General features: G+C 65.4%; 87 protein-coding genes and 1 CRISPR repeat array (1 of these 88 cut by a window edge). Of the genes, 43 read left to right on the forward strand and 44 right to left on the reverse strand.

Annotation, left to right across the window (positions count from 1 at the left end; genetic code table 11):
• From BMX43_RS09525 to BMX43_RS09540, 4 genes are all read left to right on the forward strand, one after another.
• Positions 1 to 496: the 3' portion of a GcvT family protein gene (locus tag BMX43_RS09525; protein WP_091300712.1), read on the forward strand. Its footprint begins 1,961 nt before the window's first position; 496 of the gene's 2,457 nt are visible here — the last part of the coding sequence; the start codon falls outside the window, past its left edge; the stop codon is at positions 494 to 496.
• A 175-nt stretch (positions 497 to 671) separates the two neighbouring features.
• The gene (locus tag BMX43_RS09530) at positions 672 to 2,210 is read left to right on the forward strand and encodes a trimethylamine methyltransferase family protein (protein WP_091300714.1); all 1,539 of its coding nucleotides are present in this window, start codon (positions 672 to 674) and stop codon (positions 2,208 to 2,210) included.
• 4 nt (positions 2,211 to 2,214) lie between these two features.
• Entirely contained in the window at positions 2,215 to 3,648 is a 1,434-nt protein-coding gene (locus BMX43_RS09535) for an aldehyde dehydrogenase family protein (protein WP_091300715.1), read from the forward strand.
• Positions 3,648 to 4,547: an NAD(P)-dependent oxidoreductase gene (locus BMX43_RS09540; RefSeq protein ID WP_091300888.1), complete on the forward strand. Its 900-nt coding sequence runs from the start codon at positions 3,648 to 3,650 to the stop codon at positions 4,545 to 4,547. The genes BMX43_RS09535 and BMX43_RS09540 overlap by 1 nt, the downstream gene beginning before the upstream one ends.
• Positions 4,548 to 4,620: 73 nt before the next feature.
• Here BMX43_RS09540 and BMX43_RS09545 read toward each other — a convergent pair whose 3' ends face one another.
• The 21 genes from BMX43_RS09545 to pyrC form a co-directional block, all read right to left on the reverse strand.
• Positions 4,621 to 5,280, reverse strand: coding sequence for an SDR family oxidoreductase (locus tag BMX43_RS09545; RefSeq protein WP_091300718.1), 660 nt, complete (start codon positions 5,278 to 5,280; stop codon positions 4,621 to 4,623).
• 179 nt (positions 5,281 to 5,459) lie between these two features.
• The gene (purF, locus tag BMX43_RS09550) at positions 5,460 to 6,935 is read right to left on the reverse strand and encodes an amidophosphoribosyltransferase (protein ID WP_091300720.1); all 1,476 of its coding nucleotides are present in this window, start codon (positions 6,933 to 6,935) and stop codon (positions 5,460 to 5,462) included.
• 87 nt (positions 6,936 to 7,022) lie between these two features.
• Positions 7,023 to 7,610, reverse strand: a complete 588-nt coding sequence (locus BMX43_RS09555; protein WP_091300722.1) for a CvpA family protein — start codon at positions 7,608 to 7,610, stop codon at positions 7,023 to 7,025.
• Positions 7,611 to 7,629: 19 nt separating this feature from the next.
• Positions 7,630 to 8,988, reverse strand: coding sequence for a DNA repair protein RadA (gene radA / locus BMX43_RS09560; RefSeq protein WP_091300890.1), 1,359 nt, complete (start codon positions 8,986 to 8,988; stop codon positions 7,630 to 7,632).
• The gene (locus tag BMX43_RS09565) at positions 8,988 to 9,974 is read right to left on the reverse strand and encodes an LLM class flavin-dependent oxidoreductase (protein WP_091300725.1); all 987 of its coding nucleotides are present in this window, start codon (positions 9,972 to 9,974) and stop codon (positions 8,988 to 8,990) included. The genes radA and BMX43_RS09565 overlap by 1 nt, the downstream gene beginning before the upstream one ends.
• Positions 9,971 to 10,387 (reverse strand): paraquat-inducible protein A, encoded by a 417-nt coding sequence (locus tag BMX43_RS09570; RefSeq protein ID WP_091300726.1) that lies wholly within the window; start codon positions 10,385 to 10,387, stop codon positions 9,971 to 9,973. Before BMX43_RS09570 ends, BMX43_RS09565 begins: the two co-directional genes overlap by 4 nt.
• A gap of 50 nt (positions 10,388 to 10,437) precedes the next feature.
• Positions 10,438 to 11,217 (reverse strand): hypothetical protein, encoded by a 780-nt coding sequence (locus tag BMX43_RS09575; protein WP_091300728.1) that lies wholly within the window; start codon positions 11,215 to 11,217, stop codon positions 10,438 to 10,440.
• 150 nt (positions 11,218 to 11,367) lie between these two features.
• Positions 11,368 to 12,114: an ABC transporter ATP-binding protein gene (locus tag BMX43_RS09580; protein WP_091300730.1), complete on the reverse strand. Its 747-nt coding sequence runs from the start codon at positions 12,112 to 12,114 to the stop codon at positions 11,368 to 11,370.
• A complete protein-coding gene (locus BMX43_RS09585) occupies positions 12,111 to 12,854 on the reverse strand; it encodes an MlaE family ABC transporter permease (RefSeq protein WP_425431799.1) in 744 nt (247 codons plus the stop codon). The genes BMX43_RS09580 and BMX43_RS09585 overlap by 4 nt, the downstream gene beginning before the upstream one ends.
• A gap of 32 nt (positions 12,855 to 12,886) precedes the next feature.
• Positions 12,887 to 13,948 carry an alanine racemase gene (alr, locus tag BMX43_RS09590; RefSeq protein ID WP_091300735.1) on the reverse strand — a complete coding sequence of 354 codons (1,062 nt, stop codon included), beginning with the start codon at positions 13,946 to 13,948 and terminating at the stop codon, positions 12,887 to 12,889.
• 144 nt (positions 13,949 to 14,092) lie between these two features.
• Complete coding sequence (locus BMX43_RS09595) at positions 14,093 to 15,541, reverse strand: mannitol dehydrogenase family protein (protein ID WP_091300737.1); 1,449 nt, start codon at positions 15,539 to 15,541, stop codon at positions 14,093 to 14,095.
• Between the two features lie 2 nt (positions 15,542 to 15,543).
• Positions 15,544 to 16,314, reverse strand: a complete 771-nt coding sequence (locus BMX43_RS09600; protein ID WP_091300739.1) for an L-iditol 2-dehydrogenase — start codon at positions 16,312 to 16,314, stop codon at positions 15,544 to 15,546.
• Positions 16,311 to 17,309, reverse strand: a complete 999-nt coding sequence (locus tag BMX43_RS09605) for an ABC transporter ATP-binding protein (protein ID WP_091300741.1) — start codon at positions 17,307 to 17,309, stop codon at positions 16,311 to 16,313. The genes BMX43_RS09600 and BMX43_RS09605 overlap by 4 nt, the downstream gene beginning before the upstream one ends.
• Positions 17,310 to 17,316: 7 nt before the next feature.
• Positions 17,317 to 18,147, reverse strand: coding sequence for a carbohydrate ABC transporter permease (locus BMX43_RS09610; protein ID WP_091300743.1), 831 nt, complete (start codon positions 18,145 to 18,147; stop codon positions 17,317 to 17,319).
• Between the two features lie 3 nt (positions 18,148 to 18,150).
• A complete protein-coding gene (locus BMX43_RS09615; RefSeq protein WP_091300744.1) occupies positions 18,151 to 19,023 on the reverse strand; it encodes a carbohydrate ABC transporter permease in 873 nt (290 codons plus the stop codon).
• Between the two features lie 75 nt (positions 19,024 to 19,098).
• On the reverse strand, positions 19,099 to 20,412 hold the full coding sequence (locus BMX43_RS09620; RefSeq protein ID WP_091300746.1) for an ABC transporter substrate-binding protein: 1,314 nt from the start codon (positions 20,410 to 20,412) through the stop codon (positions 19,099 to 19,101).
• Between the two features lie 104 nt (positions 20,413 to 20,516).
• Positions 20,517 to 21,473 carry a sugar-binding transcriptional regulator gene (locus BMX43_RS09625; protein ID WP_091300748.1) on the reverse strand — a complete coding sequence of 319 codons (957 nt, stop codon included), beginning with the start codon at positions 21,471 to 21,473 and terminating at the stop codon, positions 20,517 to 20,519.
• Positions 21,460 to 22,176, reverse strand: coding sequence for an HAD family hydrolase (locus tag BMX43_RS09630; RefSeq protein ID WP_091300750.1), 717 nt, complete (start codon positions 22,174 to 22,176; stop codon positions 21,460 to 21,462). Before BMX43_RS09630 ends, BMX43_RS09625 begins: the two co-directional genes overlap by 14 nt.
• 42 nt (positions 22,177 to 22,218) lie before the next feature.
• Complete coding sequence (locus BMX43_RS09635; protein ID WP_091300752.1) at positions 22,219 to 23,718, reverse strand: replicative DNA helicase; 1,500 nt, start codon at positions 23,716 to 23,718, stop codon at positions 22,219 to 22,221.
• Between the two features lie 329 nt (positions 23,719 to 24,047).
• Positions 24,048 to 24,725, reverse strand: coding sequence for an orotate phosphoribosyltransferase (locus BMX43_RS09640; protein ID WP_091300754.1), 678 nt, complete (start codon positions 24,723 to 24,725; stop codon positions 24,048 to 24,050).
• Positions 24,726 to 24,823: 98 nt separating this feature from the next.
• Complete coding sequence (gene pyrC, locus BMX43_RS09645) at positions 24,824 to 25,867, reverse strand: dihydroorotase (RefSeq protein WP_091300756.1); 1,044 nt, start codon at positions 25,865 to 25,867, stop codon at positions 24,824 to 24,826.
• Positions 25,868 to 26,000: 133 nt separating this feature from the next.
• Here pyrC and BMX43_RS09650 point away from each other — a divergent pair, with 133 nt between their 5' ends.
• Complete coding sequence (locus BMX43_RS09650; protein WP_245749431.1) at positions 26,001 to 26,396, forward strand: lysozyme inhibitor LprI family protein; 396 nt, start codon at positions 26,001 to 26,003, stop codon at positions 26,394 to 26,396.
• 2 nt (positions 26,397 to 26,398) lie between these two features.
• On the opposite strand, the gene BMX43_RS09655 is transcribed toward BMX43_RS09650, so the two are convergent.
• The 4 genes from BMX43_RS09655 to BMX43_RS09670 all read right to left on the reverse strand — a co-directional run bounded on the left by BMX43_RS09655 (position 26,399) and on the right by BMX43_RS09670 (position 32,004).
• Positions 26,399 to 27,358 carry a hypothetical protein gene (locus tag BMX43_RS09655; protein WP_091300758.1) on the reverse strand — a complete coding sequence of 320 codons (960 nt, stop codon included), beginning with the start codon at positions 27,356 to 27,358 and terminating at the stop codon, positions 26,399 to 26,401.
• A 148-nt stretch (positions 27,359 to 27,506) separates the two neighbouring features.
• Complete coding sequence (locus BMX43_RS09660; RefSeq protein WP_091300760.1) at positions 27,507 to 28,544, reverse strand: glycosyltransferase family 2 protein; 1,038 nt, start codon at positions 28,542 to 28,544, stop codon at positions 27,507 to 27,509.
• Positions 28,545 to 28,553: 9 nt separating this feature from the next.
• Positions 28,554 to 29,642, reverse strand: a complete 1,089-nt coding sequence (locus BMX43_RS09665) for a glycosyltransferase family 2 protein (RefSeq protein ID WP_091300762.1) — start codon at positions 29,640 to 29,642, stop codon at positions 28,554 to 28,556.
• Positions 29,643 to 29,670: 28 nt separating this feature from the next.
• Positions 29,671 to 32,004, reverse strand: a complete 2,334-nt coding sequence (locus BMX43_RS09670; RefSeq protein ID WP_091300764.1) for a glycosyltransferase family 2 protein — start codon at positions 32,002 to 32,004, stop codon at positions 29,671 to 29,673.
• 356 nt (positions 32,005 to 32,360) lie between these two features.
• Between BMX43_RS09670 and BMX43_RS09675 the strand changes: the two genes are divergently transcribed.
• Both BMX43_RS09675 and BMX43_RS09680 read left to right on the forward strand, forming a co-directional pair.
• Positions 32,361 to 34,625, forward strand: a complete 2,265-nt coding sequence (locus BMX43_RS09675) for a glycosyltransferase family 32 protein (RefSeq protein ID WP_091300766.1) — start codon at positions 32,361 to 32,363, stop codon at positions 34,623 to 34,625.
• A 118-nt stretch (positions 34,626 to 34,743) separates the two neighbouring features.
• On the forward strand, positions 34,744 to 35,619 hold the full coding sequence (locus BMX43_RS09680; RefSeq protein WP_245749440.1) for an AAA family ATPase: 876 nt from the start codon (positions 34,744 to 34,746) through the stop codon (positions 35,617 to 35,619).
• Between the two features lie 92 nt (positions 35,620 to 35,711).
• Here the strand turns inward: BMX43_RS09680 and BMX43_RS09685 are convergent, their stop codons facing one another.
• From BMX43_RS09685 to BMX43_RS09700, 4 genes are all read right to left on the reverse strand, one after another.
• Positions 35,712 to 37,214 (reverse strand): NCS1 family transporter, encoded by a 1,503-nt coding sequence (locus tag BMX43_RS09685; protein ID WP_091300770.1) that lies wholly within the window; start codon positions 37,212 to 37,214, stop codon positions 35,712 to 35,714.
• 107 nt (positions 37,215 to 37,321) lie between these two features.
• Positions 37,322 to 39,130 carry a hydantoinase B/oxoprolinase family protein gene (locus BMX43_RS09690; RefSeq protein WP_245749432.1) on the reverse strand — a complete coding sequence of 603 codons (1,809 nt, stop codon included), beginning with the start codon at positions 39,128 to 39,130 and terminating at the stop codon, positions 37,322 to 37,324.
• Positions 39,127 to 41,205 (reverse strand): hydantoinase/oxoprolinase family protein, encoded by a 2,079-nt coding sequence (locus BMX43_RS09695; protein WP_091300772.1) that lies wholly within the window; start codon positions 41,203 to 41,205, stop codon positions 39,127 to 39,129. The genes BMX43_RS09690 and BMX43_RS09695 overlap by 4 nt, the downstream gene beginning before the upstream one ends.
• 84 nt (positions 41,206 to 41,289) lie before the next feature.
• Entirely contained in the window at positions 41,290 to 42,012 is a 723-nt protein-coding gene (locus BMX43_RS09700) for an isochorismatase family protein (protein ID WP_091300773.1), read from the reverse strand.
• 182 nt (positions 42,013 to 42,194) lie between these two features.
• Between BMX43_RS09700 and BMX43_RS09705 the strand changes: the two genes are divergently transcribed.
• From BMX43_RS09705 to BMX43_RS09715, 3 genes are all read left to right on the forward strand, one after another.
• Positions 42,195 to 43,091: a LysR family transcriptional regulator gene (locus tag BMX43_RS09705; protein ID WP_091300775.1), complete on the forward strand. Its 897-nt coding sequence runs from the start codon at positions 42,195 to 42,197 to the stop codon at positions 43,089 to 43,091.
• 253 nt (positions 43,092 to 43,344) lie between these two features.
• Positions 43,345 to 44,607 (forward strand): vWA domain-containing protein, encoded by a 1,263-nt coding sequence (locus BMX43_RS09710; protein ID WP_091300777.1) that lies wholly within the window; start codon positions 43,345 to 43,347, stop codon positions 44,605 to 44,607.
• 158 nt (positions 44,608 to 44,765) lie between these two features.
• A complete protein-coding gene (locus BMX43_RS09715) occupies positions 44,766 to 45,338 on the forward strand; it encodes a YceI family protein (RefSeq protein WP_091300897.1) in 573 nt (190 codons plus the stop codon).
• A 137-nt stretch (positions 45,339 to 45,475) separates the two neighbouring features.
• Here BMX43_RS09715 and BMX43_RS09720 read toward each other — a convergent pair whose 3' ends face one another.
• Positions 45,476 to 46,687, reverse strand: a complete 1,212-nt coding sequence (locus tag BMX43_RS09720) for a cytochrome b/b6 domain-containing protein (protein WP_091300779.1) — start codon at positions 46,685 to 46,687, stop codon at positions 45,476 to 45,478.
• A gap of 164 nt (positions 46,688 to 46,851) precedes the next feature.
• On the opposite strand from BMX43_RS09720, the gene fabD reads away from it, so the two are divergent.
• From fabD to mltG, 5 genes are all read left to right on the forward strand, one after another.
• Positions 46,852 to 47,781, forward strand: coding sequence for an ACP S-malonyltransferase (fabD, locus tag BMX43_RS09725; protein ID WP_091300781.1), 930 nt, complete (start codon positions 46,852 to 46,854; stop codon positions 47,779 to 47,781).
• Positions 47,782 to 47,943: 162 nt separating this feature from the next.
• Entirely contained in the window at positions 47,944 to 48,681 is a 738-nt protein-coding gene (fabG, locus tag BMX43_RS09730; protein ID WP_091300783.1) for a 3-oxoacyl-ACP reductase FabG, read from the forward strand.
• Between the two features lie 206 nt (positions 48,682 to 48,887).
• A complete protein-coding gene (locus tag BMX43_RS09735; RefSeq protein ID WP_091300786.1) occupies positions 48,888 to 49,121 on the forward strand; it encodes an acyl carrier protein in 234 nt (77 codons plus the stop codon).
• A 356-nt stretch (positions 49,122 to 49,477) separates the two neighbouring features.
• On the forward strand, positions 49,478 to 50,740 hold the full coding sequence (gene fabF / locus BMX43_RS09740) for a beta-ketoacyl-ACP synthase II (RefSeq protein ID WP_091300899.1): 1,263 nt from the start codon (positions 49,478 to 49,480) through the stop codon (positions 50,738 to 50,740).
• Positions 50,740 to 51,918: an endolytic transglycosylase MltG gene (gene mltG / locus BMX43_RS09745; RefSeq protein ID WP_091300788.1), complete on the forward strand. Its 1,179-nt coding sequence runs from the start codon at positions 50,740 to 50,742 to the stop codon at positions 51,916 to 51,918. Before fabF ends, mltG begins: the two co-directional genes overlap by 1 nt.
• Positions 51,919 to 52,045: 127 nt before the next feature.
• Here mltG and BMX43_RS09750 read toward each other — a convergent pair whose 3' ends face one another.
• Positions 52,046 to 52,741 carry a hypothetical protein gene (locus tag BMX43_RS09750; RefSeq protein WP_091300790.1) on the reverse strand — a complete coding sequence of 232 codons (696 nt, stop codon included), beginning with the start codon at positions 52,739 to 52,741 and terminating at the stop codon, positions 52,046 to 52,048.
• Positions 52,742 to 53,148: 407 nt separating this feature from the next.
• On the opposite strand from BMX43_RS09750, the gene BMX43_RS20190 reads away from it, so the two are divergent.
• The 19 genes from BMX43_RS20190 to cysE all read left to right on the forward strand — a co-directional run bounded on the left by BMX43_RS20190 (position 53,149) and on the right by cysE (position 68,374).
• On the forward strand, positions 53,149 to 53,475 hold the full coding sequence (locus BMX43_RS20190; RefSeq protein WP_091300903.1) for a hypothetical protein: 327 nt from the start codon (positions 53,149 to 53,151) through the stop codon (positions 53,473 to 53,475).
• On the forward strand, positions 53,468 to 54,766 hold the full coding sequence (locus BMX43_RS09760) for a DNA-packaging protein (RefSeq protein ID WP_091300901.1): 1,299 nt from the start codon (positions 53,468 to 53,470) through the stop codon (positions 54,764 to 54,766). The genes BMX43_RS20190 and BMX43_RS09760 overlap by 8 nt, the downstream gene beginning before the upstream one ends.
• A gap of 246 nt (positions 54,767 to 55,012) precedes the next feature.
• Positions 55,013 to 56,185 carry a phage portal protein gene (locus BMX43_RS09765; protein ID WP_091300791.1) on the forward strand — a complete coding sequence of 391 codons (1,173 nt, stop codon included), beginning with the start codon at positions 55,013 to 55,015 and terminating at the stop codon, positions 56,183 to 56,185.
• A complete protein-coding gene (locus BMX43_RS09770; RefSeq protein ID WP_245749433.1) occupies positions 56,182 to 56,436 on the forward strand; it encodes a GTA head formation protein, RCAP_rcc01685 family in 255 nt (84 codons plus the stop codon). The genes BMX43_RS09765 and BMX43_RS09770 overlap by 4 nt, the downstream gene beginning before the upstream one ends.
• Positions 56,437 to 56,439: 3 nt before the next feature.
• Positions 56,440 to 57,012 (forward strand): HK97 family phage prohead protease, encoded by a 573-nt coding sequence (locus BMX43_RS09775; RefSeq protein ID WP_425431798.1) that lies wholly within the window; start codon positions 56,440 to 56,442, stop codon positions 57,010 to 57,012.
• Between the two features lie 39 nt (positions 57,013 to 57,051).
• Positions 57,052 to 58,248 (forward strand): phage major capsid protein, encoded by a 1,197-nt coding sequence (locus tag BMX43_RS09780; protein WP_091300793.1) that lies wholly within the window; start codon positions 57,052 to 57,054, stop codon positions 58,246 to 58,248.
• Positions 58,249 to 58,386: 138 nt separating this feature from the next.
• Entirely contained in the window at positions 58,387 to 58,983 is a 597-nt protein-coding gene (locus BMX43_RS09785) for a head-tail connector protein (RefSeq protein WP_091300795.1), read from the forward strand.
• The gene (locus BMX43_RS09790) at positions 58,980 to 59,318 is read left to right on the forward strand and encodes a head-tail adaptor protein (protein WP_091300797.1); all 339 of its coding nucleotides are present in this window, start codon (positions 58,980 to 58,982) and stop codon (positions 59,316 to 59,318) included. Before BMX43_RS09785 ends, BMX43_RS09790 begins: the two co-directional genes overlap by 4 nt.
• Positions 59,315 to 59,707, forward strand: a complete 393-nt coding sequence (locus tag BMX43_RS09795; RefSeq protein ID WP_091300799.1) for a DUF3168 domain-containing protein — start codon at positions 59,315 to 59,317, stop codon at positions 59,705 to 59,707. The genes BMX43_RS09790 and BMX43_RS09795 overlap by 4 nt, the downstream gene beginning before the upstream one ends.
• Before the next feature lie 66 nt (positions 59,708 to 59,773).
• A complete protein-coding gene (locus BMX43_RS09800) occupies positions 59,774 to 60,187 on the forward strand; it encodes a phage major tail protein, TP901-1 family (RefSeq protein ID WP_091300801.1) in 414 nt (137 codons plus the stop codon).
• Positions 60,187 to 60,507, forward strand: a complete 321-nt coding sequence (locus BMX43_RS09805; RefSeq protein WP_091300802.1) for a gene transfer agent family protein — start codon at positions 60,187 to 60,189, stop codon at positions 60,505 to 60,507. The genes BMX43_RS09800 and BMX43_RS09805 overlap by 1 nt, the downstream gene beginning before the upstream one ends.
• Positions 60,504 to 60,743 carry a rcc01693 family protein gene (locus BMX43_RS09810; RefSeq protein ID WP_091300909.1) on the forward strand — a complete coding sequence of 80 codons (240 nt, stop codon included), beginning with the start codon at positions 60,504 to 60,506 and terminating at the stop codon, positions 60,741 to 60,743. Before BMX43_RS09805 ends, BMX43_RS09810 begins: the two co-directional genes overlap by 4 nt.
• The gene (locus tag BMX43_RS09815) at positions 60,700 to 61,350 is read left to right on the forward strand and encodes a phage tail tape measure protein (protein WP_091300804.1); all 651 of its coding nucleotides are present in this window, start codon (positions 60,700 to 60,702) and stop codon (positions 61,348 to 61,350) included. The genes BMX43_RS09810 and BMX43_RS09815 overlap by 44 nt, the downstream gene beginning before the upstream one ends.
• A gap of 9 nt (positions 61,351 to 61,359) precedes the next feature.
• Positions 61,360 to 61,992: a DUF2460 domain-containing protein gene (locus BMX43_RS09820; RefSeq protein ID WP_091300806.1), complete on the forward strand. Its 633-nt coding sequence runs from the start codon at positions 61,360 to 61,362 to the stop codon at positions 61,990 to 61,992.
• The gene (locus tag BMX43_RS09825; protein ID WP_091300808.1) at positions 61,992 to 62,879 is read left to right on the forward strand and encodes a DUF2163 domain-containing protein; all 888 of its coding nucleotides are present in this window, start codon (positions 61,992 to 61,994) and stop codon (positions 62,877 to 62,879) included. Before BMX43_RS09820 ends, BMX43_RS09825 begins: the two co-directional genes overlap by 1 nt.
• Entirely contained in the window at positions 62,876 to 63,316 is a 441-nt protein-coding gene (locus tag BMX43_RS09830; RefSeq protein ID WP_091300810.1) for a C40 family peptidase, read from the forward strand. Before BMX43_RS09825 ends, BMX43_RS09830 begins: the two co-directional genes overlap by 4 nt.
• Positions 63,317 to 67,204, forward strand: a complete 3,888-nt coding sequence (locus BMX43_RS09835; RefSeq protein ID WP_091300811.1) for a baseplate multidomain protein megatron — start codon at positions 63,317 to 63,319, stop codon at positions 67,202 to 67,204.
• Between the two features lie 6 nt (positions 67,205 to 67,210).
• A complete protein-coding gene (locus tag BMX43_RS09840) occupies positions 67,211 to 67,501 on the forward strand; it encodes a DUF7742 family protein (RefSeq protein WP_139201558.1) in 291 nt (96 codons plus the stop codon).
• Positions 67,502 to 67,564: 63 nt separating this feature from the next.
• The gene (gene cysE / locus BMX43_RS09845) at positions 67,565 to 68,374 is read left to right on the forward strand and encodes a serine O-acetyltransferase (protein ID WP_091300815.1); all 810 of its coding nucleotides are present in this window, start codon (positions 67,565 to 67,567) and stop codon (positions 68,372 to 68,374) included.
• A 62-nt stretch (positions 68,375 to 68,436) separates the two neighbouring features.
• Here the strand turns inward: cysE and BMX43_RS09850 are convergent, their stop codons facing one another.
• The 5 genes from BMX43_RS09850 to BMX43_RS09870 form a co-directional block, all read right to left on the reverse strand.
• Positions 68,437 to 69,756, reverse strand: coding sequence for a pyruvate dehydrogenase complex dihydrolipoamide acetyltransferase (locus BMX43_RS09850; protein ID WP_091300817.1), 1,320 nt, complete (start codon positions 69,754 to 69,756; stop codon positions 68,437 to 68,439).
• An 8-nt stretch (positions 69,757 to 69,764) separates the two neighbouring features.
• Positions 69,765 to 71,135 carry a pyruvate dehydrogenase complex E1 component subunit beta gene (locus tag BMX43_RS09855; RefSeq protein WP_091300819.1) on the reverse strand — a complete coding sequence of 457 codons (1,371 nt, stop codon included), beginning with the start codon at positions 71,133 to 71,135 and terminating at the stop codon, positions 69,765 to 69,767.
• Between the two features lie 14 nt (positions 71,136 to 71,149).
• On the reverse strand, positions 71,150 to 72,139 hold the full coding sequence (gene pdhA / locus BMX43_RS09860) for a pyruvate dehydrogenase (acetyl-transferring) E1 component subunit alpha (protein ID WP_091300821.1): 990 nt from the start codon (positions 72,137 to 72,139) through the stop codon (positions 71,150 to 71,152).
• A 213-nt stretch (positions 72,140 to 72,352) separates the two neighbouring features.
• Positions 72,353 to 72,649 (reverse strand): FtsB family cell division protein, encoded by a 297-nt coding sequence (locus BMX43_RS09865; protein WP_091300822.1) that lies wholly within the window; start codon positions 72,647 to 72,649, stop codon positions 72,353 to 72,355.
• Positions 72,650 to 72,797: 148 nt separating this feature from the next.
• On the reverse strand, positions 72,798 to 73,727 hold the full coding sequence (locus BMX43_RS09870; protein WP_091300824.1) for a class I fructose-bisphosphate aldolase: 930 nt from the start codon (positions 73,725 to 73,727) through the stop codon (positions 72,798 to 72,800).
• 272 nt (positions 73,728 to 73,999) lie between these two features.
• Here BMX43_RS09870 and BMX43_RS09875 point away from each other — a divergent pair, with 272 nt between their 5' ends.
• Positions 74,000 to 74,866: a calcium-binding protein gene (locus BMX43_RS09875; RefSeq protein ID WP_091300826.1), complete on the forward strand. Its 867-nt coding sequence runs from the start codon at positions 74,000 to 74,002 to the stop codon at positions 74,864 to 74,866.
• 51 nt (positions 74,867 to 74,917) lie between these two features.
• Here the strand turns inward: BMX43_RS09875 and BMX43_RS20395 are convergent, their stop codons facing one another.
• Both BMX43_RS20395 and BMX43_RS09885 read right to left on the reverse strand, forming a co-directional pair.
• Positions 74,918 to 75,967 carry a calcium-binding protein gene (locus BMX43_RS20395; protein ID WP_139201559.1) on the reverse strand — a complete coding sequence of 350 codons (1,050 nt, stop codon included), beginning with the start codon at positions 75,965 to 75,967 and terminating at the stop codon, positions 74,918 to 74,920.
• A gap of 99 nt (positions 75,968 to 76,066) precedes the next feature.
• Positions 76,067 to 77,260, reverse strand: a complete 1,194-nt coding sequence (locus BMX43_RS09885) for a phosphoglycerate kinase (protein ID WP_091300828.1) — start codon at positions 77,258 to 77,260, stop codon at positions 76,067 to 76,069.
• Positions 77,261 to 77,393: 133 nt separating this feature from the next.
• Here BMX43_RS09885 and BMX43_RS09890 point away from each other — a divergent pair, with 133 nt between their 5' ends.
• The 3 genes from BMX43_RS09890 (at position 77,394) to BMX43_RS09900 (ending at position 79,701) form a co-directional block, all read left to right on the forward strand.
• Complete coding sequence (locus BMX43_RS09890) at positions 77,394 to 77,903, forward strand: peptidylprolyl isomerase (protein WP_091300911.1); 510 nt, start codon at positions 77,394 to 77,396, stop codon at positions 77,901 to 77,903.
• Positions 77,893 to 78,495: a peptidylprolyl isomerase gene (locus BMX43_RS09895; protein ID WP_091300830.1), complete on the forward strand. Its 603-nt coding sequence runs from the start codon at positions 77,893 to 77,895 to the stop codon at positions 78,493 to 78,495. Before BMX43_RS09890 ends, BMX43_RS09895 begins: the two co-directional genes overlap by 11 nt.
• A gap of 126 nt (positions 78,496 to 78,621) precedes the next feature.
• A complete protein-coding gene (locus BMX43_RS09900) occupies positions 78,622 to 79,701 on the forward strand; it encodes a calcium-binding protein (RefSeq protein ID WP_091300833.1) in 1,080 nt (359 codons plus the stop codon).
• Positions 79,702 to 79,771: 70 nt separating this feature from the next.
• Here BMX43_RS09900 and tyrS read toward each other — a convergent pair whose 3' ends face one another.
• Positions 79,772 to 81,022 carry a tyrosine--tRNA ligase gene (gene tyrS, locus BMX43_RS09905; protein WP_091300835.1) on the reverse strand — a complete coding sequence of 417 codons (1,251 nt, stop codon included), beginning with the start codon at positions 81,020 to 81,022 and terminating at the stop codon, positions 79,772 to 79,774.
• A 62-nt stretch (positions 81,023 to 81,084) separates the two neighbouring features.
• Here tyrS and BMX43_RS09910 point away from each other — a divergent pair, with 62 nt between their 5' ends.
• Entirely contained in the window at positions 81,085 to 82,185 is a 1,101-nt protein-coding gene (locus tag BMX43_RS09910) for an anhydro-N-acetylmuramic acid kinase (protein WP_091300837.1), read from the forward strand.
• Here the strand turns inward: BMX43_RS09910 and rarD are convergent.
• The 4 genes from rarD to BMX43_RS09930 all read right to left on the reverse strand — a co-directional run bounded on the left by rarD (position 82,166) and on the right by BMX43_RS09930 (position 86,038).
• On the reverse strand, positions 82,166 to 83,062 hold the full coding sequence (rarD, locus tag BMX43_RS09915) for an EamA family transporter RarD (RefSeq protein ID WP_091300838.1): 897 nt from the start codon (positions 83,060 to 83,062) through the stop codon (positions 82,166 to 82,168). The genes BMX43_RS09910 and rarD overlap by 20 nt on opposite strands.
• 99 nt (positions 83,063 to 83,161) lie before the next feature.
• Complete coding sequence (locus BMX43_RS09920; protein ID WP_091300840.1) at positions 83,162 to 83,656, reverse strand: DUF1097 domain-containing protein; 495 nt, start codon at positions 83,654 to 83,656, stop codon at positions 83,162 to 83,164.
• Positions 83,657 to 83,818: 162 nt separating this feature from the next.
• Positions 83,819 to 85,096 carry a phosphopyruvate hydratase gene (eno, locus tag BMX43_RS09925; RefSeq protein WP_091300842.1) on the reverse strand — a complete coding sequence of 426 codons (1,278 nt, stop codon included), beginning with the start codon at positions 85,094 to 85,096 and terminating at the stop codon, positions 83,819 to 83,821.
• Positions 85,097 to 85,138: 42 nt separating this feature from the next.
• Positions 85,139 to 86,038 (reverse strand): DMT family transporter, encoded by a 900-nt coding sequence (locus tag BMX43_RS09930; RefSeq protein ID WP_091300844.1) that lies wholly within the window; start codon positions 86,036 to 86,038, stop codon positions 85,139 to 85,141.
• Between the two features lie 144 nt (positions 86,039 to 86,182).
• Between BMX43_RS09930 and BMX43_RS09935 the strand changes: the two genes are divergently transcribed.
• The 3 genes from BMX43_RS09935 (at position 86,183) to BMX43_RS09945 (ending at position 91,656) form a co-directional block, all read left to right on the forward strand.
• Positions 86,183 to 87,064: a DMT family transporter gene (locus tag BMX43_RS09935; protein ID WP_342711396.1), complete on the forward strand. Its 882-nt coding sequence runs from the start codon at positions 86,183 to 86,185 to the stop codon at positions 87,062 to 87,064.
• Between the two features lie 515 nt (positions 87,065 to 87,579).
• Positions 87,580 to 91,239 carry a vitamin B12-dependent ribonucleotide reductase gene (locus BMX43_RS09940; protein ID WP_091300913.1) on the forward strand — a complete coding sequence of 1,220 codons (3,660 nt, stop codon included), beginning with the start codon at positions 87,580 to 87,582 and terminating at the stop codon, positions 91,237 to 91,239.
• A 165-nt stretch (positions 91,240 to 91,404) separates the two neighbouring features.
• The gene (locus BMX43_RS09945) at positions 91,405 to 91,656 is read left to right on the forward strand and encodes a hypothetical protein (RefSeq protein ID WP_091300848.1); all 252 of its coding nucleotides are present in this window, start codon (positions 91,405 to 91,407) and stop codon (positions 91,654 to 91,656) included.
• Between the two features lie 36 nt (positions 91,657 to 91,692).
• Here BMX43_RS09945 and BMX43_RS19800 read toward each other — a convergent pair whose 3' ends face one another.
• The gene (locus BMX43_RS19800) at positions 91,693 to 91,866 is read right to left on the reverse strand and encodes a hypothetical protein (RefSeq protein ID WP_175482071.1); all 174 of its coding nucleotides are present in this window, start codon (positions 91,864 to 91,866) and stop codon (positions 91,693 to 91,695) included.
• A gap of 315 nt (positions 91,867 to 92,181) precedes the next feature.
• On the opposite strand from BMX43_RS19800, the gene BMX43_RS09950 reads away from it, so the two are divergent.
• Positions 92,182 to 93,390, forward strand: coding sequence for a tyrosine-type recombinase/integrase (locus tag BMX43_RS09950; RefSeq protein ID WP_091300850.1), 1,209 nt, complete (start codon positions 92,182 to 92,184; stop codon positions 93,388 to 93,390).
• Positions 93,391 to 93,574: 184 nt separating this feature from the next.
• Positions 93,575 to 94,702: direct repeats of the CRISPR family, unit length 29 nt; unit sequence GGGTCTATCCCCGCGTGTGCGGGGGAGCC.
• Positions 94,703 to 94,705 lie beyond the last annotated feature (3 nt).

The raw sequence follows: 94,705 nt of genomic DNA on the forward strand, positions 1-94,705 counted from the left end.
GGCGCTGGAGGAGGCGGGCGCCGATCTGGGGTTGAAGCTGTGCGGCTTGCACGCGCTGGATTCCTGCCGGATCGAGAAGGGCTATCGCCATTGGGGCCATGACATCACCGACGAGGATCATGTGCTGGAGGCCGGGCTGGGCTTTGCGGTGAAGCTGGGCAAGGGCGATTTCATCGGGCGCAAGGCGGTGCTGCGCAAGCAGGCGGCCGGGCTGGCGCGGCGGATGGTGCAGTTCCGGCTGGAGGACCCGGTACCGCTGCTGTTCCACAACGAGGCGGTGGTGCGCGATGGCCGGATCGTCGGGCCGGTGACCAGCGGGAATTACGGGCATTTCCTCGGCGGGGCGGTGGGCATGGGTTATGTGCCCTGCGCCGGGGAGACGGCGGAGGAGGTGCTGGGGTCGCGCTACGAGATCGAGGTGGCGGGGGTGCGACATCGGGCGGTGGCGTCGCTGGTGCCGATGTATGACCCGACGGCGGCGCGGGTGCGGGGGTGACGCTGACGGCGGGGCGCCCCCTCACCCCGGCCCTCTCCCCCGCGGGGAGAGGGGGCGCGAAACGGCGAGGGCGGTGCGGGATGGGGCGGTGGACGGGGGGGCTGTCTGCCCCCCGCCGGGCCTGCGGCCCGCCCCCCGAGGATATTTGGAAACAGAAAATGAACAGGAGGGCGGGATGGGTGAGGGTGGTGAGCGCGGGCGGCGCAGTGGCGGGCGGGCGGCGCGGGTGGCGGAGCGGGCGGCGCCTTTGGCCGAAGGATTGCGCCCGGTGCGGGCGGGCTTGCCGGGGGGGCAATACCGGCCTTTGACCGAAGCCGGGATGGCCACGATCCATGCCAGCGCGCTGGAGGCGCTGGAGGTGATCGGGCTGGCCAATGCGCCGCCGTCAGGGGTGGAGATCCTGACCGGGGCGGGAGCGGTGCTGGGGGCGGATGGGCGCATCCGGTTTCCGCGTGCGCTGGTGGAGGACATGCTGGCCAAGGCGGCGCGCGATCTGACGCTGTTTGCGCGGGACGAGAAGTTCGATCTGCATCTGACGGGCAGCCATGTGCATTTCGGCACGGCGGGGGCGGCGGTGCATATCGTCGATCCGGTGACGCTGGACTACCGCGACAGCACGGCGCAGGATCTGTATGATGCGGCGCGGCTGGTGCAGCATCTGGACAATGTGCATTTCTATCAGCGCACCATGGTCTGCCGCGATGTGCTGGACAATTTCGACATGGATGTGAACACGCTTTATGCCTGCCTGTCCGGCACGGCGAAGCATGTGGGCACATCCTTCAGCGACCCGTCGCATGTGGCGGGGTGTTTCGATCTGCTGCATGTGGTGGCGGGGGGCGAGGCGGCCTGGCGGGCGCGGCCCTTTGTAAGCAACTCCAATTGTTTCGTCGTGCCGCCGATGAAGTTTGCCGAGGAATCCTGCCGGGTGATGGAGGATTGCGTGCGGCGCGGCATGCCGGTGCTGTTGCTGAGCGCCGGGCAGGCGGGGGCCACGGCGCCCGCGCCGATTGCGCTGGCCATCGTGCAGGCGGTGGCGGAATGTCTGGCGGGGGTGGTCTATGTCAACGCCATCCAGCCGGGGGCGCCCGCGATCTTTGGCACCTGGCCTTTCGTTTCCGATCTGCGCACTGGTGCCATGTCGGGGGGCAGTGCCGAGCAGGCTTTGCTGACGGCGGGCTGTGCACAGATGCACCGCTTCTACGGCCTGCCCGGCGGGGCGGCGAGCGGCATCAGCGACAGCAAGCTGCCCGACATGCAGGCGGGGTGGGAGCAGGGGATCACCAATGTTCTGGCCGGGCTTTCCGGGTTGAACATGTGTTACGAGGCGGTGGGGATGCATGCCTCTCTGCTGGGCTTCTGCATGGAAAGCCTTGTGCTGGGCGACGACATTCTGGGGCAGGTGTTGCGCTGTGTGCGCGGCATCGACGTGACGCCGGATTCGACCAGCATCGAGGCGATGAAGGAGGTCTGTCTGGGCGGGCCGGGGCATTATCTGGGGTCGGGCCAGACGCTGGGCCTGATGCAGACGGAGTATATCTATCCGGCGGTGGGCAACCGGATGAGCCCGAAAGAGTGGAACGAGGCGGGCAAGCCGCAGTTGCTCGACCGGGCGATTGCGCGCAAGAATGAGATTCTGTCCAAAGCCCGTTCGGTGATTGACCCCGAGATCGACCGCGCGATCCGTGCGCGGTTCAACATCCAGTTCCGGTGAGGCGATGATCCCTGCAAACATGCTGAAATTCTACATCAATGGCGCCTGGGTGGACCCGATCGGTTCGGATCGTCTGGGGGTGGAAAACCCGGCGACCGAGGAGATCGTGGCCGAGGTGGCGCTGGGATCGGCGGCGGATGCCGACCGGGCGGTTGCGGCGGCGCGGGCCGCGTTCGACGGCTATACCGCCTGGCCAGTGGCGGAGCGGATCGCTTTGGTGAAGCGCCTCCTTGAGGTCTATAACGACCGCTATGAGGATTTCGCGCAGGCGATGCGGCTGGAGATGGGCGCGCCGATCGAATGGGCGCGGGGGGCGCAGGCCTGGGCGGGGCAGGTGCATATTGAAAGCACGATCCAATCCGCCGAGGAAATGGTGTGGGAGTATGCGCGCGGCACGACCCGGATCCTTTATGAGGGGATCGGGGTCTGTGCGCTGATCACGCCGTGGAACTGGCCGATGAACCAGATCGCCTGCAAGGTGGCGCCAGCGCTGATCGCCGGTTGCACCATGGTGTTGAAGCCGTCGGAAATCGCGCCGCTGTCGGGCCTGCTGTTCGCCGAGGTCTGCCATGCGGCGGGGGTGCCTGCGGGCGTGTTCAATCTGGTGAACGGCACCGGGCCGGTGGTGGGGGCCCGCCTGTCGGCGCATCCGCAGGTGGATATGGTCAGCTTTACCGGATCGACCCGCGCGGGCACGGCGGTGGCGGCGGCAGCGGCGCCGACGGTGAAACGGGTGGCGCAGGAACTGGGCGGGAAATCCGCGAATATCATTCTGCCGGGGGCCGATCTGGCGGCTGCGGTGACCGGCGGGGTGGAAGGGTGTTTTGGCAATACCGGGCAAAGCTGCGACGCGCCGACGCGGATGTTCGTGCCGCGTGCCCGCCATGCCGAGGCGCTGGAGATTGCCCGCGCGGCCGCCGGGGCGGTGGTGGTGGGCGATCCCTGCGATCCCGCCACGACCATGGGGCCGCTGGTCAGCAAGCTGCAATTCGACAAGGTGCAGGGGATGATTCAGAAGGGGATCGACGAGGGGGCCACGCTGGTTTGCGGCGGCCTGGGGCGGCCTGCCGGGCTGAACCGGGGCTGGTTCGTGCAGCCGACGGTGTTTGGCGATGTGACCCCGCAGATGACCATCGCGCGCGAGGAAATCTTTGGCCCGGTGCTGGCGATTCTGCCTTATGATACGGTGGATGCGGCGGTGGCGATGGCGAATGATACCGTCTATGGGCTTGCCGCCTATGTGCAGGGCCCGCTGGACGCGGCGCGGGCAGTGGGGCGGCGGCTGCGGGCCGGGCAGGTGAACCTGAACTACCCGGATTGGGATACCTGCGCGCCGTTCGGCGGTTACAAGCAATCGGGCAACGGGCGTGAATATGCCGATTGGGGCATCCATGACTTCTGCGAAGTCAAGGCGTTGATCGGATACGGAGAGGCATGATGCGCTACGGCTATATCGGGCTGGGCAATCTGGGCGGGCATCTGGCGGCAAGCCTGATCCGGGCCGGGTTCGACGTGACGGTGCATGACCGCAACCCTGCGCTGGCCGAACGGCACCGGGCGCTTGGGGCGAAGGTTGCGGCCTCTGCCTCGGATCTGGCAGAGCAGGTGGATCATGTGTTCACCTGCCTGCCCTCGCCGCAGATCAGCGAGGTGGTGCTGGCGCAGATCCTGCCGGTGATGGGGCCGGGGGCGCATTGGATCGAGAACTCCACCCTGGGGCGCGACGATGTGCTGCGGCTGGCGCAATTGGCCGCCGAACAGGGGGTGCAGATGCTGGAGGCGCCGGTGACCGGCGGGGTACATCTGGCGGCGCGGGGCGAGATCACCGTGCTGGTGGGCGGCGAGGCGGCGCTGTATGAGGCGCATCTGCCTGCGTTGCAGGCGATCGGGGCGCGGCATTTCCACATGGGGCCGCTGGGATCGGCGGCGGTGATCAAGGTGATCACCAATATGCTGGCCTTCATCCATCTGCTGGCCGATGGCGAGGCGATGATGCTGGCCAAGCGCGGCGGGCTGGACATGGCGACGGCGTGGCAGGCGATCCGCGCGTCCTCCGGCAACAGTTTCGTGCATGAGACGGAGGGGCAGCTGATCCTGAACGGCAGCTATGACATCGGTTTCACCATGGATCTGGCGCTGAAGGATCTGGGCTTTGCCATGGGGTTCGGAAAGGAATTCGGCGTGCCGCTGGATCTGGCGTCGCTGGCGGCGCAGAGCTTTCTGAAGGGCAAGGCGGCCTATGGCGGGGGGGCGCAATCGACGCAGATCGTGAAGCTGCTGGAAGATCTGCTGAACACCGATCTGCGGGCCGAGGGGTTTCCGGCGCGGCTGGAATAGCGCGGGGCGCAAGGCCCCCTCACCCCGACCCTCTCCCCCGGGGGGAGAGGGAGGTGCGCCGGGCGGGCTGGCGTCAGATCAGGTTGACCAGCCGGGCTGCTTCGGCGCGGATGTCGGCCAGCAGGGTGCGATCCTCGCCCGGATAGAAGCGGGCGCGGGTGGCGGTCGGCATCGGCGCCGGGTTTTCGATCAGGACGCGTGGGCCGACCTTGCCGGTTTCGGCCTGCCAGCTGCGCGCCAGCGCGATCTGCGCGGCCTTGCTGGCGCCATAAGCGCTGAAATACATCTCGCCGCCGCGCGGATCGTCCAGAAACAGCGCGGTGGCCTGGTCTGCGGCCTGCAACAGCGGCTCGACCATCGGGATCAGGATGCCGGTGGCGCGGGCGTTGATCGACAGCGACTTGTCCCAGTCCTTCTTGTCGAGGAAGGGCGCGGGGGTCAGCGGGGCGGCGTGGATCGCGGCGTGGACCCAGAGATCCAGCTTGCCCCAGCGGTCATGAATCGAGCGGCACAGATGCGCCATCGCGTCGTCATTGGTGATGTCCATCGGGGCCAGCGTCAGCTCGCCCGCGCCGGGCTGGCGCTTGGCTTTCACCCGGTCGTCCAGCTCTTCCAGCCCGCCCACGGTGCGGGCCAGCGCCACGACATGCCAGCCACGGCTGGCAAGCTCTTCGGCCATGGCGGAACCGAGGCCGCGCGAGGCGCCGGTGACAAGGGCGATGCGGTGGGACATGGATTTTCCTCTGGCCGGGGGCAGGCGGTGAAGCCGGGGGTTTCACACCCCCGGACCCCCGTGGGATATTTGAGCCAAGCTGAAAGGGCAAGGGAGGCGATGCGTCGCACCCTTTGCCCTTCATCCTGGCCGAAATACTCCGGGGGTGAGCGCCGCAGGCGCGAGGGGGCGGCGCCCCCTTATTCGGCGGCTTTCATCTCGAAACCCTCGGCGATCTTGTCCGAAGGGGTGATCGGGTATTCGCCCGAGAAGCAGGCATCGCAGAATTTCGGCGCCTTGGGGTCGCGGCCCGCCTCGACGCCCGCAGCGCGGTAGAGCCCGTCGAGCGAGATGAATTTCAGGCTGTCCACCCCGATCCAGTCGCGCATCTCGTCCTCGGTCATCGTCGCGGCGAGGAGTTTCGACCGTTCTGGCGTGTCCACCCCGTAGAAGCAGGGCCAGGCGGTGGGGGGCGAGGCGATGCGGAAGTGGACCTCGGCGGCGCCGGCTTCGAGGATCATGTCCTTGATCTTGCGCGAGGTGGTGCCGCGCACGACCGAATCGTCCACCAGGATCACCCGCTTGCCCTTGATCAGCGCGCGGTTGACGTTCAGCTTCAGCCGCACGCCCATGTTGCGGATGCTTTCGGTCGGCTCGATGAAGGTGCGGCCCATATACTGGTTGCGGATGATGCCCATCGCATAGGGGATGCCGGATTCCTGGCTGAAGCCGATGGCGGCGGGGGTGCCGCTGTCGGGCACCGGGCAGACCAGATCGGCATCGACCGGGCTTTCCTTGGCCAGTTCCACCCCGATCTGGCGGCGGGTTTCATAGACCGAGCGCCCGCCAAGGATGCTGTCGGGGCGCGAGAAATAGACCTGTTCGAAGATGCAGAAGCGCGAGGGTGCCGGGGTGAAGGGGCGGGTGCTGAGCACCTTGTTGCCTTCGATCACCACCATTTCGCCCGGCTCGATCTCGCGCACGAATTCGGCGCCGATGATGTCGAGCCCGCAGGTTTCGGAGCTGAGCGCCCAGCCGCTGTCGCCGACGCGGCCCAGCACCAGCGGGCGCACGCCATGGGCATCGCGCACGCCGATCAGCTTGGTGCGCGTCATCGCAACCACCGAGAAGGCGCCTTCGACGCGGCGCAGCGCGTCCTTGATGCGTTCGGAGATATTGGTCTGGATCGAGCGCGCCATCAGGTGGATGATGCATTCGCTGTCCGACGAGGACTGGAAGATCGAGCCGCGCTCGATCAGTTCCTTGCGCAGGGCGGCGGCATTGGTGAGGTTGCCGTTATGGGCGATGGCGGCGCCACCCATGGAAAACTCGCCAAAGAACGGCTGCACGTCGCGGATGGCGGTGGCGCCTTTCGACCCGGCGGTGGAATAGCGCACATGGCCGATCGCCAGTTCACCCGGCAGGGTGGACATCACGTCGGCCTTGGTGAAGTTGTCGCGCACATAGCCGAAGCGACGGGCCGAGTTGAACCCTTGCACCGGGTCATAGCTGACGATGCCGCCAGCCTCTTGGCCGCGATGCTGCAGGGCGTGCAGGCCGAGGGCGACGAAATTGGCGGCATCGGCGACGCCGATCACGCCGAAGACGCCGCATTCCTCCTTCAGCTTGTCGCCATCGTCGAAGGCGTCAAAGGGGGTGCCGAGTTGGGCGCGCATAGGCTCACTCCGAATCCGAAGGGGGGCTTTCGCCCCCCATGTAATGGCTTGATGACGGAGTGTCACGCCCCGAAGGGCACCTCGCGCTTAGTTGTTTGCTGCGGGTGCAGCATTTTCGGCCGGGGCGGCGCAGACGGCGACGAGGCCTTCGTATTTTGCCACGATCCAGCCCGGCGCGTCAGACGGGAGTTGTTCGTCCAGATTGCCCTGAAAGGTTGCAAACACCTTGGCCGAGCGCGAATTGTCCACCATGGGGATGGTATCGGCCGCGACGGCGCGGTCGTAGACGATGAAGGCCACCGCCACCAGCACCACGCCGCGCACCACGCCGAACAGGAAGCCGAGCGCCTGATCGAGGCCGCCGAGGATCGACTGGTTGACCCAGGTGGAGAGCAGCGGGGTGAACAGGGCGGCAATCACCAGACAGATGGCGAACACGGCGGCGAAGGCGGCAATCAGCGACAATTCGCAGCTGGTGCCGATGAAATCGCCCACGACCGGCAATTCGCGGATCAGCGGCTGCGCCTGTGCGGCAAAGGCATAGGCGGCGACTGCGGCGAGAATCCAGCCAAGGATCGCCATGCTTTCGCGCACCAGTCCGCGCGAATAGGCGAGGATCGCCGACAGCACGATGACACCGGCCACCACGCCGTCAATGATGGTGAAACCTTCCATACCCAATCCCTCCCGGGGCTTATCCTGCCCCGAACATTTCCCCGACAAAGGCCGTCAGATCGGCCATCTGGCGCAGGCGCATCCCTTCTGCCTGCCCGGTTTTCGACCGCGCAGGCAATGTTGCCTGTGAAAAACCAAGTTTCGCCGCCTCTTTCAACCTGTTTTCGGTCTGACCGACGGGCCGCAGTGCGCCAGAGAGGGAGATTTCACCGAAAAGCACCATGTCGGGCGGAATTGCCACATCTTCGCGCGCGCTGAGCAGGGCTGCGGCGACGGCAAGATCGGCGGCGGGCTCGGACACCCGCATCCCACCTGCGACATTGAGGAACACATCCAGCCCGGTGAACGGGATGCCGCAACGCGCCTCCAGCACCGCGAGGATGGTGGAGAGGCGACCGGAATCCAGCCCGACCACCGTGCGGCGCGGCGTGCCAAGATTGGAGGGGGCGACCAGCGCCTGAATCTCGGTCAGCACCGGGCGGGTGCCTTCGATCCCGGCAAAGACGGCAGAGCCGGGGGTGGCGGCCTCGCGGTCCGACAGGAACAGGGCAGAGGGGTTGAGCACCTCGGCCAGCCCGTCGCCGGTCATCTCGAACACGCCGATCTCGTCTGCCGGGCCGAAGCGGTTTTTCACCGCGCGCAGGATGCGGAACTGGTGGCCGCGTTCGCCTTCGAAATAGAGCACGGTATCGACCATGTGTTCCAGCACGCGGGGGCCGGCAATGGCGCCCTCTTTCGTCACATGGCCGACGATCACCACCGCCACGCCCTTGCGCTTGGCGAAGGTCACCAGCTCATGCGCGGCGGCGCGCACCTGACTGACCGAGCCGGGGGCGGCCTCGACCGTATCCAGCCACATGGTTTGAATCGAGTCGATCACCACCAGATCGGGGCGTTCGGCGTCCAGCGTGGTGAGGATGTCGCGCAGCGAGGTTTCGGCGCCCAGCGCCACCGGCGCCTGCGACAGGCCAAGGCGTTGGGCGCGCATCCGCACCTGCGCCGGGGCCTCTTCGCCCGAGATATACATACATTTCAGCCCCTTCGCGGCGAAACTTGCCGTGGCTTGCAGCAAAAGTGTCGATTTGCCGATGCCGGGATCGCCGCCCACCAGAATGGCCGAGGCGGCGACCAGACCGCCGCCCAGCACCCGGTCCAGCTCGCCGATGCCCGAGGAGGCGCGGGGCGGCGGCGCCTCTTCGGTGGCCAGATCGCTGAGCGGGATGGTGCGGCCCTTGGATTTCAGCGCCTTGGGCCCGGCAGACAGCGGCGCCTCTTCGATGATCGAATTCCACGCACCGCAAGCCTCGCATTTGCCCGCCCATTTCGGATAGGCCGCGCCGCAGGCGGAACAGGTGAAGGTGTTGGGGGCCTTTGCCATCAGCGCCACGCTTCCATCGTCAGGGCCAGCGAGCGGGCGCGGGCGTCGAAATCATAGATGTCGGTGACCAGCATCACCTCGTCGGCCTGCGTGCGGGTAACGATGGCTTGCAGCGCCGCGCGCACCTGCGCCGGGTCGCCGACCGCATGGCAGCCCAGCATGTGCATGACATGGTTGCGTTCGCGTGGGGTCCACAGCGCCTCGATGTCGGGGACGGGGGGCAGGCTGTAGCCCCGCGCGTTGCGGATCAGGCCGAGGAAGCTTTGCTGGGCGGTGGTGAACAGGTGGCGGGCCTCAGCCTCGGTTTCGGCGCAGACGGTGTTGACGCAGACCAGAGCATGGGGTTCGCGCAGCGCCGCCGAGGGGCGGAAGTTGGCGCGGTAAAGGTGCAGCGCCTCGTCCAGATAATCGGGGGCGAAATGCGCGGCAAAGCCATAGGGCAGGCCCAGTTGCGCCGCCAGCAGCGCACCGAATTGCGACGAGCCGAGAATCCAGAAGGCCACATCGGTGCCCGGCGCGGGCACGGCGCGGATGCGCGGGGTGCCGTCTTCGGCGGCGAAATAGCCCATCAGTTCCACCACATCCTGTGGAAAGCGGTCGGATGCGGCGGGGTGTTGGCGCAGGGCGCGCAGGGTGGCCTGATCGGTGCCGGGGGCGCGGCCAAGGCCAAGGTCGATGCGGCCCGGATGCAGTTGCGCCAGCGTGCCGAACTGTTCGGCAACGATCAGCGGCGCGTGGTTGGGCAGCATCACCCCGCCCGCGCCGACGCGGATGGTGGTGGTGCCCGCCGCCACATGCGCCAGCACCACCGGCGTGGCTGCCGAGCCGATGCCCACCATGTTGTGATGTTCGGCCACCCAGTAGCGGGTGAAGCCAAGCCCTTCGGCATGGGCGGCAATGGCGCGGGCGTTCAGCAACGCCTGACGCGGCCCGCCTGCCTCGGTGACGCGGACGAGATCGAGCAGGGACAGCGGAGGGAATTTCATGCGTTACGGCCCAGATAGAGGGAAGCGAGGATGCAGGCGGTGAAAAGGTACATCCCCCATGCCACCTCGACATGGGCAAGGCCCACGCCTTTCACAACCACGATATAGAGCGCGATCAGGAAAACATCGGCCATCGCCAGCTTGCCGATCCAGCGCAGCGCCGGTTCCGCCTCGGGCGCCAGCAGGCCGAAATCGCGCAGCGCCCGGCCCAGCACCTTCAGCAGCGGCGCGAAGATCGCGCAGAAGGTGACGACCAGCGCCAGCACCGCATCGGTGCCCCACAACGCTTGCAGGCCGGAGATGACCGAGATTTCCGACAGGCCGAACAGCGGCAGCAGCCCGGCGCGCAGCAGCGGCGCGAACCAGGCGATGGGGAACAGGATCAGCAGGGCAAGATTGGCGGCGCGCGACATTGGCCCTTGGTGCCGTGCGCCTGCAGCAAGGTCAATGCGGGAAAAGCGGCTTAATGCAGCCCGTCGGCCTTGGTTGCGGGCTTGGGCAGGGAAACCACATTCGGTTCGCGCGGTTCGTCGAAATCATAGCCGAGGCCGGGCAGGATTTCGCGCAGATCGGCCTCCAGCCGGCGGATCTGGTCGTGGTTGCGGCGCTCTTCGGCCTCCACATCCTGCAGCCAGCGGCGCAGTTCGTCGCAGGTCATCCGGGCCAGCTTGATCCGTTCGGCCAGCAGATCGGCATCGGCCTGCCGCGCGGTCAGGAAGGCGCGGGCGCGGCCCACCTTTTCGTCAGAATAGGCGCGGGCCAGATCGCGTGACTGAAAGCTCATCTGCGCGGCGAGCTCCAGCAGTTCCGGCTCCATCTGGCTGAGATCGGGGTGTTTGCGCAGCAGTTCCATCCGCTGGCGCATCGCCTCGAACTCGCCCGACAGGCTGAACACCCCGGTCCGGTCGGCGGCATGGGCCAGCGAGTAGGCGCGCTTCACATCCTCCATATTGATCTGGAAGGCGCGGTGGGTGCGTTCCAGCCGGGCCATACGGGCATTGGCGGGCAGGAAGACGCAGATGCACAGCATCAGCGCCGTCAGCGCCAGTTGCACCCACATTCCGGCATCGGCGACCGGCATATCGCCCCAGCGCAGCGTCAGATCGGGCCAAGGCGTCTGCCCGAGGGCGGCCAGAAGCGAGGTCAGACACAGAAAGCCGGTCAGCCCGATGACCATGACAAAGGCCACGGATTGCGCGACAGATTGCAATTGTCGGATAAGAAAATGCTGCCGTTCAAACATGATAACCCCCGCACCGCCCCTCCATTGTCCTACGGCATCGTTAAAAGGCAACATAATTTTGCCGCAATTGCCGGAACGGCGCAGACTGGTGGTCTGCGCTGCAGGGTTGTTGCGAGGCGGGAAACAATGCGCGGCGCGGTGCCGAAAAGTTCAGCGCAGCGATTCGATGGGGCCTTCGGCGCGGCCATGGATGAATTGCTGCACATAGGGGTCGGGCGTCGCGTCCATCTCGCTCACTGGCCCGGTCCAGCGCACCTTGCCGCCGTGGATCATCGCCACATTGTCGGCAATCGCCCGCACGGAAGACATGTCATGGGTGATGGTCATGGCGGTGGCGCCCATTTCCACCACGATTTCGCGGATCAGGTCGTTGATGACGCCCGACATGATCGGGTCGAGCCCGGTGGTCGGCTCGTCGAAGAAGATGATTTCCGGCCCGGCGGCGATGGCGCGGGCGAGGCTGACGCGCTTTTGCATGCCGCCCGACAGTTCGGCGGGATAGAGATCGGCCACCTGCGGGCCAAGGCCGACGCGGCGCAGCTTTTCCAGCGCGATTTCGCGCGCTTCGGCCTTGGGGCGCTTTTGCGCGCCGCGTTGCAGGCGGAAGGCGACGTTTTCCCACACGCGCATCGAATCGAACAATGCGCCGCCCTGAAACAGCATCCCGAAGCGGGCGAGAAAGGCATCGCGGTCGGCTTTGGTCACATCGGCACCCTCCAGCGTGATCGTGCCGCTGTCTGGCGTCACAAGGCCAAGGATACATTTCAGCAACACCGATTTGCCGGTGCCCGAGCCGCCGATGATCACCATCGAGCTGCCTTTGGGGATCGTCAGATCCACCCCGCGCAGCACATGGTTCGGACCGAAGGATTTGGTGACGCCGCGCAGCTCGATCATGAGAAGAACAGCTCCGTCAGCAGGTAGTTCGCGGCGAAGATCAGGACAGAGGCAGACACCACTGCCGATTTGGTGGCCTTGCCCACGCCCTGCGCGCCACGGCCCGAATTCATGCCGTGATAGCAGCCCATCAGCGCCACGAGGAAACCGAAGGCAGCCCCTTTCAGCAGGCCCGAGGTGATATCCCAGCTTTCCAGAAAATCGACGGTGTTCTTGATATAGGCGGCAGAGTTGAAGCCCAGCCGGTGCACGCCCACCGCCCAGCCGCCCATGATGCCGATGCTGTCGCCCACCGCCACCAGCACGGGCACGGCCAGCGTGGCGGCGACGACGCGGGGAACGGCAAGGTATTTCAGCGGGTGGGTGGACAGGGTGACCAACGCGTCGATCTGTTCCGTCACCTTCATTGTGCCGATTTCGGCGGCGATGGAGGAGGCCACGCGCGCGGCCACCATCAGCCCGCCCAGCACCGGCCCAAGCTCGCGCGCCATGCCGATGGCGACGATGGCGGGCACCACCGCCTCGGCGCTGAAACGCGCGCCGCCGGCATAGATCTGCAGCGCCAGCGCGCCGCCGGTGAACAGCGCGGTCAAGCCGACGACGGGCAGCGAGAACCAGCCGATCTGCATCAGCGCGTGCAGAAACTCGCGCGGGTAGAACGGCGGGCGGAAGACATGGCTGATCACCTGCCCGGCGAAGATCGCAATCTCGCCCAGCATCGCCAGAAAGCCCAGCGTCATGCGACCGATGGCCGCGACGGGGGAAAGCAGGATCACATCTGCCCTCGTGTCGTGGCGGAAACGTAGCGGCGGGCGTAGCGATGGCCCAGCGAGGTCAGCACCTCGTAGCCGATGGTGCCCGCGACATCCGCCAGATCATCCACCCCCTGCATCATGCCCAGCAGATCGAGGCTGCGCGGCACGTCGCGCAGGTGGCTGACATCGACGGTGATCAGATCCATCGACACGCGGCCGACGATGGGGCAGGGCGTCTCGCCATCCCACAACAGAGCGGCGTTGGAATAGCGCCGGGTCAGCCCGTCGGCATAGCCCGCCGCGACCGTGGCGATCAGCGAGGGCTGTTCGGCCACCCAGCCGCAGGAATAGCCGACGATCTCGCCGGGGGCGACCTCGCGGATCTGGATCACCGGCAGCGACAGGCCCACCACAGGGCGCGCATCGACGAAGGGGCGCCCGCCATACAGGCCGACGCCGGGGCGGGTCAGTTCAAAATGATATTCCGGGCCCAGCAGGATGCCGCCGGTGGCGGCAAAGCTGCGCGGCACGCCGATGCCGTCGGTCATCGCATGGAACTCGGCCAGTTGCGCCTCGTTCATCGGGTGGCCGGGCTCGTCAGAGCAGGCAAGGTGGCTCATCACCAGTTCGGGATTGGCGTCCAGCATCAGAGAGGCCAGCGCCTCCCATTCTTCGGCTTCCAGCCCCAGCCGGTTCATGCCGGTGTCCAACTGGATGCCGAACGGGTGGCCGGGCAGCGATTCCAGATGGCGGGTGATCTGATCGACCGAATTGAGCATCGGCGTCAGATCCAGATCGTGGATCATCTCGGTGTCGCCCGCCATGTGGCCGGACAGCACGTTGATCTGCGGCCCCGGGCCAAGCGCCTGCCGCACGGCGGCGCCTTCCTCGGCCACCGCCACGAAGAACCGCCGCGCCCCGGCCTCGGCCAGCGCGCGCACGACACGTTTCGCGCCGAGCCCATAGGCGTCAGCCTTGACCACGGCAGCGGTTTGCGTGGTCGGATCGCTCATCCTGTCCAGCGCGCGCCAGTTGGCGGCGATGGCGTCGAGATCAATGGTAAGGGTCGATGTTGCCATGCAGCGGTTTTGACAGGGCGGGCGGCAAGGTCAAGGGGAAATGCGGCGCTGCGGCGCCCGCTCGCACAGATGTGGCCGGGGCGTGGCGCCTTGCGGCAGCCGGACCAGAGAGAAACCGCCTGTGTTTCACCCTGGCCCAAATACTCAAACTTTCGCGCTCTCCGCCAGATAGCTGCGCAGGGTGGTCTCGGTCCCCTGTGCCCAGAGGCTGAACAGCCAATGGGCGAAATCGGCGGCGAAGCCCGGATGATCGGCCAGTTCGCCATAGATCTGGCGCTGGCCCAGCCAGACCTGCGGGTCTGACCGCGCGGCGCGGGCCAGCGCCTGCAACGCATCCCAGTTCGGGTCGTTGGGGGCGATCAAGGTGCCGCTGTCGCTGGTCCCTGCGCAATAGCGGCACCAAATGGCCGAGACCAATGCCAAGCCGCGCGCACCACGCCCTGCCGCCAGCGCATCGCGCACCGAGGGCACGATGAATTTCGGCTGGCGGTTCGAGCCGTCAAGGCACAGCCGCCGCTCGGTATCCGCCACTTCGGGGTTGGAAAAGCGGCTGCGGATCAGGTCGTAATAGGCGGCGATGTCGGTCTCGGGCACCGGGGGGACATAGGGGATGATCTCTTCCCGCTCTACCTTGTCGAGCAGGGCCGAGATCAGCGGATGGGCCATCGCCTCGTGCACATATTCGATATCCATCAGCCCGCCGGGATAGGCGATGATCGCATGGCCGCCGTTCAGGATGCGCAGCTTCATCAGTTCATAGGCATGGACATGCGGGGTGAAGGTGACGCCGACTTGTTCCAGCGGGGGGCGGCCTGCGGGGAAGTAGTCTTCCAGAACCCATTGGCGGAACGGTTCGCAGGTGACGGGCACCGGATCATCCAACCCGAACTCCGCCGCCATGGCGCGTTCGCGCGGGCCGGTGGCGGGGGTGATGCGGTCCACCATGCCATTGGGGAAGGCGACATGGGTTTCGACCCAATCGGCCAGCGCGGGGTCGATCAGCCGGGCGAGGCCTGCCACGGCGGCGCGGGTCACATGGCCGTTGCCGGGCAGGTTGTCGCAGCTCATCACGGTGAAGGGGGCGATGCCTGCAGCACGGCGGGCGCGCAGGGCGGCGAGGATCGCGCCGAAGGCGGTGCCGGGCTGATCAGGCGCCGCCGCATCGGCGCGGATCTCCGGCGCGTCGGGGTCGAAGGCGCCGGTGGCGGCGTTGATGAAATAGCCGCCCTCGGTCACTGTCAGCGAGACGATGCGGATGCCCGGGTCGGCCATCGCGGCGATCAGGCTGGCATTGCCGGGTTCCACGGGAAGGAAATCCAGCATGGCGCCGATGCGGCGGCAGGTGATCCCTGCCGGGTCCAGTTCGATCACGGTGGACAGGCAATCCTGCGCCTTCAGCGCGTCGCGCATCCGCGCATCGCCCTCGCGCACCCCGGCGCCGAGGATCGCCCAATCCTGCGCCACACCCAGCGCGAACAGGTCATCAAGGTAAACCGCCATATGCGCGCGGTGGAAATTGCCCAGGCCGATATGCACGATGCCGGGGCGCAGCGCGCTGCGGTCATAGGCGGGAAGGTGAACGCTGGCTGTCATGGTCAGGCCATCCAATTGCCGCCATCGACCCCGAAGGTCTGGGCGCAGATGTAATTCGCCTCGTCGGTGGCCAGAAAGATCGCCATGCCGACAAGATCTTGCGCGGTGCCCATGCGGCCATAGGGCACGCTGTCACCGACGATGCGCTTCTTTTCGCCCGGCGCGCGGCCCTCATACTTAGCGAACAGGCTGTCCACATGATCCCAGTGTTCGCCATCCACCACGCCGGGGGCGATGGCGTTGACGTTGATGCGATGGGGGATGAGGTTGAGCCCGGCGCTTTGGGTGAGCGAGATCACGGCGGCTTTCGAGGCGCAGTAGACCGCGACAAGGCTTTCACCGCGCCGCCCGGCCTGAGAGGCCATGTTGATGATCCGCCCGCCTTCGCCGCGCGCGATCATGTGCTTCGCCGCCGCCTGCATGCAGAACAGCGTGCCCGCCACATTCACCGCAAAGATGCGGTCGTAATCGGCGCGGGTGATCTCGGTCAGCGGGCCAGCGGTGAACAGCGCGGCATTGTTGATGAGGATGTCGAGCTTGCCCATCTGTGCGATGGCCTGCGCGAAACCCGCCTCGATGCTGGCCTGATCGCCGATGTCCATCTGCACGGCCAGCGCCTGCGGGCCAAGGTCGGCGGCGGCCTGCGCCACCGCATCGGCGTTGATGTCGGCCAAGGCCACGGTGGCACCCTCGGCGATATAGGCGCGGGCGAATTCCAGCCCGATGCCGCGTGCGGCGCCGGTGATCAGCGCCGTCTTGCCCCGAAGTCTCATGCCAGTGCCTTTCCGTCAGCGCCGAAGCGGTAAAGTTTGCCGGGTTGCGGTGCGAGGCTGACCGGATCGCCATGGCGCAGCATCCGTTCGCCCGAGACGCGCACCGTCAGATCGCCCACCCCGGCCACGTTCACCTTCAGGAAGGTGTCCGATCCCAGATGTTCGGCCAGACCGACGGTGCCCTGCCATGGCCCGCCTTCGACCACGTCGATATGTTCGGGGCGCACGCCCAGCGTGGTGCAGCCCTGTTGCGCGGCCTCGGCCCCGGTGATGAAATTCATCTTCGGGCTGCCGATGAAGCCTGCGACGAACAGGTTGGCAGGATGGCGATACAGCTCCATCGGGCTGCCGACCTGCTCGATCCGGCCTGCCTGAAGGACGACGATCTTGTCGGCCATGGTCATGGCCTCTACCTGATCATGGGTGACATAGATCATCGTGGTCTTCAGCGTCTGGTGCAGTTCGCTGATTTCCTGCCGCATCGACACGCGCAACGAGGCGTCGAGGTTCGAGAGCGGTTCATCGAACAGGAAGGCTGCCGGTTCGCGCACAATGGCGCGGCCAATGGCGACGCGCTGGCGCTGGCCGCCGGACAACTGGCCGGGGCGGCGATCCAGATAGCTGGTCAGGTTCAGCACCTTTGCCGCCGCTTCGACCTTCTGCGCCTGAATTTCGGGCGAGAGGCCGGCCATTTTCAGCGGAAAGGCGATGTTCTTGCGCACCGACATATGGGGGTAGAGCGCGTAGCTTTGGAACACCATTGCCAGGCCGCGTTTCGCGGGCGGCAGGTCGGTCGCCTCGGTGCCGTCGATGGCGATCTTGCCCGACGAGGTATCTTCCAGCCCGGCGATCAGCCGCAGCAGGGTGGATTTGCCGCAGCCGGAAGGGCCGACGAAGACCACGAACTCGCCGTCTTCGATGCGCAGGTCCAGTGGCGGGATGACGGTTACATCACCGAAGGATTTCGTGACGGAGGAAAGGGTTATCTGTCCCATGGGGTCCTCATTTCACCGCGCCGAAGGTCAGGCCGCGGACAAGTTGCTTCTGGCTGAACCAGCCAAGGATCAGGATCGGGGCAATCGCCATGGTGCTGGCCGCCGAGAGTTTGGCGTAGAACAGGCCCTCGGGGCTGGAATAGCTGGCGATGAACTGCGTGAGCGGGGCCGCGCTGGAGGTGGTGAGCTGCAGCGTCCAGAACGCCTCGTTCCACGCAAGGATGACGTTGAGCAGCACGGTGGAGGCGATGCCGGGCACGGCCATCGGCGTCAGCACATGCAGGATTTCAGCCCGCAGGTTGGCGCCATCCATCCGCGCCGCCTCGAGGATCTCGCCGGGGATTTCCTTGAAGTAGGTATACAGCATCCAGATGACGATCGGCAGATTGATCAGTGTCAGCACCACGACCAGACCGATGCGGGTATCGAGCAGGCCGAAATCGCGGAACATCAGATACATCGGCACCAGCACGCCCACCGCGGGCATCATCTTGGTGGACAGCATCCACATCAGCAGGTCTTTCGTGCGCTTGCCCGGCACGAAGGCCATCGACCAGGCGGCGGGAATGGCGATCACCAGCGCCAGCAGGGTGGAGCCCAGCGACAGGATGACCGAATTCATGAAGTGCAGGAAGTAGTTGGAGCGTTCCTGCACCTCGTGATAGCTGGCCAGCGTCCAGTCGGAGGTCAGCACGGCCAGCGGCGTCTTGATCGCATCGCCTTCGGATTTGAAGCCGAGGATGATGATCCACAGGATCGGGAAGAAGATCAGCAGGCCGATGGTCCATGCGGCGACGGTGACGACGGCGGTGCGGGTTTGGGTGGTCTTGCGCGCCATGGCTCAGGTCTCCAGGTTCTTGCCGATCATCCGCATCAGGAAGACCGCAACGATATTGGCGAGGATGACCGCGATGATCCCCCCGGCGGAGCCGCCGCCCACGTCGTAGTTCAGCAGCGACTGGGCATAGACGAGGTAGGGGATATTGGTCGAAGCCGTGCCGGGGCCGCCATTGGTGGTGACAAGGATTTCGGCGAAGACCGACAGCAGGAAGATCGTCTGGATCAGGATCACCACGGTGATCGAGCGCGTCAGATGCGGCACGGTGAGGTAGATGAAGCGGTTCATCCAGCTTGCGCCATCCATTTCCGCCGCCTCCATCTGTTCCTGATCCAGCGATTGCAGCGCGGTCAGCAGGATCAGGGTGGAGAAGGGCAGCCAGCTCCACGCGACGATCAGGATGATCGAGGCGAGCGGGGCATGGGCCAGAAAATCGAAGGGCTGAAAGCCGAAGGTCTTGGCGATATGGGCGAACATGCCGTTGACCGGGTTCATGAACATGTTCTTCCAGACCAGCGCCGAAACGGTGGGCATCACGAAGAACGGCGCGATCACCATGATCCGCACGATGCCCTGGCCCTTGAACGGCTGATCCAGCAGCAGGGCCAGTGCGACGCCGCCGAAGATGGTGATGACCAGCACCCCGCCCACCAGCAGCAGCGTGTTCACCAGCGCATCCATGAAGGCGGAATTGCTGAGGAAGTAGTAGTAGTTGTCGAAGCCCGTGAAACTTTCCATGCCGGGCATCAGCAGGTTGTAGCGCAGGAAGCTGAAATAGACGGTCATCGCCAGCGGCACGATCATCCACAGGAAAAGGAGGATGACGGCGGGAGAGACCATGAGGCGCGCAGCCGTCCGCGAATGTTCGGTTGCCATGGCGTTTCCTGAATTCTGGAGGGGGGGAAAGGGTGCGGGGCCGGAGAGAGGCCGGCCCCGCCTTGGGAGGACCGATTACTTGATGTAACCGCTCCGGGTCATTTCGGTGGTGGTGATTTCCTGCGCCTTGGCAAGCGCCTCTTCCGCCGAGATGCTGCCTGCGAGGGCGGCCGAGAACTGCTGGCCGACGGCGGTGCCGATGCCCTGGAATTCCGGGATCGCCACGAATTGCACGCCGACATAGGGCACTTCATCCACGGTGGGTTTGGTCGGGTCTGCCGCGTTGATGCTGTCCAGCGTCATCTTGGCGAAGGGGACTTTCTGGTATTCCGGGTTCGCATACAGCGAGGTGCGGGTGCCCGGCGGCACGTTGGCCCAGCCTTCTTTCGAGGCGACCAGTTCCAGATACTCTTTCGAGGTTGCCCAGGCGACGAAGGTTTTCGCGGCGTCGATCTTCTGGCTGCCGGCCGGGATGCCGAGGTTCCACGCCCAGAGCCAGTTGCCGCGCTTGCCCTTGCCGGTATCGGGGGCCAGCGCGAAGCCGACCTTGTCGGCCACGGTCGATTCCTTCGGGTTGGTCACGAAAGAGGCGGCCACGGTCGCGTCGATCCACATGCCGCATTTGCCCTGCTGGAACAGCGCGAGGTTTTCGTTGAAGCCGTTGTTCGAGGCGCCGGGCGGGCCGTAGTCGTTCATCAGCGCCAGATAATCGGTGAGGGTGGCTTTCCACGCTTCGCCATCGAACTGGGGTTTCCAGTCCATGTCGAACCATTTGGCGCCATAGCTGTTGGACATGGCGGTCAGGAAGGCCATGTTCTCGCCCCAGCCGGCCTTGCCGCGCAGGCAGATGCCGTAGACTTCGGCACCCTTGTCGGTCATCGCAGCGGCGGCTTTCTTGATGTCGTCCCAGGTGGGGGCTTCGGGCATGGTGAGGCCCGCTTTCTCCATCAGGTCGGTGCGATACATCACCATCGAGCTTTCGCCGTAGAAGGGGGCGGCCACCAGATTGCCGTCCACCGTCAGGCCGCCACGGATCGCGGGCAGCAGGTCGTCCACGTCATATTCGGCGGGCAGGTCGTTCAGCGATACCAGCCAGCCTTGCTTTCCCCAGATCGGCGCCTCGTAGGTGCCGATGGTCATCACGTCGAATTGGCCGCCCTTGGTGGCGATATCGGTGGTCACCTTCTGGCGCAGGACGTTTTCTTCCAGCGCCACCCAATCGACCTTGATGTCGGGATGCTTGGCATAGAAGTCGTCCATCAGGCTTTGCATGCGGATCATGTCGCCGTTGTTCACGGTGGCCACGGTGATGGTGGTTTCGGCCTGCGCAGCCCCCGCAAGGGCAAGCGCAACCGACGCGCCAAGAAGCGCGCGAATGGTCAGTTTCATCAGTATCCTCCCTGAATGCAGATGAGCAAATCATCGCATGTTGGGTAAATGCTCACATCAGGCCCCCAGTCGTCAAGCCCCCTCTTCCGCCGCAGATGCGAAGGTCAGGTGCGGGCCAGAAGTGCCGTTGCCGTGGCGTCGTCGGTGATCAAGCCATTGAGGATACGGGATTTCAGCGCGCCAAAGATCGCGGAAACCTTGGATGCGCCTGCGGCAATGCCGATGGCGGGCCGGTCCAGCCCCGGTTCCACGCGCACGCCGCCGGTACGGTCATTGGTGCCCAGATCGAGATAACGGCCCTGCGAATCGAAGACCCAGCCGGCGATTTCGCCCGCCGCACCGGCGGCCTGCATCTGTGCCAGCTCTGCCGCGCTGACGAAACCATCGGCCAGCAGCGGGGCATCCGCCCCCATCTGGCCCACCCCGACAAACAGCACATCCACCGCCCGTGCCAGTTCCAGCACGCGCTGTACGGGGGCAAGGGCATGGAAGGCCGCGCGTTCCTGCGGGGTGGGCGAGATCACAGGAACCAGCATCGGGTAATGCGGGGCGCGTACCTTGTCGGCGATGCGCATCACAACGTCAAAGAAGCTGGCCGAACCATCGGGGGCGATATTGCCGATCAGCGAGACCAGCCGGTGCTGCGGCGCCTCGGCCGGGCCCATCGCATCCACCAGCCCGCGCAGCGCCCGTCCGGTGCCCAGCCCGATGACCATGGGGTCGGGCATCCGCAGGAACCGCTCCAGCTCGGCGGCGGCGGCGGGGGCGATGGCGCGCACCGGATCGGAGCCAGCGCCAAGGCCGGGCACCACGCGGCAGCGGGTCAGCCCGAACCGGTCGCGCAGCGCCGCCTCCAGATCCATGCAGGCGCCGATTCGGTGGTTGAGCCGCACCTGAATCAGCCCTTCGGCCATGGCCCGGCTGACCAGCCGCTGCGCCCGCTGCCGACTGACGCCCAGTTCCGCCGCGATCTGATCCTGCGTCATGCCGCCGACATAATAGAGCCAGCCCGCGCGCGCGGCCTCGTCCTGCAGGGTGGGTTCAGGGTCAACTCGGCTCATGGTGGCCTCGGAAATCGGGATGAAGGGAGAGGAAGGATGAAAATGCGTCGAAATGGCGGGCGGGGCGGGCGTCCTCTGGCTCGGGTGGCTGCGGGCCTTGCATGTGGCTGCCGCCGGTGAAGCGCCAGACGGTCATGCCTGCGGCCAGCCCGGCGCGGATGCCGGTCAGGCTGTCTTCGATCACCAGACAGCGCGCCGGATCGGCGCCGCATCGGGCGGCGGCATGCAGGAACAGATCGGGCGCCGGTTTGCCCTGCGCCACCATCGAGGCGGTGAACAGCCGCGGCCCCACCAGATCGCCCAGGCCCGCCAGTGCCAGCGACTTCGCCGCCCGCGCCGGGCTGGAGGAGGTGGCGACGCAATGGGGCAGCGCCAGCCCGTCAATCGCGGCGCGCACCCCCGGCATGACCTGCAACTCGCGCTCGAACGCGGCGAACAGGCGGGCGCGGTAGCGGTCTTCGAAATCGGCGGGCAGATCCAGCGCGAATTCGCGCCGGATCGTCGCCATCACCGTGGGATAGCTGCGCCCAAGGAAGTGGCGCGCGACATAGGCCAGATCAATCGAGACCCCCAACTGCGCCAGTTCGGCGATCAGCATCCGGGCCGAAATGATCTCGCTGTCCAGCAACACGCCGTCACAGTCGAAGATCACCAGATCGAAGCTGGTCGGGGCAGCAGGCGGGGGCAGGGGCGCATGGGTCATGCTTTCCCTTTAGCGGCAGAGGCCGCCAGAAAACAACGGGGATCAGAAGCCCGGATCGTTGCTGCCGTCCTGCCAGGGCCGCACGAGGTTGCCAAAGCGGGTGAAGCGGCCCTCGAAGCTCAGTTCCACATGGCCGATCGGGCCGTGGCGCTGCTTGCCGATGATGACCTCGGCCTTGCCATGCACCTGTTCCATGACCGCCTGCCACTGCGCCATCTTTTCCAGCTCGTGATCGCCGGGCTTTTCGCGTTCCTTGTAGTATTCGTCGCGGTAGACGAACATCACCACGTCGGCGTCCTGTTCGATCGAGCCGGATTCGCGCAGGTCGGACAGTTGCGGGCGCTTGTCCTCGCGGCTTTCCACCGTCCGGCTGAGCTGTGACAGCGCAATGACCGGGATGTTGAGTTCCTTGGCAATGGCCTTCAGGCCCTGCGTGATCTCTGACACCTCTTGCACGCGGTTCATTTCGCCCCGCCCGGTGCCTTTGAGAAGCTGAAGATAGTCCACCATCAGCACATCCAGCCCGTGCGTGCGTTTCAGGCGGCGGGCGCGGGCGGCGACCTGGCTGATCGGCAGGGCGGGCGTGTCGTCGATATAGAGCGGGCAGGCCTCCAGCGATTTGGCGGCCTCGACGAAGCGGCGGAATTCGACCTCGGTCATGTCGCCGCGGCGGATCTGTTCCGACGGCACTTCGGAGGCTTCCGACAGGATCCGCGCCGCCAGTTGTTCGGCGCTCATCTCCAGGCTGAAGAAGCCGACCACGCCGCCTTCCACCGCCCCTTCATGCCCGTCATGGGTGCGGCCCCGGCGGTAGGCCTTGGCGACGTTGAAGGCGATGTTGGTCGCCAGCGAGGTTTTCCCCATCGACGGGCGCCCGGCGAGGATGATGAGGTCGGACGGGTGCAAGCCGCCCAGCTTCTTGTCGAGGTCGATCAGCCCGGTGGAAATGCCCGCAAGGCCACCGCCCCGCTGATAGGCGGCATTGGCGCTGTTCACCGCCTCGGTCACGGCTTTCAGGAAGGACTGGAAGCCGCGTTCGGCCACACCCTGTTCGCCCAGTTTGTAAAGCCGTTGTTCCGCCTCGGTGATCTGTTCGCGCGGTTCCGACGACACTTCGACCTTCGCGGCCTTGGCGGAAATGTCGCGCCCCAGCCCGATCAGCTCGCGCCGCACAGCGAGGTCATAGAGCATCTGCGCATAGTCGCGCGCCGCAAAGGCGGAAATTGCCGCCCCGGCCAGACGCACCAGATAGGCCGGGCCGCCCAATTCGCGCAGGCCGGGGTCGTCATCCAGAAAGGCCTTGAGCGTGACGGGCGAAGCGAGGGCGTTCTTCTGGATGCGGGCGGCGGCAATCTCGAAGATGCGCTGGTGGACGGGATCGAAGAAATGCTCGGCCTTCACCAGGGCGGCGATGCGGTCATAGACATCGTTATTGGTCAGGATCGCGCCCAGCAATTGCTGCTCGGCCTCGATGTTGTGGGGCAGTGCATCGGTTTCGCCGGTGGCGGGAAGATCGGTGCGGATTTTTGCGACTTCGTTCATGGCCTGCCTCGCCCCCATATTGTTGTTCTTAAGCCCGCGCGTGCCGCAATCGCAGCCGCGAAGCCCCGGGCTTTAGCCTGTCACACCGACCGGGGGCAACCGGGGTGCAAACCTGTGTGCCACCCTGTGGATAAGCTGGAGGCCCTAGCCGGGTTTGCGTAGCGCCGGGCCAAGCCTACCGCATGTTGTGGCGTCTGGCCGTAATCCTAGCATGATCCGCGATTCGGTGCAGGGATCATCCACAGGTTTCCCACAGGCTGATCCCCGGCAATGTCATGCTGCGTTGCGGCAACGGCGGCTTTCCGCCGTCGCCTGCCCGGATATCGGGATCAGCCCTTGCGGGCTGCCTGCCAGGCGCGGGGATCGTTCAGGAATTCTTCCACCCCTGCCAGCGTTTCCTCGTCAAACGCGCCCTGCGCGCGGGCCTCGGCCAGCACATCCCACCATGTGCACAGGTGGTGCAGCTTCACCCCATGCGCGGCCAGCCGGTCTTCGGTTTCGGGGAAGATGCCGTAGTAGAAGATCACCGCCGTATGGGCGCAGGTCGCGCCGGTTTCGCGGATCGCATCGACGAAGGACAGTTTCGATCCGCCATCGGTGGTCAGATCTTCGACCAGCAGCACGCGCTGGCCTTCGGACATCGCGCCTTCGATCCGGGCGTTGCGGCCATAGCCTTTCGGCTTCTTGCGCACATAGGTCATCGGCAGGGCCAGCCGTTCGGCGACCAGCGCGGCAAAGGGGATGCCTGCGGTTTCGCCCCCGGCGATATTGTCGAACGCCTCGAACCCGGCCTCGCGCATCACCGTCACCGACAGGAAATCCATCAGCGCCGAGCGGATGCGCGGATAGGAGATCAGCTTGCGGCAGTCGATATAGGTGGGCGAGGGCAGGCCAGAGGCCAGCGTGAAAGGCTCGCGCGCATTGAAATGCACGGCCTTGATTTCGAGCAGCGCCCGGGCGGTCAGCCGGGCGATTTCCTCTTTCGGGGGGAAGGCGGTCGGGATCATGGGCGCTCCATCATGTTCTGTCAGGCCGGGCACGAATTTTCTGCGAAAATTCGCAGGCAGGACATCTTCGCCGAAGATGCCCTGCCCGGGCGCCGGAGTCAGGCTTCGACGTGCCAGTGCAGCGGGAAGCCGGGGTTGAAAACGGTGACCGGGCCAGCCTCGGTCAGGATCTTGTCGGGATAGGCGTGGGGCGCCTCGTGTTTCACCAGCCGGAGGGTGGCCGCATTGGCGGGCAGGCGGTAGAAGGCCGGGCCGTTCAGCGATGTGAAAGCCTCCAGCCGGTCCAGCGCGGCCTCATCCTCGAACACCTGGGCCAGGATCGACATGGTGTTGGTGGCGGTGAAGCAACCGGCGCAACCGCAGGCATGCTCTTTCAGCGCATCGACATGCGGTGCGGAATCGGTGCCAAGGAAGAAGCAGGTTTCGCCCGAGGTGGCAGCGGCGCGCAGGGCCAGCCGGTGCTTTTCGCGCTTGGCCACCGGCAGGCAATAGTAATGCGGCTTGATCCCGCCCACGAGGATGTGGTTGCGGTTGATGACAAGGTGATGGGTGGTGATCGTGGCGCCCAGATCGGGGCCACCGGCGCGGGCATAGGCCACGCCTTCCTCGGTGGTGATATGTTCCATCACCACGCGCAGGCCGGGGGTGGCGCGGCGCAGCGGGTCCAGCACGGTGTCGATGAACACCGCCTCGCGGTCGAAGATGTCCACTTCCGCCGTCGTCACCTCGCCATGCACACACAGCGGCAGGCCGATTTCGGCCATCGTTTCCAGCACGGCGCGGACGTTTTCGAAGTTCCGCACGCCGCCATGGCTGTTGGTGGTGGCCCCGGCGGGGTAGAGCTTCACGGCCTTCACCAGCCCGCTGGCATGGGCGGCGCGCACATCCGCCGGGTCGGTTGCCTCGGTCAGATAGAGCGTCATCAGCGGCTCGAACGTGGCACCTTCGGGCAGGGCCGCAAGGATGCGGTCGCGGTAGGCGGCGGCCTGCGCGGCGGTGACCACCGGCGGCACGAGGTTCGGCATGATGATCGCCCGGGCGAAATGGCGGGCGGTTTCCGGCAGGACACCCTTGAGCATCGCGCCATCGCGCAGGTGCAGGTGCCAGTCGTCGGGGCGGCGGAGAGTGAGGCTCTGGGTCATGGTTTGCCCCTAGCGCAAGGGAGGCGCGGATTCCAGACGATTCCTTTGCGCGGGGCCGTGCGGGCCGTTGCCACCTTGACGCAAGCGCAAAGCGCGGGCTTTCTGGGCGAGCCCTTTGCAATGGAAGATACCGGTGAGATCAATCGTTTTCTGCGCTGTCGCGCTGCTTGTTCCTGCTGCTGTTCACGCGCAGGAGGTGGATTGCACCGCCCCGCAGGTGCAGATGGAAATGACCTATTGTGCGGAACAGGACTGGATCGCGGCGGATGCCGATCTGAACGATGCCTACAAGGCGGCGCGGCAGGCGATGCTGGATATTGATGCCAACCTGCCGCAGGATCAGCGGGGGGCTGCGGAGTACCTCAAACAGGCGCAGCGGGCCTGGATCGACTTTCGCGATGCGGCCTGCGCGGCAGAGGGCTATCAGATGCATGGCGGATCGGCCGAGCCGATGGTGATCTATGGCTGCCGCGCCCGGTTGACCGGGCAGCGGGCGCAGGATCTGTGGGTATTGGCCGCGTCGGAGTGAGCTTACTCCGCCGGGGGCGGGCTTTCGTCCGACCCTGCCTGGCCTTCCAGCTCTGCCAGCCTGCGGCGGAACCGCGGCGCGCTCAGACGGCGGTTGACCGAACGGCAGATCAGCAATTCGCGCGCCGTGTGGCCAGCTTGGCCGGCATGGGCCAGAATGGTTTTCAGATAAGGCCCGAAATTCCGCCGCCTGCGCCATAGCTGATTGAAGCGCGGTTTGGTCAACTGCCCCTCGCCCGCCAGATGGATGATCTCGGTCAGCACCCCCATGTTCGACAGCGCCTGTTCCACGCGATCGCCCAGAAAGCGGGTGCGCAGCTTGGTGACGAAGGGGCGGGTGAACAGGGACGCGTGCATCGCATCTTCGGTGGCCAGCGGATCATAGATCACGAACACCTCGCCCGTGCCCTCGATCATGTCGGGGGCATAGCCGAAGCGCGAGGTGAAATCGCGCCAGCGCTGCGCCAGATGCCGCTTGTCCCAGACGGCAATCGTGGGGTCGAGCGTGGCGCGCGGCTGCAGGGCGACCACGCTGGCACCGGGGGCGCATACGGAAAAGGCGGTGGCGGCATAGCCGCCCATCCCGGCGCCATAGAACACCACGCGGTCGAAATCCTCAAAAAACGCATCATCCACCAGCCGGTCGAAATAGCGGTAGACCAGCGGGTCACGATACCAGGTCTCGCCCTCGGCGATCAGGCACAGATGCGACCAGCCTTTCGCGGCGGCCAGGGTGGTGCCCATGGGCATCTGCGTGGGCGTGGCGCGGATGCTGTCCAACTGTTCGAAGGTCACCAGCAGCGTCGTGCCTTCATCGGCGAAGAAGGCCCAGTGCTGCGCGCCGAGCGGATCGAAATAGCCGCTGTCCTCGCAGATCTCCTCCATGCGTGCCAGCCAGGACGCACGATCCGTCGCCGTCGAGGCGTCGTAGCGAGAGGGGCTGTGGATGGCTTCGGCACTCATGGGATCAACCTATGGCTTGGCGACCTGGGGTCGGGATCAACATCATCGTTCTGACAAGACTAGGTGGCCAAAGCGCGGGCAGAAAGGGGCAGGGCTGGGGCAAGGCGGATGGGCAGGCGAAACAACGCCGACCGATTGTTTCGCGCGCTCAGGGCCGAAGGCGCAGCACCTTGCCGGCCTGCGCATGGATCAGATGCACCTCGGCCTGCGACAGGGCACGGCTGGGTTGTGCCATCATCAGCCGCCCGAACAGGGCGCGCCAAGGTTCCTGCGCCATCAACTGGCGAAAGCGGGCGCGGCGCCAGGCAACGGCGGCCTTGTGCAGCGCGGCCAGCGAGGCATCGGCGTGCAATGCGGCGCGCAGCCCCGTGCTGTCCAGTGCGAGGATCGAGCGATCCTCGACATCGCAGAAGTTGCGGTCCAGCCAATAGCCCATGTCGAAAGCCGGGGACTCGCGGTTGGCGCGGCCGCGGTCGCATTTGACCACATAGCTTTCCATCGCCCCCAGCGCGTAATGGTTCAACTGGGCCAGCGCGTAATTGTCCTGCCCGAAATCGGAAAACAGCCGCGTGGTCAGGAAATCGGCCCCGAGCGCCCGGCCAGACCCGTCGAACCAGCGCGCCTGCACCAGACGGTCGCGATCCGGCGTGCGGGGGCGGTGGACGCCGAGTTTGGCATAGCTGCCATCGTTGCGGAACAGCGTCTTGACCATGGCCGCGCGCCAGGGCCAGTGCAGCACGGTGGGGGCCGCCCGGGTGAAGGTTTCGGTCACCGGGCGATCCGCATAGGCCACCTGACCGGCATTGCCGAACATCCGCCAGGTCAGCGGGATCGCCGTCGCCTCGGGCAGGGCGGCCAGCAGGGCGGCAAGGCTGCGGTCGCCGACATGGATGTTCACGAATTCATCCACGTCAAACACCATGATCCAGTCCGCCGCGCGGCGCAGCGGGTGCCGGTCGGCCTGACGCAGCGCCTCCCATTGCGGGCCCTTGTCATGGGGGCCGGGGTTGCGCACATGCGTGAGCCAGCCCAGTTCGGCCAGCCGGTCCAGCATCAGGTCGGTGCCGTCCTCGCAATCGTTGGAAAACACGAGGAAATCGGTAAAGCCGCAGGCACGGTGATGCGCCAGCCATTCCAGCAGGAAGGCCGCCTCGTTCTTGACCGAGGTGATGGCAAGCGCGCGCATCGGCGCGGGTCAGGCGGCGCGGGTCGCGGCCAGATCCAGCGCGCGGGTCTCCTCGTCGTCGTCCTCCACCTCCAGATCGGCGGTGCTATCATCCTCGTCTTCCGGCGGGCGTTCGCCTGCGGCGATGCGGCTGCGCAGCGCCTCGATCGCGTCGATCATCTGCTGGAATTCCGGCTGGGCCTGCAATTCCTTGATCTTGTCCTGATGCCAGCGCACGGCGCGCTGATGCAGGGTGTTCAGGCGGCGATCCTCCATCAGTTCGGCCATCCAGCGCTCCACCTCGGGGTCATAGCGGCGGATCAGATCGCAGCTTTCCTCGGCCACATCATTGCGCGCCCAGTATTTGAACTCGATCTTGCTGTTGGTGTGGTTCACCTTGCCGCGCGCCGCCTTCACCAGAAAGCTGTCGCGCGAGCGCAGTTGGTAGTGGTTGACCTGCGCCACCGAATAATCCGACTGCACATGCAGGATGCTGCGCCCCGCGATGGGGGCCACCCCGCCCGGCAATTCGCGGCGCAACTCGCGGTCCAGCGTCTTGGCGGCCACTGGCGCGTGAACCCCCAGCCGCGACAGCAGCGGGATGGTGTCGGCGCGGAACAGCGATTTCGGGAAGGCGAAGGGCACATGGGTCGGGCCAGAAGTCGCATTGGCGCGGGTGCGCTGGGTGGTGATGCGGCCTTCCTCGTAAGCGTTCACGCCATCGGTGCCGAAACAGCGCCACGGCACCAGCACCGCTTCCACGTCCGGGCTGCAACTGGCGACCAGCGCGCGCGCCGAACCATCGCCGACACGCGAGGCCAGAAATTCGTCGGCATCGCAGACATAGACCCATTCGGCCTTGGATACCTCGTCATAGGCCATGACCTGCCGCAAGGCCCGCCGCTGGATCGACTGGCCGGGTTTGTAGCGCGTCTCGTGATGCCGCACGAGGCCGAGCTTGGCCAGACGCACCGCCATTTGCGCCGTGGTATCCTCGCAGTCATTGGTGCAGAGAACGATGTCGTCGAACCCCAGCGCCTTGTGATGCGCCACCCATTCCAGCAGGAAGGCGCCTTCGTTTTTCATCGTGGTGACAACGGTATATCCGCCCTGGGTCATGCGGGGGTCCTTTCGCGGGGGCAGGGGGTCAATGTTCGGCCTCCCCGCTATGTTCGACGGTAAAGAAGTAATCGGGGGCAAGGGTCTGTTCGTGCAGATCGGCGGGGATGACCCCCGGCCCGGCACTGAACACCGCCGAGCCGAAATGGTGCTGCAGGCGGCACAGCCGCTCCATCCGCGGGCCGGTCAGTTCGGCATAGAAGTTGCGGTAGTTTTCCGTTTGCAGCAGCTCTGCGATCTTGTCGCGGTGGCAGCGCACCGAATGGTCGTGGGCGGCGCGGATTTCCGGGTCGGCCAGCAGCCGGTCGAACTCCGCCTGTGTGGCGGGGATCATCCGCTGGATCGAGCGGTCCTCGTCGATATTGTGGTTCATGCGGAACCAGTAGTTCAGCCCCTGATCCCGATCCACATGGTTCACCCGGCCCCGGTCGCGCTTTACCAGAAAGCTGGCGGCAGAGCGCACGGCGTAATGGTTCAGTTGCACCCAGTCATAGCCATAGGTTTCGGTGGTGGACCGCCAGGCGTTGCGGAACATCTCTTTCGGCATCGTCTGGCCCGAGCCGTTCAGCCAGCGCACCTCGTTCCACAGATCGGGGCGCAGGCCCTTGGGGCGGTGGACGCCGAACTTCTTGTACAGGTCGATATTGCGGAACAGCGTCTTGAAGCCCCAGGCCTGATGCGGCTTGCGGATCACCTCGGGGGCGCAGCGGGTGAACTGTTCGATCAGGAAGCGGTCCTCATAGCCCTGCACCTCGGAATTGCCGAACAGCCGCCAGGTCAGCGAGATCATGTTGGCCTCGCCCATCGCGGTATACAGCGCGCGCAAGGTGCCGTCGCCGATCTTGATGTCGATGAATTCATCGACATCCATGCAGATGCCCCAGCCGCAGTTCTGCATGATCGGCTCATGCTCGGCGGCCTGAAGGGCGGCGTGCTGCGGTTTCAGATCCATTTCGCGGAACGGGTTGTTGCGGTGCTGCACCAGCCCCTTGGCCTGTAGCAGATCCAGCATCGTGTCGGTGCCGTCGGTGCAATCATTGGTGTAGATCAGGAAATCATCCACGCCGATGGCCCGGTGATAGGCCAGCCATTCCAGAATGAACGGGCCTTCGTTCTTCATCGTGGTGACAATCGCGGTGCGACCGCCATCAATCGCCAGCGTCGGCGCCGCACGGGGGGTAGAGACCGGCGCGCGCACCGGGTTATGCGCCAGTGGCCCGGTGGACAGGGCCAGCAGGTCGTCCTCTTCTACCAGCGAGGATTTCGGTGCCAGCTCGCCCGAGCTGCGGCCCGGCACGCGCAGCGCCATGGCGCGGTAGAAATGCGCGATGCCGGTCGCGTCTGGTTTGACAAAGCTGACGCGAATGGTGCGCCAGGTGTTTTCCAGCCCGGCCTTGCGCGGCGCCACACCCCAGCGCGCGATGCCGCGCCGCCCGTCGAACTGGCGGCAGATATGGTCGCCAAAACGCGCCTCGCGCCCGCTGCGCACCCGCCACGGATAGATGCGGTGGCCGACCAGCAGGATCACCCCCGATGGCGCCGCCTCGCACAGCTCGAAAGCCGAGGGCGTGCCGGGTGCGCGCGGCACCAGCAGGTCGGTCACATCCAGCGTCAGGACCGAGCGCGCCTCGGCCAGAAAACGCCATTTCACCAGTTCGTAGACCATCCCCTCGCCCAGCGGGCTGCGCCACGGATCGGGGGCCGGGCGGTCCATCCGGTCTTTGCCGGGGGCATCGGGGGCAAGGAAAACGTGGTTTTCCGGCCCGAGATCGGGTTTGCCCAGCGGCACCCCGCATTCAAGGATCACCACCTTGATCGGGCAATTGCCAAGCGCGGCCAGCAGATCGACGGCGAAGCCTTCGGGATGGTCACCCGGCAGGCGGTTGAGGATCAGCGCCGCTTCCAGCCCGTGATGCGCCACATGATGGCGCAAGCCTTCCGCCACTTGCGCGGCAGTTTCCTCCAGCCGGAAGCCGATGCTGCAGCGTCGCCCGGCGAACAGGGCGCAATCGTCAGGCACCGGCGCCAGGGGCAGGCTGCCACCCGTGGCCAGCGCCAGGGCGGGCGCATCGCCATCCCGCAGTTCCGCCACGGCCAGAACGGAGCCGGAGATCGTCCGCAGTTCCAGCGGCAGGGCACAGCCGGGGGCGCCATCGGGTGCAAAGACCGTGCTGGCGCTGCCATTACCAAAGAATGCGCGGATTTTGTTGCCAGTCTGAACACAATCCAACAGCAAAGGCAGGCCCGGCAAATCCAGCCGCCTTGCGTTCAGCATCCGGCGCAGCACCACCGGCCCGGGCGTCTTGCGCTTGGACCGTGCTGCCGCAGCCTTTCCGTGCTGCGCTGTCTGCCCTTTCGGCATCTGCCGCCTGTCCTTATGCCATGTTCACCGTCTGTTGCGGTTTAGATAGACGTAGCATAATGGCCTCAGTGGGGCAAAGTCGTGAAAGTTGAATGGATCATTCTATTGGCAAATCAGTGAAATTTGGTCACACTGTCGCCTAATTACAGATAATCCCGACGTTCGCCCCAAGGGTGAAGGATCGGGGTCAGAGGCGGGCAGGACAGATCGAAAGCAGGGTGCCGCGCTGCGGGCCGGGTAAGGCCGGGCGGCATTGTTGCGGTCTCTTGCGCAATCGGCGGGTGTCGCCCATCCTCGTCATCCGGTCCGCAAGGGCGGCGGGGCAGGGCGACAAGGAACAGGACGGAAGGACGGGCATGACACGGCAGCGCGAAGTGGGAACGCTCTGGATCGGTGGGGCGCTGAGCTGGATGGAGCGGCTGTGCCTGAAGTCCTTCGTGGATCAGGGCCAGAAGATCACCCTGTTTTCCTATGAAGACATTCCCAATGTCCCCGAAGGCGTGATCCGCCGCAGCGGACGCGAGATCCTCGATACTGACAATTTCCTGAAATACGAGGGCAAGGACAGCTATGCGCTGTTTGCCGATCTGTTCCGCCTGCACATGCTGCAGAAATGCCCCGGCATGATCTGGGTCGATACCGATGTCTATTGCTGGCGCCCGCTGGATTATGACAGCGACTATGTGTTCGGGATCGAAAAGCACGAGGTGAGCCAGGGCTCGCCGCGCATCAACAATGCCGTGCTGGGCCTGCCCGCCGACAGCCAGATTCTGGCCGAAATGATCGCATTCACCTCCGACCCCCATGCGATCCCGGAGTTTCTCAAGCCCCAGATCAAGGCGGAATACCGCGCCCTTGCCGCCGCAGGCACGCCGCTGCATGTCAGCAAGCAGAAATGGGGGGTCTGGGGGCCGACCATGCTTTCTTATTATGCGCGCAAGCTGGATCTGCAGGGGCTGGCGCAGCCGGTTGATGCTTTCTATCCGGTCACCTTCCCGGAACGGCTGGACATCATCCGCCGCGCCAGCCGCGTTCATGCCAAGATCACCGAAAATACCACCGGGATGCATCTCTGGGCATCCAACAAGCGTGAACTGAACCAGCGGCACAATGGCGTACCCTCGGCGGGCAGTTTCATTGCGGAACTGATGGAAAAGCACGGGTTGCAGGCCGAAGACGCCCCGTTGCAGGCGCGTGGTCGGCGGGTGGTGGATGGCGTGTTGGTCGATGCCGTCGATCTGGAGGCGCCGGTCAGCTTTGCCGATATCGGCGGGCGATCCCGCCCGCTGGCCTTCGAGATGTGGCGGCGCTGGGGCTGCAGCATCCACCTGATTGACATTGACGGCCATGGCGACTTTCCGCGCAAGCCGTCGGCATGGGTGCAGGGCTATCGCGATTACCTGATCAAAAAGGGCGTGAAACCCGAACAGGTGGTCACGGTGTCCTCGTTGTCAGATTTGGTGCCCTGCGACGTGATCTCGCTGCTGGCCGGGTTTGAAAACGACGGCAAGCTGAAAGACATGGTGCCGCTGTTTCGCCGCCTGATCAAACCCGAAAGCCGGATGTTCGTCGATATCCGCAAGGGTTCGGGCGGGTTCGGGGTGCTGCGTCCGCTGGGCACATGCGAGGTGCTGTCGCAGCGCGAAACCAACGGGGTAGAGGTCGCCCGCGTGCTGTTCCGCGCCACGACCAGCCCCGAGGCCGAAGCGGACGCCGAGGTGACGGCAGGTGCCACCAGCGGCGAATCCGCTGCCGACTGGTCTGCCATTGCCCGCGAACTGGCCGGGCCGGACGGGTTCGTGCGCGAGAGCGACACCCACTCTTTCCTGTATGTGCCGCGCTCTTCCGACACGCTGGTCGTGACCTTCGACAATCTCGACATCGCGATGACCAAGCGCGAGGATCGCCGTCCCTGGGGCTACAGCTTTATCGAGAAACAGGGCTGGTCGATGCTGGGTGTGATGGCCAATGGCTGGACCTGGTATCGTGACCCTTGGGTCTGGGATCAGTTCGACGATCTGGCCACTTCGGATTTCTTCGACCGTTACAAGCGGGTCGTGTTCTATGGCGCGTCGATGGGCGGCTATGCCGCCTGTGCCTTCGCCCCGGCCTGTCCGGGGGCGAATGTGGTGGCGATCAGTCCGCAATCCACGCTCGACAAGACCATCGTGCCTTGGGAAACCCGCTATAAAACCGCCTGGGACCGCGATTTCACCGGCCATTATGGTGATGCCGCCGAGGTGTCGAAGGCGGCGGGCAAGGTGACGATCCTGTATGATCCCTACGAACCGCTGGATGCCGGGCATGTCGCGCGCTTCACCCATCCCAATGTGCTGAAACTGCGCACGCCGCTGCTGGGCCACCGGCTCGGTTCCAGCCTGCAACAGATGGGCATCCTGTCGCCCATCACGCTGGGGGCGCTGAACGGCACCCTGACCGAGGCGGAATTCTACAGTATCATCCGCGCGCGCCGCAGTTCTTCACGCTATCAGAAAGAGCTGTTCAAGAAGGTGATGGACCGTGGGCGCCCGGAACTGGCGCGCAAGCTGGGGCGCTGGGTGCTGACGCGCGGCGACAACCGGTATATCCGCAAGGAAATGGCCGCGCTCGAAAAAGCCTAGTGCTAAGGTCGCAGGGGGCGCCATGTCGCTTGACCGCAGGGGCTCCCCCCGGCCAGCATGGCCAAAAAGGGGGGAGCCTTTGACCGCATTGCCAGACTCCATCGACGCCGTGGAGCGGATGCTTGCCGCCCAAGGCTATGTCGCGGCCCGTTCGCTGGCCACGGTGCTGTTCCTGTCGCTGCGCCTTGGGCGCCCGTTGTTTCTGGAAGGCGAGGCAGGTGTCGGCAAGACCGAGATCGCCAAGGTGCTGGCCGCCGCCTTGGGCCGCCGCCTGATCCGCCTGCAATGCTATGAAGGGCTGGATGCGTCTTCGGCGGTTTATGAGTGGAACTTCGCCGCGCAGATGATCGCCATCCGCACCGCCGAGGCCGCCGGGGGGGCGGATCGTGGTGTGCTGCAATCGGAACTGTTCACCGAGGATTTTCTGATCGAACGCCCGTTGCTGGCCGCGATGCGCCCGCAGGTCGGTGGCCCGCCGATCCTGCTGATCGACGAGCTGGACCGCACCGATGAACCGTTCGAGGCCTATCTGCTGGAGGCGCTGTCGGAGTTTCAGGTGACGATCCCGGAACTGGGCACCGTCAAGGCCCCGGCGCCGCCCATTGTCATCCTGACCTCCAACCGCACGCGCGAGGTGCATGACGCGCTGAAGCGGCGCTGCCTCTATCACTGGGTCGATTACCCCGATCCCGCGCGCGAGTTGCAGATCCTGTCCGCCCGCTGCCCCGAGGCGCAGGAAACCCTGTCGCGCGAGATCGTGGCCTTTGTGCAGCGTCTGCGCACCGAGGATCTGTTCAAGAAGCCGGGGGTGGCCGAAACCATCGACTGGGCGAAATGCCTGCTGGCGCTGGATGTGATCGCCCTGACCCCCGAGGTGATCGCCGACACGCTGGGCGCCATTCTGAAATATCAGGACGACATCCAGAAAATCCAGGGCTCCGAAGCCAAGCGCCTGCTGGACGAGGTGCGCAAGGATCTGGCACCAGCCGGGTGAGGCACGCCGTTGCGTCCTTGGGGTGAAAAAGCCGACCCGCGTTTCCACGGGCCGGCAAGTGGCGGCAGCTCTTGGGGAGCGTCCTGCCGCGTTCAGATATCCTCGCGCCCGGTGGCGGCACCGGGTTCGGTACAGGCGCCGCGGGTAAAGCGCCCGTGGCCGGTATAGACCCAATCCTGACCGACCGAGGCGGCAAGGTATTCGTCTCCGGCCCGCGGTGCACATTCCGCTTGCGGGTGGAAGGGCAGGACAAGCGTCTTCATGAGCATGACATACAGGACGAAGCCTGCCGGAAAGCCGATGATGAAGGCATAGTCGGAAAACCAGGCCGCAGCCGCGCCGGCGATGGCCCAGGACAAGAGGCCCGCCATGTTGAAGCCGCCGGAATAGACATATTGGCCGGTCGGGTTGAACAGCTCTGGCACGTTCAGGCGACGGCGGCGGATGACATAGTAATCTGCCACCATGATCCCGCCGATTGCCGACAGGAAGGCGCCGTAATAGCCGAGGAACACGAACAGGTTGCTCAGGATCTCCCACGGGAAGCACAGGGTGCCGACGATCCCGGCCAGCGCGACGGCAGTGCGGTAGGAAATGGCGCGCGGGGCGAGGTTGATGAAGGTCAGCGCCGCAGGAATCAGGTTGGCCGAGTTGTTGGTGGACCATTGCGCCAGCACCACCAGCGCGAGCAGCGCCACCAGCGCCAGCCCCTGCGCGTCGGCCTGAATCACCTCGATCGGGTTCCAGTTGCCGGTGGCGATGAAGGACACCGCACCGATCCCGGCAATCATCGCCTGGGTAACCGGCAGCGCGATCAGTTGCGCCACAAAGATGTTGCGGTTGCGGCCAAAGAAACTGCGGGTGCCGGTCGGCGTTTTCACGAAACGGGTCAGGTTCGGGATGTCGATGGCCAGCGTGGACCAGAAGCCCATATTGGCGATGAACAGCACCAGCAGCGACATCTGCCCCTCGGCGCGGAAGGTCCAGATGTTCAGGCCCTTGGTCTGGGCGATGCCGTCCAGCGCGTAATACATCCAGACCGAGATGGCGATGATCGCCGGGGCGGCCAGTGCGGCCAGCTTTTCGACCGACTTGATGCCCAGCATGGTATTGGCCACCTGCAACACGGCAAAAACCGCATACCAGACGACCCAGTTCGAGAAGCCGAAGAAGTATTCGCCGATCCCGTTCAGGGCGATGGCCCCCAGATAGGTCTGGACGCCGAACCACATGGCCGCGACCAGGCCGCGCGACAGCGAGGGCAGATGCGTGCCGCGTGTCCCGAAGGGCGCGCGCAGATAGACGGCGAAGGACAGGCCATGTTCGGTGCCGATATCGGCGGTCAGCACCATGAAGGCGCCGATGGCAAGATTGGCAGCCATGATGGTCAGGATGACGGCCAGCAGCCCCACACCGCCGCCGATGCCGGTGGCCCCCAGCGAATAGGTGGCGATGATGACGGCGATGCCGACCCAGATCCACGCATAGCCCAGCAGGCCGATCGGCCTCTGGGCGGCGCGGGTGGGCAGGATGCTTTCCTCGATCAGCGCGGTATTGGCGATGCCCCGCGCGTCTGTCTGATCAATGACGCTCATGTTGGTTCCCTGTTGTTGGATATGAATGACCGTCACGCGGAACGGCTGTTCCTGCGCGGCCCTTTTGTTGGTGAAAAAGGGGCCGCATCTGCGGCCCCTTTTCAGGTTCAGCTGATCTGGCGCATGGCGTGGCGGCGCTTTTCGGTCGCGGCCATGTCTACCGTTTCGGCTTCGAGATCGACGACGACCCCGTAAGCCTCTTTCGCGTGCTGGGCGCTGTAATAGCCGTCCAGCACATCTTCCAGCACCTTCAGGGCGGGGCGGTTCAGCGGGTCGCCGTAACCGCCGCCATTCGGGCTGTAATAGGTCATCACGTCATCCGCATCGACGGCGAGGCCCGAGAATTTGGAATACATCTCCTTCTCCTCGCCCGGGTGGCCGGGGTTGGTGAGGGTGCATTTGCCCACCGCCCCGTCGCTGCCGCCAAAGATGCCCCAAGGCGCTTCGGTATGGCGTTCGGATTCGTGGGTAATGAAGGCCGGGGTCAGCACCCGCTGCGCCTTGACCACGCCGATGCCTCCGCGAAACTCGCCCGCGCCCGGCGGCACGTCATCGCGCAGCTCGTAGCGGTCGCAGATCATCGGGATGTGCATCGCCAGATCTTCCAGCGGGTTGTTGCGGGTATTGGCCATCAGGTTGTCGATGCTGTCCGGCCCGTCCGACCGGGGGCGCCCGCCATAGGCGCCCTCGTTCACCTCCAGAAATACCCAGTAATCGCCCGAAGGCCGCACACCCGAATAGGCCGCGAAGCTGATCGAGGCGGAGGAGCCGGCGATCACCTGTTCCGGCATCACCGGGGCCAGCGCGCGGATGATCAGGTCGATCATCCGGTTGCACTGGGTGAACCGCGCCTCGGCCGAGGCCGGGGCCTTGGGGTTGAAGATCGACCCCAGCGGCGCCGTGACCTTGATCGGGCGGAACGAACCTTCGTTCGACGGCACGCGGATATCCGACACGGCGGAATCCAGCAGCAGCTTGCGGAACCCGGCATAGGCGGCGACCTTTGTCGAGCCTTCGAAGGGCACGTTATAGGCGGTGGGGGTCTGGTCGGCGGAGCCGGTCAGATCGACCTCCACCTCGTCGCCGCGCACCCGCACGGTGACCTTGACCTTCAGCCGTTTGTCGCGGTTGCGGCCATCATCGTCCAGCCAGCCTTCGGCGGTGTAATCGCCATCCGGGATTTCGCTGATCCGCTGGCGGGTCATCCGTTCGGAATAGTCCATCAGCTGATTGGCGGCGGCGAACACGATGTCTTCGCCGTATTTCTCCAGCAGTTCGACAAAGCGCTTGGCGCCCAGCCGGGCCGAGGCGACCTGTGCCTCGATATCCGCGACCAGTTGCTGTGCTGCGCGGCTGTTGCGGCGGATGTAGTTCCACATCGCATTGTTGGGCTGGCCCTTGCGATAGAGCTTGGTGCCCGCGAACAGCATGCCTTCGGCGAACACATCCGGCACGTCGATGATCAGCCCCGGCGTGGCGGCGCCGATATCGACATGGTGGGCGGTGTTGCCGGCAAAGCCGACAAGGCGGCCCTGAAAGAACACCGGCACGACAATGGCAAGATCCGGCGTATGCGAGGCGCCGTGATAGGGGTGGTTGTGCACCACCACGTCATCCTCATACCACTCGTCATCTTCCAGCGTTTCGGCGATGCCACGCAGATAGCCGGGGATCGAGCCGATATGCATCGGCGTGGATTCGGATTCGCACAGCGTGTTGAAATGCGCGTCAAACAGCCCGGCGCCAAGATCCTGGCTTTCGCGGATGATCGACGAAAAGGACATGCGATAGAGCACATGGCCCATCTCTTCGGCGATGGTCTCGAAACTGCCGCGGATCACTTGCAGCGTGATCGGATCGACGGTTGTGGCGGGGGCAGGTCTGGTCATCTGGTTCATCGGTTCGACCTTTCTCATGCGCCAATGCGGTGGATGCGGGTATTGCCATAGTCCAGCGTCTCGGCGACCCAGCCGGGGGGAACGAGCGTGGTGGCATTGTGCTGGTGCAGGATCGCGGGGCCGGGCACGCGGTCGCCAGCCAGCAGTTTCGTGCGGTCATAGCGCGGGGTTTCCAGCGTGCGGCCATCGTCGAAGGTGGTGGTGCGCACGAACATCAGCGCCCGGTCGATGCTCGATCCATCCGTTGCCGCGATGGTCGGGATCTCGATCCGCCGGACCGAGGCCGAACCGATGGCGCGGATGGTGATCAGTTCCACCTCGGCGGTGCGATAGCTGTAGCCGTAATCGAGCTGGTGCTGATCGTGGAAACTGTCGGTGATGACGTGGCGGTTGGCATCCGTCACCGGCCCGTCGGGCATGGCGGCGCGCAGCTCGAACCCCTGACCGTGATAGCGACATTCGGCCACGACCGTGATCCTCTGCTGATCGCGCGGGATGTCGTCATTGTCCAGCTCGGCCTGAACCCGGCCCTGCAGGGTGGCGACAGCGGCGTTGATGCGGGCGAATTCGGCGGGCCCGGCCTTCATCAGCTCCACGATCACCGCTTCGGTGTATTCATATTGCAGATCGGTTTTCAGCAGGCCCACGGCGGCGGTGATGCCCGGCGCCACTGGCACGATCACATCGCGGCAGGCCATCGCCTCGGCCAGCGCCACGCCATGCAGCGGGCCAGCGCCGCCAAAGGGCATGATGGAAAACTCGCGCGGGTCGATGCCGCGGGCGACCGAGTTCGACCGGATCGCCAGCGCCATGTTGCTGTTGATGATCTTCAGCACGCCAAGGGCGGCTTCCTTCACCGTCATGCCCAGCGGTTTGGCAATCTTTTCCTCGATCGCCTTGTGCGACAGCGCCGCGTCCAGCTTCAGATCGCCGCCCAGGGCCATGTCGGGGTCCAGCCGCCCCAGCACGATCTGCGCATCGGTGACGGTGGGTTCTGTGCCACCCCTGCCATAGCAGGCGGGTCCGGGTTCCGACCCGGCAGAACGCGGTCCGACATGGAAGGCCCCGGCTTCGTCCAGATAGGCGACCGAGCCGCCGCCCGCGCCGATGGTCACCAGATCAATCATCGGCGTCAGCACCGGATGGCCCGACACATAGGTATCGCGCGGGTTCATGATCTTCACCACGCCACCGGGGATGGTGGAAATATCTGCCGAGGTGCCGCCGATATCCACGGTGATGATATTGGGCACGCCCGCCATTTCGCCTTCCGACGCGCCGCCGATCACCCCGCCCGCAGGGCCAGACATCAGGATGCGCACCGGACGTTTGGCGCAGGCATCGACCGTGGACACGCCGCCATTCGATTGCATGATGCGCAGTTTCGAGGTGACGCCCGCCTCGCGCAGCCGGGAGTCCAGATCGCGCAGATAGAAGGCGGTTTTCGGCCCGACATAAGAGTTCATCGCGGCGGTCGAAAACCGCTCGTATTCCCGCATCACATTCGCCACTTCGGACGACAGCGTGACATAGGCGCCGGGCAGTTCCTCCAGCACGATCTCTTTCGCGCGGCGTTCATGGGCGTCGTTCAGGAAGGCGAACATGAAGCCGATGACGATGGAGTTGATGCCGCGCTTGCGGAACAGGGCGCAGGCCTCGCGCACCGCCTGTTCATCCAGCGGTTCGACGATCTCGCCGGTCGGCGGCAGGATGCGTTCACGCACGGCGATGCGGTTGCGGCGCTTGACCAGCGGCTGGCTTTGCCACGGCACGTCGAAATGCAGCGAGAAATTGTAAGGGCGCTTGTGCCGCCCGATATGCAGGATGTCGCGGAACCCGTGGGTGGTGATCATCCCGCATTCCGAGCCGTTATGCTCGATGGTGATATTGGTCGCGGTGGTCGTGCCGTGCACGATCATCTCCACGTCGGTCGTGTCGATGCCCGCCTTGCGGCAGATGCCCTGCACCCCTTCCACCACCCCGATGGACTGGTTTTTCAGCGTGGTGGGCACCTTGTGGTAAAAGACGCCCTTGGTGCATTCCAGCACGAGGTCGGTATTCGTTCCGCCAACGTCGACGCCGATTCTGGCCATGTCTGAACTCCTGTTGGTTGGCCCCCCGCCTGTCCTGCGGCAGGGTGGCAGCCGCCGGAGCCTGCGCCCCGGCGGCCCGATCCCTTACTCGGCGGCGATCTTCTGGGCGGCCAGCCCGTCGATATAGGCCACGCATTCATCAACCGTATGCACGTCGCCGAACTTGGCGTCGATGTCGAACAGGTTCCAGGCCACGGCGCCCGGCACCCGGTCGCCAATCGCCTCTTTCACCGCGATGGTGCGGAAGCCGTCGGCGATGCCGTCGCAGATCGTCTGGCGCACGCAGGCACAGGCGGTCACGCCGGTCACCAGGATCGTGTCCACGCCATTGGCCCGCAGGATACCGGCCAGTTCGGTGCCGTGGAAGGACGAGGCGCGCTTTTTCAGCAGGGTATATTCGCCCTTCACCGGCGCGATGCGGCTGTCGATCGCCCAGAGATCCTTGTTCGCCAGATCGACCACATCCACCGGGATCTTGTTGTGCCACAGGCCCATGTCGGTGAAATCGGCGTTGCGGTCGGTGATTTCATAGGCGGTGGTCACATGCACCACCGGCAGATCGGCGGCGCGGAAGGCTTTCAGCAGCTTCTGCATGCCGGGGATGATCTCGTTGTCCATCTTCTCCTGATCGCAGGTGAAGGGATTGCCGGGGCGGGTCCAGGCATTGGCGAGATCCACGCTCACCAGAGCCGGGCGCTTGCCGAAGCCGACACGGCGCTGAAAGCCGCGCTGCTGGTACAGCTTGCTGGCCGTGTCGAAGGCCTGCTGCAGCAGCCGGTCCAGTTCCTTGGCATCAACTTCGCTCATGGTCGTTCTCCTGTTTTTCAGTGGCGGCCCTGTCGCGGGCGGCCTTGGGGCTGGAGCAGGCGGCCTGCTGTCGGGCGCCGCTCTGTCCTCACTATCCCGCGTGGATTGACGCGGGGGAAATGGCGTGTCAGCAATTATTATTGTCCGCCACGCATCAATCCGGCGGCAGGAGGGCGGCGTGCATGAACGGACCTGCCGGGCTGGACAATATCCAGTCGTTTCTGATCCTCGCGGAGGAGCTGAACTTCCGCCGCGCGGCGGAGCGGCTCAATCTCGACCAATCCGCCTTGACCCGGCGCATCCAGAAGCTGGAACATGCGGTTGCCTTCAAGCTGCTGGAACGCACCACGCGCGAGGTGTCGCTGACGCAGGCGGGGCAGCAATTCTATGCCGACAACGCCCATCTGTTGCGCCGCTACGAAGAAACGATCACCGCCGCCCGGCGTATTGCCGAAGGAAAATCGGGCCTTCTGCGCATCGGTTACATGGCCTTCGCCGCGACCGAGGTGATGCCCTCTGCCGTGGCCCGGTTCCGCGCGGCGCATCCGCATATCGACGTGGACCTGCGCTATATCCGCACGCAGGGGCAGAAGCTGGCCCTGGCCAAGGACGAGATTGATGTGGGGTATCTGATCGGGCCGTTCGACCATTCCGAATATCACAGCGTCCAACTGACCGCCGAGCCGCTGTATGTGGTGACGCCGCGCAATCACCCTTTGCTGCACCGCACCAGAATCACCCCTGCCGATCTGGCGGATCAGGACATCATTCTGGGTGACATGCGGGAATGGGACGAATATCGCTGGCGGCTGAACGACCTGTTCAACAGCGAGGGCGTGTCGCTGCGGGTGACGCTGGAGGCTTCGAATACGCTGGCCTTGCTGGGGCTCGTCGCGGCGGGGCTGGGGGTGACGATCTACCCCGAAAGCCTGATCGGCTTTCTGGGCCGCAATGTCGAGGTGCGCCAGATCATGCATCCGGGGTTCCGCAGCCGGACCGCGCTGGTGTGGAAACGCACCAACCGCAGCCAGCAGGTGCGCACCTTTGTTGAACTGGCACGCCACCTTGCTGCGCGCTGACCCGCGCGTACCGACCCCAGGGCGCCGGAAATCCCGTGTGGCCCCGTGGGTACTTGCGGACGCTGCAGCCCGAAGCCGTCGCGCCGCTATTGGGCTACCAGGACCAAATGCCACTCCCTGCAGTGGCGATTTGCTCTTATCCTTGTGGCCATGACCCGCGCGGGGTCCGGCTGCAGACCTTCGGGCGCCCAGCCAAACCGAGGGACGAGACAAAGATCTGGGGGGCGGGGTGTGAAAGCCCCCGGTAGGACCGATGGCGACTTATGCCGAGCTTGATCTGCCGGAAGACGGCCAGTTGTCGCGCAACATCCTGTGGTTCGCCCGGGCGCTGCGCAAGGCGGGGTTGCCGATCGGCACGGGCCGGGTGATCGACGCGATCCGCGCGGTCGAGGCGGTGGGGTTCACCGAGCGGCGCGATTTCTACTGGACGCTGCACGCCTGTTTCGTCAGCCGCCCGGAACATCGCGCGGTGTTCAATCAGGTCTTCCGGCTCTACTGGCGCGACCCGCGCTATATGGAACATATGATGAGCCTGATGCTGCCCGCCATTCGCGGCGTGCAGGAAGAACGTGCCGCCGAGGCCGCCGAGAAACGCGCGGCCGAGGCGCTGCTGGATGGCGCCAACCGCGACCTGCCCGACCAGAAGGAAGAACCGGGCGCCGAGGAGCAGGTGGAGATTGACGCCTCGGCCACCATGGCACGGGAAGAACGGCTGAAAACGCTGGATTTCGAACAGATGTCGGTGGCCGAAATCGCCGAGGCGAAGCGGATGCTGGCCAAACTGGCGCTGCCGGTGAAGCCCTTGCCCTCGCGCCGGTTGATCGCCGATGCGCTGGGGCGGCGGGTGGACGGGCGGCGCACGCTGCGCGACAGCCTGCGCAAGGGCGGCGAGATCACCGCGCTGGCGCATCGCGCACCCGCCACGCGCTGGCCCAACCTTGTGGTGATCTGCGACATTTCGGGGTCGATGTCGCAATATTCCCGGATGGTGCTGCATTTCCTGCACGCGGTGGCCAATCGCAAGGGGCAGGGCTGGGCACGGGTGCATGGCTTCACCTTTGGCACGCGGCTGACCAATATCACCCGGCATCTGCGGCAAAAGGATGTGGATGCGGCGCTGAAGGCGGCGGGGGCCGAGGCGCAGGATTGGTCGGGCGGCACGCGGATCGGCGCCTGTCTGCACGCCTTCAACCGCGACTGGTCGCGCCGGGTGCTGGGGCAGGGGGCGGTGGTGCTGCTGATCACCGACGGGCTGGACCGCGACGATACCGGGCAACTGGGGCGCGAGATGGAGCGGTTGCACCTGTCGGCCCGCCGCCTGATCTGGCTGAACCCGCTGCTGCGCTGGGAGGGGTTTGCGCCCAAGGCCACCGGCATCCGCGCGATGATGCCGCATGTCGATGCCTTCCGCGCAGGCCATTCCATCGCCTCGCTGGAGGCTTTGGCGCGGGCGATTTCCGATCCCGGCGACGGGGGCGAACGGGCGCGGATGCTGCGGCTGATGGCCGGGGACTGATCGGCCCTTCCGATCAGCAAGCCCCGCTGACGCCATGGTGATGTTCATCCACGAACAGACCCTGTTCATAGGCGCTGAATTGTGCGCTTTGGCCCGGATTGGCTACACTTCGCGGGTGCAGCATTGCCTGCGATCCCTTCAGACGGAGTGTCCCCGTGATCCGCCTTTCCGCCCTTTCCCTGCTTGGCGCGCTTGTCGCCGCCCCGGTCCTTGCCGCCCCGGAAGCCTATGTGCTTGACCCGAGCCACAGCCAGATCGTGTTCAGCTACAACCACCTCGGCTATTCCACCGGCTATGGCATGTTTTCGGGCTTCGAGGGCAAGATCGCCTTCGATCAGGCCGAACCGGCCGCGTCGAGCGTCGAAGTGTCCTTCCCGGTCAAGACCATGCTGACCGGCTGGCAGGCGCGGTTCGATCACTTCATGTCGCCCGATTTCTTCGGCGCCACCGATGACGAGATGGTGAGCTTCAAATCCACCGCCATCGAAGTGACCGGCGAGAAGACCGCCAAGATCACCGGCGACCTGACGCTGAACGGCGTGACCAAGTCCATCGTGCTGGACGCCGCGCTGACCCAGGTGATGGAACACCCGATGGAGAAGAAGCCCTGGGCTGGCTTCACCGGCACCACGACCCTGCTGCGCAGCGACTACAATCTGGGCATGTTCGCCCCCTATGTCAGCGACGAAGTTCAGGTGCAGATCTCGATCGAGGCGAAGAAGGCCGACTGAGCCTTTCGTCTTCAGGTGCGATGAAACGAAGGCCGGGGGGAAACCCCCGGCCTTTTCCTTTGCTGATCCTGCGTGGCGGGGCCATGAAAAAGGCGGCGCCCTTTATCGGGGCGCCGCCTGTGTGCGGGGGATGGGGATCAGCGGCGGGTGGCGGTCAGGTTCACCGCGACCTCGGCGTTGAAGCCGATGGTCGCCTCGTCGCCATAGCTGGCGCCCATGCCGAAGGCGCGGCGGTCCAGCGTCACCTTGCCCGCCATCTCTGCCGTGTCGCCGGTGAGGGTGAGCGTGAAGGGCAGCGCCAGCGGCAGGGTGACCCCGCGCAGCGTCAGCGTGCCTTGCGCGATATAGCCGTTGGCGGCGGGCAGGATGTCGGCCTCGAACACGGCCGTCGGGTGCTGCGCCACGTCAAAGAATTCGGCCCCCTTGGCCTGATCGGTGACAGAGCCGAGCGTCAGGGTGCGGGTGTCGATGCTGACCCGCACATGGCCATTCTTGCCCTCCACCGGGGTTTCGTCAAAGCGGATCTCGGCGGCCCAGTCCGGCAGGCTGCCGGAAACCGCGGCCCCCATCTGCTGGATGGTGAAGCCCAGCGTCCCGGTGGTGACCTGCCAGTTGCCTGCCGTCTGCACCGGCGCTGTGGCCTGCGGCGCCGGAGCTGTGGCCTGTGCTGCGGGGGCTGCGGGCGGCGGTGCGGTCATCGACACGGCGGCGAAGGCGCCTGCCGCATAGAGCCCCAGCGCCACGAGGATCGGCGCGCGCGGATGGCGGGCACTGGTCTTTCCGGCCTCGGCCCCGCGCGTCATGCGGGCCAGCGTGCCGTCCCGGTCAATTAGCGCATGTTTCAGCGCGCCAAGGATGTGCAGCGCGACGCTGGCGATCAGCAGTTTGGAAAACAGCCAGTGCAGCGTGGTGGCAATGGTCGCCACGGTTTCGGATTTCGCCACGAAGGGCAGGTTTTGCCCGAAGGGCCACAGGATCGGCGCGAAGCCCTCGACGGCGGCGTGATGCACCCAGCCCGACAGCGGCACTGCCAGCATCGAGATATACAGCGCCCAATGCACGGTTTCGGCGGCCAGCGTCTCCAGCCGCCGTTCCGGGTGCAGCGGCGCGGGGCGCGGCTGGCTGAGCGCCCAGAGGATGCGGGCCAGCGCCACAAAAAAGGCCGCGACGCCGATGGTCTTGTGGATCGAGAAGATCTGCGCCTTGGCGGCCAGCGTTTCCGCCGTGTCATAGGGCAGATCTTCGGCGTAAAGGCCAAGGCCGATGGCCGACAGGATCAGCAAGGCGGTCAGCCAGTGCAGGCTGCGGGCAACGCTGCCATAGCGGGTGGGGGCGTTCTGGGCGGGCATGGGTGGCTCCTCTGTGCTGCGGCGCAGCATAGCAGGGCGGGGCAGGCGGCGGAACCGGGGCGGGCCGCACAGCGCCTGTGCGGGCCTGCAGGGCAGGCTCACGAAAGATTGCGCAACCGGGCGGGGCGGGGTAAGCCTGCGGTGAAATTCAGGTTGGAGGGCATATGAGCCGCGCATTCGTTTTCCCCGGTCAGGGGGCGCAGACCATCGGCATGGGCAAGGCACTGGCCGAGGCCTATCCCGCCGCGAAAGCGGTGTTCGACGAGGTGGATGAGGCGCTGGGCGAAAAGCTCTCCACCCTGATCTGGGAGGGGGATATTGCCGCGCTGACGCTGACGCAGAACGCCCAGCCCGCGCTGATGGCGACCTCGATCGCAGCGCTGCGGGCGCTGGAGACCGAAGGGATCGGCATCGCGACGGCCTCTTTCGTGGCGGGGCATTCGCTGGGCGAATATTCGGCGCTCTGTGCCGTGGGTTCGCTGGGGCTGAGCGATACGGCGCGGTTGCTGCGCATCCGCGGTCAGGCCATGCAAGAGGCGGTGCCGGTAGGTGTGGGCGCCATGGCGGCGCTGCTGGGGCTGGATTTCGAGACCGCGATGGCGGTGGCCGCCGAGGCGGCGCAGGGCGAGGTCTGTCAGGCGGCCAATGACAACGATCCGGCGCAGGTGGTGGTGTCCGGCCACAAGGCGGCGGTGGAACGCGCGGTCGAGATCGCCAAGGCGCGCGGCGCCAAGCGGGCGCTGATGCTGCCGGTCAGCGCGCCGTTCCATTGCGCGCTGATGCAGCCCGCCGCCCATGTGATGGCCGAGGCGCTGGCGGCGGTGACCATTGAAAACCCGGCGGTGCCGGTGGTGGTGAACGTGCGCGCCGAAGCGGTGACAGAGGCCAGCCGCATCCGCGACCTGCTGGTCGCGCAGGTGACCGGATCGGTGCGCTGGCGCGAAAGTGTGGAATGGATGGTCGGCGCCGGAGTGACCGAGTTCTGGGAAATCGGCGCGGGCAAGGCGCTGTCGGGCATGATCAAGCGGATTGCCAAGGAAACCACGCAGCGCGCGGTCGGCACGCCCGAGGATGTGGCGGCAGCAAAGGGCTGAGGCCGATTTTTCTGCGAAAAATCGCGGCGCGGTATCGGGGCAAAGCCGCGGGACGGGGCCGTCGCGGGGGGCTGTCTGCCCCCCACGGCCTGCGGCCTCCCCCCGAGGGGATTTGGGCAAAGAAGAAGCCAGCGGGGCTGGGTTTCTGGGAAAGGCGGAACGATGTTTGACTTGAGCGGAAAGAATGCGCTGGTCACCGGCGCGTCGGGCGGGATCGGCGGCGATATCGCGCGGGCACTGCACAAGGCGGGGGCCACGGTCACGCTGTCGGGCACGCGGCTGGCGCCGCTGGAGGCGCTGGCGGCAGAACTGGGCGACCGGGTGCATGTGGCGACCTGCGATCTGTCCGATGCGGCCAGTGTCGAGGCGCTGCCCAAGGCAGCGGTTGCGGCGATGGGATCGGTCGATGTGCTGGTGAACAATGCCGGGATCACCCGCGACAACCTGTTCATGCGCATGTCGGATGATGAATGGCAGTCGGTGATCGACGTGAACCTGACCTCCACCTTCCGGCTGTGCCGGGGTGTGCTGCGCGGCATGATGAAGGCGCGCTGGGGGCGGATCGTGAACATCTCCTCGGTGGTGGGGGCCACGGGCAACCCGGGTCAGGGCAATTATGCCGCTTCCAAGGCGGGCATGGTCGGCATGTCGAAATCGCTGGCGGCCGAGGTGGCCAGCCGTGGCATCACCGTGAACTGTGTGGCGCCGGGCTTCATCACCACCGCGATGACCGACAAGCTGAATGATGAGCAGAAGGCGCGAATCCTGACGCAGGTCCCGGTCGGGCGCATGGGCGATCCGGGGGAAATCGCGGCGGCGGTGCTGTATCTGGCCAGCCCCGAGGCGGGATATGTCACCGGCACGACGCTGCATGTCAATGGCGGCATGGCGATGATCTGACGCTGCGATGCGACTGCGGCAATCCGGCTGGCGGAGCCTGTGGAAAGGGTTTGCCAAGCTCTTGCCCGCTTGCTATAGCCCCGAACGCAACCACCATTGACCGCAAGGCTTTGGTGCCCTGCCGAACGCGGGGGAACGAGCTTCGGGGCAACCCGTGGCAGGGACACCAGACCGGGGGCCACCCCGTAACGATATGAGGAAGTGACATGAGCGACATCGCGGATCGCGTGAAGAAGATCGTCGTCGAGCATCTCGGCGTCGAAGAAGACAAGGTGACCGAGAACGCCTCGTTCATCGACGATCTGGGCGCGGACAGCCTCGACACCGTCGAGCTGGTGATGGCCTTCGAAGAAGAGTTCGGGATCGAGATTCCGGATGACGCTGCCGAAACAATCCAGACCTTCGGCGATGCCGTGAAGTTCATCTCGGGCGCTGTCTGAGGCGACCGCTTTGCCGCCAGGAACAGGGCGCCCCTGCGGGCGCCCTTTTTCTTTGGCCCGGCTGCGGCTTCTTCTTTGCCCAAATACCCATCTGACCGCGCCGCTACGCGGTCGCCCGGCGGGGTGAGCTGCGGGCGATGCTTTCCATGGCAATCGTCAGGCGGGGGCTCGATGCCCCCGACGGACGGGCTCTCGTCGGAAAACGTCGCGGCTGCCGATATCTGCCTTGTCGTCTGCGGTTCCCTGCCGTCCAGGGCCGGTGTTGGCTAAGGCCTAATGTTGCCTAAGGAAACTCGGGCGTGTATCACCTCGGGGCAGAACGCGCCCCGCCGGGGCTTCGAAAGAGGGAAATGCCGATGCGTCGTGTTGTTGTCACGGGTCTTGGAATGGTGACACCGCTGGCTTGCGGGGTTGAGGAAACCTGGAGCAGGCTTCTGGCTGGCCAGTCCGGCGCCGGGCCGATCACGCGGTTCGATGCGTCCAATGTCGTGACCCAATATGCCTGCGAAATACCGCTGGGCGATGGCAGCAACGGCACCTTCAACCCCGATGACTGGATGGAGCCGAAGGACCGCCGCAAGGTGGATGATTTCATCCTTTACGGCATGGCCGCCGCCGTGCAGGCCGTCCGCGATGCGGGATGGGAGCCGCAGGACGAGGAAAGCCGTCAGCGCACTGGCGTCATGCTGGGCTCTGGTATCGGCGGGCTTTCGACGATTGCCGACACGGCGGTTCTGATCAAGGAAAAGGGGCCGAAGCGGGTGTCGCCCTTCTTCATCCCCGGCGCGCTGATCAACCTGATTTCGGGGCAGGTGTCGATCCGCTTCGGCTTCAAGGGGCCAAACCATGCGGTGGTGACGGCCTGTTCCACCGGCGCCCATGCGATTGGAGATGCGGCGCGGCTGATCCAGTGGGGCGATGCCGATGTGATGGTCGCGGGCGGCGCCGAAAGCCCGATTTCCGAAATCGGCATCGCGGGGTTCAACGCCTGCAAGGCGCTTTCGACCAAGCGCGCCGATGATCCGACCAAGGCCAGCCGGCCCTATGATGCCGACCGTGACGGGTTTGTCATGGGCGAAGGCGCGGGCGTCGTCGTGCTGGAGGAATATGAGCACGCCAAGGCGCGCGGTGCGAAGATCTATGCCGAGGTGCTGGGCTATGGTCTGTCGGGCGATGCCTATCACATCACCGCACCGGCCGAGGATGGGGACGGCGGCTATCGTTCCATGGCGGCGGCGTTGAAGCGAGCCGGGATCACGCCGGACCAGGTGGATTACATCAACGCGCACGGCACCTCGACCATGGCCGACACGATCGAGCTGGGCGCGGTGGAGCGGTTGATGGGGGATGCGGCGGCCAAGGCCACGATGTCCTCCACCAAGTCGAGCATCGGGCATCTGCTGGGGGCGGCTGGTGCGGTGGAGGCGATCTTCTGCGTGCTGGCAATCCGCGATCAGGTGGCGCCGCCGACGATCAATCTGGATAACCCGGCGGTGACGCCGAAACTGGATCTTGCGGCCAACAAGGCAGTGCACCGCAAGATCGACATCGCGCTGTCCAATTCCTTTGGCTTTGGTGGCACCAATGCCTCGCTGGTGCTGGGGCGGGTGCAGGATTGATGTGGCGCTCCATCGCCTCGAACGCGCTGACGCTGTTCATCGTGCTGCTGATCGCGGCGGCGGGGCTGCTGGCCTGGGGGCGCAACCAGTATAGCGGGCCGGGGCCGCTGGCGCAGGCGATCTGCGTCAAAGTGGACAAGGGCGCCTCGCTGAGCGAGGTGAGCCGCAATCTGGAAGCGCAGGGCGCGGTGTCGGATGCGCGGATCTTCCGCATCGGGGCGGATTACTCGGGCAAGGCCAAGGGCTTGAAATTCGGGTCTTATCTGGTGCCGGAGGGCGCCTCGATGGCACAGGTGCTGGACATCCTGACCCAAGGCGGGGCTTCGACCTGCGGGCGTGAGGTGAATTACCGGATCGGCGTGGCCAAGGCCGAGATCATCCTGCGCGAGTTGGATGCGGCTTCGGGCAGCTATGTCGAGGTGGCGAAGTTCGATCCGGCGGTGGAACCGGCGCCGCAGGCCTATGCCGCGGCGGTGCAGGAGGGGGATCTGCGCTGGCAGGTCACGCTGGCCGAAGGGGTGACGAGCTGGATGGTGACCGAGAGCCTGAAACACGCAGATTTCCTTGACGGATCAATTGCTTCCGTGCCGCCCGAGGGCAGCCTTGCCCCGGATGGTTATGAGGTGGAACAGGGCGGCGCGCGCGAGGAGGTTCTGGCGCGGATGCAGGCGGCGCAGACGCAGATCATCGCCGATCTGTGGGCCGCGCGGGCCGAGGGGCTGCCCTATGACACGCCGGAAGAAGCGATGGTCATGGCATCCATCGTGGAGAAGGAGACGGGGATCGCCGAAGAGCGCAAGCTTGTGGCAAGTGTCTTCGTCAACCGATTGAAACAAGGGATGAAATTGCAGACCGACCCCACGGTGATCTATGGCATCACCAAGGGCGAGGGCGTGCTGGGCCGCGGGCTGCGCGCAAGCGAGCTTCGCCGGGCAACCCCTTACAATACCTATGTAATCGACGGTTTGCCGCCGACCCCCATCGCCAATCCGGGCCGGTTGTCGATCGAGGCGGCGCTGAACCCCGAAAGCAGCGATTTCCTGTTCTTCGTGGCCGATGGCACGGGCGGGCATGTCTTCGCCAAAACGCTGGCCGAGCATAACGAGAACGTCGCCAAATGGCGCGCCATCGAGGCGCAACAGGGAACCCCCGACGCGGGCGGCGTGCAGGGGAACTGAGCGCCGAAAAGGGGGGGTGACATCGGTACACCCCCTGTTCACCCCTGGTGCGCCTGCTGTCGGGCGGATTTTGGGGGATGCGTGAAGGCCTGAAATGGGGGGCGGAGCGCGTGAGTCGCGCTGCGCCTTACGCCCCCGGTCCGCTTTGACAGTCTTGCAGTTTCGGCAGGCCGTCGGGTGCGCGGTCCAGCGGTTGCACCGTCACATCCAGACAAGAGGCGATCTCGCGCATCCGGGCCGCAATGGCATGGAGGGGCGCGCTACGGATTGTTTGGGGTGCAGGGTGATAAAGTCGGGCTTTCAGGAAGATCAGCGGATCGGGTGGGTAGGCGGCGTAGAGGACGCAGAAAAGCAGCGCGTCCGTCCTCGGGTTGAGGTCGCACGATACCGAAAAATTTGCCGACGGATCTGTCGGGATCATCACGACGGAACCTTGCCCGTTCTCGTGATACGAGCGGGTCTCGAATCCGGGAAGCTGGAAGCGTTCCGGGATGTGGCTTGTGTATCTGAAGCGGGAAGCTAGAGTTCCCGCCTTGCCTGCCTCGCCCCATTCCCACAGTCTGGCGGCGGTCTTGATGCTGGGATGGGCCATCTCGATATGGAAGACGGTTGGGCCGAGAGCGGGATCGGCGTCGAGGATGGGCTTCAGCCAGTCGATTTCGTTCATCGGTACGAAATCGGGATCGCGGCGCATCTTTGCGACCTCGATGCCAAGATCGAAGGTCCGCGTGTTCAGAGTGACGAGATGGCCGGGGTCTGGGTCTGCATGAAGGGCCTTTGCGAGGCCGATGGCCATCAGGGCTGCAATCAATACGCGCAACATGGGTGCCTCGTTCCCTTCAAGGGCGTTCTGTTTTGGGTGTAAGACCCTGGGTCGTTTCGCGCAAGCGCAAGCCTGTATGGAAGCCATGGCATGGACGTGACCCGGCCTGTTGCTGTGTCAGGCCGGTGCGCGGCACTGTCTGCCCGGCGGGGAAGATCGGGCTTTGCAAAAATGTCCAAGATATCAAGGCAGGCCCCGGATGGGGCATTTTTCTTGGGTGTTGCGCGTCGTCCCTTGTGGCGTGCTATGCGTTAACATATTGAAAATACAATAATATTTGACATCCCGCTCAACCTGGGCTAATGATTGTCCCATGCTAGAAGACAGGGTGAGCTTTGGGGCCGGGGAACCGGGGCCTTGGTTTTCCCGATCACTCGTGCGGAGGCATGAGAGGCGGGCACAGCAGTATGACGATGAAATTCTCCGCAGGGGAACACGAGCCTGAAGCTTTGCTGCGGGCAACGGAAGAACTGTATCTGGACGTGGCGCAGGAGCTGGCCGCGGCAACCGAAAGGCTGCGGCAGGGCGATCTGGAGGTCAGGGGGGCCATGCAGGCCGTCAAGGATCTGCGCGCCGCGTTCCAGCTGGTCATGGATGAGAGGACACGCGTTGACAAACTCCGCAAGCAGGTTGCCGGGGTCGCAGGAGGCCCCGGAGAGCTGGATTTCGCCGCGGCGCGGGACGAGATCGGGCGCAGGCTGGCTCGCCTCCGTGACGCCGGATGTGGTGGATGAGTTTCTGGCGGGCCTGAGCGGCGGGGCGCTGCTGGCGCTGCCCTGGATGTTCGAATTCTGGGCGCTGCCGCATCAACTGCCGCCTGAGGGGGCCTGGAAGACCTGGGTCATCATGGGCGGGCGCGGCGCGGGCAAGACGCGGGCCGGGGCGGAATGGGTGCGCGCGCAGGTGGAAGGCGCGCGCCCCGCCGACCCCGGCCGGGCGCGGCGGGTGGCGCTGGTGGGCGAGACGGTGGATCAGGTGCGCGAGGTGATGGTGTTCGGCGAAAGCGGGATATTGGCCTGTTCCCCCCCGGATCGGCGGCCGGTGTGGGAGGCCACGCGCAAGCGGCTGGTCTGGCCGAATGGCGCGGTGGCGCAGGTGTTTTCGGCGCATGAGCCGGAGGCGCTGCGCGGGCCGCAGTTCGATGCGGCCTGGGTGGACGAGCTGGCGAAGTGGAAGAAGGCCGAGGAGACCTGGGATCAGTTGCAATTCGCGCTGCGTCTGGGGGCGCATCCGCAGCAGGTGGTGACGACGACGCCGCGCAATGTGGCGGTGCTGAAGGCGATCCTGAACAACCCGTCCTCGGTGCTGACACATGCGCCGACCGATGCGAACCGCGCCCATCTGGCGGCGAGCTTTCTGGAGGAGGTGCAGGCGCGCTATGGCGGCACGCGGGCCGGTCGGCAGGAATTGGGCGGCGAGCTGGTGGAGGATGCCGAGGGCGCGCTGTGGACGGCGGCGATGCTGGAGCGGGGCCGGGTGGAGCAGTTGCCGGTGTTCAGCCGGGTGGTGGTGGCGGTGGACCCGCCGGTCAGCGGGCACAGCGGTTCCGACGCATGCGGGATCGTGGTGGTGGGCGCGGTGACCGAGGGGCCGGTGCAGGACTGGCGCGCGGTGGTGCTGGAGGATGCGTCTGTGCAGGGCGCCTCGCCCGATGCCTGGGCGCGGGCGGCGCTGGCGGCGATGGCGCGGCATGGCGCGTCGCGGCTGGTGGCGGAGGTTAATCAGGGCGGCGATCTGGTGCAATCGGTGATCCGGCAGGTGGACCCGCTGGTGCCCTATCGCGCGGTGCGGGCCAGCAAGGGCAAGGTGGCGCGGGCGGAGCCGGTGGCGGCGCTGTACGAGCAAGGGCGGGTGAGCCATGTGCGGGGGCTGGCGCGGCTGGAGGACCAGATGTGCCGGATGACCACGCGGGGGTTTGAGGGCAAGGGCTCGCCCGACCGGGTGGATGCGCTGGTCTGGGCGCTGACGGCGCTGATGATCGAGCCGGGGCAGGCGGCGCAGCGCCCGCAGGTGCGGGTGTTGTAGGGGTGAAGTGGCTGACCCCCTCCCTGGCCCTCCCCCTGCAGGGGGAGGGGAGTGCGGGGTGGTGGGGTTGGCGCTGTTGTCGGGCCTCCCCCTCACCCTGCCCTCTCCCCCGGGGGGAGAGGGTGTGTGGCGCGGGGCGGCCTGCGGGGCGCCGGGAGTATTTGGACCAGGGTGAAGCTGGATCGTGGGGCTGTGCTTGCGGGCATGGCGAGGCGGGCGCTTGCCCGGATGAAGGAGTGAGGCGGGATGGTGTTCGATTTCCTGCGGCGGGCCGAAAAGGCGGTGCCGGAGACGAAAGCCTCGGCGGCGGGGCGGCTGGTGGCCTATGGCGGGTCGGGGCGGGTGGCGTGGAGCCCGCGCGATGCCGGGTCGCTGGTGAAGAACGGCTTTCAGGGCAATCCGATCGGCTATCGGGCAGTGCGGCTGATTGCCGAGGCGGCGGCGGCGGTGCCTTTGGTGTTGCAGGACGAGATGCGGCGCTTTGACGGGCATCCGGTGCTGGATCTGCTGCGGCGGCCCAATGCGGTGCAGGGGCGGGCCGATCTGTTCGAGGCGCTGTATACGCAGCTTTTGCTGAGCGGGAACGCCTATCTGGAGGCGGTGCCGGGTGCCGGCAAGCTGCCGGGCGAGCTGCATGTGCTGCGATCCGACCGGATGGCGCTGGTGCCGGGGGCGGATGGCTGGCCGGTGGCCTATGACTACCGCGTTGGTGGCAAGGTGCATCGGTTTGACATGATGGGCGGGGCGGCACCGATCTGCCATATCCGCAGCTATCATCCGCTGGACGATCACTATGGGCTGTCGCCGTTGCAGGCGGCGGCGGTGGCGGTGGATGTTCATGCCGCGGCCAGTGCCTGGTCGAAGGCGCTTCTGGACAATGCGGCGCGCCCTTCGGGGGCGATTGTCTACAAGGGGGTGGAAGGCGGCGGCCTGTCGACCGAGCAATATGACCGGCTGGTGTTCGAGCTGGAAGCCAATCATCAGGGCGCGCGCAATGCCGGGCGGCCGATGCTGCTGGAAGGCGGTCTGGACTGGAAGCCGATGGGGTTCAGCCCCTCGGACATGGAGTTTCACGAGACCAAGCTGGCGGCGGCGCGCGAGATCGCCATCGCCTTTGGCGTGCCGCCGATGCTGGTCGGCATCACCGGCGACGCGACCTATGCCAATTATCAGGAGGCCAACCGCGCCTTTTACCGGCTGACGGTGTTGCCGCTGGTCGGCAAGGTGGCGGCGGCGGTGTCGCATTGGCTGGAAGGGTTCAGCGGTGCGGCGGTGGAGCTGAAGCCCGATCCGGACCAGATCTCGGCGCTGGCGGGGGAGCGGGATCAGCTTTGGGCGCGGGTCGGGGCGGCGGATTTCCTGACCGAAGGCGAGCGGCGCGCGCTGCTGGGGCTGCCGCGGATTTCGGAGCCGGAATGAGCGCGCGGGAGCGGCCGGTGCCCGCCAGCGGCTCGCGCTTTCTGTATGACAGTTTCGATGCGGCCCATGCGCGGATCGAGGCCAACGAGCGGGTGGCGGAGGCGCGCTGGAACGGGCTGGAATACCGGCTGGGCCAGATCGAAGGCACGCTGGAGCGGCTGGAAAAGCGGATCTGGCTGGGGGTTTACGGCGTTGCGGCCTTTCTGCTGGCGCAGGGGGCCGAGGCTTTGCTGAGGGCGGCAATGAGGTAGGCGATGGGATATATGCAGCAATATGGCGCGCCGGAGCGCAAGTTCGTGGCGCTGGGCGGGGCGGCGCCGGCGATCCGGGTTTCGGAGGGCGCGGTGGTGGAGGGCTATGCCAGCCTGTTCGGCGCCCGCGATCAGGGCGGCGATGTGGTGCAGGCGGGGGCTTATGCGGCATCGCTTGCGGCACTGGCCGGGGCGGGGCGGCGGGTGAAGATGCTGTGGCAGCATGACCCGGCGCAGCCGATCGGCGTCTGGGACGAGGTGCGCGAGGATGCGCGGGGCCTGTGGGTCAAGGGGCGTATCCTGATGGATGTGGAGAAGGGGCGCGAGGCGGCGGCCCTTCTGGCGGCGGGGGCGATGGACGGGCTGTCGATCGGCTATCGCACCGTCAAGGCGGAGCGCGACGGCAAGAACCGCCGCGTTCTGAGCGAGCTGGAGCTGTGGGAAGTGTCGCTTGTCACCTTTCCCATGCTGGCGGAGGCGCGGGTTTCGGCCAAGGGCGAGAGCCTGGAGGCGGAGAGCTGGCGCAGTCTGGCGCAGATCCTTGAGGATGCGCGCCAAAGCCTGGCCGACCGTTAGGCGGCCACAGGACGGGATCAACCTTTGAGGGAAGAGACGATGACCGAGAGAGAGGCTCGGGCCGGTGGCGCTTTGCCTGCGGCCCTGCATCCGGGGGCAGAAGTGGCCGCCGCGATGAGCGGGTTCCTGAAAGAGTTCAAAGGCTTTCAGACCGAGATGAAATCTGCATTGCAACAACAGGAAGAGCGACTGACCATGCTGGATCGGAAAACCATGACCTACGGCCGCCCCGCGCTTTCGGCCCATGCCGAGGTGGAAGCCCCGCATGTGAAGGCGTTCGACGCCTATCTGCGGTCGGGCGATGATGACGGGCTGCGCGGGCTGGTGCTGGAGGGCAAGGCCATGTCTACCGCCGTGGCGGCGGATGGCGGCTATCTGGTGGACCCGCGCACCTCGGAGACCATCCGGTCGATGCTGGTGGCCACATCGTCGTTGCGGGCGATTGCAAATGTGGTGCAGGTGGACGGGCCGTCGTTCGATGTGCTGATCGACCGGAGCGAGGTCGGTTCGGGCTGGCAGACGGAAACCGGATCGGTGAGCGAGAGTGCGACCCCGGCGGTGGAGCGCATCTCGATCAAGCTGCACGAGCTGTCGGCGATGTCGAAGGCCAGCCAGCGCCTGCTGGATGACAGCGCCTTTGACGTGGAAAGCTGGCTGGCGGGCCGGATCGCCACGCGGTTCATCCGGGCGGAATCGGCGGCCTTCATCAATGGTGACGGGGTGGACAAGCCGAAGGGCATTCTGCTGCCCGCCAAGGTGGCCAATGCTAGCTGGACCTGGGGGTCTTTGGGCTATGTGCCCACCGGGGCGGCGGCGGATTTTGCCACGACCAATGCGGCGGATTGCATCATCTCGCTGGTCTATGCGCTGGGGGCGGATTACCGCGCCAATGCGGCCTTCGTGATGAATTCCAAGACGGCGGGGGCAGTGCGCAAGATGAAGGATGCGGATGGCCGCTTCATGTGGTCGGACGGGCTGGCGGCGGCGGAACCGGCGCGGCTGATGGGGTATCCGGTGCTGGTCTGCGAGGATATGCCGGATATTGCGGCCAATACCTATCCGATTGCCTTCGGCGACTTCCAGTCGGGCTATACCGTGGCCGAACGCCCGGATCTGCGGGTGCTGCGCGACCCGTTCTCGGCCAAGCCGCATGTGCTGTTCTATGCGTCCAAGCGCGTGGGGGGCGACATTACCGATTACGCCGCGATCAAGCTGCTGAAGATCGCCACGGCCTGATCGGGTGACGGATGGCCCGGCGGGTTGCGCCGGGCCAGCGGACGCGCGCCGGTGACGCGCCTTCTAGCAGCCTCCCCCTCCGTCCGAGTGGTGCGGGGCGCGCGTCCGACCCCCTGGAGGGGATGAGGGAGCAGAAACATGATGTTGATCGAACAGACGACGGTGCCGGGGGCGGCGCTGCCGGTTCAGGCGCTGAAGGATCATCTGCGGCTGGGCAGCGGTTTCGCCGATGGCGCGATGCAGGACGGGCTGGTGGAAAGCTATCTGCGCGCGGCCATGGCGGCGGTGGAGGGGCGGATCGGCAAGGCGCTGATCGCGCGGGTGTTCAAGCTGGTGCTGCCCGACTGGCGCGACCCGGCGGGGCAGGCGCTGCCGGTGGCGCCGGTGAGTGCGGTGGAGAGTGTGACGCTGGTGGACAGCGCGGGGGCGGGCACGGTGGTGGCAGCGTCGCGCTATCGGGTGATGCCGGACCGGCACCGCCCGCGTCTGGTGGCGCTGGGCACGCTGCTGCCAAGCGTGCCGGTGGATGGGCAGGTGGAGGTGGTGTTCACCGCCGGGTTCGGGGCGAGCTGGGCAGCGGTGCCCGCCGATCTGCAACAGGCGGTGCTGCTGCTGGCGGCGGAATATTACGAACACCGGCTAGAAGCGGCGCAGGCGGGCGCTGTGCCGCGCGCGGTGCAAGCGCTGATCGAGCGCTGGCGCAATGTGCGGGTGCTGGGCGGGGGGGCGGCATGAGCGGGCCGGTGCTGGCGCGGCCCTTGGTGCTGGAGGCGCGGCAGGCCGTGGCGGATGGCGCGGGCGGCTATGTGGAAAGCTGGGTGGGGCTTGGCACGCTGTGGGCCGAGGTGCTGCCGGGGGCGGGGCGCGATGTTGCCGGGCCGGAGGCGGTTCTGACCTCGGTGCCCTATCGCATCACGGTGCGGGGCGCGCCGCAGGGCGCGCCGTCGCGCCCGGTGGCGGGGCAGCGGTTCCGCGATGGCGGGCGGATCTTCGCCATTCTGGCGGTGACGGAACGCGATGGCGGCGGGTTCTACCTGACCTGTTTCGCCCGAGAGGAGGGTGGGGCATGAGCTATGGCGGGGCGGCGGCATTGCAGGCGGCGGTCTATGCGCGGCTGGTGGCGGACCTGCCGGATGTGGCGGTGCATGACGCGCTGCCGCCGGGCGGCGCGGGGGAAACCTTTGTCATCCTTGGGCCGGAAGAGGCGGTCGATGCCTCGGACGCCAGCGGCGCGGGGGCAGAGCATCGCTTTGTCATCAGCGTGATTTCGGATGCGGCGGGCTTTCTGGCGGCGAAGGAGATCGCGGTGCGCATTTCCGACGCGCTGCTGGGGGCGGGGCTGGTGCTGGCGCGCGGGCGGGTGGTCTGGCTGGGCTTCGTGAAAGCGCAGGCGCGGCGGCTGGAGGCGGGGGCTGCGCGGCGGATCGACCTGCGTTTCGTGGCGCGGATCGAGGACTGATCGAACAATTGCTGCGGTCTTTCTGCGGATAAGTCGCAGCATTCAGCATGAAATCGGAGAATTGGCATGGCAGTGCAAAGCGGCAAGGATTTGCTGATCAAGATCGACCTGAATGGCAGTCTTCAGTTCGAGACCATCGCGGGGCTGCGCGCCTCGCGCATCAGTTTCAACGCGGAAACGGTGGATGTGACCAGCCTGGAAAGCCAGGGCGGCTGGCGCGAATTGCTGGCGGGGGCGGGGGTGCGGTCGGCCTCGATCTCCGGCTCGGGGGTGTTCCGCGATGCGAATACCGATGAACGCGCGCGGCAGATCTTCTTTGACGGGGAAGTGCCGAATTTTCAGGTGATCATCCCGGATTTCGGCGTGGTGGAGGGGCCGTTCCAGATCACCGCGATCGAATATGCGGGCAGCCATAATGGCGAGGCGACCTATGAGCTGACGCTGGCCTCGGCCGGGGCGCTGACCTTTACGGCGCTGTGATGGCGAACCCTTGGGCGGGGGAGGTGGCGCTGGTGCTGAACGGCCAGCGCCATGTGGCGAAGCTGACGTTGGGCGCGCTGGCGGAACTGGAGGCGGCGCTGGAGGCGGGCACGCTGATCGAATTGGTCGAGCGGTTCGAGGGCGGGCGGTTTTCCAGCCGCGATGTGCTGGCGCTGGTGGTGGCGGGGCTGCGCGGCGGTGGCTGGCAGGGCACGGCGGCGGATCTGCGGACGGTGGAGATTGCCGGCGGGCCGGTGGCGGCGGCACGGGCGGCGGCGGAACTGCTGGCGCGGGCCTTCGCGCTGCCGGGCGAGACATGAGCGGGATCGACTGGCCGGGCCTGCTGCGGGTGGGGCTGCACGGGCTGCGGCTGAGCCCGGAGGCGTTCTGGCGGCTGAGCCCGGTGGAACTGCGGATCATGCTGGGGGCGGAACGCGCCGCCCCGGCCCTGACGCGGGCGCGGCTGGACGAGCTGGCGGCGGCGTTTCCCGATGTGAGACAGGAGAGGGGCGATGGCGGATATCGAGACCCTGCAAGAGCAGGTGACAGCGCTTGAGGCGACGCTGGGCAGTGCCAGCGGCATGGTGGGCGCGTTCGAGGGCGAGTTGAGCCGGATGCGCGACAGCCTGGCCTATACCGGGCGTGAGGTGAACCAGTTGAGCACGGGCATCGGCGGCGGTTTGCGGCGCGCCTTTGACGGGCTGGTGTTCGACGGGGCGCGGCTGTCGGATGTGCTGAAGAGCGTGGCGCAGAGCATGGTCAGCACGCTGTATGGTGTGGCGATGAAGCCGGTGCAGAATGCGCTGGGCGGGCTGGTGGCGGAAGGCATCAACGGGCTGTTGGGCGGCATGGCCTTTGCCAAGGGCGGCGCGTTTTCGCAAGGCCGGGTGATGCCCTTTGCCAAGGGGGGCGTGGTGTCGCAGCCGGTGCGCTTTCCGATGCGCGGCGCGACCGGGCTGATGGGCGAGGCGGGGCCGGAGGCGATCATGCCGCTGACCCGCGGCGCCGACGGGCGGCTGGGCGTGCAGGCGGCGGGGGGCGGGCGCCCGGTCAACATCGTGATGAACATCCAGACGCCCGATGTGGCGGGGTTTCAGCGCAGCCAGAGCCAGATCGCGGCGCAGGCGGCGCGGGCCATGGCGCGTGGTCAGCGCAACAGGTGAGGTAAGGTTATGGGATTTCACGAAATTCGCTTTCCCGCCAATCTGAGCTTTGGCTCGGTCGGCGGGCCGGAGCGGCGCACGGAAATCGTGACGCTGGCCAACGGGTTCGAGGAGCGCAACACGCCCTGGGACCATTCGCGCCGCCGCTATGACGCGGGCGTGGGGCTGCGGTCGCTGGATGATGTGGAGCGGTTGATCGCGTTTTTCGAGGCGCGGCGCGGGCAGGTTTACGGGTTCCGCTGGAAGGACTGGTCGGATTTCAAATCCTGCCCGGCGTCGAAAACCGTGACGGCGGTGGATCAGATCATCGGCACGGGGGATGGAAAGACCGTCAGTTTCGGGCTGGTGAAAACCTATCGTTCAGGCGGGGCGGAGTATGTGCGGCCCATCGTCAAGCCGGTGGCGGGCAGCGTGAAAGTGGCCATCGCGCGGGATGACAAGGTGGAGGGGCTGGAGTTCACCGTCGATCCGGCGACGGGGGTGGTGACGTTTTCCACGCCGCCCGACACCGGCACGGTGGTTTCGGCGGGTTTCGAATTCGATGTGCCGGTGCGGTTTGACACGGATCGCATCCAGACCTCGGTCGCGTCGTTTCAGGCGGGCGATGTGCCGACGGTGCCGGTGGTGGAGGTGCGGGTCTGATGGGCAGTGCCGAGCTTTACGCGCATCTGGCGACGGGGACGACAACGGTGTGCCGCGCCTGGGCGGTGCGGCGCAGCGATGGGGTGGTGCTGGGGTTCACCGACCATGACCGGGGGTTCAGTTTCGACGGGATCACCTTCAAGGCGGACACCGGGATGACGGCGCGGGCCTTGCAGCAATCGACCGGGCTTTCGGTGGACAACAGTCAGGCGATGGGCGCGCTGTCTGATGCCGCGATCCGCGAGGCGGATATTCTGGCGGGCCGCTATGACGGGGCCGAGGTGACGGCCTGGCTGGTCAATTGGGCCGATGTGGGCCAGCGGGTGATGCAGTTCCGGGGATCTCTGGGCGAGATCACCTGGGCGGGCGGCGCGTTCGAGGCGGAATTGCGCGGGCTGGCCGAGGTGCTCAATCAGGTGCAGGGGCGGGTGTATCATCGCAATTGTGGCGCGCTTCTGGGCGATGCGGGCTGCGGTTTCGATCTGGAGACGCCGGGCTATGTGATGGAGCGCGCGGCCGAGGATGTGGCGGGGCGGCAGGTGTTCCGCTTTGCGGCGGCGGGCGGGTTCGAGGATCGCTGGTTCGAGCGCGGGCGGTTGTTGGTGCAAAGCGGGGCGGCGGCGGGGTTGCTGGGGCTGGTGAAGCGCGACCGGCGGCTGGCGAACGGCGGGCGCGAGGTGGAGTTGTGGGAGCGGTTGGGCGCGGATGTCGCCCCCGGCGATCTGTTGCGGCTGGAGGCGGGCTGCGACAAGCGGGCGGTGACCTGTCGCGCGAAGTTCAACAATTTCCTGAATTTCCGGGGCTTTCCGCATATTCCGGGCGAGGATTGGCTGGCGTCTTTCCCGTCTTCGGGCACGGTCAATGATGGCGGGAGCCTGAAGGGATGAGCGGCGCGCGGATCGTGGCAGAGGCGCGGGGCTGGATCGGCACGCCCTATCTGCATCAATGTTCGGTCAAGGGGGCGGGCAGCGATTGTCTGGGCCTGTTGCGCGGCATCTGGCGGGTGGTGATCGGGCCGGAGCCGGAAGCCGTGCCTGCCTATACGCAGGACTGGGACGAACCCGCCCGGCAGGAGGTACTGCTGGCCGCCGCGCTGCGCTGGCTGGTGGCCAAGCCGCTGGAGGCAGCGGCGCCGGGCGATGTGCTGCTGTTCCGCATGCGGGATGGCGCGGTGGCCAAGCATCTGGGTATCGCGGGGCGGACCGGCGCGCAGGCGTCTTTCATCCATGCCTATACCGGGCATGGGGTGATCGAAAGCCCGCTGTCCGCCCCTTGGGCGCGCCGCATCGTGGCGCGATTTGCATTTCCTGAAGGAGCGCTGTGAATGGCGACGCTACTGCTTTCTGCCGCCGGGGCGGCGCTTGGGTCGGGGTTTGGCGGCACGGTGCTGGGGCTTTCGGGCGCGGTGCTGGGGCGGGCCGCGGGGGCCACGCTGGGCCGGGTGATCGACCAGCGGCTGCTGGGCGCCGGGTCGGAGGCGGTGGAGATGGGCCGGGTGGAGCGGTTCCGGCTGATGGGCGCCTCGGAAGGGGCGGCGGTGGCGCAGGTGTTTGGCCGCGCGCGGGTGGCGGGGCAGGTGATCTGGGCCACGCGGTTTCAGGAAACCGCCAGCAAGACCGGCGGCGGCAAGGGGGCCTCGCGCCCGAAAACCACCAGCTATACCTATTCGGTCAGCCTTGCTTTGGCGCTGTGTGCCGGGGTCATCAACGGCATCGGGCGGATCTGGGCGGATGGGGTGGAGATTCGCCCCGCCGATCTGAACCTGCGCATCTATAGCGGGGCCGAGGATCAACTGCCCGACCCGAAGATCGAGGCGGTGGAGGGGGCGGGGCTGGCGCCCGCCTATCGTGGCATCGCCTATGTGGTGATCGAGGATCTGGATCTGGGGGCTTTCGGCAACCGGGTGCCGCAGCTTTCGTTCGAGGTGGTGCGCCCGGCGCAGGGGGGGCACGGGCTGACCAGCCTGTCGGAGGCGGTGCGCGCGGTGGCGTTGATTCCGGGGACGGGGGAATATGCGCTGGCGACGACCAAGGTGCATTATGCCGATGGCGATGCGGCGGTGCTGTCGGCCAATGCCAATTCATCCTCTGGCAGAAGCGATTTCGACACGTCGATGGACCAGTTGGAGGTCGAACTGCCGCAGGTGGGGGCGGTGTCGCTGGTGGTTTCGTGGTTCGGCAGCGATCTGCGCTGCGGCACTTGTCTGGTGCAGCCGAAGGTGGAACAGGCGCAGCTTGAGGCCAAGGGGATGGATTGGCGCGCAGGCGGCATCGCGCGCGAGGCTGCGGCAGAGGTGGCGCGGGTGGACGGGCGGCAGGTTTACGGCGGCACCCCGGCGGATGGCGCGGTGATCGAGGCGATCCGCGCGCTGAAGCAGCGCGGCAAGGAGGTGATGTTCTATCCCTTCCTTCTGATGGAGCAGTTGGCGGACAACGGATTGGCGGACCCCTGGACGGGGGCGGCGGATCAGCCGGTTCTGCCCTGGCGCGGGCGGATCACGCTGGATCAGGCGCCGGGCCGGTCGGGCAGCAGCGACCGCACGGCGGCGGCAGAGGCCGAGGTTGCGGCGTTTTTTGGCACGGCGGCACCGGGGGATTTTGCGCTGGATGGCGAGCAGGTGACCTATTCCGGCCCGGCGGAGTGGCGCTATCGCCGCTTCATCCTGCATTACGCGCATCTGTGTGCGGCGGCGGGCGGGGTGGAGGCTTTCTGCATCGGGTCGGAAATGCGCGGGCTGACCCAGATCCGGGGGGCGGGCGACAGCTTTCCGACGGTGGCGGCGCTGCGGCAGTTGGCGGGCGAGGTGCGGGCCATTCTGGGGGCGGGCACCCAGATCAGCTATGCCGCCGACTGGTCGGAATATTTCGGCTATCATGTGGATGGGAATGTGTATTTCCACCTCGACCCGCTTTGGGCCGACCCCGATGTCGATTTCGTGGGGATCGACAATTACATGCCGCTGGCCGATTGGCGCGAGGGCGAGGATCATGCGGATGCGGGCTGGGGCAGCATTTATGACCTTGGCTATCTGCAGTCCAACATCGAGGGCGGCGAGGGGTTTGCCTGGTATTACGACAGTGCCGACGCGGTTGCGGCGCAGCGGCGCGTGCCGATCACCGACGGGGCGCATGGTGAGCCTTGGGTGTTTCGCTACAAGGACATCCGAAGCTGGTGGGGCGCGGCGCATCACGAGCGGATTGATGGGGTGCGCAGCGCGGTGCCGACGGATTGGGTGCCGGGGTCGAAACCGATCCGCTTCACCGAATATGGTTGTGCGGCGATCGACAAGGGGGCGAACGAGCCCAACAAGTTTCTCGACCCGAAATCCTCGGAATCCGTGCTGCCGCGCTTTTCCAGCGGGCGGCGCGATGATCTGATGCAGATGCAATACCTGCGGGCGATGCGCGACTATTGGGGCGACCCGGCGAGGAATCCGCAGGCCGCGCTGTATGACGGGCGTATGATCGACATGGCCCGCGCCCATGTCTGGGCCTGGGATGCGCGGCCCTTCCCCACCTTTCCCAACCGCACGGGGTTGTGGAGCGATGGTGACAATTACGCGCGGGGCCATTGGCTGAACGGGCGGGTGAGCGGGCAGGTTCTGGCGGCGGTGGTGGCCGAGATCTGCGCGCGGGCCGGGCTTTCGGCGTTTTCGGTGGCGGATCTGCGTGGCGTGGTGCGCGGCTATGACCTGGCCGATCTGGGCACGGCGCGGGCGGCCTTGCAGCCGCTGATGCTGGCCTATGGGTTCGACGCGGTGGAGCGTGAGGGGGTCTTGCAGTTCCGCATGCGCGACGGGCGGGTGACGCAGCAGATCAACGATGACGATCTGGCGCTGTCTGCCGATCTGGAAGGGCGGATCGAGACGCGCCGCGCCCCCGAGGCGGAAACCGTGGGCCGGGTGCTGGTGGGCCATATCGAGGCGGAGGGTGATTTCGCGCTGCGTCAGGCCGAGGCGCAGTTTCCCGGTGATGCCGAGCCGGGCGTGTCGCAATCCGATCTGGCGCTGGTGCTGACCGGGGCCGAGGGCGTGGCGGTGGCCGAACGCTGGCTGGCCGAAGCACGGGTCGGGCGCGATACGGCGCGGTTGGCGCTGCCGCAATCGCTGGCGCATCTGGGGGCGGGGGATGTGCTGGGCTATGCCGGGAACCGCTATCGGATCGACCGGGTGGAGCAGGGCGATCTGCGCCTGATCGACGCGGTGCGCACCGAAGCCGGGGTATTCCAGCCGTCGGATTACGCGGAAGACCGGGTGGGCATGCCCGAGGTGGCGGCGGAACTGCCGGTCTATCCGGTGTTTCTGGACCTGCCGCTGATCACGGGCGACGAGGTGCCCCATGCGCCGCATGTCGCGGTGGCGGCGCGGCCTTGGCCGGGGCCGGTGGCGGTCTGGTCGGCGCCGGAGGATGCGGGCTATACGCTGAACCGGACGGTGCAGGCGCCTGCCACGCTGGGGCGCACGCAGACGGTGCTGGCGGCGGCGCCGATGGGGCGCTGGGATCGCGGCCCGGCGCTGCGGGTGAAGCTGGGCAGCGGGCAACTCGCCTCGGCCAGCGAAGTGGCGGTGCTGAACGGCGCCAATGCCATGGCGATCGGCAATCCCGCCGCAGGCGATTGGGAGGTCTTCCAGTTCTGCGAGGCGGTGCTGGTCGGCCCCGCGACCTATGAGCTGTCGTTGCGGTTGCGCGGCCAGCTTGGCACCGATGGGGTGATGCCTGCCGAATGGCCCATCGGATCACAGGTCGTGTTGCTGGATGGGGCGCCCCAGCAACTGACGCTGCCCTTGTCGGCGCGCGGGTTGGCGCGGCATTTCCGGGTGGGGCGGGCCAGCCGCAGCTATGATGACCAGTTGGTCAGCCATGCGGTGAAGACCTTTTCAGGCGTTGGCTTGCGGCCCTATGCCCCGGTGCATCTGCGGCTGCTGATGCAGGGGGGCGCGGTGCAGGCCAGTTGGCTGCGGCGCACGCGGATTGATGGCGACAGTTGGGAATCGGTCGATGTGCCGCTGGGCGAGGAGCGCGAGCGCTATGTGCTGCGCGTGCTGTCTGGGGTGATGCTGCTGCGCGAGGCTGTGGTTGAGACCCCCGGCTGGACCTATACCGCCGCGATGCAGGGTGCAGATGGGGCGGGGGGCGAAATCACCGTCACGGTGGCGCAGATCTCGGCCAGTTTCGGGCCGGGGCCTGCGGCTGCGGCAAGCATTGCGCTGTGATCCGCCATGCGGCGAGTGTTGATCGGCGATCTGATGGCGGCGGCGCGGCTGATCGCGCCGCTGCCCGCCTGCGACCGCCGCCCGGTTCTGCGGCGACTGCTGGCCGAGACCCATGCCGCGCATCTTTACGCCAAGCGGTTTGGCAGGCCGCATCGGCTCTGGGGCAATGGCAGTTTGATGGCGCGGGCCATGGCGATCCAGACTGATCCCGTTCCGCCTTGGGGCGGGCCGTTGCGGGCGGCCCTGGCCGAGGTGATCGCCGCCTTGCAGGAGCGGGATCACTTCAACCATTCTTGAACTGGCGCAGTTCGGGCCAATCTGCGATAATGTTCTCCAAGACCCTGCGAACGGAGTGCGGATATGCCCGAAATCAAGCACAAGCTGAGCCAGTTTGACCCTGTATGGTCGCGGGTCTGCGAAGAGGCCGTGGCGGCGATTGCGGTGGAGCCGCTGCTGGGCGGGCTCGTCCATTCCAGCCTGCTGCACCATCCGACGATGGAACGTGCGCTGGCCTATCGGTTTTCGCTGAAACTCGCCTCGGGCGAGATGAGTGAACAGATCCTGCGCGAAATCGCCGATGAGGCCTATGCCAGCGACCCCGAACTGGGGCAGGCGGCGCGGGCCGATCTGATGGCGGTGTTTGACCGTGATCCGGCCTGCCACCGCTATCTGCAGCCGATTCTGTTCTTCAAGGGCTATCAGGCGGTGCAGGCCTACCGCGTGGGGCATTGGCTCTGGACGCAGGGGCGCATTGATCTGGCCTATTTCGTGCAGATGCGCGTGTCCGAGGTGTTCGGGGTGGATATTCACCCGGCGGCGAAGATCGGCAAGGGGCTGATGATCGACCATGCCCATTCCATCGTGATCGGCGAAACTGCCGTGGTGGGTGACAATGTGTCGATGCTGCATTCGGTGACGCTGGGCGGCACCGGCAAGGAAGATGGCGACCGGCATCCGAAGATCGGCAATGGCGTGCTGATCGGGGCGGGGGCCAAGGTGCTGGGCAATATCCATATCGGCAACTGCTCGCGCATCGCGGCGGGATCGGTGGTGTTGCAGGACGTGCCGCCTTGCACCACCGTGGCCGGGGTTCCGGCGAAGGTGGTCGGGGAAGCGGGCTGTCCGCAGCCCGCGGTGATGATGGATCAGGTGATCAAAGGCTGCAACTGAGCCGCCAGACATGAAAAAGGCCCGGAGGGAACTCCGGGCCTTTTTCGTTGTGCAGGTGTGGCTCAGGCCAGCATCATCATCGGGTTTTCAAGGTTCTCGATGATCGCCTTGAGGAACTCTGCCCCCAGCGCGCCGTCGATCACCCGGTGATCCACCGAAAGCGTCATGCTCATCATCGTGGCCACGACGATCTCGCCCGCCTTGTTCACCACCGGCTTCTTCACGCCCGCGCCCACGGCCAGAATCGAGCCATGCGGCGGGTTGATGACCGCATCAAAGTTCTCGATCCCCATCATCCCGAGGTTCGAAATCGCAAAGCTGCCGCCCTGATATTCATGCGGCGCCAGCTTCTTGGTTTTCGCGCGGGTGGCGAGATCTTTCATCTCGGCCGACAGGGCCGAGAGCGATTTCTTGTCGGCATCGCGCAGCACCGGGGTGAACAGCCCGCCGTCAATCGCCACGGCCACCGCCACATCCGAAGGCTTCAGCTTCAGCATCCGGTCACCGGCCCAGACGGCATTGGCCGCCGGAACCTTTTGCAGCGCCAGCGCGCAGGCCTTGATGATGAAGTCGTTGACCGACAGCTTCACGCCCCGCCCTTCGAGCGATTTGTTGAGCTGCTCGCGGAAGGCCATCAGCGTATCCAGCTGCACGTCGCGGCGCAGGTAGAAATGCGGGATGGTCTGTTTCGCCTCGGTCAGACGGGCCGCAATGGTGCGGCGCATCCCGTCCAGCGGCACTTCTTCATAGGCGCGGTCGGCATACATCTTCAGCACGGTTTCGGTGGACGGGCCGGTGGGCATTGCGCCCGCCGCCGACTTCGCCGCCGGGGCCGGGGCGGCTGCGACCGGCGTAGAAGCAACCGCTGCCACCGGGGCGGGGGCCGGGGCCGCAACCGCGCCTTCGACATCCGCCTTCACGATCCGCCCATGCGGGCCCGATCCCTTGACCTGCGTCAGATCCAGCCCTTTTTCCGCCGCGATGCGACGGGCCAGCGGCGAGGCGAAGACGCGGGCGCCGCCCGCAGCTACCGGCGCTGCCGGGGCAGGGGCTGCTACTGCAGCGGGTGCCGCCGCAGCAGGGGCTGCGACCGGGGCCGCTGCCGCAACCGGGGCCGCTACGGCGGCATCGGCGCTTTCACCGTCTTCCAGCAGCACGGCGATGGGAGCGTTGACCTTCACCCCCGCCGTGCCTTCGGCGATCAGGATCTTGCCGATCACGCCTTCATCAACGGCCTCGAACTCCATCGTGGCCTTGTCGGTCTCGATCTCGGCGAGGATCTGGCCGGATTTGACCGCATCCCCTTCTTTCACGAGCCATTTCGCCAGCGTGCCCTCTTCCATCGTGGGCGAGAGCGCGGGCATCAGGATTTGAATTGCCATGTCACACCTCAGCGATAGCAGACGGATTTGACCGCTTCGACCACTTCGGCGGTCGTCAGCAGCGCGAGCTTTTCAAGATTGGCCGCATAGGGCATCGGCACATCCTTGCCCGCGCAGTTGATCACCGGCGCATCCAGATAGTCGAAGGCGCGCTGCATGATCGTGGCCGAGATGTGGTTGCCGATGGAGCAGACCGGGAAGCCCTCTTCCACCGTGATGCAGCGATTGGTCTTCATCACCGAGGCCAGAACCGTGTCGTAATCAATCGGGCGCAGGGTGCGCAGGTCGATCACCTCGGCGCTGATGCCGTCCTTGGCCAGAATATCCGCCGCTTCCAGCGCATAGGTCATGCCGATGCCGAAGGAGACGATGGTGACATCGCTGCCTTCCCGCCAGATGCGGGCCTTGCCGAAGGGGATGGTGAAATCTTCCAGCACTGGCACTTCGAACGAGCGCCCGTAGAGGATTTCGTTTTCAAGGAACACAACCGGGTTCGGGTCACGGATTGCCTGTTTCAGCAGACCCTTCGCATCCGCCGCCGAATAGGGCATCACGACTTTCAGGCCGGGCACCTGGGCATACCAGGCGGCGTAATCGTGGCTGTGCTGCGCGCCCACGCGGGCGGCGGCGCCATTGGCACCCCGGAACACGATCGGCGCGCCCATCTGGCCGCCCGACATATAGTTGGTCTTCGCTGCCGAGTTGATCAGATGGTCAATCGCCTGCATGGCGAAGTTGAAGGTCATGAACTCCACAATCGGGTTCAGCCCGCCCCACGAGGCGCCGACGGCCAGACCGGCAAAGCCGTGTTCGGTGATCGGCGTGTCGATCACGCGCTTGGGCCCGAATTCGTCCAGCAGGCCCTGGCTGATCTTGTAGGCGCCCTGATATTCGCCCACTTCCTCGCCCATCAGGAAGACGCCGGGGTTGGCCCGCATCTCTTCCGCCATGGCTTCGCGCAGCGCTTCGCGCACGGTCATCTGCTTCATCGGCGTGCCTTCCGGCCAGTCGGCCGAGGCTTTGGACACGACTTCGACCGGGGCTTTCGCCACCGCAGCCGGGGCCGCCACAGGGGCCGCCGCCACCGGGGCGGGGGCCGCAGCTACGGCTGCAGGGGCCGGGGCATCGGCGCTTTCGCCCTCTTCCACCAGCACGGCAATCGGCGTGTTGACCTTCACGCCCGCAGTGCCTTCCGCGACCAGCAGCTTGCCGATGATCCCCTCATCGACCGCCTCGAATTCCATCGTTGCCTTGTCGGTTTCGATCTCGGCCAGGATCTGGCCGGATTTCACCACGTCGCCCTCTTTCACCAGCCATTTGGCCAGCGTGCCTTCTTCCATGGTCGGAGAAAGCGCGGGCATCAGAACTTGGGTTGCCATTCGTGTTTTCCCCCTCAGGCGTAAATATCGGTCCAGAGCTCTTCGACAGGCGGCTCCGGGCTTTCTTTCGAGAATTCCGCGGCCTCGTTCACGATGGCCTTGATGTCCTTGTCGATCGCCTTCAGCTCTTCGTCCGAGGCCAGCCCGCCCTGCAGCAGCAGGTCGCGGACATGTTCGATGGCATCCTTTTCGGATTTCATCTTCTCGACCTCTTCGCGGGTGCGGTATTTCGCCGGGTCCGACATCGAATGGCCGCGATAGCGATAGGTCATCATTTCAAGGATATAGGGGCCTTCGCCCGCGCGGCAGGTGGCCACGGCCTTTTCGGCGGCGGCCTTCACCGCCAGCACATCCATGCCATCCACCGCTTCGCCCTTGATGCCGTAGGCGGCGCCGCGTTCCCACAGCGAGGGGGATTTGGTCGAACGCTTGACGCTGGTGCCCATGGCATACTGGTTGTTCTCGATCACGAAGATCACCGGCAGGTTCCACAGCTCGGCCATGTTGTAGGTCTCGTAAACCTGCCCCTGGTTCGCCGCCCCATCGCCGAAATAGGCGAAGGTCACATTGTCATTGCCCAGATACTTGTCGGCAAAGGCCAGACCCGCGCCCAGCGGCACCTGTGCGCCCACGATCCCGTGGCCGCCGTAGAAATGGCGCTCCTTCGAGAACATGTGCATGGAGCCGCCTTTACCCTTGGAATAGCCGCCGATGCGGCCGGTCAGTTCGGCCATCACGCCCTTCGGGTCCATGCCGCAGGCCAGCATATGCCCGTGGTCACGATACGAGGTGATGCGCTTGTCACCCTCTTTCGTCGCGGCCTCCAGCCCCACGACCACGGCTTCCTGCCCGATATACAGGTGGCAGAAGCCGCCGATCAGGCCCATGCCGTAAAGTTGGCCCGCCTTTTCCTCGAACCGACGGATCAGCAGCATTTCCCGGTAAAACTTGAGAAGTTCCTCTTTCGAGACATTCGGTCTCTCCGGTGCCTTCTTGGTGGCCATGCGGCTTCCCTCCCGATTTGGCAAAGTAGTTCAATATTAAACTATCTGCATCATAACGGAAAAATAAGGTCGCGCAAGCAAATCCCTCGCCGCACCGCAGCGTTGCCGCCCGGCGTTTCCCCCTCAACCTGACAGAAATATGCTGGGGCCACCACAGGGCGCCATCGGTTCAAGCCCGATCAGCGGCGGGCCGCGCCCCGGTCCGCCCGGCGGTCAGCGGATGACGATCTCGTCGGCGCGGATATAGCCCAGCACGTCGCGCACCTGTTCGTCCAGCAGGTCAAGGTCCAGATAGCCATCCGACAGGCGCAAGGTGCGGTTCTGCAATTCCGCCAGTTCGATCTGTAGCCGATCCCGCTCGGCGCGCAGCGCCTCGGCCTCGGCATTGATCTGGATGCGACGGAACAGCCCGTAATCGCCCTGCACGGCGGCAAAGGTGAAATAGCTGCCCAGCGCGAAGGCCAGGCCGAAAATCATCAGGCTGCCGATATTGGGGCGTGTGCTGCTCATGGTCTCTTGGTCTTTGCCTCGTCCATCCCTCTTCAGCGGGGACGGTCTGGCCAGTATGGCATAGCCGAATCGCCAAGGGAATCAGGAAAATGCGATCAAGAAAAAGGCCGCCCCGAAGGGCGGCCCGTAATCCGCGCAGGAAAGGCGATCAGGCCTTGCCCTTGTAGATGTCCACCAGCTTTTGCAGCATGGCCAGCGCGTCTTCGCGCGACCGCTGGAAGCTGTTGCGCCCGATGATCGAGCCGTTGCCGCCGCCTGCCAGAATGGCGCGCGCATCGTCATAGACCGCATCGGCGCCCTTGGCTGCCCCGCCCGAGAACACGATGATCCGGCGCCCGTTGAACGACGACTGCACGCAATGCTTCACGCGGGCGGCCATGGTCGAGATGTCGATCTGCTCTTTCTCGTAGACCTTCTTTGCTTCCGGCAGCATCAGGTGATCGGTCGAAAGCTTGATCTTGATGATATGGGCGCCCAGCAGCGCCGCGATATGGGCGGCATAGGCGGCCACGTCGATGGCGGTTTCGCCGTCCTTGGTCACCGCTTCGCCGCGCGGATAGGACCAGACGACCGAGGCGATGCCTTTGGCCGCTGCCTCTTTGCGCATTTCCACGATCTCTTCGAACATGTCGAGCGCGCAATCCGACCCCGGATAGATGGTAAAGCCGATGGCCGCGCAGCCCAGACGCAGCGCATCATCCACCGAAGCGGTGATCGCCTGATTCTTGCCTGCCGTATCCGACATCAGCGAATTGGCCGAGTTCACCTTCAGGATCGTCGGGATCTGGCCGGCGAAGGTGTCGGCGCCCGCTTCCAGCGGCCCCAGCGGGGCAGCATAGGCGCTCAGGCCTGCGTCGATGGCCAGTTGATAGTGGTAGTGGGGGTCATAGCCCGCCGGGTTCGGCGCAAAGCTGCGCGCCGGGCCGTGTTCGAACCCCTGATCGACCGGCAGGATGATCATCTTGCCGGTGCCGCCGAGCTTGCCTTCCATCAGCATCCGGCAAAGGTTGCCCTTCACGCCGGCATTTTCGCCTTCGTAGTTGCTCAGGATCTTCTGCACCTGCTTGGTGGCCCGCATGTCGGATGCTCCTCTCGATTGCGCTGCTTCGGCCGAACGGCCTCTGGCCTGCCACTAGAACCGGGGCGGGCGCCGCGCAATGCTGTTGGCGCTAACATCCGCAAACTTTGGCGGCTCTGTTGCGAAAGGGCGCACTTGCCCGACTGTTGCCTGAAGCGGAACACAGCAGGCACGATGTCGCGCCGAAGTTGACGGGCGGTCTCGGGTCGGGTTAACGAATTACTAATACTACCTAAAATCCCGTTCTGATTGTATTTTTCGAGGAGTATCCCATGTCCAGCCTCACCGCGCTTGCGCCGTTCAACAAAGGCTTCGATGTCAGCCTTTTTCTTGAGTCCGCCTTCAGCCCTGCCGTTGCTGCGGCGCCGGATGATGTTTCCCTGTCTTTTGCAGGCAAGCGGATTGCCCTGATCGGCGAATATGAGGTTGATACCGTCAGCAAGCTGGCGACCGGCACGGTGACCGGCTTCGAGATTCGTGTGGTGGGGCAGCCGGTCGTGACGATCACGGTCGAGGCTGTGGCGGTTGCCGATGTGCTGAACTTCCTCGCCGATGCCGATGGCCGCGCCTTCTTTGCCACAACTTTCGCCGGTGATGACGTGATGGCGGGCAGCGACTGGCGCGACAACCTTCTGGGGTTCAAGGGCGCCGATCAGATATCGGCGGGCGAAGGCAATGATACGCTGGGCGGTGGCATCGGTGATGACCGGCTGCTGGGCGAGGGCGGCTTTGATGCGCTGATCGGCGATGCGGGTCAGGACACGCTGCTGGGCGGCTTTGGCAACGACACGCTGCTGGGGGGCACGGGCAATGACCGGCTGCTGGGCGGCGGCGCGGATGACCGGCTGGAAGGTGGCGCAGGTGCCGATCAGCTGCGCGGCAATGCAGGCACGGACTACTTTGTCTTCCGGGGCAATTTTGGCCGCGACATCCTCGGCGACATGACGATGGAGGACCGCATCATCCTGGGCGCCGGTTTCTGGGCCGGGATGGAAACGGCGGCGGATGTGCTGGAGGCCTATGCCACGGTTCGCAACGGCAATACCTTCATCGAGCTGGATGGCCGCAGCATCCTGCTGCGCGGCTGGACCGATCTGGAGGCGCTGGCAACGCGGCTGGGCGATGAAACGCTGCTCTGATTGGTGCTGACGGGCGCCAAAAGGCCCGCGCGTTGCGCGGGCCTTGCTGTTTTACAGCAGGATGAAGTCGAAATTGCCAGCGCCCAGATCGGCAAGCTGCACATCCTTCAAAACGAAGCTCAGCACTTCGCCGTCGCTGTCCAGCAGCCGCAGCCGCACATCATCGCCGAATTGTACCATCTCGAACCCGTCATCCATACCCTTGTCCCCATCGGCAAAGCCGACATCGAACCCCACCAGCTCGATCTTGTCCGCGCTGGGGCCGGTGGCGGTGAAATCGGTCACGATGGCGCGGCCCGCGTCGGTGATGTCGGGAAAAGCGGCGGCGCTGAGGAACACGAAAGTGTCGCTGCCCGCCCCTCCGGTCACCCGGTCGCCGCCAGAGGTATAGATGCGATCGTCGCCCGCACCGCCCAATTCCAGATCGGCACCGGATTGGCCGTTCAACTGGTCATCCCCCGCGCCACCGCGCAGCGTATCATCACCGCCCGCACCGATCAGGAAATCGGCCTTGCGCGTGCCGGTCTTGTCTTCGGGCTCATCGGTGCCGATCCAGATCCTGGGCGCAGCGTCGGCAGCACTGAATGGGCCGGGCAGCGACAGGAAATCAATATTCTGCTGCGACATGTCGGCCAGCGCCACATTCTTCAACGTGATCTTCATTTCGTTGCCGCCCGCATCTTCCAGCGAGATCATGACATTCCTGCCGCTTTTCACCATCGAGAAGCCATCGTTCATGTCAGCATCGCGGTCTTTCCAGTCGATGCCGAACAGCGACAGTTGCAAATGGTCATGCGCCGGGCCCTTGGCCTTGAAATCGGTGATCGTCACCTCGCTGACCGGCATCCGCAGGTCGAAGATCGACCCCACGGCGACGAAAAAGTCCATGCCGGTGCCGCCGGTCAGGGTGTCGTTGCCCAGCATGGTCAAACTGTCATGGCCCGCGCCGCCGATCAGCACGTCATTGCCGACATTGCCGTCCAGCGCATCATTGCCGCCACCGCCGTTCAGCGTGTCGTCCCCCTGCATCCCGAAGAAGACATCCGCGCCCGCGCCACCTGTCTTTTTGTCATTACCTTCGCCACCCTGCCAAAATGCCATCTCATACTCCTTGAAAAATCGCAGAAAAAAGCCCCGCCAGAACTGGCAGGGCCTTGATGGGCAGCCTAGGCAGACAGCCTTTTTGCGTCAATCCCCCGATCAGGTGAGGGTTAGCGCCGCCACGCCCGGAAGCTCCTTGCCTTCCATCCATTCAAGGAAGGCGCCGCCTGCGGTGGAGATGAAGCTGAAATCGTCAGCCGCGCCCGCCTTGTTCAGCGCCGCCACCGTATCGCCGCCGCCCGCGACAGAGACGAGCTTGCCTGCACGGGTCAGCGCCGCTACCGATTTGGCGGCGGCATTGGTTGCGGCATCGAAAGGTTCGATCTCGAAGGCGCCCAGCGGGCCGTTCCAGATCAGGGTTTTCGCAGCGGCGAATACCGATTCCAGCGCGGCCACGGTCTGCGGCCCGGCATCCAGGATCATCGCATCGGCGGGGCAGGCGCCCACGGAGACGGTTTCATTGGCGGCCCCGGCCTTGAACTCGCGCGCCACCACCACGTCCAGCGGCAGATGGATGGTGCAGCCTGCCGCCTGCGCCTTGCCCAGAATTTCGCGCGCGGTATCGGCCATGTCGCGTTCGGCCAGGCTCTTGCCGACCTCGACGCCCTGCGCCACGAGAAACGTGTTGGCCATGCCGCCGCCGATCACCAGATGATCCACCTTGCTGACCAGATTGCCCAGCAGATCCAGCTTGGTCGAAACCTTGGCGCCGCCGACCACTGCCACCACCGGGCGTACCGGCTGGCCCAGGGCCGCCTCCAGCGCTTTCAGCTCTGCCGCCATCAGGCGGCCCGCCGCGGCGGGCAGCAGATGCGCGATGCCCGCGGTGGAGGCATGGGCGCGGTGCGCTGCCGAAAAGGCGTCATTCACATACACATCTCCCAGCGCCGCCATGGCCTTGGCCAGCTCGGGGTCGTTCTTTTCCTCGCCCGCGTGAAAGCGGGTGTTTTCCAGCAGCACCACATCGCCCGGCCCGGCGCTGGCAATCGCCGCCGCCGCCGGGGCGCCGATGCAGTCGGTGGCAAAGATCACCGTGCAGCCCAGGGCCGCCGCCAGCGCGTCCTTCACCAGACCCAGGCTCATCGACGGGACAACCTTGCCCTTCGGCCGGTCGAAATGCGCCAGCAGCACGACCTTGCCGCCCTTGGCCTGAATATCCTTCACCGTGGGCACGATCTTTTCGATCCGGGTCGCATCGGTGACCACGCCGTTTTCCATCGGCACGTTCACATCGACGCGGGTCAGCACGACCTTGCCCGCCAGATCCATGTCATCAAGGGTTTTCCAAGCCATCACAGCCTCCAAGCATCGGTTGCCCCCTGTTTCCGCCGAACGCAGCCCCGCGTCAACCGATCACGCGGGTTTGCCCTTTCCCTTGCGCGCGCAGACCATTAGTTTCGCGCCCAGCAAAGAGGAGACCGCGCCGATGGCCGAGATCAAAGACCCCGAAAATACCATCATCATGACCCTGAAAGACGGCGACGTGGTGATCGAGCTTCTGTCCGAAGTGGCCCCGAAACATGCCGCGCGCATGAAGGAACTGGCCCGCGCCGGTGCCTATGACAATGTGTGCTTCCACCGCGTGATCGACGGCTTCATGGCCCAGACCGGCGATGTGGAAAACGGCAATATGGAAAAGGGCTTCAACCTGCGCCGCGCGGGCACTGGGGGCTCGGATCTGCCGGATCTGCCGGCCGAGTTTTCCAAGCTGCCGCATGACCGGGGCACACTGGGCGCCGCCCGTTCGCAGAACCCGAATTCGGCCAACAGCCAGTTCTTCATCAACTTCAAGGACAACCACTTCCTGAACGGGCAATACACGGTCTATGGCCGGGTGATCGCGGGCATGGAATTCGTGGACAAGATCCTGCGCGGCGAGCCGCCGGCCAACCCGGATCGCATGATCAAGGTCGTGGTGGCTGCCGATGTCGCTTGATCGGGTGATCGCGGGCGGTGTCTTTGCACTGGGTCTGGCGGTGCTGGGGGGCTTTGCGCTCAGCCAGTCGGCCAGTCCGGCCATGGCCGAAGATAGCCCCGGCCCGAATCTGGTGATTGCGGTGGACGGGCAGGCCAAGGGCGAGATCGTCATTGACCTGCTGCCCGATGTGGCACCCAAGCATGTGGAACAGATCGTGACGCTGGCCAAGCGCGGCGATTACGACGATGTGGTGTTCCACCGCGTGATTGACGGCTTCATGGCGCAAACCGGCGACGTGCAGTTCGGCAAGGGTGCGGGTGGGCCGCAGGCGGGCATGGGCGCTTCGGATCTGCCGGATCTTCCGGCGGAATTCTCGGCCATTCCGTTTGAACGCGGCGTTGTCGGCATGGCCCGCGCGATGGACCCGGATTCGGCCAACAGCCAGTTCTTCATCATGTTCGCCCCGGCGCCCAATCTGGATGGGCAATATACCGTGGTGGGCCGGGTGATCTCGGGCATGGATGTGGTGGATGCGATCCGCAAGGGCGACGGGCCGAACGGATCGGTCAGCGCGCCCGACCATATGGTGAAAGTCAGCGTGCAGGATTGACGGATGCGCGCGGGGCGCGATTGTTGCGCCCCGCCCGTTTTGGTTCCGTGGCTTGTTGCGTAATTGCCGAGTTGACCGGGGCGTGCGGGCCTGACTAAGGTCTGCCAGCCAACCGGAGGTTTCCCGATGCCCACCATTTCCTATCTCAAATCGACCGATGCGCTGGCGTCGGCATTTCTTGCCTTGTTCGGCAGCGCAACGGTTTCCAAGATGACCGATACAAATCTTGTGCTCGATACCAGCGCGCTCAAGTTCATCTTCTCCGGAACCGGCCTTGCCTATGATGTGCAGGGCGATGTTCTGACTGGTTTCAGTGGTGGCGAGATCAATGGCCTGAATGTGGTGAGTGGCGACAATGTTGTGGCGCGCTTCATCGGCCTAGAGGTAGATGCCTCGGCTTTTCCGGGCTTTGACGACCCTGCCGCGCCTGCGCAATTGCTGAACTATCTGGCCACGCTGGACTGGACGATCAACGGCACGCAGGCGACCGATACGCTCAACTTCGGGCCGTCGAGCGGCTATTCCTTCCCGCTTGGCCTGACCATCAACGCCAGTGGTGGCGGTGACGTGATTGTCGGTGCAGCGGGGAACGACGAAATCCATGCCGGCAGCGGCAATGACAAGATCTATGACAGCGCCGGTGACGACAAGGTCTATGGTGATGCGGGCAACGACACCGTGTTCGAGGTGACAAGCATCGTTTCGGGCAACGACTCGATCTATGGCGGCGCGGGCAAGGATAGCCTGGCTGGTGGCGCGGGCGACGATCTGATCAGCGGCGACACCGGCGCGGACAAGCTCTGGGGCGGTGCCGACAATGACATGCTCTATGGCGGCGCCGGGGGCGACAAGCTCTATGGCGACGATGGCGCCGACAGCCTGTATGGCGATGCGGCGAACGACCAGATCTTCGGCGGCGGCGGCGCGGACTGGATCTATGCCGGCAAGGGACGCGACGTGCTGTTTGGTGGCGCAGATGCCGATCACTTCCAGTTCCAGAAGGAGGATGGTCCCGACACGATCAGTGATTTCGATATTGCCGAGGACGTGATCGTCTTCAAGAACCTCTCGGCCGCCGATATTGCCGACATGGAATTCCGCGATGATGATGGCAATACCGTGATCATCTATGAAGACGGCCGCCTGACGGTCATGGGTGTCGTTTCGACCGATCTGGTCTGGGATGAGAACCTGATTTCGATCTGACCCGATCTGTAGACCAATAGAAAAGGGGCGTGGAGTGATCCGCGCCCCTTTTCTTTGCCGGATCGCCCGATCAGTCCAGCGTGACCAGCGCGTGGCGTTTCTTGCCCGCGGTCAGCTTCAGCGGATCGACCAGATCGGCGGCATGGATCTTGTGGCCGGCATCCAGCACGATTTCATCGTTCAACCGGGCGCCGCCTTCCTGAATCAGCCGCTTGGCATCCTTGCCCGAGGCGGCAAGGCCCGAGCGCACGAACAGTTGCGCCACGGTGATTCCGTCAGCCACATCAGCCACGTTGAGCGTGAGCGTCGGCAGGTCGTCGCCCACGCCGCCCTTTTCAAACACCTCGCGCGCCGTGGCTTCCGCCGCCGCCGCCGCATCTTCGCCGTGCAGCAGCGCCGTCACCGCATTGGCGAGGATGATCTTCGCGCCGTTGATCTCTGACCCCTGCAGCGCGCCCAGGCGGGTGCATTCATCCAGCGGCAGTTCGGTATACAGCTTCAGGAACCGGCCCACATCGGCATCGGTGGTGTTGCGCCAGAACTGCCAGAACTCGTAAGGGCTCAGCATCGCGCCGTTCAGCCAGACCGCGCCCCCCGCCGATTTGCCCATCTTCTTGCCGTCGCTGGTGGTCAGCAGCGGCGAGGTGAGGCCGTAAATCTCGTGGTCCAGCACCCGGCGGGTCAGGTCGATGCCGTTGACGATATTGCCCCACTGATCCGACCCGCCCATCTGCAACAAACAGCCATAGCGGCGGTTCAGTTCAAGAAAATCATAGGCTTGCAGGATCATGTAGTTGAATTCAAGGAAGGACAGGCTTTGTTCCCGGTCCAGCCGCGATTTCACGGATTCGAAGGACAGCATCCGGTTCACGCTGAAATGCCGCCCGATGTCGCGCAGGAATTCCAGGTAGTTCAGATTGTCCAGCCATTCGGCATTGTTCAGCATGATCGCGCCATTCGGCGCATCGGAATAATCAAGGTAGCGCGCGAAGACCTGCTTCATGCCCGCAATGTTCTCGTCGATCTTTTCCGGGGTCAGCAGCGGGCGTTCTTCGGCGCGGAACGACGGGTCGCCCACCTTGGTGGTGCCGCCGCCCATCAGGGTGATCGGCTTGTGCCCGGTCTTTTGCAGCCAGCGCAACATCATGATGTTGAGCAGGTGGCCCACATGCAGCGAGGCCGCCGTGGCGTCATAGCCGATATAGGCAGGCACGACCCCCTTGACCAAAGCCTCGTCGAGCGCCTGATAATCGGTGCAGTCGGCCAGATAGCCGCGCTCGATCATCACGCGCATGAAGTCGGATTTCGGATGGTAGGTCATCGCTCTCTCGTGTCTTATGACGGTGCATCGCGTATACCGGGGGCAGGGGGCAAGGGGAAGTCATGTTGAAGGCTGGGCCGGTCTGGGCTTTGGGGGCAATGTCGGGAACCTCGCTGGATGGGGTGGATGCGGCAATGCTGTTCACCGATGGCGAGCGGATCGTGGAGTTTGGCGAGACGGGCTACCGCGCCTATGAGACGGACGAGCGCGAGATCATCCGCGCTGCCCTTGGCCTGTGGCCCGACGCGGCCGAGGTTGATCCGGCGGCGGAGGTGGTGGAACTGGCCCATGCCGAACTTCTCAGCACCATTGCCGGGGCGGAACTGGTGGGGTTTCACGGCCAGACGCTGGCACATGATCCGCGCGGACGCGGCACGCATCAGGCGGGGTCAGGCTCGGTTCTGGCCGAGGTGCTGGGCGTGCCGGTGGTCTGGGATTTTCGCAGCGCCGATGTGGCGCTTGGCGGGCAGGGCGCGCCGCTGGCGCCCTATTTCCATTTTGCCTGCGCCCGCTGGATCGGCGCAGAAGAACCGCTGGCCTTTCTCAACCTTGGCGGGGTTGGCAATCTGACATGGGTTGACCCGCGCCAGCCCAAGGCCGAAAGCACCGGCGCCTGTCTGGCCTTCGATACTGGCCCGGCCAATGCGCCGGTGAATGATCTGATGGTGCAGCGTCTTGGGCGGACGCAGGACGAAGGCGGGGCACTGGCGGCCAGCGGGCAGGCGGATGCGGCGATCATTGCTGCGTTTCTGGCCCATCCGTTCTTTGCCCGCATTCCGCCGAAATCGCTGGACCGCAACGATTTCCATGGGCTGCTTCATGCGGTTGCGGGCCTGTCCGATGCCGATGCCGCCGCCACGCTGACCCGTGCCGCCGCCGAGGCTGTGGCTGCAGGCGCCGCGCATTTCCCTGCCCCGGTGGCGCGCCTGCTGGTGTCAGGCGGTGGGCGGCACAATGCCACGCTGATGGCGCATCTGCGTGCGGTGATGGGCTGCGAGGTGCTGCCGGTCGAGGCGGTGGGGCTGAATGGCGACATGCTGGAGGCGCAGGCCTTTGCCTATCTGGCGGTGCGCGTGGCCCGGGGGCTGCCGACCTCGGGGCCGTCAACCACCGGGGTGGCCGCCGATGTCGGCGGCGGGCAGATCAGCTATCCCGGCGCCTAGAGGCGCGGAACATGCCATAGGTATAGATCGCCAGCGCCGCCCAGATCATCGGGAAGGCAACCATGCGCGCGGTGCCGAACGGCTCGTCAAACACGAAGACGGCGCAGAGGAAGATCATCGTCGGCGCCACATATTGCAGGATGCCGATGGTGGACAGGCGCAACAGCTTGGCCCCGTTGGCATAGCAGATCAGCGGCACGGCGGTCACCACACCGGCCAGCGGCAACATCCAGTCGTTGAAGAAACTGCCGGTCAGGAAATGGCTGTGCCCCGAGACCTGCACCCAGATGGCATAGACCAGCGCGAAGGGCAGCAGGATCAGCACCTCCAGCATGAAGCCCTGATTGGGGCCGATCGGCAGTTGCTTCTTGAAATAGCCATAGGCGGCGAAGGTGGCCGTCATCCCCAGCGCCAGCACTGGCAGGCGCCCGGCTTCCCATGTCAGCACCGCGACGGCGCAGCAGGCCAGCGCGATGGCGGCGATCTGCGCCCGGTTCATCCGTTCGCGCAGCAGCGTGGCGCCCAGAAACACGCTGACCAGCGGGTTGATGTAATAGCCGAGCGCCGCATCCAGCGCATGGCCGTGCTGGATCGCCCAGACATAGATGCCCCAGTTCAGCGAGATCAGCAGTGCCGTCACCCCCGCCATGATCAGCATCCGCGGATTGTGCAGCGCGGCCTTCAGCTCGGACGTGCGGCGCAGCGCGATCAGCACGGCCCCTGCCACCGGCACCGACCAGATGACGCGATGTGCGATGACCTCGGCGGCCGGGATATGCGACAGCGCCTTCATGTAAAGCGGCAGGAAGCCCCACATCACATAAGCGGACAGCGCAAAGGCCAGACCGCGCGGAGAATCTGTGTTTTGCTGTGTCATGCCCCTTGCCTAAAACCTCGGCAGGCGGGCCGCCACGGCTATCTTGTGCCGGGCACAATACGGCGTGACGTGGCGCCCCGCAGGGCGCCACGCGTGGGCTCAGGCCGGTTTCGCCAGCACGCCCGCCAGCTTCTCTGACACAAGGCCGAAGACATTGCCGATCACCAGTGAGGCGCTGACGATGCCACAGGCCTTGAGCAGTGCGGCAGGATCGCCGATGGCGACGCTGGTCAGCAGGCAGAAGGCCGCCGTCGAGGCATAGCCGTAGACCGCCGCCGGGATCGTCGCCAGCACGGGCAGATGCGCCCCCAGCACCAGAACCACGACCGAGACGCCGACAATCGCCGAGGTCACGATGACCGAGCCGCCGACGGTTGCCACAACGAACAGCGTGACCCCGGCCACCGCGACCCCCCACAGGTGGTTGATCACCGATTTGCGCAGCCCCTCCGCCTTGCCGCCGGTGTGATAGAAACTGCCCCATGCGATGAAAAGCGCCCAGACCTGCAGGCCAAGCCCCGATCCAAGGCAAAGCCATGTCGCCACGGCGGCCAGAAGCCCGATCGAGATCGCAAGGGCTGTGATGATGTTCATTCCGTTCCTCCTCCCAAGACGCCGCCTTTTTCTGCTGGCGGTCGGCGGGCAAGCTGGGACAGGGGCGGCGGGCGGGCAATGGCACCTAGGTCTCTACGACCCGAACAAAAGCAAAACCCGCCGGGATTGCGCCCGGCGGGTTCGACCAAAGGCTTATGGCCTTCAGGCTTTCAGGATCGAACGGCCTGCAAATTCGGCCACTTCGCCCAGCATTTCCTCGATGCGGATAAGCTGGTTGTATTTCGCCAGCCGGTCAGACCGCGCCAGCGAGCCGGTCTTGATCTGGCCGCAATTGGTGGCGACGGCGAGATCGGCAATCGTGGCATCCTCGGTTTCACCCGAACGGTGCGACATGACGTTGGTATAGCGCGCGCGATGCGCCATATCGACGGCTTGCAGCGTTTCGGTCAGCGAGCCGATCTGGTTGACCTTCACCAGCATCGAGTTCGCGCAACCGGCAGCGATGCCTTCGGCCAGACGGCGCGGGTTGGTCACGAACAGATCGTCGCCCACCAGTTGCACCTTGCCGCCCAGGCGGTCGGTCAGCGCTTTCCAGCCGGCCCAGTCATCTTCGGCCATGCCGTCTTCGATCGAGATGATCGGGTAATCGGCGCAGAGTTTCGCCAGATATTCGACGTTTTCTTCCGACGAAAGCGACAGGCCTTCGCCCTTCATCTCATACTTGCCGCCCCGGAAATATTCGGTCGAGGCGCAATCGAGGGCAAGGTAGATGTCTTCGCCCGGCTTGTAGCCCGCCTTTTCAATGGATTTCAGGATGAAATCCAGCGCCACGCGGGTGGAAGACAAGTTGGGGGCAAAACCGCCCTCGTCGCCGATGCCGGTGGAAAGACCTGCGGCCGACAGCTCTTTCTTCAGGGTGTGGAACACTTCCGATCCCATCCGCACGGCTTCGCGGATGTTCGATGCCGCAACCGGCATGATCATGAATTCCTGAATGTCGATCGGGTTGTCGGCATGTTCGCCGCCGTTGATGATGTTCATCATCGGCACCGGCAGCACGCGGGCCGAGGTGCCGCCGACATAGCGATACAGCGGCTGGCCGGTGAATTCGGCAGCGGCCTTGGCCACGGCCAGCGACACGCCGAGAATGGCATTGGCGCCCAGACGCGATTTGTTGGGGGTGCCGTCCATCTCGATCATGGTGCGGTCGATGCCGACCTGCTCGGTCGCATCAAAGCCGACCAGCGTCTCGGCGATCTCGCCGTTGACGGCGGCGACGGCTTCCAGCACGCCCTTGCCCATATAGCGCGACTTGTCGCCGTCGCGCTTTTCCACTGCCTCATGGGCGCCGGTCGAGGCGCCCGAGGGCACCGCCGCGCGGCCCATCGCGCCGCTTTCCAGCGTCACGTCCACTTCAACCGTGGGATTGCCGCGGCTGTCGAGGATTTCGCGGGCGTGAATGTCGATAATCGTGCTCATGGGGGATTTCCTCCTGAGGAACCGGTGCTCTCGGCGCCGTCTTTACCCTGCGGCGCCCGTCGTGGGAAGGGCGCGTTTGCGCAAACGTTCGCGGGCAAAGGTATAAAGCCCCGAGGCGATGATCAGCGCCGCGCCGCCCAGCGTCACCGCATCGGGCCGCTCGCCGAACACCAGCATGCCGATGACCAGCGCGAAGACGAGGCGAGAGTAGCGGAACGGGGTGATGGCCGAAACCTCACCCAGCCGCATCGCCTGGGTGATCGCCCAATAGGCGGTGATCCCGAAGAACAGCGCGCCCGCAATATAGCCCGCCTGCGCCGGGCTGGGCATCATCGCGCCCCCCGTCACCGCCAGCATCAGCGCGCCCAGCACGGTGACCGCCGCAAAGCCCCAGGCCGAGATTTGCGAGGTGGTGATGGTCTGCGGAATACGCCGGGTTGCCACGTCGCGGATCGACAGGCCAAACACCGCCAGCACCGACCAGAGCGAGGCGAGGCGGAAACCCTCCATCCCCGGGCGGATGATGATCATCACGCCGACAAAGCCCACGCAGATCGCGCTCCACCGCCGCCAGCCGACCTTTTCGCCCAGAAACAGCGCAGCGCCCAGTGTCACCGCCAGCGGGGCAGCCTGAAAGATCGCGGTGGCCGAGGTCAGTGGCGTCAGCGCCAGCGCGGTGACAAAGCCCAGCGTGCCGATCATCTCGCCCAGATTGCGCCAGACCACCGCCGGATGCCAGGCCAGCCGCGACCAGGCGCGCGCGCCGTCATGCCGGGCCATCGCGGCAAAGACCGGCGTGCCGGCGAGGCCGAGCATCAGCAGGATCTGCCCGGTCGGCAGCCCCGCCGCCGCCCATTTGATGAACATGTCCTCCAGCGCGAAGCCGCCCATGGCGGCGACCATCAGCAGGATGCCTCGCAGATTGTCACGGCTGTCGGTCATCGCGGTCCTTTCCCGGCCCGCATCCGGGGGGCCTGAATGACGCGCGGTTTACGCCTTGCGCGCCCGATCCTCCAGACCCAAACCCCGCTTGACAGGGGCGGCGGGGAAAGAAATTGTCCGCCCGGTAAAATTCGGGGGTAGATGATGCGCAAGGACCGGCTGGACGGACAGGGGCTTGCGGCGCTTCTGGGGGTGGCGATGCTGCTGGCAGCCAATCAGGTGATCGTCAAGATCACCACGGCGGGTCTGCAGCCGGTGTTCTTCGCGGGCGCGCGCTCGGCGCTGGCGGTGCTGTTCATTGCGGGCTGGATGGCGCTGCGCGGGCTGCCGATGCGCTATGTGCGCGGCACGCTGGGGCCGGGATTACTGATCGGGACGGTGTTCGCGGCAGAGTTCCTGTGCCTGTTCATGGCGCTGGATCTGACCACGGTCAGCCGCGCCGTGATCATCTTCTATTCCATGCCCGTCTGGCTGGCGATTGCCGCGCATTTCGGCCTGCCGGGGGAAAGGTTGTCGCCGCTGCGGGGCCTTGGCCTTGCGCTGGCCTTTGCGGGCACGGCCTGGGCGATCCTTGATCGGTCAGGCGGGCAGGGGCAGGCGAGCCTTGCGGGCGATCTTTATGCGCTTGGCGGCGCGCTCGGCTGGGCGGGCACCGCTTTTCTGGCACGCCGCCCGGCGATGGCCAAGGTGGGGCCAGAGATGCAGCTTCTGTGGATGGTCGGTGTGTCCGGGCCGATCCTGTTGCTGGCGGCGCCCGCCTTCGGGCCACTGCTGCGCGCGGTGGAGCCGATCCACTGGTTCTGGCTGGTGTTTCAGGCCTCGGTCGTGGTGGCGGGGGGCTTCATCACCTGGCTGTGGCTGCTGGGGCGCTATCCGGCGGCGACGGTCGCAAGCTTTTCGTTCCTGACCCCGATCCTCAGTCTGTTGTTCGGTTGGCTGGTGATGGGAGAGCATCTTGGCCCGGCGATTCTTGGCGCGGCGGGGCTGGTCGCGGTGGGAATCATCCTGATCAACCGCCGCGGCTGACGGCGCGGGGCCAATTTTCTGCCCCTGCTCCCCTGTGTCAGAAGCGGTGGACAACTTGCCGCGCCCTACCCATCGGCAAGGTTTTCCACAGGCGCCGCGGTGTCACGCGTCCGTTATCCACCTGTCATGGAATCTGAGGATTCTGCTGCAAGATCACGGTTTGCCCAAGTTTTCTCCGCTTGGTTATCCACAGGCCGATTTCTGCCGCCTGAATCAGCATATTGTGGCACAGCTTGGGGAGAAAACCACCGTCAACACTATATAGGGGGTGTGCTGAAAATTTTCCCATTGATCGGCACCCGGAATTCCGACAGTTTGACCCGGCAGCGCGAGGTGCCACCATATGTGGTGGTCTTGGGCAGGCAAGCAGACCATTCCCACAAGATGCGCCGCCTGTTGACCGGGCGCGCAGCCTGTCCGGTTTCCGGGCGGGGCTGGTTTGCGCGTCTGGCCGCGCGGGGCGAGGGGACCAAGGCAGCGCAAAGCGCGCCAGATGCAAAGGGACGATGGGGCAGATGAAGATCGAACGGAAGTTCACGACGGAATCCACGGGCGCTTATGGCGCGATGTCCTTCACCACCACGGTTTCGGAAATCCGCAACCCAGATGGTAAGGTGGTGTTCCGCAATGATGCCGTCGAGGTGCCGGACGGGTGGAGCCAGGTGGCCTCTGACGTGTTGGCGCAGAAATACTTCCGCAAGGCTGGCGTCCCCGCCGTTCTGAAACGCGTCAAGGAAAAGAGCGTGCCCGAATTCCTGTGGCGGTCTGTCCCTGATGAGGACGCACTGGCGAAACTGCCGCAAGACCAGCGCATTGTCGGCGAAACTTCGGCCAAGCAGGTGTTCGACCGGCTGGCGGGGGCCTGGGCCTATTGGGGCTGGAAAGGTGGGTATTTCACCACCGAAGCCGATGCCCGCGCCTATTATGACGAAATGCGCTTCATGCTGGCCCGTCAGATGGCCGCGCCGAATTCGCCGCAGTGGTTCAACACTGGCCTGCATTGGGCCTATGGCATCGACGGCCCGTCGCAGGGCCATTTCTACGTCGATTACCAGACCGGCGCCCTGACCAAATCCACCAGCGCCTATGAACATCCGCAGCCGCATGCCTGCTTCATCCAGTCGGTGAAGGATGATCTGGTGGGCGAGGGCGGCATCATGGACCTGTGGGTCCGCGAGGCGCGTCTGTTCAAATATGGCTCGGGCACCGGCACCAACTTTTCGTCGCTGCGGGGCGAGGGGGAAAAGCTGTCGGGCGGTGGCAAATCCTCGGGGCTGATGGGGTTCCTGAAGATCGGCGACCGTGCGGCGGGCGCGATCAAGTCGGGCGGCACCACGCGCCGCGCCGCCAAGATGGTGATCTGCGACATGGATCACCCGGATGTCGAGGCGTTCATCAACTGGAAGGTCATCGAGGAACAGAAGGTCGCCTCGCTGGTGGCCGGGTCCAAGATGCACGAGAAATACCTCAACGAGATCTTTGCGGCGCTGAAGGCCTGGGATGGCGCGGCGGAAGACGCGGCGGATGTGACGAAGAACGCCGGTCTCAAAGCCGCGATCCGCGCGGCCAAGAAGGCGATGATCCCGGAAACCTATATCAACCGGGTGCTGCAATACGCGCGGCAAGGCTTTGAATCGATTGAATTCCCCACCTATGACGTGGATTGGGATTCCGAAGCCTACATCTCGGTCTCGGGCCAGAACTCCAACAACTCGGTTCGCGTGACCGACGCCTTCCTGCAGGCGGTGAAGGACGATGCCGACTGGGCGCTGATCCGCCGCACCGATGGCAAGGTGGCCAAATCGGTGAAGGCGCGCGAGCTGTGGGAGCAGGTCGGTCATGCTGCCTGGGCCTGTGCCGACCCGGGCATCCAGTTCCATGATACTGTCAACGCTTGGCACACCTGCCCGGAAGACGGGCCGATTCGGGGCTCGAACCCCTGTTCGGAATACATGTTCCTTGACGATACCGCCTGCAATCTTGCCTCGATGAACCTGCTGACCTTCTTCCGTGATGGCCAGTTCGATGCGCAGGCCTATATGCACGCAACCCGGCTGTGGACGGTGACGCTGGAAATCAGCGTGATGATGGCGCAGTTCCCGTCGAAGGAAATCGCGCAGCTTTCCTATGACTTCCGCACCCTTGGCCTTGGTTATGCCAATATCGGCGGGCTTCTGATGAACATGGGGCTGGGCTACGACTCGGACGAGGGCCGGGCGCTGTGCGGCGCGCTGACCGCGCTGATGACCGGTGTGACCTATGCCACCTCGGCCGAAATGGCGGCAGAGCTGGGCACCTTCGCGGGCTATTCCCGCAATGCCAGCCATATGCTGCGCGTGATCCGCAACCACCGCCGCGCGGCCTATGGCCATGCTGCGGGCTATGAGGCGGTGAATGTCGCCCCGGTGCCGCTGGACGCCGCCAATTGCCCCGATCAGGCGCTGGTCACACTGGCGAAATCGGCCTGGGACGAGGCGCTGACGCTGGGGGAAAAGCACGGCTACCGCAATGCGCAGACGACGGTGATCGCCCCCACCGGCACCATCGGTCTGGTGATGGATTGCGACACCACCGGGATCGAGCCGGATTTCGCGCTGGTGAAGTTCAAGAAACTGGCGGGCGGTGGTTATTTCAAGATCATCAACCAGTCGGTTCCGGCGGCGCTGGAAAAGCTGGGCTATACCACCGGCCAGATCGCAGAAATCGTGGCTTATGCCGTGGGTCATGGCACCATCGGCAATTGCCCCGGCATCAACCACACCGCGCTGATCGGCCACGGCTTCGGCCCGCGCGAGATTGAAAAGATCGAAGGCGCGCTGCCTTCGGCCTTCGACATCCGCTTCGTGTTCAACCAGTGGACGCTGGGCGAGGATTTCTGCAAGGGCGCGCTCGGCATCCCGGCAGAAAAGCTGATGGACCCGACCTTCGATCTGCTGCGCCACCTCGGCTTCACCCGCGCCCAGATCGACGCGGCCAATGACCATGTTTGCGGCACGATGACCCTGGAAGGCGCGCCCTTCCTGAAGCCGGAACATTACAGCGTGTTCGATTGCGCCAATCCCTGCGGCAAGACCGGCAAACGTTATCTTTCGGTCAACAGCCACATCACCATGATGGCAGCGGCGCAAAGCTTTATCTCGGGCGCGATCTCGAAAACGATCAACATGCCGAATGCGGCCACGATCGAGGAAACGCTGGCGGCTTACGAACTGTCGCACTCGCTGGGCATCAAGGCCAATGCGCTCTATCGCGACGGCTCGAAGCTGAGCCAGCCGCTGGCTTCGGCGCTGGTCGAGGATGATGAAGAGGCCGAGGAAATCCTCGCCTCCGGGTCGCAGCAGGAAAAGGCGATCGTGCTGGCCGAGAAGATCATCGAAAAGGTGATCGTCAAGGAAATCGTGCGCAGCCACCGCGAAAAGCTGCCGGAACGCCGCAAGGGCTATACCCAGAAGGCGGTGGTCGGTGGCCACAAGGTTTACCTGCGCACCGGCGAATATGGTGACGGCCAACTGGGCGAGATCTTCATCGACATGCACAAGGAAGGTGCGGGCTTCCGCGCCATGATGAACAACTTCGCCATCGCGGTGTCGGTCGGCCTGCAATATGGCGTGCCGCTGGAAGAATTCGTCGATGCCTTCACCTTCACCAAGTTCGAACCGGCGGGCATGGTGCAGGGCAATGACAGCATCAAGAACGCGACCTCGATCCTCGACTATGTGTTCCGTGAACTGGCGGTCAGCTATCTGGACCGCACTGATCTGGCCCATGTTGCCCCCAAAGGCGCAAGCTTCGACGAGCTGGGCGGCGGCGTGAGCGAAGGCAAACGTTCCAACGTGGAGCCGGTGAGCGAAAGCGCCGCTTCGAAATCGCTCGAAGTGCTGCGCCAGATCAGCTCCACCGGCTATTTGCGCAAGCGGCTGCCGAAGGATCTGGTGGTGCTGCAAGGCGGGATGAGCACGATGGGCGGCTTTTCCGAAGCGGCGGCGGGCTTTGCCATGGCCACTGCCACCGCAACGGCGCTGACCTCTGGTACCGTGTCGATGGATGCCCGCGTCAAGGCCAAGATGCAGGGTTACGAGGGCGAGGCCTGCGGCGAATGCGGCAACTACACGCTGGTCCGCAACGGCACCTGCATGAAGTGCAACACCTGCGGCGGGACCAGTGGGTGTAGCTGAGGGAATCGAGGGTATATCCGAGGCAACTTCAACACCAATCCTGCCTCGTATCTCCACGCCTAAATCTGCCAAGGCCTTTGACAACAATGGCCTTGGCTCTTTGGCGGGCCTAAGTCGGCCTGACCCGCCAAAGCCCAAACCGGGCAGAACCCCCAAGGACATCCCATGGAACTGATCGTCGGCGCCAAGCGCATCACCCCCTCGGCCATCCATCGCATTGCAGGCGGGGTCGAGGCGACCCTGCGCGGCGAGGCGCTCATCTCGCTACTGGATGCCACCTTCCACGGCGCGGGCTCGATCGAGGTGCACGGCGGTGATCTTGACCGTCGCCCGTTGGATGTGGCCGCCATCGAGATGACCGGGGGCGATACGCGGGTGACTTTGGTCTATGCAGGGCCTGCGAAAACCCTGATGTGACGAATATGGGGGGCACCCGGAAGCCTGAAGCGCCTGTCACCATGGCGGCACGCTGATGCTTGCGTCCAAGTTTTGCAAACGGCTCTTGGGGATGATCGCGGGGCTGATCCAGACGAACTTGCGCTGCTCCACCGATGCGTAGTGCCTCGGCACCCGCTTGTAGAGGCAGAGTGTGCCCTTAACGGAACCGTCGCGCGTTATGATCACCATGCTCCCGCCCCGGTTGTTCTCGGGAATGCAACACAGATTATAATGCAAAATGTTTAGCAGAGTTAGCGCTGCTGTAGGCAATGACACAGCTAAACCCTTTTAAATCAAGGAATTGCCTGCCAATAATTATTTGTTAATAGCGGAGAGACAGTCCGAAGAATTTATATCTCATTCTGTGCCATCCAGAAACACGACATATGATATTCTTATAACTATCAATACATTGATTGACAGCCTTGTATCGGGCAGTCTTACTCTGTCTTATCCGATCTCGTATCTTGTGTGGGGCCATGGCGAAGTCAGGGGGTGTTCAGAATGCTGTCGAACGCAAAGGCGAAGAACCTGCTGCCCGGCGACAAGGCACTGGCCGTTGGCGGTACGCCCGGCCTCTGGCTGCATCCCGGATCGGGACGAGGAACCGGAAAGTTCATGTTGCGCTTTGTCTCGCCAACGTCGGGAAAGCGGCGCGACATGGGCCTTGGCACCTTCCCCGAGACGGGTCTTGCCGACGCCCGTCGCCTTGCGATGGAAGCCCGCGCACAGATCAGCCAAGGCATTGATCCCATCGATCAGCGCAAATCTGCGGCAACCAGCCAGCGGATCACGATCCCGTCTTTCGAGGCGGCCGCCCGTACCGTGTACGAGACGATTGCCCCCGGCTTCCGCAACGCCAAGCACCGGGATCAGTGGATCAACAGCCTCGAGACCTACGTTTTTCCGACCTTGGGAGCGCGGCTTGTCAGCGAACTGACAGTTGCAGACTTTGCCGCCGCGCTCCTGCCGATCTGGCTTCTCAAGGAAGAAACTGCAAGCCGGGTGAAGCAACGTTGCGAGCGGGTGATGACATGGTGCATCGCCAATGGGCACGCTCCTGCCAACCCGCTCTCGGCCGTTGATGCGCTGCTGCCGCGTCAGACAGGCAACCGCGACCGCGTCGTGCACCATCCTGCGGCGCCCTGGCGTGGGCTGCCCGAGATCGTCCTTGATCTGACAAGCGCCGATCCGATTTCGGTCAGCCGCCAGGCGCTGCTATTCCTGATCCTTACCGCAGCTCGATCCGGTGAAGTGCGCGAGGCTCGCTGGAGCGAAATCGACTTCGAGACTGCGACATGGACCATTCCCCCGGAACGCATGAAGGCGGGTCGGCGGCACCGTGTGCCATTGAGCCGCCAAGCCGTGGCGTTGCTTGAGGGCCGCATGAAGTCGCACCTCGGCGGGGAACTGATCTTCAGCATCCGCGGCAAGGGCGCCATGAGCGACATGACCATCACAAAGGTGCTGCGGCTAAGGAAATATCAGAGTGACAGTCTTGACCGCCCCGCGACGGCGCATGGTTTCCGCTCCAGCTTTCGCGACTGGGTGTCTGAGAGCGGATATTCCCGCGATCTGGCGGAGCGGGCATTGGCACATACCATCGCCAATGCGACCGAGGCGGCGTATCATCGGACCGACCAACTCGATCAGCGTCGGGCAATGATGCAGGTCTGGGCCGACTACATCTACAGTCTGGCGCAACAAGCATGAGCGCGATGAAACAGAGAAACATAATTGCATCTATTTGCAACCAAGTGGCACCCACCGGGCACGCTTGCCTGCAACCTGTACCAACCACTGTTGATTTCCACCCAGAACTGATGGAGGTGTGCGAGTTTCGCGCGATGACGGGCATCTATTTCACGTGATCGCGGGCAGGCCTGATCGGCAAAGAGAGGATATCCCCGCGTGTGCGGGGGAGCCACTGTATGGTGCGAGACAAACGACGAAAGCGCGGGTATATCCCCGCGTGTGCGGGGGAGCCTGACGGCTGCTGCAATAAGGCACAGAGTTGCCAAGTCTATCCCCGCGTGTGCGGGGGAACCAACCCGCATCCCTCGCGCAGCAGGCCGGTGATGGGTCTATCCCCGCGTGTGCGGGGGAGCCCTTGACGTTGGCCGGGTTGAGCTTCTTTTCCAGGGTCTATCCCCGCGTGTGCGGGGGAGCCACGGCGCGCATCACCGCGTCTTCGGCGTGGGTGGGTCTATCCCCGCGTGTGCGGGGGAGCCGCGCATCCCCGGTCACGGTCGCCGCGAACATGGGGTCTATCCCCGCGTGTGCGGGGGAGCCTAAACCTCGTGATCCGGCTGGCCGCGCAGCCAAGGTCTATCCCCGCGTGTGCGGGGGAGCCGGCAAGCTGCCGAGCGGCGACCCGGACCTGATGGGTCTATCCCCGCGTGTGCGGGGGAGCCGCTCATGCGCCGCCCTCCCGCGCTAGGATCAGGGGTCTATCCCCGCGTGTGCGGGGGAGCCGGGCAGGCCGCCCGGTCGGTGCTGTGCAATGAGGGTCTATCCCCGCGTGTGCGGGGGAGCCCGTCCTTACGACTCGCCCAGACCGCGCCAAGATGGTCTATCCCCGCGTGTGCGGGGGAGCCCAGAACGGCACCATGTAGCCGGTCAGGTAGGGGGGTCTATCCCCGCGTGTGCGGGGGAGCCGCGGGCAGCGCCGCCGGTCAGCTTCTCTTTCAGGGTCTATCCCCGCGTGTGCGGGGGAGCCGGCGCCAGACAGACGCGCCGCATTTCGAACAAGGGTCTATCCCCGCGTGTGCGGGGGAGCCCGGTCAGGACCGGGGAGACGGCGGTCAGAACCGGGTCTATCCCCGCGTGTGCGGGGGAGCCTTTACCTCATCGTCTGCGGGGTGACAATTCCAGGGTCTATCCCCGCGTGTGCGGGGGAGCCCCTGACCTTCGCGGAGGGCTTTCGCAATGCGGGGGTCTATCCCCGCGTGTGCGGGGGAGCCTGACACGTCCATCAACGGGCGCGTGGCGCACCTGGGTCTATCCCCGCGTGTGCGGGGGAGCCCGC

This window comes from Gemmobacter aquatilis, from assembly GCF_900110025.1.
Classification (GTDB): Bacteria; Pseudomonadota; Alphaproteobacteria; order Rhodobacterales; family Rhodobacteraceae; genus Gemmobacter; species Gemmobacter aquatilis.

Excerpts from the sequence above, each read along its gene's own strand:
- pdhA (WP_091300821.1), bottom strand. The coding sequence starts at position 72,139 with ATGGCCACCAAGAAGGCACCGGAGAGACCGAATGTCTCGAAAGAGGAA.
- BMX43_RS09865 (WP_091300822.1), bottom strand. The coding sequence starts at position 72,649 with ATGAGCAGCACACGCCCCAATATCGGCAGCCTGATGATTTTCGGCCTG.
- BMX43_RS09630 (WP_091300750.1), bottom strand. The coding sequence starts at position 22,176 with ATGACCCATGCGCCCCTGCCCCCGCCTGCTGCCCCGACCAGCTTCGAT.
- BMX43_RS09950 (WP_091300850.1), top strand. The coding sequence starts at position 92,182 with ATGCTGTCGAACGCAAAGGCGAAGAACCTGCTGCCCGGCGACAAGGCA.
- purF (WP_091300720.1), bottom strand. The coding sequence starts at position 6,935 with ATGCGCGCCCAACTCGGCACCCCCTTTGACGCCTTCGACGATGGCGAC.
- BMX43_RS09595 (WP_091300737.1), bottom strand. The coding sequence starts at position 15,541 with ATGACAGCCAGCGTTCACCTTCCCGCCTATGACCGCAGCGCGCTGCGC.
- BMX43_RS09535 (WP_091300715.1), top strand. The coding sequence starts at position 2,215 with ATGATCCCTGCAAACATGCTGAAATTCTACATCAATGGCGCCTGGGTG.
- rarD (WP_091300838.1), bottom strand. The coding sequence starts at position 83,062 with ATGACACAGCAAAACACAGATTCTCCGCGCGGTCTGGCCTTTGCGCTG.
- BMX43_RS09660 (WP_091300760.1), bottom strand. The coding sequence starts at position 28,544 with ATGCGCGCGCTTGCCATCACCTCGGTCAAGAACGAGGCGGCCTTCCTG.
- BMX43_RS09835 (WP_091300811.1), top strand. The coding sequence starts at position 63,317 with ATGGCGACGCTACTGCTTTCTGCCGCCGGGGCGGCGCTTGGGTCGGGG.
- pyrC (WP_091300756.1), bottom strand. The coding sequence starts at position 25,867 with ATGACCCAGAGCCTCACTCTCCGCCGCCCCGACGACTGGCACCTGCAC.
- BMX43_RS09780 (WP_091300793.1), top strand. The coding sequence starts at position 57,052 with ATGACCGAGAGAGAGGCTCGGGCCGGTGGCGCTTTGCCTGCGGCCCTG.
- BMX43_RS09830 (WP_091300810.1), top strand. The coding sequence starts at position 62,876 with ATGAGCGGCGCGCGGATCGTGGCAGAGGCGCGGGGCTGGATCGGCACG.
- BMX43_RS09655 (WP_091300758.1), bottom strand. The coding sequence starts at position 27,358 with ATGAGTGCCGAAGCCATCCACAGCCCCTCTCGCTACGACGCCTCGACG.
- BMX43_RS09575 (WP_091300728.1), bottom strand. The coding sequence starts at position 11,217 with ATGTTTGAACGGCAGCATTTTCTTATCCGACAATTGCAATCTGTCGCG.
- cysE (WP_091300815.1), top strand. The coding sequence starts at position 67,565 with ATGCCCGAAATCAAGCACAAGCTGAGCCAGTTTGACCCTGTATGGTCG.
- BMX43_RS09610 (WP_091300743.1), bottom strand. The coding sequence starts at position 18,147 with ATGGCGCGCAAGACCACCCAAACCCGCACCGCCGTCGTCACCGTCGCC.
- BMX43_RS09685 (WP_091300770.1), bottom strand. The coding sequence starts at position 37,214 with ATGAGCGTCATTGATCAGACAGACGCGCGGGGCATCGCCAATACCGCG.
- BMX43_RS19800 (WP_175482071.1), bottom strand. The coding sequence starts at position 91,866 with ATGGTGATCATAACGCGCGACGGTTCCGTTAAGGGCACACTCTGCCTC.
- BMX43_RS09620 (WP_091300746.1), bottom strand. The coding sequence starts at position 20,412 with ATGAAACTGACCATTCGCGCGCTTCTTGGCGCGTCGGTTGCGCTTGCC.
- BMX43_RS09810 (WP_091300909.1), top strand. The coding sequence starts at position 60,504 with ATGAGCGGGATCGACTGGCCGGGCCTGCTGCGGGTGGGGCTGCACGGG.
- BMX43_RS09850 (WP_091300817.1), bottom strand. The coding sequence starts at position 69,756 with ATGGCAATTCAAATCCTGATGCCCGCGCTCTCGCCCACGATGGAAGAG.
- BMX43_RS09930 (WP_091300844.1), bottom strand. The coding sequence starts at position 86,038 with ATGACCGACAGCCGTGACAATCTGCGAGGCATCCTGCTGATGGTCGCC.
- BMX43_RS09935 (WP_342711396.1), top strand. The coding sequence starts at position 86,183 with ATGCGCAAGGACCGGCTGGACGGACAGGGGCTTGCGGCGCTTCTGGGG.
- BMX43_RS09615 (WP_091300744.1), bottom strand. The coding sequence starts at position 19,023 with ATGGCAACCGAACATTCGCGGACGGCTGCGCGCCTCATGGTCTCTCCC.
- BMX43_RS09680 (WP_245749440.1), top strand. The coding sequence starts at position 34,744 with ATGCTTGCCGCCCAAGGCTATGTCGCGGCCCGTTCGCTGGCCACGGTG.
- BMX43_RS09820 (WP_091300806.1), top strand. The coding sequence starts at position 61,360 with ATGGGATTTCACGAAATTCGCTTTCCCGCCAATCTGAGCTTTGGCTCG.
- BMX43_RS09695 (WP_091300772.1), bottom strand. The coding sequence starts at position 41,205 with ATGGCCAGAATCGGCGTCGACGTTGGCGGAACGAATACCGACCTCGTG.
- BMX43_RS09825 (WP_091300808.1), top strand. The coding sequence starts at position 61,992 with ATGGGCAGTGCCGAGCTTTACGCGCATCTGGCGACGGGGACGACAACG.
- BMX43_RS09800 (WP_091300801.1), top strand. The coding sequence starts at position 59,774 with ATGGCAGTGCAAAGCGGCAAGGATTTGCTGATCAAGATCGACCTGAAT.
- BMX43_RS09900 (WP_091300833.1), top strand. The coding sequence starts at position 78,622 with ATGCCCACCATTTCCTATCTCAAATCGACCGATGCGCTGGCGTCGGCA.
- BMX43_RS09605 (WP_091300741.1), bottom strand. The coding sequence starts at position 17,309 with ATGGGACAGATAACCCTTTCCTCCGTCACGAAATCCTTCGGTGATGTA.
- BMX43_RS09815 (WP_091300804.1), top strand. The coding sequence starts at position 60,700 with ATGGCGGATATCGAGACCCTGCAAGAGCAGGTGACAGCGCTTGAGGCG.
- BMX43_RS09735 (WP_091300786.1), top strand. The coding sequence starts at position 48,888 with ATGAGCGACATCGCGGATCGCGTGAAGAAGATCGTCGTCGAGCATCTC.
- BMX43_RS09720 (WP_091300779.1), bottom strand. The coding sequence starts at position 46,687 with ATGCCCGCCCAGAACGCCCCCACCCGCTATGGCAGCGTTGCCCGCAGC.
- BMX43_RS09770 (WP_245749433.1), top strand. The coding sequence starts at position 56,182 with ATGAGCGCGCGGGAGCGGCCGGTGCCCGCCAGCGGCTCGCGCTTTCTG.
- BMX43_RS09875 (WP_091300826.1), top strand. The coding sequence starts at position 74,000 with ATGTCCAGCCTCACCGCGCTTGCGCCGTTCAACAAAGGCTTCGATGTC.
- BMX43_RS09940 (WP_091300913.1), top strand. The coding sequence starts at position 87,580 with ATGAAGATCGAACGGAAGTTCACGACGGAATCCACGGGCGCTTATGGC.
- BMX43_RS09795 (WP_091300799.1), top strand. The coding sequence starts at position 59,315 with ATGAGCTATGGCGGGGCGGCGGCATTGCAGGCGGCGGTCTATGCGCGG.
- BMX43_RS09895 (WP_091300830.1), top strand. The coding sequence starts at position 77,893 with ATGTCGCTTGATCGGGTGATCGCGGGCGGTGTCTTTGCACTGGGTCTG.
- fabG (WP_091300783.1), top strand. The coding sequence starts at position 47,944 with ATGTTTGACTTGAGCGGAAAGAATGCGCTGGTCACCGGCGCGTCGGGC.
- BMX43_RS09870 (WP_091300824.1), bottom strand. The coding sequence starts at position 73,727 with ATGCGGGCCACCAAGCAGGTGCAGAAGATCCTGAGCAACTACGAAGGC.
- fabD (WP_091300781.1), top strand. The coding sequence starts at position 46,852 with ATGAGCCGCGCATTCGTTTTCCCCGGTCAGGGGGCGCAGACCATCGGC.
- BMX43_RS09890 (WP_091300911.1), top strand. The coding sequence starts at position 77,394 with ATGGCCGAGATCAAAGACCCCGAAAATACCATCATCATGACCCTGAAA.
- BMX43_RS09705 (WP_091300775.1), top strand. The coding sequence starts at position 42,195 with ATGAACGGACCTGCCGGGCTGGACAATATCCAGTCGTTTCTGATCCTC.
- radA (WP_091300890.1), bottom strand. The coding sequence starts at position 8,988 with ATGGCAAAGGCCCCCAACACCTTCACCTGTTCCGCCTGCGGCGCGGCC.
- BMX43_RS09840 (WP_139201558.1), top strand. The coding sequence starts at position 67,211 with ATGCGGCGAGTGTTGATCGGCGATCTGATGGCGGCGGCGCGGCTGATC.
- BMX43_RS09920 (WP_091300840.1), bottom strand. The coding sequence starts at position 83,656 with ATGAACATCATCACAGCCCTTGCGATCTCGATCGGGCTTCTGGCCGCC.
- BMX43_RS09585 (WP_425431799.1), bottom strand. The coding sequence starts at position 12,854 with ATGACGCTGGGCTTTCTGGCGATGCTGGGCGAGATTGCGATCTTCGCC.
- BMX43_RS09665 (WP_091300762.1), bottom strand. The coding sequence starts at position 29,642 with ATGACCCAGGGCGGATATACCGTTGTCACCACGATGAAAAACGAAGGC.
- mltG (WP_091300788.1), top strand. The coding sequence starts at position 50,740 with ATGTGGCGCTCCATCGCCTCGAACGCGCTGACGCTGTTCATCGTGCTG.
- BMX43_RS09775 (WP_425431798.1), top strand. The coding sequence starts at position 56,440 with ATGGGATATATGCAGCAATATGGCGCGCCGGAGCGCAAGTTCGTGGCG.
- BMX43_RS09945 (WP_091300848.1), top strand. The coding sequence starts at position 91,405 with ATGGAACTGATCGTCGGCGCCAAGCGCATCACCCCCTCGGCCATCCAT.
- BMX43_RS09565 (WP_091300725.1), bottom strand. The coding sequence starts at position 9,974 with ATGAAATTCCCTCCGCTGTCCCTGCTCGATCTCGTCCGCGTCACCGAG.
- eno (WP_091300842.1), bottom strand. The coding sequence starts at position 85,096 with ATGAGCACGATTATCGACATTCACGCCCGCGAAATCCTCGACAGCCGC.
- tyrS (WP_091300835.1), bottom strand. The coding sequence starts at position 81,022 with ATGACCTACCATCCGAAATCCGACTTCATGCGCGTGATGATCGAGCGC.
- BMX43_RS09530 (WP_091300714.1), top strand. The coding sequence starts at position 672 with ATGGGTGAGGGTGGTGAGCGCGGGCGGCGCAGTGGCGGGCGGGCGGCG.
- BMX43_RS09540 (WP_091300888.1), top strand. The coding sequence starts at position 3,648 with ATGCGCTACGGCTATATCGGGCTGGGCAATCTGGGCGGGCATCTGGCG.
- BMX43_RS09635 (WP_091300752.1), bottom strand. The coding sequence starts at position 23,718 with ATGAACGAAGTCGCAAAAATCCGCACCGATCTTCCCGCCACCGGCGAA.
- fabF (WP_091300899.1), top strand. The coding sequence starts at position 49,478 with ATGCGTCGTGTTGTTGTCACGGGTCTTGGAATGGTGACACCGCTGGCT.
- BMX43_RS09710 (WP_091300777.1), top strand. The coding sequence starts at position 43,345 with ATGGCGACTTATGCCGAGCTTGATCTGCCGGAAGACGGCCAGTTGTCG.
- BMX43_RS09885 (WP_091300828.1), bottom strand. The coding sequence starts at position 77,260 with ATGGCTTGGAAAACCCTTGATGACATGGATCTGGCGGGCAAGGTCGTG.
- BMX43_RS09580 (WP_091300730.1), bottom strand. The coding sequence starts at position 12,114 with ATGATCGAGCTGCGCGGCGTCACCAAATCCTTCGGTCCGAACCATGTG.
- BMX43_RS09670 (WP_091300764.1), bottom strand. The coding sequence starts at position 32,004 with ATGCCGAAAGGGCAGACAGCGCAGCACGGAAAGGCTGCGGCAGCACGG.
- BMX43_RS09625 (WP_091300748.1), bottom strand. The coding sequence starts at position 21,473 with ATGAGCCGAGTTGACCCTGAACCCACCCTGCAGGACGAGGCCGCGCGC.
- BMX43_RS09600 (WP_091300739.1), bottom strand. The coding sequence starts at position 16,314 with ATGAGACTTCGGGGCAAGACGGCGCTGATCACCGGCGCCGCACGCGGC.
- BMX43_RS20395 (WP_139201559.1), bottom strand. The coding sequence starts at position 75,967 with ATGGCATTTTGGCAGGGTGGCGAAGGTAATGACAAAAAGACAGGTGGC.
- BMX43_RS20190 (WP_091300903.1), top strand. The coding sequence starts at position 53,149 with ATGACGATGAAATTCTCCGCAGGGGAACACGAGCCTGAAGCTTTGCTG.
- BMX43_RS09910 (WP_091300837.1), top strand. The coding sequence starts at position 81,085 with ATGTTGAAGGCTGGGCCGGTCTGGGCTTTGGGGGCAATGTCGGGAACC.
- alr (WP_091300735.1), bottom strand. The coding sequence starts at position 13,948 with ATGGCAACATCGACCCTTACCATTGATCTCGACGCCATCGCCGCCAAC.
- BMX43_RS09640 (WP_091300754.1), bottom strand. The coding sequence starts at position 24,725 with ATGATCCCGACCGCCTTCCCCCCGAAAGAGGAAATCGCCCGGCTGACC.
- BMX43_RS09855 (WP_091300819.1), bottom strand. The coding sequence starts at position 71,135 with ATGGCAACCCAAGTTCTGATGCCCGCGCTTTCTCCGACCATGGAAGAA.
- BMX43_RS09750 (WP_091300790.1), bottom strand. The coding sequence starts at position 52,741 with ATGTTGCGCGTATTGATTGCAGCCCTGATGGCCATCGGCCTCGCAAAG.
- BMX43_RS09570 (WP_091300726.1), bottom strand. The coding sequence starts at position 10,387 with ATGTCGCGCGCCGCCAATCTTGCCCTGCTGATCCTGTTCCCCATCGCC.
- BMX43_RS09765 (WP_091300791.1), top strand. The coding sequence starts at position 55,013 with ATGGTGTTCGATTTCCTGCGGCGGGCCGAAAAGGCGGTGCCGGAGACG.
- BMX43_RS09690 (WP_245749432.1), bottom strand. The coding sequence starts at position 39,130 with ATGAGAAAGGTCGAACCGATGAACCAGATGACCAGACCTGCCCCCGCC.
- BMX43_RS09785 (WP_091300795.1), top strand. The coding sequence starts at position 58,387 with ATGATGTTGATCGAACAGACGACGGTGCCGGGGGCGGCGCTGCCGGTT.
- BMX43_RS09545 (WP_091300718.1), bottom strand. The coding sequence starts at position 5,280 with ATGTCCCACCGCATCGCCCTTGTCACCGGCGCCTCGCGCGGCCTCGGT.
- BMX43_RS09555 (WP_091300722.1), bottom strand. The coding sequence starts at position 7,610 with ATGGAAGGTTTCACCATCATTGACGGCGTGGTGGCCGGTGTCATCGTG.
- BMX43_RS09790 (WP_091300797.1), top strand. The coding sequence starts at position 58,980 with ATGAGCGGGCCGGTGCTGGCGCGGCCCTTGGTGCTGGAGGCGCGGCAG.
- BMX43_RS09675 (WP_091300766.1), top strand. The coding sequence starts at position 32,361 with ATGACACGGCAGCGCGAAGTGGGAACGCTCTGGATCGGTGGGGCGCTG.
- BMX43_RS09805 (WP_091300802.1), top strand. The coding sequence starts at position 60,187 with ATGGCGAACCCTTGGGCGGGGGAGGTGGCGCTGGTGCTGAACGGCCAG.
- BMX43_RS09700 (WP_091300773.1), bottom strand. The coding sequence starts at position 42,012 with ATGAGCGAAGTTGATGCCAAGGAACTGGACCGGCTGCTGCAGCAGGCC.